We start from the raw sequence: 112,358 nt of genomic DNA, 5'->3' as shown, positions 1-112,358 counted from the left end.
ACGGCTGCCCCGGGCCGGCGGCATCGAACGCATGACGCACCCGGAGGCAGGGGCGCTGCGGCTGTCGTACGAGACGCTGACGCTGCCCGACGCCGACGGTCAGCGCCTGGTCGTCCACCTGCCCGCCGACGAGGCCACGTCGGCCGCCCTCGACCGCCTCAACGGCCGTCGGCCGGGCACCCTGCGCGCGGTGACCGGCTGAGAGCCGTCACCCCAGCTCCTCGGCGTACGGGGGCTCCGCGCCCGCGCGCGACACGGTGACGGCAGCCGCGCGGGCCGCGAAGCGCAGGACCTCGCCCCACCGGTCGGCGCCGAGCGCCGACAAGGAGTCCACGGACAGCGCGTCCCGTGCGCGAAGCCCGTGCAGCAGCGCCGCGTTGACGGTGTCGCCCGCGCCGATGGTGTCCACCACGTCGACCGCCTCACCCGGCACCGACCACTCCCCGCCGTCCCGCGTGAAGACGGTGAGACCCTCGCCGCCCCGCGTCACCACCACCGCGCCGGGCCCGGACGCGAGCCACTCACGCGGCGTGCCGCCGAGCCAGCTCGCGTCGTCCTCCGACAGCTTGAGCAGCGAGACCGACGGCAGCCAGCTCTTGAACCTGGCGCGGTAGGCGTCCGCGTCCGGGATCAGGCCCGCCCGGATGTTCGGGTCGAGTGCCGTGAAGACGCCCCGCGCCGACTCCTGGCGCATCAGCTCCTCGTACGCGCTCGCGCCCGGTTCCAGGACGAGCGAGCAGGTGCCGAACGACACCGCGCGTACGGCGTCGGGAAGTCGCTCCGGGGCCGTGAAGAGCCGGTCCGCCGTGCCCTCGACGTAGAAGGAGTAACCGGCGGAGCCGTCCGAGCCGATCGAGGCGACGGCGAGGGTGGTCGGCTCGTCCCCCCGCTGCACGTACGACACCTCGACACCCGCGGCCCGCAAGGCGTCGATCAGCGCGTCGCCGAACGCGTCCGTCGAGATCCGCGAGCAGAAGGAGACGGGGGAGCCGAGACGGCCGAGGGCCACCGCGGTGTTGTACGGGCCGCCGCCGAGCCGCGGGGCGAGCGCGGGCAACCCGGCGTCGGTGGGGCCCTGCGGGACGAGGTCGATCAGGGCCTCTCCTGCGACGACTATCACGGGTGGTTCCTCTCGGCTCTGCGATCGCCGTTCCGCGGCGGCGCCCGTCCGGCTTTCGCCACAGGCTAGGGCTTCCCGGCGGCCGTGGCCCGCTGCGGGCGGCACTCGGGCACCGTCGCGCCCAACGCGGGCAAGCGGCACCCCACCGGTATGGTCTGATCCGTCACCGAAGCGCCTGACCTGTGGAGACTTCATGCCCGGCACGCCGCCCCCCGCCCGCCGCACCGTGCTGCGCGCCGCCGCCATCGTCCCGGCCGCGGGGCTGGGGGCCGTCGCCTGCTCGTCCGGCGGTGGCGACGGCGGCGCCAACCGCTCGGCGCCGACCGCGCCGACGGACCTCGGCGCGTCCGACGAGGTGAAGGTGGGGGCCTCGAAGCTCTACAGGGACGAGAACGTGGTCGTGAGCCGCATCTCCGACGACGAGTACAAGGCGTTCAGCACGATCTGCACGCACGCCAAGTGCCCCATCAACAAGCTGGAGGGGCACAAGCTCATCTGCCCCTGCCACGGAAGCCAGTTCGACGCCACGAACGGCAAGGTGCTGCACGACCCGGCCGTCACGCCGCTCGCCGAGCTGCCGGTGAAGGTGGAGGACGGCAAGATCGTCGCGGGCTGAGGTCCGCCACGACCGACTCGGCAGTCCGCCCGCTCACTCCCAGCCCGACCGCTCACTCCCAGTCCCACGCGATCCCCAGGATCCCCGCCCGTACCTGCGGCTCCACGACGTGCACCGACCGGTGGCTGCCGCTCAGTGTCAGCTCCTGGCGCCCGCCGCGCGGCGCGGCGGCCGAATGCTGGGTGAAGCGGTGGCAGCGTACGGGCAGCGCCCGCTCGTCGAAGCGCACCTGGAGCGCGTACTGCCCGCCCGCGAAGGTGAAGCCCCGGAAGTACTCGGTGGCCGTCCCCGCCGTGCCGTCCTCGAAGCCGTAGCGGAACAGATGCGTGTCGCCCGCGCGCAGGCGCGTGTCGAAGAGGAGTTCGGCGACGAGCACCCCCGTCTCGTGGTGCCGGCGCACACGGCCCGTGCGGCAGTTCTCCAGGGCGTGCACGGCGACGCGTTCCGGTACGCAGCCGGGGTCGCCGTGGTAGATCGCCAGGTAGCGGTCCACGGCGTCCCGGTGGGCGCGCACGACGTGCTGCGAGTCGCGGCCGAGCAGCTCACGGCGTTCGCCGATCCGCACCCGCTCGTGGTGGCCGACGGTGTGCAGACCGCCGTCGAGCGGTGAGCCGAGCTCGGTGATCAGCTCCTGGAGCACGTCGGAGGCGTCGAGGAGCGAGCGGTAGGAGCGGGCGGCGGGGCGTTCGCAGTCGGGGCGCTCGGAGGGCTTGGCGAGGAGCCGGATCAGTGACTCCTCGGGGAGGCCGAGGATCTCCTCCAGGGCGCGCACGGCACGGAGGGACTCGGTGCGCTGGGGGCGCCGCGCGCCCTGCTGCCAGTAACTCAGGCTCGTCACCCCGACGTTGACGCCTTGCCGCGCCAGATGGTGGCGTACGCGCTGCAGGGGCAGGCGCCGTGCGGCGATCGCGGCCCGCAGCGCAACATGGAAGGGGCCGGTGCGCAGGGCGGTCTCCAGGTCCGCGGGCGCGCCGTCCGCGAGCTGTGTGCGGTGCCGCATCGCAAGGCCCTCCTGTGAACGTTCACATCGGCCGTCCGGGCGTACGCGCCGGTCGGAGCGGGCCACCAGGTGGGCGTACGAGGGGTGTTCACATACGTACGCCGACGTTCACGGCCCAAGTAATCCCGCATTGAACCTTGTTGACCTGCACCCGACAACACTCGATGCTCAATCGCAGCGTCCGGACGCGCTCCTCCACCACCCCACCCCCCTCGCATGGGAGGAACGCGATGCGCCATCGATTCAGCAGGTACGGCGGACGCAGACGGATGTCCGCGCTCGCCCTCGTGGCGGCCACCCTGGTCGCCGCACCGGCGGCCACGGCCACGGCAGCCCCCGACGATCCGTCCGCTCTCGCCGCCAAGCGCCTGAACATCACGATGCAGGCCCAGCAGAAGACCAACTGGTGCTGGGCCGCGGCAGGCAACACGATCGCCACCTTCTACGGCAGGAAGTACAGCCAGAACCAGTTCTGCAACGCCGCTTTCGGGCGCAGCCAGAGCACCGAGTGCCGCAACTCGCAGGCGACGCTGGGCGACGTGCAGAACGGTCTCGACTGGGCGGGCATCAACGCAGGCTCGTACGTCAGCGGCTGGCTGCGCTACCCGACCGTGCAGGCCGAGATCAACGCGGGCCGTCCGGTCGAGACCCGCATCCAGTGGTCGAACGGCGGCGGTCATATGCACGTCCTCTACGGGTACGACGACGCGAGCAGCTGGGTCTACTGGGGCGACCCGTGGCCCTCCAGCGACCGCTACAACTGGGCCTCGCACAGCTGGTACGTCAACAACAACACCTTCTCCTGGACCCACTCGCTCTACCGGATCGGGGCGTGAGCGCGATGACCCGTCACCTTCCCCGTCACCTGCTGCGGGCCGCGCTCGCCGGCTCGGCGGCCACCCTGCTGCTCGGCCTCGCGGCACCGGCCGCAGGCGCGGACTCCGGGCCTTCGGACGCCGCGCGTGAGGCGGCCCACGATGCCGCGAGGGCGCCCCGGACCCTCGACACGCTCTCCCGCTTCTTCGCACGGGAAGGGGCCGTCAGCAGGGCCGCGGCCGACCCCCGCGTCCAGGGCGACGCCGTACCCGTGCGCTACCTCTCCCCGGAGTTCGTCGCCGGTGTGAAGGGGGCGCCCCTCGCCCGTGTGGAGTTCCTCGCCAGCAAGGCTGTCTCCTCCGACGGCCAGGAAGCCTCCTTGTGGACGGCGAAGCAGGGCAGCTCCTGGAAGGTCGTGAACATCGCCACCGGGGACGACGAGACGCACTACGCGCGCGTGGGCGCCGACAAGCTCCCCGGAGGCACCGTTTTCCACGAGCCGCAGATCAATGCCTGGTACGTGCAGGGGCGGGGCCGGGTGCTGCCCCTGGACGCGGACGCGAAGCGTGCCGTGGGCCCGCGCGGGGTCTCGGTCGCCGCCTATCAGAAGAGGGTGCACGCCGCGTACGCCGACAAGCTGCCGGGGTCTTCGTACGCGGAGTCCGGCGAGGCGGGGGGCTTCGCCCCGAAGAAGCGGGGCGAAGAGCCCCCGGCGGCCGCAGCCGCGGCTTCGGCCGACGGCCTCGTCACGGTCGCCTCCTCCGTGGCAGGAGCGGGCGCCCTGCTCGCCCTCGGCCTCTCCGGGGTGGCCGTCTGGCGACGTCGCGCCCGCGTGCGGGGAAGCAGTGGCCCGGAATGCGGGTCGTAGGAGGGAGAGCGGCGGCCCCCTCCAAACCCTGACTGTCAGCCCCCGCCAGTAGGGTGTGGAGCATGGCAGACCCCTCCAGCTACCGCCCCAAGCCGGGACAGATCCCCGACTCGCCGGGGGTCTATAGGTTCCGCGACGAACACCGCCGGGTGATCTACGTAGGCAAGGCGAAGAGCCTGCGCCAGCGCCTGGCGAGCTACTTCCAGGACCTGACCAATCTGCACCCGCGCACCGCCACGATGGTGACGACGGCCGCCTCAGTCGAGTGGACCGTCGTCTCCACCGAGGTCGAGGCGCTGCAGCTGGAGTACTCCTGGATCAAGGAGTTCGACCCCCGGTTCAACGTCAAGTACCGCGACGACAAGAGCTATCCGTACCTCGCGGTGACGATGAACGAGGAGTTTCCGCGCGTCCAGGTGATGCGCGGCCACAAGAAGAAGGGCGTCCGCTACTTCGGGCCCTACGGCCACGCGTGGGCGATCCGCGACACCGTGGACCTCCTCCTGCGGGTCTTCCCCGTCCGCACCTGCTCGGCCGGAGTCTTCAAGAACGCCGAGCGCACCGGCCGCCCCTGCCTCCTCGGCTACATCGGCAAGTGCGCGGCGCCCTGCGTGGAGCGGGTCACCCCGGAGGAGCACCGCGAACTCGCCGAGGACTTCTGCGAGTTCATGACGGGCCGCACGGGCACGTACATCCGCCGCCTGGAGCGGCAGATGGCGGACGCCGCCGAGGACATGGAGTACGAGAGGGCCGCCCGCCTCAGGGATGACGTCGGGGCCCTCAAGAAGGCCATGGAGAAGAGCGCCGTCGTGCTCGCCGACGCCACGGACGCCGACCTCATCGCGCTGGCCGAGGACGAGCTGGAGGCGGCCGTCCAGATCTTCCACGTCCGCGGCGGCCGGGTGCGCGGCCAGCGCGGCTGGGTCACCGACAAGGTCGAGGCGGTCACCAGCGGTGACCTCGTCGAGCACGCCCTCCAGCAGCTGTACGGAGAGGAGAGCGGCGACTCCGTACCGAAGGAAGTCCTCGTCCCGGCGCTCCCCGACCCCATAGAGCCCGTCCAGGAGTGGCTCACCGAGCGCCGCGGTTCGAACGTCTCGCTGCGCATCCCGCAGCGCGGCGACAAGAAGGCGCTCATGGAGACCGTGGCGCGCAACGCACAGCAGTCGCTCGTGCTGCACAAGACCAAGCGCGCATCCGACCTGACCACCCGTTCCCGCGCGCTGGAGGAGATCGCCGAGGCCCTCGAACTGGACAGCGCCCCCCTGCGCATCGAGTGCTACGACATCTCGCATCTGCAGGGTGACGACGTCGTGGCCTCGATGGTCGTCTTCGAGGACGGCCTCGCCCGCAAGAGCGAGTACAGGCGCTTCCAGATCAAGGGCTTCGAGGGCCAGGACGACGTCCGCTCGATGCACGAGGTGCTCACGCGCCGCTTCAAGCGCTACCTCTCCGACAAGGAGAAGACGGGGGAGTGGGACGAGGCGGCCGCGGCGGGCGGCGAGGCGAACGGAGAGGCGAACAGCGAGGTGAGCGTCGAGCCGAACAGCCTCACCGAGGAGGACGGCCGTCCCAAGCGCTTCGCCTATCCGCCCCAGCTCGTCGTCGTGGACGGCGGGCAGCCGCAGGTCGCGGCGGCCCAGCGGGCCCTGGACGAGCTCGGCATCGACGACATCGCGGTGTGCGGCCTGGCCAAGCGTCTCGAAGAGGTCTGGGTGCCGGGCGACGACGACCCGGTGATCCTGCCGCGCACCAGCGAGGGGCTGTACCTTCTCCAGCGGGTACGCGACGAGGCGCACCGTTTCGCGATCACGTATCAGCGCGCCAAGCGGGCCAAGCGCTTCAAGGCCGGACCGCTGGACGCCGTGCCGGGCCTCGGCGACGCACGCAAGCAGACGCTGATCAAGCACTTCGGTTCGGTGAAGAGGCTGCGATCCGCGACAATCGACCAGATCTGCGAGGTTCCGGGCATAGGCCGCAAGACGGCCGAGGCCATCATCGTGGCCCTGGCCGGAGCGACTCCCGCCGGCCCCGCCGTGAACACGGCGACCGGAGAGATCATTGAAGAAGAGGAACCCACGCGCACGGGAACCTCGGAGGACGGCGAGGGGCCCGTTTCCGCGGGCACCTCAGAAGAACGACGGGGGCAGGAGACATGACCGAGCACGACGAAGGCGGCGAGCAAGTGAGTACGGGCACGACCATCACGCCAGGTGAGGCCGCCGAGGTGGTCCCCGAACTGGTGATCATCTCCGGTATGTCCGGAGCCGGGCGAAGCACCGCGGCGAAGTGTCTCGAGGACCTCGGCTGGTTCGTCGTCGACAACCTGCCGCCCGCGCTGATCCCCACCATGGTGGAGCTCGGCGCCCGCTCGCAGGGGAACGTCGCCCGCATCGCGGTCGTCGTCGACGTGCGGGGCCGCCGCTTCTTCGACAATCTGCGCCAGTCCCTCGCGGACCTGGAGGCCAAGCACGTCACCCGGCGGATCGTCTTCCTGGAGTCCTCGGACGACGCCCTGGTGCGCCGCTTCGAGTCGGTCCGTCGCCCGCACCCCCTGCAGGGCGACGGCCGCATCGTCGACGGCATCGCGGCCGAGCGCGAGCTCCTGCGCGAGCTGCGCGGTGACGCCGACCTGGTGATCGACACCTCCAGCCTGAACGTGCACGAGCTGCGCGCCAAGATGGACGCCCAGTTCGCGGGCGACGAGGAGCCCGAGCTGCGGGCCACGGTCATGTCGTTCGGCTACAAGTACGGCCTGCCGGTCGACGCCGACCTCGTCGTGGACTGCCGCTTCCTGCCCAATCCGCACTGGGTGCCGGAGCTGCGTCCCTTCACCGGGCTCAACGAGGAGGTGTCCGGCTATGTCTTCAACCAGCCGGGCGCCAAGGAGTTCCTCGACCGGTACGCCGAGCTGCTCCAGCTCATCGCCGCGGGATACCGCCGCGAGGGCAAGCGTTACGTGACGATCGCGGTCGGCTGCACGGGCGGCAAGCACCGCTCCGTCGCCATGTCGGAGAAGCTCGCGGCGCGCCTCGTGTCCGAGGGCGTCGAGACCGTCCTCGTCCATCGGGACATGGGGCGCGAGTGAAGTCCTCCCTGCGGCTGAACCGCCTGGGCCGCAAGCGGGGCACTCAGCCCAAGGTCGTGGCGCTCGGCGGCGGGATGGGCCTGTCCGCCTCGCTCGCCGGGCTTCGCCGCATCACCGGTGACCTCACCGCCGTGGTCACCGTCGCCGACGACGGCGGCTCGAGCGGGCGGCTCCGCGACGAACTGGGCGTGCTGCCCCCGGGCGACCTGCGCAAGGCGCTCGCCGCGCTGTGCGGTGACGACGACTGGGGTCAGACCTGGGCCCGCGTCATCCAGCACCGCTTCCAGTCCAAGGGCGACCTGCACGAGCACGCGGTCGGCAATCTGCTGATCGTCGCCCTGTGGGAGCAGCTCGGCGACCACGTGCAGGCCCTCGACCTGGTCGGCAAGCTCCTCGGCGCGCACGGCCGCGTGCTGCCCATGTCGGCGGTGCCGCTCGAGCTGCAGGCCCTGGTCAAGGGGCACGACCCGGAGCGTCCGGACGAGGTGGACACGGTGCGCGGGCAGGCCACGGTGGCGCTCACCCCGGGGGAGGTGCAGTCCGTGCACCTCGTCCCGCACGACCCGCCGGCCGTCCCCGAAGCGGTCGCCGCGGTGCTCGACGCGGACTGGGTGGTGCTCGGCCCCGGCTCCTGGTTCTCCTCGGTGATCCCGCACCTGCTGGTCCCCGAACTGTTCGACGCGCTCATCCAGACGAAGGCCCGCAGGGTCCTCTCGCTCAACCTCGCGCCGCAACCCGGTGAAACCGATGGGTTCTCTCCGCAGCGTCATTTGGAGGTTTTGGCCCGACACGCCCCTAAACTCGCCCTGGACGTGGTGCTGGCCGACGACGCCGCCGTGCCCGACCGTGAGTCACTCACCGATGCCGCCAAGCGGCTCGGCGCCACGGTCGAGCTGGCGCCGGTGGCCAGGCACGATGGCACTCCGAGGCACGATCCGGAGCTCCTGGCCACCGCGTACGACCGTATTTTTCGGATGCATGGAAGGATCGGCCCATGGCGATGACGGCAGCGGTGAAGGACGAGATCTCCCGGCTTCCCGTCACCCGGACCTGCTGCAGGAAGGCAGAGGTCTCGGCCATCCTGCGGTTCGCGGGCGGCCTTCACCTGGTGAGCGGCCGCATCGTGATCGAGGCGGAGCTGGACACGGCGATGGCCGCGCGGCGGCTGAAGCGGGACATTCTTGAGATCTTCGGGCACAGCTCGGAGCTGATCGTGATGGCCCCGGGCGGCCTGCGGCGCGGTTCGCGCTACGTCGTTCGGGTGGTTGCGGGCGGTGATCAGCTGGCCCGCCAGACGGGTCTCGTGGACGGCCGGGGACGCCCCATCAGAGGGCTGCCGCCACAGGTGGTCTCGGGGGCCACCTGTGACGCCGAGGCCGCGTGGCGCGGGGCGTTCCTCGCGCACGGATCGCTCACCGAGCCGGGCCGCTCCTCCTCCCTGGAGGTCACCTGCCCGGGCCCGGAGGCCGCGCTCGCCCTGGTCGGCGCCGCGCGCAGGCTGCAGATCGGGGCCAAGGCCCGTGAGGTGCGCGGCGTGGACCGCGTGGTCGTCCGGGACGGCGACGCGATCGGCGCCCTGCTCACCCGGCTCGGCGCCCACGAGTCGGTGCTCGCCTGGGAGGAGCGGCGGATGCGCCGCGAGGTGCGCGCCACCGCCAACCGCCTGGCCAACTTCGACGACGCCAACCTGCGCCGCTCGGCCCGCGCGGCCGTCGCCGCGGGCGCCCGTGTGCAGCGCGCCCTGGAGATCCTCGGCGACGAGGTACCCGAGCACCTCGCGGCGGCCGGACGGCTGCGCATGGAGCACAAGCAGGCCTCGCTGGAGGAGCTGGGCGCGCTCGCCGACCCGGCGCTGACGAAGGACGCGGTCGCCGGCCGCATCCGCCGGCTGCTCGCCATGGCGGACAAGCGGGCCCAGGACCTGGGGATTCCGGGTACGGAGTCCAATCTGAGCGAGGAGCTCGCCGACAACATGGCGGTCTGACCGCCGTCGTACGCAAGCAAGCCGCCGGGGCCCCCGGCGGCTTCTTTGCGTTCCTCGGTGCTTGACTCCTCACATCATATTGACATGATCATGAAGTGTCACGAGCCTGGCGTTCGCGCACAAATGTGCCGGACAACCGCAAGGGGGGCTCATGAGACCAAGAGAGAGATCCAAGAGATCCAGAGCCGGTTTCAGATCCGTCGTCGCCGCGGGCGCACTGCTCGTCGGCGGCCTTGTCGCAGTGCCGCACGCCCAGGCCGACAGCGGGGCGAAGGCCCCGGCCGCCGACGACCCGGCGGCCGTGAAGGTCTACGAGGCCGTGGTCACCGAGAAGCAGATCCCGATCCTCGTCAAGGCGGGCCAGGACGCCCACGAGCTCGCGGGGCAGACCCGCGAACGCGGCAGCGCCCGCGTCGAGGTCTATCTGACCGAGGCGCAGGCCAAGGGTGTCGAGAACGACGGCGTGAAGCTCACCGAGCAGAAGGTCTCGGCCGGTACGCAGCAGAAGCTCAAGGCCGCGGGGGACGGCGTCTTCCGCCCGTACAGCGGCAAGGGCGGCCTCAAGGAGGAGATCGTCAAGACCGGTCAGGCCCACCCGGGCCTCACCAAGGTCGTCTCCATCGGCAAGACGATCAAGGGGCAGGACATCCTCGCCCTGAAGCTCTCCAAGGGCGCGAGCAAGTCCAAGGACGGCTCCAAGCCCTCCACGCTCTACATGTCCAACCAGCACGCGCGCGAGTGGATCACCCCCGAGATGACCCGCCGCCTGATGCACCACTACCTGGACGGCTACGGCAAGGACAAGCGCATCACCAAGCTCGTGAACTCCACCGAGCTGTGGTTCGTGCTCTCCGCCAACCCCGACGGCTACGACTTCACGCACGCCGCCGACGGTGACCGCCAGTGGCGCAAGAACCTCCGCGACATCGACGGCGACGGCAAGATCGCGGCGGGCGACGGCGTCGACCTCAACCGCAACTTCGCCTACAAGTGGGGCTACGACAACGAGGGCTCGTCCCCCGCCCCCTCATCGGAGACCTACCGCGGCACGGGCCCCACCTCCGAGCCCGAGACAAAGGCGATCGACCGCTTCCAGAAGCGCATCGGCTTCACGTACGGGATCAACTACCACTCGGCGGCCGAACTGCTCCTCTACGGGATCGGCTGGCAGGTCGCCACGCCGAGCCCGGACGACGTCCTCTACAAGGCGCTGAACGGCACCCCGGAGAAGCCCGCCGTGCCCGGCTACCACCCGCAGGTCTCCTCCGAGCTCTACACCACCAACGGCGAGGCGGACGGCCACGCGGGCAACGTCAACGGCATCTCGATGTTCACGCCGGAGATGTCCACCTGCCAGACCGTCTCCAACATCGACCCGAACGACCCCTGGAAGCCCGAGGAATGCGCCTCGATCTTCACCTTCCCGGACGACGAGAAGCTGATCCAGCAGGAGTTCGCGAAGAACGTCCCGTTCGCGCTCGCCGTCGCCGAGACCGCACTCCACCCCGACCAGCCGGTGTCCGTCAGCGGCATCGAGGCCCCCGACTTCACGCCGGACTCCTTCACGGACTCGTACGCACGCGGCGGTGACCAGGAAGTCGCCGTCACCGCCCGCAAGTCGGTGCGCGACAAGGAGCTCAACTACCGCGTCAACGGAGGCCGTACGCATGACGACGACCTCAAGGCCTGGAAGGGCGGCGAGACGTACGGCGGAGAGGACAACCTTCACTTCGACCAGTACCGCGCCGAGGTCGGGGACGCGCGCGTGGGCGACAAGGTCGAGGTGTGGTTCACCGGCCGCAACAAGAAGGGCCGCACGGAGAGCCCGCACTTCACCTACACCGTCACCGAGCGGGCCAAGGCCAACACCCTCGTCGTCGCCGAGGAGGGCGCGGCCGCGACGCAGGCCCAGAAGTACGTGGACGCCCTCAAGGCCAACGGCCGGCCGGCCGTGGTCTGGGACGTCGCCAAGCAGGGCGTCCCGCATCCGCTCGGCGTCCTGTCGCACTTCTCCGCCGTCGTGCACTACACCGGCGACCCGGTGCCCGGCGCGGCCACCCAACTCGCCCTGCGCGCCTACCTCAACGAGGGCGGCAAGCTGATCGAGTCCGGTGAGCGCACGGGCGGCAACGTGGACCTCGGGGACGCGCTGACCGACGACTTCGCGCAGTACTACCTCGGCGCCTACGAACGCCTCTCCGCACCCGGCGCCACCAGCTTCGAGGGCAGCGGCGCCCTGGGCGGCGTCAAGACACCGCTCGCGGCGGCCGGCACCAACCCCCTGGACAAGGCCGGCCGTTACACCGTCACGTCCGACAGCCTGCCCGCCGACGAGTTCCCGCAGTTCAAGAGCGCGGCAGCAGGCAGCTACCCCGGCATCACCAACCCGTACGCGCCCTTCGAGGGCCAGGGCATGGCCTCCGCGTCCCACGCCGACCAGGACTGGAAGCGGCTGACCCGCACCATCGACCTGACCGGTGTCACGGCCGCGGACCAGCCGCAGCTGCGGTTCGCGCTCAACTGGAACCTGGAGACCGGCTACGACCACGGCGTCCTCGAGGCGCACACCACCGGGAGCGACGACTGGACCACGCTCCCCGACACGAACGGCAACTCGTCCCAGGCGGTGCCCGCCGAGTGCGGGGCCGGGTTCTTCATCAACGGCCACCCGTTCCTGCGCCACTACCTGACGCAGTCCGCGACCGGCTGCACGGCGTCGGGCACCAGCGGCGCCTGGAACAGCTTCACCGGATCCTCCGGCGGCTGGAAGCCCGTCTCCTTCGACCTGAGCGCCTACGCGGGCAAGACGATCGAGGTGTCGCTCAGCTCCATCACCGACCCCTCCAGCGGGGGCCGCGGACTGTTTGCCGACAACGCTCAGCTCGTGATAGGGGGCAACGCCACGCAGACCGAGGGATTCGAGGCCTCGCTGGGCACCTGGGCGGTCGCTCCGGCGCCCCCCGGGAGCCCCAACATCACGGGTGACTGGGCCCGTACGGGGGAGCTCTACAAGCCCTATGCGGCCGTCACAGCGCGTGACAGCGTGCTGCTCGGCTTCGGGTTCGAGCATGTACCCGGAAACGCCGAACGGGCCGCTCTTATGGGCGCCTCCCTTGCACATCTGCGCCGCTGACGCTGCGTAGTCAAAGCCGAGATCGCGGTGGCTCGTGCTCCCTACTCGGGGGTACGGGCCACCGTGCCGTCCGGACCCCCTGTCGATGTCACCCAAAGGCCATCAGAGAGGTAGGGTCGGAGGCGGTCGGGGACATCCCATACAACTCGCCGGCGTCTGAAACCGGCGTACCAACGAGGAGATCGGTTCGTGACGATCCGCGTAGGCATCAACGGCTTCGGCCGCATCGGGCGCAACTACTTCCGGGCGCTGCTCGAGCAGGGTGCGGACATCGAGATCGTGGCTGTCAACGACCTGGGTGACACCGCGACTACCGCGCACCTTCTGAAGTACGACACCATCCTGGGCCGTCTCAAGGCCGAGGTGTCGCACACCGAGGACACCATCACGGTCGACGGCCACACCATCAAGGTGCTGTCCGAGCGCAACCCCGCCGACATCCCGTGGGGCGAGCTGAACGTCGACATCGTGATCGAGTCGACGGGCATCTTCACCAAGAAGGCCGACGCCGAGAAGCACATCGCCGGTGGCGCGAAGAAGGTCCTCATCTCGGCTCCGGCCAAGGACGAGGACATCACCATCGTGATGGGCGTCAACCAGGACAAGTACGACGCGGCCAACCACCACGTCATCTCGAACGCGTCCTGCACCACCAACTGTGTGGCGCCGATGGCGAAGGTTCTCGACGAGAACTTCGGCATCGTCAAGGGCCTGATGACGACGGTCCACGCGTACACCAACGACCAGCGCATCCTGGACTTCCCGCACTCGGACCTGCGTCGCGCCCGCGCCGCCGCCGAGAACATCATTCCGACCACGACCGGTGCCGCCAAGGCCACCGCTCTGGTCCTTCCGCAGCTCAAGGGCAAGCTCGACGGCATCGCGATGCGCGTCCCGGTCCCGACCGGCTCCGCCACCGACCTCGTCGTCGACCTGCAGCGCGACGTCACCAAGGACGAGGTCAACGCCGCGTTCAAGAAGGCCGCCGACGACGGCGACCTCAAGGGCATCCTCTTCTACACCGAGGACCCCATCGTGTCGTCCGACATCGTCAGCGACCCGGCCTCCTGCACCTTCGACTCCTCCCTGACCATGGTCCAGGAGGGCAAGACGGTGAAGATCCTCGGCTGGTACGACAACGAGTGGGGCTACTCCAACCGTCTCGTCGACCTCACGGTCTTCGTCGGCGGTCAGCTCTGATCAGCAGAGCAGGCACCTCGATGTAAGCACAGGGTCCGGACCGCGCAATACTGCGTGGTCCGGGCCTTGTTGCGCTTCCCTTTGCGGCTAAACCGCCGCCGCTCTCGCGGACCTGGTTGCTCGCCGTCGGGGTCGCTCAATTGATGGTTGCGGTGTTCGCCGGGAAGAACACCAGCCCAAATAGGAGTCCGAACTCATGAAGACGATCGACGAACTTCTCGCCGAAGGGGTCGAAGGCAAGCGGGTCTTCGTCCGCGCCGACCTCAATGTGCCGCTCGCCGACGGCACCATCACCGACGACGGCCGCATCCGCGCCGTCCTGCCGACCGTCACCAAGCTCGCCGAAGCCGGCGCCAAGGTGATCGTCGCCTCGCACCTCGGCCGCCCCAAGGGCGCCCCGGACCCGCAGTTCTCGCTGCTTCCCGCCGCCGAGCGCCTCGGTGAACTCCTCGGCAAGCCCGTCGCGTTCGCCCAGGACACCGTCGGGCCCGCCGCGCACGAGGCGGTGGACGGTCTCGAGTCCGGCCAGGTCGCCGTCATCGAGAACCTCCGCTTCAACGCGGGCGAGACGTCCAAGGACGACACCGAGCGCGGCGAGTTCGCCGACCAGCTCGCGGCCCTCGCCGACGTCTACGTGGGTGACGGCTTCGGTGCCGTGCACCGCAAGCACGCCTCCGTGTTCGACCTTCCGGCGCGCCTGCCGCACTACGCGGGCTACCTCATCGCCACCGAGGTCGGCGTCCTGAAGAAGCTCACCGACGACGTGAAGCGTCCGTACGTCGTCGCGCTCGGCGGCGCCAAGGTCTCCGACAAGCTGGACGTCATCGACCAGCTGCTCGGCAAGGCCGACCGCCTCCTGATCGGCGGCGGCATGGCGTACACCTTCCTCAAGGCCCAGGGCCACGAGGTCGGCATCTCCCTCCTCCAGGAGGACCAGGTCCCGACCGTCAAGAAGTACATCGAGCGGGCCGAGGAGAGCGGCGTCGAGCTGGTCCTCCCCGTCGACGTACTGGTCTCCACGGAGTTCCCGGACCTGAAGACCAAGGCCCCGGCCAACCCCACCACGGTCGCCGCGGACGCCATCCCGGCCGACCAGGAGGGTCTCGACATCGGTCCCGAGACCCGTAAGCTCTACGCCTCGAAGCTCGCCGACGCGGGCACCGTCTTCTGGAACGGTCCGATGGGCGTCTTCGAGCACCCCGACTACGCCGAGGGCACCAAGGCAATCGCCCAGGCTCTCCTCGACTCCCCGGCCTTCACGGTCGTCGGCGGTGGCGACTCCGCCGCGGCCGTCCGGACCCTGGGCTTCGACGAGAACGCATTCGGCCACATTTCCACCGGCGGCGGCGCCTCCCTCGAATACCTCGAGGGCAAGACGCTCCCCGGCCTCGCCGCACTGGAGAACTGACACCTGATGACTACGCGTACCCCGCTGATGGCGGGCAACTGGAAGATGAACCTCAACCACCTCGAGGCCATCGCCCACGTCCAGAAGCTCGCCTTCGCCCTGGCCGACAAGGACTACGAGGCCGTCGAGGTCGCCGTCCTGCCCCCCTTCACCGACCTGCGTTCGGTGCAGACCCTGGTCGACGGCGACAAGCTCAAGATCAAGTACGGTGCCCAGGACATCTCGGCGCACGACGCCGGTGCCTACACCGGCGAGATCTCGGGCCCGATGCTCTCCAAGCTGAAGTGCACGTACGTGGCCGTGGGCCACTCCGAGCGCCGTCAGTACCACGACGAGACCGACGAGATCTGCAACGCGAAGGTGAAGGCCGCCTACAAGCACGGCCTGACCCCGATCCTCTGCATCGGCGAGGGCCTCGACATCCGTGAGGCCGGCCAGCAGATCGAGTACACCCTTGCCCAGCTCGACGGCGGTCTGAAGGACCTGCCGGCCGAGCAGGCCGAGTCCATCGTGATCGCGTACGAGCCGGTGTGGGCCATCGGCACCGGCAAGGTCGCGACCCCCGAGGACGCCCAGGAGGTGTGCGGCGCGATCCGCGGCCGCCTCGCCGAGCTGTACTCGCAGGAGCTCGCCGACAAGGTCCGCATCCAGTACGGCGGCTCCGTGAAGTCCGGCAACGTGGCCGCGATCATGGCGCAGGCCGACGTCGACGGCGCCCTGGTGGGCGGCGCGGCACTCGACTCGGACGAGTTCGTCAAGATCGTGCGCTTCCGCGACCAGTGAGTATGCGGTAGCGCCGATACGTCGTACCCTTGCGGGGGCCGGGCGGCTTCGCTTCGCGAGGCATCCGGCCCCCGTCGTCGATACAGAGTCGATTCAGATCCGAGGAAGTTGGTCCAGCCGTGGTTATGGGGTTCTCGATCGCCCTGATCGTCTTCAGCCTGCTGATGATGCTCCTTGTCCTGATGCACAAGGGCAAGGGCGGCGGTCTTTCCGACATGTTCGGTGGCGGCATGCAGTCCTCCGTCGGCGGCTCGTCGGTCGCCGAGCGCAACCTCGACCGCATCACTGTCGTGGTCGGTCTTCTCTGGTTCGCGTGCATTGTCGTGCTCGGCCTGTTGATGAAGGTGAACAACTGACCGCGAAAGCGGCTTGATTGCCACCTTGCGAAAGCTTCGCTTAAAGCCCCATGTACGGTGCGCGCCGCACGGCGCGGATTATCATGGGGCTTGCGTGTCGGGGCGGGGTGTAACTCCAAACACTGGACGCGCGTTGGGCCTTACGTAGACTGAGGCGCCCGCAGCAGCACCATCACGCAGGGAGTTACGACCGTGGCAAGTGGCAACGCGATCCGAGGAAGTCGGGTCGGGGCGGGGCCGATGGGCGAGGCCGAGCGCGGTGAGTCCGCGCCGCGTCTGCGCATCTCCTTCTGGTGCTCCAACGGGCACGAGACGGTTCCCAGCTTCGCCAGCGACGCGCAGGTGCCCGATACTTGGGACTGCCCCCGCTGCGGCTTCCCGGCCGGTCAGGACCGGGACAATCCGCCGGACCCGCCCCGCACCGAGCCGTACAAGACGCACCTGGCGTATGTGCGTGAGCGGCGCACCGACGCGGACGGCGAGGCGATTCTCGCGGAAGCGCTGGCAAAACTACGGGGCGAGATCTAGAGCGTGAGAAGGGCCGGACATCGGTGGATGTCCGGCCGCTGTGCTTTTCATGTGGCGTTTACTGGCACGTGTGCGGACAGACAGCTTCAGAGATCTCATATCGGGCCCTGATCAATTAGGTTGGATCGTGCAGCGGGGCAAGGTACGTACACAGGTACGAGAGAAGGCTGAAGTCCGAGATGAACGCAGAAAGCCGCGCCAGGCTCAACCAGACGCCCGAATGGGCGGCGATCGGCAAGCACCGGGAGCAGCTGGGGGAGGTGCAGCTGCGTGATCTTTTCGCGAAGGACCCGGCGCGCGGCACGCAGTACACGCTCCAGGTCGGTGACCTGCACGTCGACTACTCCAAGCACCTCGTCACGGACGAGACGCTGACGCTCCTGCGCGAGCTCGCCGCGGCCACCGACGTCTTCGGCCTGCGGGACGCGATGTTCCGCGGCGAGAAGATCAACACCACCGAGGACCGCGCCGTCCTGCACACGGCGCTGCGTGCCCCGCGGGACGCGGTGATCGAGGTCGACGGCGAGAACGTGGTGCCGGCCGTGCACGCCGTGCTCGACAAGATGAGCGCCTTCGCGGACAAGGTCCGCTCCGGCGAGTGGACCGGGCACACCGGCAAGCGCATCAAGAACATCGTGAACGTCGGCATCGGCGGCTCGGACCTCGGCCCCGCCATGGCGTACGAGGCGCTGCGCTCGTTCACCGACCGTGACCTCACCGTGCGCTTCGTGTCGAACGTCGACGGCGCCGACCTGCACGAGGCCGTGCGGGACCTGGACCCGGCCGAGACGCTCTTCGTCATCGCCTCGAAGACGTTCACCACGATCGAGACGATCACGAACGCGACCTCCGCGCGCGACTGGCTCCTGACCGGCCTGCGCGCCGACCAGAGCGCCGTCGCCAAGCACTTCGTCGCCCTGTCGACGAACGCCGAGAAGGTCTCCGACTTCGGCATCGACACGGCCAACATGTTCGAGTTCTGGGACTGGGTCGGCGGCCGCTACTCGTACGACTCGGCTATCGGCCTCTCGCTGATGATCGCGATCGGCCCGGACGCCTTCCGGCAGATGCTGGACGGCTTCCACCTCGTCGACGAGCACTTCCGCAACGAGCCCGCCGAGTCGAACGTGCCGCTGCTGCTCGGCCTGTTGGGCATCTGGTACGGCAACTTCCACGATGCCCAGTCGCACGCGGTTCTGCCGTACTCGCACTACCTCTCCAAGTTCACCGCCTACCTCCAGCAGCTGGACATGGAGTCCAACGGCAAGTCCGTGGACCGCGACGGAGAGCCGGTCGACTGGCAGACGGGTCCGGTCGTCTGGGGCACCCCGGGCACCAATGGCCAGCACGCGTACTACCAACTCATCCACCAGGGCACGAAGTTGATCCCGGCGGACTTCATCGGCTTCGCCGAGCCCGTCGCCGATCTGCTGCCGGGCCTGGTCGCCCAGCACGACCTCCTGATGGCCAACTTCTTCGCCCAGACGCAGGCGTTGGCCTTCGGCAAGACCCCCGACGAGGTGCGGGCCGAGGGCGTACCGGACGAACTCGTCCCGCACAAGACGTTCAAGGGCAACCACCCGACGACGACGATCCTCGCCAAGGAGCTGACACCGTCGGTTCTCGGTCAACTCGTCGCGCTCTACGAGCACAAGGTGTTCGTGCAGGGCGCCGTGTGGAACATCGACTCCTTCGACCAGTGGGGCGTCGAGCTCGGCAAGGTCCTCGCCAAGCGCATCGAGCCCGCCTTGACGGAGGGCGCCGACGTACCGGACCTCGACGGGTCGACGACGGCGCTCGTCGAGAAGTACCGCACCCTGCGCGGCCGTTGAGCCGCTGAGTCGAGCCGCTGAAACAGTACGGCCCGGCCCACCGAGAGGTGGACCGGGCCGTACCGCCGCAAGAGAACCGCTCAGGGGGAAGCCGGCGGATACAGGTCGCGCGGCAGCTGTGAGGCCGCCGCCCTGTCCAGCAGCCACAGCGTCCGTGACCTGCCGTACGCGCCCGCCGCGGGCGCCTGTACCTCGCCGGCGCCCGACAGGGCGATCGCCGCGGCGTTCGCCTTGTCCTCGCCGGCCGCGAGCAGCCACACCTCACGCGCCGACCGGATCGCCGGGAGCGTGAGCGTGATGCGCACGGGCGGCGGCTTGGGCGCGCCGTGCACGCCGACCACCGTCCGCTCCGTCTCACGGACCGCGGGCAACTCAGGGAAGAGCGAGGCGACATGGGTGTCCGGGCCGACGCCGAGCATCAGCACGTCGAACGTCGGCACCGGACCATGGTCCTCGGGCCCCGCGGCCGCGGTGAGCTCGGCCGCGTACATCCCGGCCGCCGCGTCCACCTCGTACGCGCCGTCCGACGCGGGCATCGGATGCACCCGGGCCGGGTTCAGGGGCACCGAGTCGAGCAGTGCCTCCTTGGCCTGGGTGTAGTTGCGCTCCGGGTCGCCGTCCGGCAGGAAACGCTCGTCGCCCCACCACAGGTCAAGGCGCGACCAGTCGATCGCGTCCTTCGCCGGAGACGAACTCAGCGCCGCAAGCAGGCCGTTGCCGTTGCGTCCGCCGGTGAGGACCACCGACGCGAAGCCGCGGGCGGCCTGCGCGTCGACGATCTTCGTGATGAGGCGGGCCGCGGCGGCCTGCGCCATCAGATCCTTGTCGCGGTGCACCACCAGCTGCGGGGCCGCGCTCACTTCGTCGCCGCCTTCTTGGCCGCGGCCTTCTTCGCGGGAGCGGTCTTCTTGGCCGCCTCCGCGGGCTCCTCCACCGCCGGAACCGCGGTCTCCTCGTACTCGCCCAAGCGGTCCACGCCGAACCTCAGCGCGGACGCGTAGGTGTCGTCCGGGTCTAGACGGCGCAGCTCCTCGGCGATCAGCTCGGCCGTCTCGCGGCGCTTGAGCGCCACCGCGCGGTCGGGCTGACCCTGGATGGAGAGCGTGGCCAGCGAGCCGTCGGCCCGGCCGAGCACGATGGGACCGCAGTCGGTGTCCATGCGGACGCCGGTCAGGCCTGGGCCCGCGGACAGCGAGCGCTTCACGGGGACGCCGAGGCGGTCCGCGAGCCACATGGCGAGCAGCTCGCAGCTCGGGTTGAACTCCTCGCCCTCCACCTCGACCGACGTCACCTTGCAGGCGACCTGGTCGAGCGCCGCGGCGAGCATCGAGCGCCACGGGGTGATCCGGGTCCAGGACAGGTCCGTGTCGCCGGGGTGGTAGGCGTCGGCGCGCGCGGTCAGCTCGTGGATCGGCTGCTCGGCGGCGTACGTGTCCGTGACGCGGCGCTGGGCGAGGGCGCCCAGCGGGTCCTTGGCCGGATCGAGCGGCGCGTTGACCGGCCACCACACGACGACGGGGGCGTCCGGAAGCAGCAGCGGCAGGACGACCGACTGGGCGTGGTTGATGACCTCGCCGTACAGACGCAGGACCACCGTCTCGCCGGTGCCCGCGTCCGCGCCGACCCGCACCTCGGCGTCGAGACGCGACGTCGTGCGGTCACGGGGTGAGCGCGCGGCGCGCTTGATGACGACGAGCTTGCGCGAGGGGTGCTCGCGGGACGCTTCGTTGGCGGCCTTCAGGGCGTCGTAGGCGTTCTCCTCGTCGGTGACGATGACGAGGGTGAGCACCATGCCGACGGCCGGGGTGCCGATCGCCCTGCGCCCCTTGACGAGCGCTTTGTTGATCTTGCTGGACGTGGTGTCCGTAAGGTCGATCTTCATGGGCGACGCCAGCTCCGTCCGTCTCGTGCGAGCATTTCGTCCGCCTCGGACGGGCCCCAGGTCCCGGACGGGTACTGCGCGGGCTTGCCGTGCTTGTCCCAGTACTCCTCGATCGGGTCGAGGATGTTCCAGGAGAGCTCGACCTCCTCCGTGCGCGGGAAGAGGTTGGCGTCGCCGAGCAGGACGTCCAGGATCAGGCGCTCGTACGCCTCCGGGCTGGACTCGGTGAAGGACTCGCCGTACGCGAAGTCCATCGACACGTCGCGGATCTCCATCGAGGTGCCGGGCACCTTCGAGCCGAACCGGACCGTGATGCCCTCGTCGGGCTGGACGCGGATGACGATCGCGTTCTGGCCCAGCTCCTCCGTCGCCGTGTGGTCGAAGGGGGAGTGGGGCGCGCGCTGGAAGACGACCGCGATCTCCGTGACGCGGCGGCCGAGGCGCTTGCCCGTACGGAGGTAGAAGGGGACGCCCGCCCAGCGGCGGTTGTCCACCTCCAGCTTGATGGCCGCGTAGGTGTCGGTCTTCGACTTGGGGTCGATGCCCTCTTCCTGGAGGTAACCGACGGCCTTCTCGCCGCCCTGCCACCCCGCGGCGTACTGACCGCGGACCGTGCTCGAACCGAGGTCCTTGGGCAGCCGCACGGCGCCGAGGACCTTCGCCTTCTCCGCGACGAGCGCGTTCGCGTCGAAGGAGGCGGGCTCCTCCATCGCGGTCAGCGCCATCAGCTGGAGCAGGTGGTTCTGGATGACGTCACGGGCCGCGCCGATGCCGTCGTAGTAACCGGCACGGCCGCCGATGCCGATGTCCTCGGCCATGGTGATCTGGACGTGGTCCACGTACGACCGGTTCCAGATCGGCTCGAACATCTGGTTGGCGAAGCGGAGCGCCAGGATGTTCTGGACGGTCTCCTTGCCGAGGTAGTGGTCGATCCGGAACACCTGGTCCGGGTCGAACACCTCGTGCACGATCGAGTTGAGCTCCTTGGCGGACGCCAGGTCGTGTCCGAAGGGCTTCTCGATGACCGCGCGGCGCCAGGAGCCCTGCGGGGCGTCCGCGAGCTCGTGCTTCTTGAGCTGCTGGACGACCTGCGGGAAGAACTTCGGGGGCACCGACAGGTAGAAGGCGAAGTTGCCGCCCGTGCCCTGTGCCTTGTCGAGCTCCTGGATGGTGGCCTTGAGCTGCTCGAACGCGGCGTCGTCGTCGAAGTTGCCCTGGACGAAGCGCATCCCCTGGATGAGCTGCTGCCAGACCTCCTCGCGGAACGGCGTGCGCGAGTGCTGCTTGACGGCGTCGTGGACGACCTGGGCGAAGTCCTCGTCCTCCCAGTCGCGACGCGCGAAGCCGATGAGCGAGAAGCCCGGCGGCAACAGGCCTCGGTTGGCGAGGTCATAGACAGCGGGCATCAGCTTTTTACGGGACAAATCGCCCGTGACGCCAAAGATGACCAGGCCCGACGGCCCCGCGATACGCGGGAGCCGTCGGTCTGCGGCGTCACGCAGCGGATTGCTGCTTGACAAGATGGTCAGCCCTCCGAAGGGGTGAGGCGCTTGAGCTCCGCCTCGGTGGACTTGAGCAGGTCGTTCCAGGACGCCTCGAACTTCTCGACGCCCTCGTCCTCGAGCAGCTGCACCACGTCGTCGTAGCTGATGCCGAGCTTCTCGACGGCCTCGATCTCACCGCGCGCGGCGTCGTACGTCCCGGCGATGGTGTTGCCCGAGATCTGACCGTGGTCGGCGGTGGCCTCCAGAGTCGCCTCCGGCATCGTGTTCACCGTGTTCGGCGCGACGAGGTCCTCGACGTACAGGGTGTCCTTGTACGCCGGGTCCTTGACGCCGGTCGAGGCCCACAGCGGACGCTGCTTGTTGGCCTGCGCCTTGTCCAGCGCGGCCCAGCGGTCGGACGAGAAGACCTCTTCGTACGCCTCGTACGCCAGGCGGGCGTTGGCGAGCGCGGCCTTGCCCTTGGCGGCCTTGGCCTCGTCGGTGCCCAGCGCGTCCAGGCGCTTGTCGATCTCGGTGTCCACGCGGGACACGAAGAAGGATGCCACCGAGTGGATCTTGGAGAGGTCCAGGCCGGCGGCCTTCGCCTTCTCCAGGCCCGCCAGGTACGCGTCCATGACCTCGCGGTAGCGCTCGAGGGAGAAGATCAGCGTCACGTTCACGCTGATGCCCCTGCCGATGACCTCGGTGATCGCGGGCAGGCCCGCCTTCGTCGCCGGGATCTTGATGAGCGTGTTCGGGCGGTCCACCAGCCAGGCGAGCTGCTTGGCCTCGGCGACCGTCGACTTCGTGTTGTGCGCCAGGCGCGGGTCGACCTCGATCGACACCCGGCCGTCCTGGCCGCCCGTCGCGTCGAAGACCGGGCGCAGGATGTCGGCGGCGTCACGGACGTCCGCCGTCGTGATCATGCGGATGGCCTCTTCGACGGTGACACCGCGGGAGGCGAGGTCGGAGAGCTGCTGGTCGTAGCCGTCGCCCTGCGAGATCGCCTTCTGGAAGATCGACGGGTTCGTGGTGACACCCACCACGTGACTCTGGTCGATCAGCTCGGCGAGGTTGCCGGACGTGATCCGCTTGCGCGACAGGTCGTCCAGCCAGATCGCGACGCCTTCGTCGGAGAGGCGCTTGAGTGCGTCTGTCATGGGATTACATCTCCTACTTGGTCGTATGTCGGCGTCAGCGCTGAGCGGCGTCGATCGATTCCCGGGCAGCGGCCGCGACGGCGTCGGCGGTGAAACCGAACTCGCGGAACAGCACCTTGCCGTCGGCCGAGGCACCGAAGTGCTCCAGCGAGACGATGCGCCCGGCGTCACCCACGAAGCGGTGCCAGGTCAGGCCGATGCCCGCCTCGACCGCGACGCGCGCCTTGACGGACGGCGGAAGGACGCTGTCGCGGTACCCCTGGTCCTGCGCCTCGAACCACTCGACGCACGGCATCGAGACGACGCGCGTGGGCACGCCCGCGGCCTGGAGCTGCTCGCGCGCCTCGACGGCGAGCTGCACCTCGGAGCCGGTGCCGATGAGGACGACCTCGGGGGTGCCGCCGTCGGCCTCGAAGAGGACGTAGCCGCCCTTGACGGCGCCTTCGGTGACCTCGCGGTCGTACGTCGGCACGCCCTGACGGGTCAGCGCGAGGCCGTGCGGGGCGCCCTTGCCGAACTCCTTGGTGTAGCGCTCGAGGATCTCGCGCCACACGACGGCGGTCTCGTTCGCGTCCGCAGGGCGGACCACGTTCAGGCCCGGGATGGCACGCAGCGAGGCCAGGTGCTCGACCGGCTGGTGCGTCGGGCCGTCCTCGCCGAGACCGATGGAGTCGTGCGTCCACACGTACGTCACCGGCAGGTGCATGAGGGCGGAAAGACGGACGGCGTTGCGCATGTAGTCGGAGAACACCAGGAAGGTGCCGCCGAAGATGCGGGTGTTGCCGTGCAGCGCGATGCCGTTCATCTCCGCGGCCATGGAGTGCTCGCGGATGCCGAAGTGGATCGTGCGGCCGTACGGGTTCGCCTCCGGCAGCGGGTTGCCCACCGGGAGGAACGACGACGTCTTGTCGATCGTGGTGTTGTTCGAGCCCGCGAGGTCGGCGGAGCCGCCCCACAGCTCGGGGATCACCGCGCCGAGCGCCTGCAGGACCTTGCCGGACGCGGCACGCGTCGCGACGCCCTTGCCCGTCTCGAAGACCGGGAGCTTCTCCTTCCAGCCCTGCGGGAGCTCGCCCGCGGCGACGCGGTCGAACTCGGCGGCGCGCGCGGAGTTCGCGGTGCGCCAGGCGGCGAAGCCCTTCTCCCACTCGGCCTTGGCGTCACGGCCGCGGTCGAGCGCGGCACGGGTGTGCGCGAGGACCTCGTCCGAGACCTCGAAGTTCTGCTCGGGGTCGAAGCCGAGGACGCGCTTGGTGGCCGCGACCTCGTCGTCGCCGAGCGCCGAGCCGTGCGCGGCCTCGGTGTTCTGCGCGTTCGGCGCGGGCCAGGCGATGATCGAGCGCATCGCGATGAAGGAGGGGCGCTCCGTCTCCGCCTTCGCGGCCAGGATCGCCTTGTAGAGGGCGGCCGGGTCCAGGTCGCCGTTCTCCTTGGGCTCCACGCGCTGGACGTGCCAGCCGTAGGCCTCGTACCGCTTCATGGTGTCCTCGGACACCGCGGTCTCCGTGTCGCCCTCGATGGAGATGTGGTTGTCGTCCCACAGCAGCACGAGGTTGCCGAGCTTCTGGTGCCCGGCCAGCGACGACGCCTCGCCGGAGATGCCCTCCTGGAGGCAGCCGTCACCGGCGATGGCGAAGATGTGGTGGTCGAACGGCGACTCACCGGCAGCGGTCTCCGGGTCGAACAGGCCACGCTCGTAACGGGCGGCCATCGCCATGCCCACGGCGTTCGCGACGCCCTGGCCGAGCGGGCCCGTCGTCGTCTCCACGCCCGTGGTGTGCCCGTACTCCGGGTGGCCCGGGGTCTTCGAGCCCCAGGTGCGGAACGCCTTCAGGTCATCGAGCTCCAGGCCGAAGCCGGCCAGGTAGAGCTGGATGTAGAGGGTCAGGGACGAGTGGCCCGCGGAAAGGACGAACCGGTCACGCCCGGTCCACTCGGCGTCCGCGGGGTCGTGCCGCATCACCTTCTGGAAGAGGGTGTACGCGGCGGGCGCGAGGCTCATGGCCGTACCAGGATGGCCGTTGCCGACCTTCTGTACGGAGTCCATGGCCAGGACGCGGGCAGTATCAACAGCCCGCTGGTCCAGTTCGGTCCACTCGAGGTCTGTGGTGGTCGGCTTGGTGCTCACCCTGAGTCAGGGCTCCTCTCCACATGTCGAATGCCGGCGATGTAGATCCCACCGGCCGCTGTCGAGCCTACCGCTGTAAAGACGTGCATTTTTTCGAGTCATTCCAGAGTGCCGGGGTGCGCCGCGATCCGCCTCCCGAAAGGGATCCACGGTGTTCACCATGTGATCCGGAAGCCGCTCATCTGGACTCTCACAACGAGTGCGGCACCGCTCATCTGAACGGGTGTCGGGCCGTGTTTCGGGCGTACCAACACGCCGCTCAACACGACCCCACCCCCGCGAAGGGCGAGGTATGGGCAACGTCTACAGTGGCGTGGTACGCGCGAGCCTTTACCGGAACTTCATGTCTGAACGTCCGACGCGGCTTGCTGGGAAGTCTCTGTCAGGGGTGTGCGTGACGGCCGTTGAATCCCGTCCAGCGGGAGCAATTGGGACGAGCTCTAGCCCAAGCCACCGGCCGCTCGGGGCCCGTGTCATGGCGTTCGTGGCGCTGACCAAGCCGCGAATCATCGAGCTCCTCCTGATCACCACCGTTCCGGTGATGTTCCTCGCCGAGCAGGGGGTGCCCGACCTCTGGCTGGTTTTCGTGACCTGCCTGGGCGGTTACCTCTCGGCGGGCGGCGCAAACGCGCTCAACATGTACATCGACCGTGACATCGACGCCCTGATGGACCGTACGTCCCAGCGGCCCCTGGTCACGGGGATGGTCAGCCCCCGGGAGTGCCTCGTCTTCGGCATCGCGCTCGCGGTCGCCTCGACGCTGCTCTTCGGCCTCGTCGTCAACTGGCTGTCCGCGTGGCTCGCCCTCGGGGCGCTCCTCTTCTACGTGGTCGTCTACACGATGATCCTGAAGCGCCGCACCTCGCAGAACATCGTCTGGGGCGGCATCGCGGGCTGCATGCCGGTGCTCATCGGCTGGTCCTCGGTGACCAACTCCCTCTCCTGGGCGCCGGTCATCCTCTTCCTCGTCATGTTCTTCTGGACGCCGCCGCACTACTGGCCGCTGTCGATGAAGGTCAAGGACGACTACGCGCGTGTGGGCGTGCCCATGCTGCCGGTCGTCGCGTCGAACAAGGTGGTCGCCCGTCAGATCGTCCTCTACAGCTGGGTGATGGTCGCCGTCTCGCTGCTGCTGCAGCCGCTGGGCTACACCGGCTGGTTCTACACCGTGGTCGCCTTCGTGACCGGCGGCTGGTGGCTGTGGGAGGCACATGGCCTGCAGAACCGCGCCAAGGCGGAGGTCACGGGCGGCAAGCTCAAGGAGATGCGGCTCTTCCACTGGTCGATCACCTACGTCTCGCTGCTCTTCGTGGCGGTCGCGGTGGACCCCTTCCTGCGCTGAGCCGAAGACTTCCCGACGGGCGGGGCACGTGGTGTTGAACGCCACGTGCCCCGCCCGTCGCCAGTTGATCTACCCGTCGGTAGCATCCTGCACATGGCAGAGACGCAGCAGGTCGAGGACAGCAAGCAGGCAGCCCGCGCGGACAAGAAGGCCGCCAAGCTGGCCAAGCAGATCGGTGCCTTCGCCCAGGCGCACGGCGGTGCCGAGGGGCAGGTCGCGTACATCGGGCACGAGGGCACCCGCATCGTCCTGGTCGGCGACGACGGCGGCTGGGGCGACCTGGTGGCCCCCACCTACGCGATCGCGCGGAGCGCCGTCGAGAAGGCCGGGATCACCGTCCACGAGGACTTCGACGGTGACTTCGCCGCCAAGGTGGAGACCGGCCCGTACGAGTGGTCGCGGATGGCCGGCATTCAGCTCGGCGGCCCGAGCAACGGCTGAGGTGTCGATGCCGTGGCGGACAGAACGGTCGTGAGCAACACCTGACACCCGGGTCACCCGTTAGGACGGTAGGAGCACGTCCGTCTACAGGGAGCCCGGATGATCGAAACGCCGTCCCTGGTGGACCAGTACTGCCACGGTGTGCTGCGTACGGAGCTGGGCCTCGGCACCTTCGAGGCCCACCTCGGCCGCGGTGAGGGCCCGCCCGCGCCCGGCACCACCTTCTTCGACACCCAGACGGGCTTCGCCGTGCGCCGCTGGTGCCCGCCGCTGCTCGGCCTCGAACCGCACTGCTCGCCCGCCCGCTACCTCGCCCGCCGCCGCGATCTGGGCGTCCTCGAAGCGGGGCGGCGGCTGCTGCGGGGGAGCGGCATCACCACGTATCTCGTCGACACCGGGCTGCCCGGCGACCTGACGGGGCCCGGCGAGATGGCGTCGGCCGGTGACGCCGACGCCCGGGAGATCGTCCGCCTGGAGTTGCTGGCCGAACAGGTGGCCGACACCTCGGGCACCGTCGACTCGTTCCTCGCCAACCTCGCCGAGTCCGTGCACGCGGCCGCGGCGAACGCCGTCGCCTTCACCTCCGTGGCGGGCGTCCGGCGCAGCCTCGCCCTGGCACCCGAACCGCCGGGACCCGGGGAGGTGCGGGGCGCGGCGGGACGGTGGCTGGCCCGGCGGCAGGTGGGCGGGGCGCTCCTGGACCCCGTGCTGCTCAGGCATCTGCTGTGGATCGCCGTCGCGTCGGGGCGCCCGCTGCAACTGCACGCGGGGGCCGGCGACCCGCAGGGATACTTCGGCGGTTTCGCGCGGGCGACCGCGGGGCTCGGCACCGATCTGATCCTGCTGCACGGCTATCCGTACCACCGCAACGCGGCGGACCTGGCCGGCCTCTTCCCGCATGTGTACGCCGACCTGGGCCCCGCCCTGGTGCGCACGGGCGCTCGCGCGGCCGCCGTGCTCGCGGAGATCCTGGAGCTCGCACCCTTCGGCAAGCTGTTGTTCTCCAGCGGCGCGCACGGGCTGCCCGAGCTGCACGTGGTGGGCGCGCGGCTCTTCGGGGAGGCGTTGGGGCGGGTGCTCGGCGGGTGGGTCGCGGAGGGCGCGTGGTCGCTGCCGGACGCGCAGCGGGTGGCGGGGCTCATCGCGGCGGGCAACGCCCGCCGCGTCTACGGCCTGGCCGACGGCTGAGGTCAGACCGCCGAGAGCTGCGAGTCGTCGGCCTGGGTCGGCAGGCCGGCCGTGGTGTACGGCCGTTCGCGCAGCGACAGCAGGACGCGCATCACGCCGATCCAGACCACGCACGAGCCGAACATGTGCAGGCCGACCAGGACCTCGGGCAGGTCCGTGAAGTACTGGACGTAGCCGATCGCGCCCTGGGCGAGCAGGATCAGGAACAGGTCGCGGGTGCGGTGCAGCGGGCCCTTGGGCGCGTCGACCGCCTTGAGGACGAACCACAGGGCGAACGTCAGCGTCACCACGATCCAGGCGAGCACGGCGTGCAGCTTGCTGACGGTCTCCCAGTCGAAGCCCATCCGCGGCACCTCGCTGGAGTCACCCGCGTGCGGCCCGGAGCCCGTCACGACGGTGCCGATCGCGATGAGCAGCACGGACGCCGCGACCAGGAACCACACCAGCTGCACCACGGCCTTGCCGACCAGCGGTCGGGCGTCGGCGTCGCCCTCGCGGGTGCGCTGCCACATCGTGACGGCGACCGCGATCAGGGCGGTGGAGAGCAGGAAGTGCGCCGCGACCGTCCACGGGTTGAGGCCGACGAGCACCACGATGCCGCCGAGCACGGCGTTGCCCATGACCAGCCAGAACTGGGCCCAGCCGAGCCGGGTGAGGCTGCGCCGCATCGGCTTCTGCGAGCGCGCGGCGATGATCGCCCAGCCGACGGCCGCGCACAGCACGTACGTCAGCATGCGGTTGCCGAACTCGATGGCCCCGTGGAAGCCCATCTCGTGGGTCGCCGTCAGGGAGTCGTCCGTGCACTTGGGCCAGGTCGGGCAGCCGAGGCCCGATCCGGTGAGACGGACGGCGCCGCCGGTGACCACGATGCACACCGTCATCGCGAGCGAGATGAGGGCGGCGCGCTGGACGGTCCGCTGCTGCGGGGTCCAGCGCCCGGCGATGAAGGCGAGCGGGTTGCGCACGGCGGAGACGGCGTCGGCTCGGGTCACGTTTGGCACGGGGACCATCGTAGGGGGCCGCTTGTGCACGGCTTCACGAGGGGGACGTATCCGGTGCTTCTGTGACGCGGCTTACGCCGGTTCCTACTCCCAGCGGAAGAACTTCCCGGCCGCGCCGAGCCCGAGCACCGCCCAGACCGCAAGGATCGCGAGGTTCCCCCACGGCATCCCCGCGCCGTCCTGCAGCACGTCGCGCAGGCCGTCCGAGAGGGCCGAGATCGGCAGCAGGCCGAGCACCGACTGGGCCGCGTCCGGGAACTTGTCCAGGGGCACGATGACCCCGCCGCCCACAAGGAGCAGCAGGAAGACCAGGTTCGCGGCGGCGAGCGTCGCCTCCGCCTTCAGGGTGCCCGCCATCAGCAGGCCGAGGCCCGAGAAGGCAGCCGTGCCGAGGATCAGGAGGAGCAGTACGGCGAAGGGGTTGCCGTGCGGTGACCAGCCGAGCGCGAAGGCGATCAGCGTCAGGAGCACGATCTGCAGGACCTCGGTGACCAGCACCGACAGGGTCTTCGCGGCCATCAGCGCCCAGCGGGGCAGGGGCGAGGCGCCGAGCCGCTTGAGCACGCCGTAGCGGCGCTCGAAGCCGGTGGCGATGGCCTGCCCGGTGAACGCGGTCGACATCACGGCGAGGGCGAGGATGCCGGGCGCGAGGAAGTCCACGGCTTCGCCCTTGCCCGTGTCGACGATGTCGACCGCGCTGAACAGCACGAGGAGGAGGGTCGGGATCACCACCGTGAGCAGCAACTGCTCGCCGTTGCGCAGCAGCATCTTCGTCTCGAGCGCCGCCTGCGCGGCGATCATGCGGGGGAGCGGGGCGGCGCCCGGCTTCGGCGTGTACGTACCGGCGGCGCTCATCCGCGCAGCTCCTTGCCCGTGAGTTCCAAGAAGACGTCTTCGAGGGTGTGGCGTTCGACGGCGATCTTCTCCGGCATCACGCCGTGCTGGGCGCACCAGGAGGTGACCGTGGCGAGCAGCTGCGGGTCGACCGTGCCGCTCACGCGGTAGGCGCCCGGCGTGAGTTCGGCCGCGGCGGAGTCCGGCGGGAGTGCCTTGAGGAGGGAGCCGACGTCGAGTCCGGGGCGCCCGGAGAAGCGCAGGGTGTTCTCGGCGCCGCCCCGGCACAGCTCCTCCGGGGTGCCCTCGGCGATGACCTTGCCCGCGTCGATGATGGCGACCTCGTCGGCGAGCTGCTCGGCCTCGTCCATGTGGTGCGTGGTGAGGATGACGCTGACGCCGTCGGCGCGCAGATCGCGTACGAGATCCCAGGTGGCCCGGCGTGCCTGCGGGTCGAGGCCCGCGGTCGGCTCGTCCAGGAAGACCAGTTCGGGCCGTCCGACCACGGCCATGGCGAGCGCGAGGCGCTGCTGCTGGCCGCCGGACAGGCGCCGGTAGGTGGTGCGGCCGCAGCTCTCCAGGCCCAGGCGCTCGATCAGCGCGCCCACGTCGAGCGGGTGTGCGTGCAGCTTCGCCATGTGGCGCAGCATCTCGTCGGCGCGGGCGCCGGAGTAGACGCCGCCGGACTGGAGCATCACGCCGATGCGGGGGCGCAGCGCGCCGGCCTCGCGGACCGGGTCGAGGCCAAGGACGCGGACCGTACCCGCGTCCGGCCTGCGATAGCCCTCGCAGGTCTCGATCGTGGTGGTCTTGCCTGCGCCGTTCGGCCCGAGGACCGCGGTGACGGTGCCCGCGCGGACCCGGAGGTCGAGGCCGTCCACCGCGGTCTTCTTGCCGTACCGCTTGACCAGGCCGGTGACCTGGACGACGGACTCATTTCCCATGGCGGGAAGTCTAGAGAGGGGCCGGAAGCCCCGTGGGCAGGGGGCTGCTACCCGGCCCACTCGGCGCGCGAGCGGTGGATGCCGAGCCAGCGCTCGGCGTACGCGACCGCGTCGGCCACCGGGAAGAGGCGGGCCGTCGCGGCGCCGACCGTGCCGCGCACCACGGGGCGGTCCCGCTCGAAGTCCGCGCCGAGCTCGTCGAAGCGCTCCTCGGAGATCGACGTCTCGCGGACCGTCGTCCAGCGGCGGCCCTCCGGCGTCATGACCGCGAAGGAGTTCTCGACCTGCGGGGCCGGGAGCCGGTACTCGGCCAGGTGGAAGGAGGTGCAGGTGTCGAAGCCCGCGCCGAGCAGCAGGACCCGGGCGCCCGATGCCTCCAGGCGGGCCAGCGGGCTGCGCTCGCCGAGGCGGCAGTCGAGCGCGTGCCCCTCCAGGAGCTCGGCCGCGCGGGGGCCGATCGCCGCGAAGGACGTCTGGGGGTGGGCGCTGCGCAGGGCGCCTGGCCAGGTCCGTACGGTCTCGGGGATCACGCCGACGCCTCGGGTGGGGGCGGTGCGCGGGTCGTAGGCGGGGATGGACGCGCGGATCTCGGGCCACCAGGACTCCGGCACGGGCGGGTTTCCCCATTCGGCCGGGTCGGAGTTGTCGCTGGACTGCGTGGGGACCACCAGGGTCCCCTTTTGGCCCAGTGCGTCGAGGAGTGCTTGGACGACGGCGACAGGGCCGCCGCTGACCCAGCCGAGCGCGCTCAGCGAGGAGTGCACCAGGAGGGTCTCACCGGGGCGCACGCCGAGCTCGCGGAGGTCGGCCGCGAGGGACGCGCGCGTGCACAAAGGGCCGGTCGGAGGGGGTGTCGGCATGGTCAGGGAGTCTGCACGGACCCGTGGTCGCGCGCCACCGATTTGATCGATCAGTGATCATTTCCGCAGGTCAGCTTAGGTATGCCTAAGTGATGTAGCGCACCGGATCGTGATCCCGACGCGGGTTGTCAGGCTCTGAGGAATTACGCAACAATGGTGTTGTGAAAAACGTCGGCGAGGCTCCGCAGGAGGAACTCGCGACCGGGGAGCGGTCTACGCGCAACCGGGTCGCGCGCTCCATCCTGGACCACGGCCCCTCCACGGTGGCCGACCTCGCGGGTCGCCTCAAGCTGACCCAGGCCGCCGTGCGCCGGCACCTCGACGCCCTCGCCCACGAGAACGTGGTCGAGCCCCGTGAGCAGCGCATCTACGGCGCACGTACGCGCGGACGCCCCGCCAAGGTCTTCGCGCTCACCGACTGCGGCCGGGACGCCTTCGACCAGTCGTACGACAAGCTCGCCGCCGACGCCCTGCGCTGGATCAGCGAGCGGCACGGCGAAGAAGCGGTCGTCGAATTCGCCCGCGAGCGGATCGCGGCCCAGGCCGAGGCCTACCGCAAGGCGATGGACGCGGCGCCCCCCGAGCAGCGCACGGAGGCTCTCGCGAAGGCGTTGACCGCCGACGGGTACGCTGCTACGGCCCGCACGGCGCCGGTAGGCGAGCAGCTGTGCCAGCATCACTGCCCGGTCGCCCACGTCGCCGAGCAGTACCCACAACTTTGCGAGGCGGAGACGGAGATCTTCTCCGCCCTCCTGGGGACACACGTCCAGCGGCTCGCCACCATCGCCCACGGCGACGGCGTCTGCACGACGTTCATCCCCCGCAACACCCCACAGGCTTCACAGACCACTGACAAAGCATCCGCAAGCACGGCCGGGAGGAACCCCGCATGACGCTCCCCACGGAGACTGCCCACCCCGAACTCGAGGGTCTGGGCACGTACGAATACGGCTGGGCCGACTCCGACGTGGCGGGGGCGTCCGCCAAGCGCGGCATCAACGAGGACGTCGTCAAGGACATCTCGGCCAAGAAGAGCGAGCCGGAGTGGATGACCAAGCTCCGTCTCAAGGGCCTGCGCCTCTTCGACAAGAAGCCCATGCCGAACTGGGGCTCGGACCTCTCCGGCATCGACTTCGACAACATCAAGTACTTCGTGCGGTCCACGGAGAAGCAGGCGGAGTCCTGGGAGGACCTGCCCGAGGACATCAAGAACACGTACGACAAGCTCGGCATCCCCGAGGCGGAGAAGCAGCGCCTCGTCGCCGGTGTCGCGGCCCAGTACGAGTCCGAGGTCGTCTACCACCAGATCCGTGAGGACCTGGAGGAGCAGGGCGTCATCTTCCTCGACACGGACACCGCCCTGAAGGAGCACCCGGAGCTCTTCAAGGAGTACTTCGGCACGGTCATCCCCGTCGGCGACAACAAGTTCGCGTCGCTGAACTCCGCCGTGTGGTCCGGTGGCTCGTTCATCTACGTCCCCAAGGGCGTGCACGTCGAGATCCCGCTCCAGGCCTACTTCCGCATCAACACGGAGAACATGGGCCAGTTCGAGCGGACCCTGATCATCGTCGACGAGGACGCGTACGTTCACTACGTCGAGGGCTGCACGGCGCCGATCTACAAGTCGGACTCCCTGCACTCCGCCGTCGTCGAGATCATCGTCAAGAAGGGCGGCCGCTGCCGCTACACGACGATCCAGAACTGGTCGAACAACGTCTACAACCTGGTCACCAAGCGCGCCGTGGCGTACGAGGGCGCGACCATGGAGTGGATCGACGGCAACATCGGCTCCAAGGTGACGATGAAGTACCCCGCCGTCTACCTGATGGGCGAGCACGCCAAGGGCGAGACGCTCTCCATCGCCTTCGCGGGCGAGGGCCAGCACCAGGACGCCGGATCCAAGATGGTCCACATGGCGCCCAACACCTCCTCGAACATCGTCTCGAAGTCCGTGGCGCGTGGCGGTGGCCGCACCTCCTACCGCGGTCTCGTCGAGATCGGCGAGGGCGCCGCCGGATCGAAGTCGAACGTCCTGTGCGACGCGCTGCTCGTCGACACGATCTCCCGCTCGGACACGTACCCCTACGTGGACGTGCGCGAGGACGACGTGTCCATGGGTCACGAGGCGACCGTCTCCAAGGTCTCCGACGACCAGCTCTTCTACCTGATGAGCCGCGGTCTGACGGAGTTCGAGGCCATGGCGATGATCGTGCGCGGCTTCGTCGAGCCGATCGCGAAGGAGCTGCCCATGGAGTACGCCCTGGAGCTGAACCGGCTGATCGAGCTGCAGATGGAGGGTTCGGTCGGTTAAGACCGGCCGCGTCCCCGTAGCGACTGACTTCTTACGCAGTTACGCAGAGAGAGAGCACGACGACAGCCATGGCTGAGGCTCAGAACATTCCGGTGGGGTCCACCACCGCCGGGTCCATCGCGGTGGCCGCCGAGTCCACCGTCGCCACCCGCATGAGCGCTCCCCCGTCCTACGACGTGGCGGACTTCCCCGTCCCCCACGGCCGCGAGGAGGAGTGGCGGTTCACGCCGCTGGAGCGTCTGCGCGGGCTGCACGACGGCACCGCGGTCGCCACCGGCGGCATCCGCGTCGAGGTGACGGCTCCGGAGGGCGTGACCCAGGAGACCGTCGGCCGTGAGGACGCACGCGTGGGCAAGGCGGGCAAGCCCGTCGACCGCGTGGCCGCGCAGGCCTACGGCTCCTTCGAGAAGGCCTCGGTGGTGACCGTCCCCAAGGAGACGGTCCTGACCGAGCCGATCCGGATCGCCGTGCACGGCGAGGGCGGTACCGCCTTCGCGCACCAGGTCATCGAGGTGGGCGCGTTCGCCGAGGCCCTCGTCGTCATCGACCACACCGGTGACGCCGTGCTCGCGGCCAACGTCGACTACCTCCTGGGCGACGGCGCCAAGCTCACCGTCGTCTCCGTCCAGGACTGGGACGACAAGGCCGTGCACATCGCGCAGCACAACGCGCTGATCGGCCGGGACGCCACCTTCAAGTCGGTCGTCGTGACCTTCGGCGGCGACGTCGTACGCCTGCACCCCCGCGTCGAGTACGCGGGCACCGGCGGCGAGGCCGAGCTCCTCGGCCTGTACGTCACCGACGCCGGCCAGCACCAGGAGCACCGCCTCCTGGTCGACCACAACCAGCCGCACTGCAAGTCGAACGTCGTCTACAAGGGCGCGCTCCAGGGCGACGACGCCCACGCGGTGTGGATCGGCGACGTCCTCATCGAGGCCGCCGCCGAGGGCACGGACACGTACGAGATGAACCGCAACCTGGTTCTGACCGACGGCGCCCGCGTCGACTCCGTGCCGAACCTCGAGATCGAGACCGGCGAGATCGTCGGAGCGGGCCACGCCTCGGCGACCGGCCGCTTCGACGACGAGCAGCTCTTCTACCTGCAGTCGCGCGGTATCCCGGAGGGCGAGGCGCGCCGCCTGGTCGTCCGCGGGTTCTTCGCCGAGCTGATCCAGCAGATCGGCCTGCCCGACGTCGAAGAGCGCCTCCTCACCAAGATCGAAGAGGAGCTGGAGGCGTCCGCGGCATGACATTCGTACGCGCCTGTGGCCTGAGCGAGCTGTCGGAGGACACCCCGAAGCGGGTGGAACTCGACGGCACGCCGGTCTCGGTCGTCCACACCGAGGGTGAGGTGTTCGCGATCAACGACATCTGCTCGCACGCGAACGTCTCCCTCTCCGAGGGCGAGGTGGAGGACTGCCAGATCGAGTGCTGGCTGCACGGCTCCGCCTTCGACCTCCGCACCGGCAAGCCGTCCGGTCTTCCCGCGACGCGCCCCGTCCCCGTATACCCCGTAAAGATCGAAGGGGACGATGTGCTCGTCTCCCTCACCCAGGAGTCCTGAGGCACATGGCAACGCTTGAAATCCACGACCTGCACGTCACCGTCGAGGCCGACAACGCCACGAAGGAGATCCTCAAGGGCGTCGACCTCACCGTGAAGCAGGGCGAGACGCACGCCATCATGGGCCCGAACGGCTCCGGCAAGTCGACGCTCGCCTACTCCATCGCGGGTCACCCCAAGTACACGATCACGCAGGGCACCGTCACCCTCGACGGCGAGGACGTCCTGGAGATGTCCGTCGACGAGCGCGCCCGCGCCGGCATGTTCCTGGCCATGCAGTACCCGGTCGAGGTCCCCGGCGTCTCGGTCTCCAACTTCCTGCGTACGTCGGCGACGGCGATCCGCGGCGAGGCCCCCAAGCTGCGCACCTGGGTGAAGGAGGTCAAGTCCGCGATGGAGCAGCTCCAGATGGACCCGGCCTTCGCCGAGCGCAACGTCAACGAGGGCTTCTCCGGCGGTGAGAAGAAGCGCCACGAGATCCTGCAGATGGAGCTCCTCAAGCCGAAGATCGCGATCCTCGACGAGACCGACTCCGGCCTGGACGTCGACGCCCTGCGTCAGGTCTCCGACGGCGTCAACCGCGTCCGTGAGACCGGCGAGGTCGGCACCCTGCTGATCACGCACTACACGCGCATCCTGCGCTACATCAAGCCCGACTTCGTGCACGTCTTCGCGAACGGCCGCATCGCCGAGTCCGGCGGCGCCGAGCTCGCCGACAAGCTCGAGGCCGAGGGCTACGAGGCTTACACGAAGGGTGGCGTATCCGCGTGACAGTGGCCCACCAGGGGCTCTCCGGCCTCCTCGACACCGAGGCGATCCGCAAGGACTTCCCGATCCTGGATCGCACGATCCACGACGGCAAGAAGCTCGTCTACCTGGACAACGCGGCGACGTCCCAGACGCCGCGCCAGGTGCTCGACGTACTCAACGAGTACTACGAGAAGCACAACGCCAACGTCCACCGCGGTGTGCACGTCCTCGCGGAGGAGGCCACGGCGCTCTACGAGGGCGCCCGTGACAAGGTCGCGGCGTTCATCAACGCGCCGAGCCGCGACGAGGTGATCTTCACCAAGAACGCCTCGGAGTCGCTCAACCTCGTGGCCAACATGCTGGGCTGGGCCGACGAGCCCTACCGCGTGGACCACGAGACCGAGATCGTCATCACGGAGATGGAGCACCACTCCAACATCGTGCCGTGGCAGCTGCTCTCGCAGCGCACGGGCGCGAAGCTGAAGTGGTTCGGTCTCACGGACGACGGCCGGCTCGACCTGTCCAACATGAACGAGATCATCACGGAGAAGACGAAGATCGTCTCCTTCGTCCTGGTCTCGAACATCCTGGGCACGCAGAACCCCGTCGAGGCGATCGTCCGCCGCGCGCAGGAGGTCGGCGCGCTGGTGCTGATCGACGCCTCGCAGGCGGCCCCGCACATGCCGCTGGACGTGCAGGCGCTGCAGGCCGACTTCGTGGCCTTCACCGGCCACAAGATGCTGGGCCCGACGGGCATCGGCGTGCTGTGGGGACGGCAGGAGCTCCTGGAGGACCTCCCGCCCTTCCTCGGCGGTGGCGAGATGATCGAGACCGTGTCGATGAACTCGTCGACCTACGCTCCCGCGCCGCACAAGTTCGAGGCGGGCACGCCCCCGGTCTCCCAGGCCGTCGGCCTGGGCGCGGCCGTGGACTACCTCTCGGCCATCGGCATGGACAAGATCGCCGCTCATGAGCACGCGATCACCGAGTACGCGGTCAAGCGCCTCCTGGAGGTCCCCGACCTCCGCATCATCGGCCCGACGACGGCCGAGGAGCGCGGCGCCGCGATCTCCTTCACGCTCGGCGACATCCACCCGCACGACGTGGGCCAGGTCTTGGACGAGGAAGGCATCGCGGTCCGCGTGGGTCACCACTGCGCCCGCCCCGTCTGCCTCCGCTACGGAATTCCTGCGACCACACGAGCGTCGTTCTATCTGTACTCCACGCCCGGCGAGATCGACGCTCTCGTCGACGGCCTGGAGCACGTACGGAACTTCTTCGGCTGAGGGGCTGACCGGGAACGTGAAGCTGGATTCGATGTACCAGGAAGTCATCCTGGACCACTACAAGCACCCGCACGGGCGCGGTCTTCGTGATGGCGACGCCGAGGTGCACCACGTCAACCCGACATGCGGCGACGAGATCACGCTGCGCGTCAAGTACGACGGGTCGACGATCGCCGACGTGTCGTACGAAGGGCAGGGCTGCTCCATCAGCCAGGCCAGCGCGTCCGTCCTGAACGACCTCCTGGTCGGCAAGGAGCTCGCCGAGGCGCAGAAGGTCCAGGAGGTCTTCCTGGAGCTGATGCAGTCCAAGGGCAAGCTGGAGCCGGACGACGCGATGGAGGAGGTCCTTGAGGACGCCGTCGCGTTCGCCGGGGTCTCGAAGTACCCGGCGCGGGTGAAGTGTGCTCTCCTGAGCTGGATGGCGTGGAAGGACGCGACGGCGCAGGCACTGGGTACCGAAGACGTCGCTGAGAGGAAGACCGCATGAGCGAGAACGAGACCCTGACCAAGCCGGCCTCGGAAGAAGAGGTCCGCGAGGCGCTGTACGACGTGGTCGACCCCGAGCTGGGCATCGACGTCGTCAACCTCGGCCTGATCTACGGCATCCACGTCGACGACGCGAACATCGCGACGATCGACATGACGCTCACCTCGGCGGCCTGCCCGCTGACGGACGTCATCGAGGACCAGGCGAAGTCCGCCACCGACGGCATCGTCAACGAGCTCCGGATCAACTGGGTCTGGATGCCGCCGTGGGGCCCGGACAAGATCACCGACGACGGCCGCGAGCAGCTTCGCGCGCTCGGGTTCAACGTCTGAGTGCTCTCAGGCACGTGATCCCTGGTGAGGCCCCCCGCGCGGGAAGCGCGGGGGGCCTCATCGCGTTCACGGGACCGGCTGCACGATCGCCGAGGCTTCCGTGAGCGTGTGCGCGAGGTTCTCCTTGCGGATGCGGCGGTCCATGTAGAGCAGGGCCGTCACCAGGGGCAAGAACACCGTGGCGGCGAGCTGGGCGAGGAAGCTGCCGAGCAGGCCGAGCACCGCGTACAGCCCGAACTGGGAGCGCAGTTGGTCCAGGAGGTAGGCCGACGCGGAGTCGTCAGGGTCGACCGGGGGAGGGGTGGGCGCGGCGAACTGCAGAGGCAGTCGGAGGGCGAGGGAGACGCCCACCGTGATGAGTCCCGCGAGCAGCGAGATGCCGAAGGTGCGCCACCAGGCGCCTCGGACCAGGCGTACGGAGCGCCGCAACGCCGTGAACGGGCCCGCTGTTTCGAGGACCGCGGCCGCCGGGGCGAAAGCGAACAGGACGTACAGCCAGGCCGCGAGCGGCAGTGTCACCAGGAACAGCGGAAAGACCAGGCCGATGGGGATGATCGACTGGGTCATCATCAGGAAGAGGAGCGAGAGGAAGAGCAGCGCGAACGCGGCCACCGGCAGCATCAGGACGACCGACAGCAGCAGGGTCACGGCCAGCACGGATGGTGTCCGCGACCATGCCCTGCGCCAGACCGCGCCGAAGGCCGCCGGGCGGCCGAGCACCGCCTCGTGCAGCGTGGCGGCGGATGCTGCCTGGATGAACGAGTTGACGACCAGCGTGGCGAGCATGAACACCAGCCACACCAGGCCGAACGCGACCAGGATCGGCCTGCCGTCGTCCCAGGAGAAGTCCGCGCCCGGTTCGGACGCGGCGCGGATGTGTTCCCGGGTCGAGACGTAGGCGAGCACCCCTCCGACCGCGACGACGACGGCGAGCAGGCCGTAGGCCGCGGCCGCGGTGCCGAACAGCGGCTTGGCGTAGCGGCGCATCGTCGCGAAGGCGCCGCCGATGATGTGATTGGCGCCCAATGGCGCGAGGGGTATGACGCCGGGCTTGGGCGGCGGCGGTGGCGGAGTCCAGCCGTAGCCGTTCCAGCCCCAGCCGGGCGGCGCTCCGTACGCTCCCGGCGGTCCGCCGTGAGGCGCCTGTGGTCCCCACCCTGGTGTGTCTGACATCCCTCTTGTGCTCCGTAGCGTCGTGCGGTGGTCCGCATGTGCTCGCTGTGGCCCCCCACAGTGATCGCGTCACCTTAACCAATTTTCGGACAGCTTCTGCGTACGCCCGTACACAACGTTATGTACGCTCGTACGCATGGGATACGGACTGCTGGCCGGAGCGATCGTGGCGGAGGTGGCCGGGACCACGGCCATGAAGTACAGCGAGGGGTTCAGCAAGCTCTGGCCCTCGCTGATCACCGTCGCGGGCTATCTGATCGCCTTCACGCTGCTCGCACAGACCCTGAAGACGCTCTCCGTCGGCACCGCCTACGCGATCTGGGCCGGGATCGGGACCGCCGCGGTGGCCGCCATCGGCATGATCTTCATGGGTGAGTCCGCCGGTACGGCGAAGATCGCGGGGATCGCCCTCGTGATCGCGGGCGTCGTCCTGCTCAACCTCGGCGGTGCGCATTGATGGCCCGCCGTTACGACCCCGAGCGGCGCACCCGGATCATCGACGCCGCGATCCGGGTGGTGGGGGAGAAGGGGATAGGCGGGCTCAGCCATCGCTCGGTCGCCGCGGAGGCCGACGTGCCGCTCGGGTCCACCACCTACCACTTCAAGACGCTCGACGAGCTGCTGCTTGCCGCGCTGGAGAAGGCCAACGAGGGCTTCGCGAAGGTCGTCGCGAGCCGGGGCGGGTTCCAGGACACCCGGGTCGACCTGGCCGGTGAGATCGCCGAGGTGCTGGGGATGTGGCTCGGCCAGGAACGCACGGGGATCGAGCTCGAGTACGAGCTGTATCTGGCCGCGCTCCGCAGGCCCGCACTGCGGCCGGTCGCCGCCTGCTGGTGCGACGGACTCGCAGAGGTGTTCGCCGAGCGCACCGACCCGGCCACCGCGCGGGCGCTGGTCGCGCTGATGGACGGCATCTGCCTGCAGGTGCTGCTCACGGACGGCGCGTACGACGAGGCGTACGCCCGCGAGATGCTGGGCCGACTGATCCCACCCACCGTCTGACGGCCACCGGGGGCCCGGAGGGTGAGACCGGCACCCGGAGCCCGGGTGAGACCGGCACCCGGGGCCCGGAGGTTGAGACCGGTTCGCTCGGGTGGTGTGCCGCCGGTTAGGTTTTCCCCATGACCGACACGAACGTTTCCCGCACCACCGGCGCCGTCGCCGCAGGCCTCGCCACCGTCACCGCCGACGGCACCGTCCTCGACACCTGGTTCCCCGCGCCCGAGCTCACCGCGGAGCCCGGCCCGGCCGGCACCGAGCGGCTCACCGCCGAGCGTGCCGTGCAGCTGCTCGGTGAGGGCGCCGCCGAGGCCATCCGCCTCGACGCCCGCCGTGGCGTGGAGATCATCGCCGTACGTACGGTCATCGCGTCCCTGGACGACAAGCCGCTGGACGCCCACGACGTCTACCTGCGCCTGCACCTGCTCAGCCACCGCCTGGTCAAGCCGCACGGCGTGAACCTCGACGGCCAGTTCGCCTTCCTCGCCAACGTCGCCTGGACCTCGATCGGCCCGGTCGCCGTGGACGACATCGAGAAGGTCCGGCTCAACGCCCGCGCCGAGGGCCTGCACCTCGCGGTGACCTCCGTCGACAAGTTCCCGCGCATGACGGACTACGTCGCCCCGAAGGGCGTCCGCATCGCCGACGCCGACCGCGTGCGGCTCGGCGCGCACCTCGCCGAGGGCACGACCGTCATGCACGAGGGCTTCGTGAACTTCAACGCGGGCACGCTCGGCACCTCCATGGTCGAGGGCCGCATCTCCGCCGGTGTCGTCGTCGGTGACGGCTCCGACATCGGTGGCGGCGCCTCCACGATGGGCACCCTCTCCGGCGGCGGCAACGTCCGCATCGTCATCGGCGAGCGCTGCCTGATCGGCGCCGAGGCGGGCGTGGGCATCGCGCTCGGCGACGAGTGCGTCGTCGAGGCGGGGCTCTACGTCACCGCGGGCACCCGCGTCACGATGCCCGACGGGCAGATCGTGAAGGCCCGCGAGCTCTCCGGCGCCTCGAACATCCTCTTCCGCCGCAACTCGGTCACCGGCGCCGTCGAGGCCCGCCCGAACAACGCGGTGTGGGGCGGCCTGAACGACGTGCTGCACAGCCACAACTGAGCACCGCCGCCCCGCAGAGCGCCCTCCGGTCCGCCCGAGGGCGCTCTTGCGTAAGCTGCCCTCCCAACACGGACGCTCTCCGTGCGGGACGACAGGAGACAGACATGCACCGAACGGGGATCAGGGCCCTGGCCCTGAGTTCAGTGGCGGCACTCGGGCTCGTGGCCGGATGCGGTCAGGGCGGGGGACGGGCCGAGGACGTCGGCCGGGGTGCGCCGCAGCAGGTCAGCCCGGTGTCGACGGGCAGCCACTCGTATCCGCTGGAGAAGAGCGACATCCACTGGAGCGGCAGCCCGAGCCCGTTCAACGCGCAGGTCAAGCTCGCCGACGGGCGACGCGTGGCGATGCACTACATGAAGGGCAAGGGGCTCCTCGTGCAGGACTACAGCCCCAAGGCCAAGGGCTGGTCCAAGTCGGCCGTCGTGTACGAGACGAAGACCGACGCCTGTCAGGGCATCACCCTCAAGGCCAAGGACGGCACCGTCGCGGCCTTCGGGGACTTCGGCGTGTACTGCGCCGACGGCGAGCCGCCGACCGAGTCGGTCGCCGCGGTCGCCACGGGCCCGCTGACGAAGTGGGCCACGCACCTCACGAAGGACTTCGACGGCTGGGAGAAGATCGCCGTCGCCGCCGGGGGCAAGAAGGCCACGTTCAGCGCGGGCGACGAAACGCTCCTGTGGACCAAGGGCGGCGGCTTCCCCGCCACGGGCTGACTCCCCGCCGCCGGCCGTGTCGCCCGCGTCGAACGCGTCGACGACGGAGCGGAGTCGGCGCGCGGTCCGGCATGCGCGTCACGGGCTTCGTCGCGTTGACGTGCCATGGCTACGGGGAGAGGCTCTGGCCATGACGACGCATGCGTACGCCCGCTATGTCGCGATCGGCGACAGCCAGACCGAAGGGGTCGGCGACGGTGACGAGGTGCACGGATACCGCGGCTGGGCCGACCGGCTCGCCGAGATCCTGGCCGAGGGGAACCCGGGGTTCGAGTACGCCAACCTCGCCGTACGGGGCAGGCTGACGGCCCGCATCAAGACCGAGCAACTGGCCCCGGCCCTCGCGCTGCGCCCGGATCTGGTCACGGTCATGGCGGGCATGAACGACCTGGTGCGTCCCGGCTTCGACGCGGCCCAGGTGGCCGGCGACATCGAGGACATGTTCACCGGCCTGACGGCGGCGGGCGTGCGCGTGGCCACCGTGACCTTTCCCGACCTCGGACGGATCTCGCCGCTCGCGCGCAGGGCGCTGCCCCGCGTCCTCGACCTGAACGCCCGTATCCGCGCGGCCGCGGACCGCCACGGAGTCGTCGTCCTCGACACGTTTCCGCACCGGGTCACCACGGACCCCCGCCTGTGGAGCACCGACCGTCTGCACGCGAGCCCGCTGGGGCACGCCCGGATCGCCGCGGGCATGGCGGACGCCCTGGGCGTCCCCGGCCACGAGGACTGGACGCGGCAGCTGCTGCCCCCGCCGCCCCCGGTCTCCGCGCTGCGTGCGGTGGCGGCGGAGACGGCGTGGTTCGCGGGGTTCATGGGCCCGTGGCTGTGGCGGCGCGTCCGCGGGCGCTCGTCGGGCGACGGGCGTGAGGCGAAGCGTCCCGACCTCGGGCCGGTCGCCGCTTCTCCCGAACGGGCTTGACCTCAAGTTTGCTCGAGGTCGCAGGCTGTGGGCAACGGGCCGAGCAGGGCCCGTCCACACGCTGAAGGAGCAGGTCATGAAGGCACACGTCGACGCCACCACCCTCCCCGACCCGGCCCGCGCGGACGGCGGCCTCGTCTTCCTCAGCACATGGAGCACGGGTACGCCGGAGCGGCAGCGGGCGACGGTCGAGGCGATCGCCACGGCCTGGGGGAGCCGGCCCTGGCCGCACGAGGGGCTGCTCTCGTACACCGTGTACGCCGGTGCGGACGGCTCGACGGTGGCGCATCGCTCGCACTGGCGGGACGACGAGGCGTACCAGGACTTCTTCGCCCACGGCCGGGACGAGCGGAACGCCGAGGTCGACGAGGCCGTGCCGGGCATCGAACGCCTTGGGCTGCACAAGACGCGACTGCGGGACGGGACGGCGCGGGCGGCCGGGGACGGCCGGGCGGCCCGGGTGGTCGTGATCGCCGAGGGGGAGGCCGGGGCGCAGACGGCGCCGGGCCTGATCTCCGCCCACTTCCACGTGACGACGGACGGCGGACGGGTGATCCGCTACGAGGAGCGGGAGACCGGGGAGGGGCTGCCCGACGCGGGCACGTACCGCCTGGCCTACCGGATCGAACCCCGCTGATCTCCCGTGGCCGTACGCTCCGGGGCCCGCGCGTTTCTCGCCCCTCACGCACTCCTTGCCCGGTTGTCGCGCACCCCTTCCCCGGCAGCACCGATGCCCTGGACGGGAAGGGGTGCCGGTGGGATGTTGAAGCGACAGGGGACGTCAGGGAGTCGCCATGGCCGCAGGCAAGGAGTTCGAGATCGAGCGGGAGTTCGAGGTCGACGCCTCTCCCGCCGAGGTCTGGGACGCGTTCACCACCGGCACCGCCGGCTGGTTGTGGCCCATGGTGGAGTACGAACCCCGCGAGGGCGGAGCCGCCCCCTACGGCGGCACCGTCACCCACTGGGAGCCTCCGCACCGCCTCAGCGACCGCGTCGGCGACCCCGAGGGACTCCCGCCCGGCCGGACCGTCAACCGGCTCGACCGCACCATCGAGCCCCGCGACGGCGGCCGCCGCTCCTGGGTCCGCTACGTGCACAGCGGCATCCTCACCGACGACTGGGACAACCGGTACGAGGAGGCGAGCAAGCACACCGATTTCTACCTGCACACCCTGCGCCAGTACCTGACGTACTTCTCGGGCCTGCCCGTCACCTTCACCACCCTCGACGGGCCCGCCCCCTCCACCGCCCCGCACGCCTTCATCAAGCTGAGCCGCCGCCTCGGCCTGCCCGACGACGCGTCCGAGGGCGCCCGCGTACGGGTGGACGCCCCCGGCGAAGCCCTCGACGCCATGGTCGACTTCCGCAGCAGGCACTTCATCGGCCTGCGCACGGACACCGCGCTCTACCGCTTCTTCGGCCGCAACCACTTCGGTGCCCCGGTTGGCATCAGCATCCACGACTTCGCGCCGCAGGCGGACGCCAAGGGCACCGAAATGGCGTGGCGGGACTGGCTGCTCAGGCTCTACGCGTAACCGTGGCTACGGCTTGAACCTCAGCACCTGCGGGTCATGGTCACTGTTCTGCTCGGCGAACTCCGCGTTGATGTGCACGCTGTCGTACGAGAAGCCCTTCGACCCCGCGCGCCCCACACCCGGGCTGGTGAGGATCTGGTCGAGGACCTGCGAGTTGCCCTGATAGACGTACGAGTAACGCTCCGGCTCGGGAAGGGACTTGACGGCGGACTTCAGTGCGCCGCCCGCCTCCAGCGCGTCCGTCGTCGCCGAGAACTCGAAGTCGTTCACGTCCCCGACGACCACCACGTCCGCGTTCTTCTCGATCTTCCGGACGTCCCGCACGAAGGAGTTCACCGCCTGTGCCTGCCGCAGCCGCTTCGCCTCCGAGGACCGCACCGGCGGCTGGTGCCGGGAGGTGAGACCCTCGTCGCCGCCCTTCGACCCGAAGTGGTTCGCGACCACGATCACGTTGCGCCCCCGGAAGCGGAACTCTCCGGCCAGCGGCTTGCGGCTGTCCGCCCACGCGGTGTTCGCGGGGTCGACGCGCCCGGGGGAGAGCGTCAGCGCGGCGCGCCCGGAGGACCGCACGACCCCCGTGCCCGTCGTCGCGTCACCCTCGCCACGGTCCGTGAAGGAGACCCGCTCGGGGTTGAAGAGGAACACCTGGCGGATGTTGCCGCCCGGCTCCCCGCCGTCCTTGTTGTTCTCGGGGTCGATGGACCGCCACGCGTAGCGGGGGCCGCCCGCGGCGACGATCGCGTCCGCGAACTTCTTCAGGGTCGCCTCCGCCGAGACGGTTCCGTCGTTCTTCGCGCCGTTGTCGTCCTGGATCTCCTCCAGGGCGAGGATGTCGGGCGAGGCGAGATTCGTGACCACGGCCCCGGCCAGCGCGTCGAACTTCGTCTGCGGGTCGCTCGGGTCGAGATTCTCGACGTTGTACGTCGCCACGGCGAGCTCACCCTTGGCCTGGCGCCGCGTCTTCTCCCGTACGAGCCCCTTGTCCTCGACCTCGCCGAGCGTCCGCGCGACCAGCGTGTAGCCGCCGAACTGGTTGAAGTCCAGGGGCCCTTCCGCGCCCCCGGACAGCGAGTCGCCGACGTTCGCCTTCGGGAACGGACGCTCGGAGACCGGAGCCAGCTGCTGGATCTGCAGACGCCCGGTGTTCTGGTCGTCGTAGGACCCGTACACCGTGCCGCCGCGCCGGTTCGGGTTCTCGCGCGGCTTCACTGTGACCCACAGCTCCGAGTACGGATCCGTGGCGCCGACCACGCGCGAGGTACCGACACGTACGTTCATGCCCTCGAGGGACTCGTACAGGTCGAGGGCGTACGAGCGGGGCTTCAGGGGCAGCGCGTCGATGCTGCCGCCGTCACCGGGGTCGCCGTCGGGCGCGTACGCGGAAGGCACCGACTTCGCGGTCACCGAGACGGGCGCGGGCAGCTCGTTGCCGGACGACTCGACCGTCACCGTCGGCTTGGTGAGCTGGGTCAGCGACTGGTTGCCGGACGCCGCGCCGCCGGGGACGTACTCGCCGACGGTCCCCGAGACGCGGACCGCGTCACCGGCCTTCACGGTCAGGGCGGCCGAGCCGGTGTAGACGAAGACACCCTCGCTGGTCGCGGGGTCGGCGTCGGCCTTCGGGTCCTGGATCCAGAAGCCCTTCGAGCCGTACGTGCGGACGCCGGTCACGATGCCCGTCACGTCCGTGACCTGCTGCCCCGCGAGGGGCGAGAGGCGGGTGGTGCCCTGGATGTCGTGGACGCGCACCTCGGCGGCGGACGCGGACGAGGTGCTCACGGCGAGCAGACCGGCGGCCAGGGCGGTGGCCACGACGGTGGAGACGGCGGCGGATCTCACGGCGGGCCGGGTGGCACGAGATATGTGCGGCATCAAGGAACTCCGGATGAGGGTGAGGTCGTATGACGAGAGTGAGAGCGAGCGGCGTTGACCGGTGGGCGCACAGCGCTCTACGCGCGTCAATCTCTTGTGTGCCCAGGGGAGTTGTCAAGGTTCGGCGGGTGTTCTCACCATGTATGTCTCCTGACAGGGACATGAACCGGGCGGCATGGGTCGAAATCCGTCTAGGCTTCGGTCCAGCAGACCTTTCCCCGGGTGCTCGGCTCCGCCCGAGCAGGGGACGCCCCATCCTTCGGAGGAGAACCAGCCGATGTCCGTAAGTCCCGCCACCCTGCCGCCGGTGCTGCTGCACTCCGAAGCGGAACTCGCGCGGGCCGCGCTCGCCACGCCGCTGCTCTCCCGCGCCGCGCGGCTCGCCCGCTGGGCGGGTCCCGAGACGCGCGTCGGGGCGGGCGGTGAGCTCATCGAGGAGCAGCTGCCGGCCGCCGCGGCCGAGCTGGGGCTCGCTGCGGACGACCCGGACTCCGCCGCGTACGCGAGCGAGGCCTGGCGGATCGCCGTCGACACGGGCCTGGTGGACGTCACGGACGCGGACGAGTCGGAGGGGGAGGACGCGCCGGGCACGGTGGCCGCCGGCGAGGACCTCGCCGCGCTCACCTCCGGCAGCCCGCAGGACATCCTGGCCGTCTGGCTCGGCGCCCTGGACACCGTCTACTCGGACGCGACCGTGCCCGACATGGACAACCTCCTCGACGTCCTCGAGGAGAAGGGCGAGGTCGACTTCGAGGAGCTCGGCTGGGACCCGCAGGCCGAGGCGGACTTCCTGGACGGCGTGCTCGGCAACCTCTACCTGCTCACCGCGGGGGACGCCGGGGCGGGCGACGGCCCGGTGCCGCTGCCCGCGCTCGCGGCGTCGATGATCGTGCCCGACGACATGGGGGAGCCGACGGACGACGTCCTGGAGCAGGTGTCGGACGCGATGATGAAGCTCGACGACCAGTTCCGGCTCTTCGAGCCGCTCGGGCTCGTCGAGTACCAGCCGGTCGACGAGGCCCTCATGGTCGACATCGACGAGGCCGAGGCGCCGCTGCCGGACGACGACGAGGACGTCACGCGGTACGGCATGGTCAAGCTGACCCCCCTCGGTGTGTACGGCATCCGGGCGCGGATGCTGGAGGCGGGCGTGGACGCCCCCGCGGTCGGCGATCTCGCGGACAAGGGCGCCGACGCGCTCCTCGAAGGGACGGCAGGATTCCCGCAGGCCGCCGCGCAGGCCGAGATCGAGCAGTGGCTCGCCCGGCACGAACCGCTGGGCGCGGCACGGGAGTTGCTGGCGGCCGCGCGGGGCGGCGACGAGGGCGCGCCGCTGCGGCGGCTCCGGTGCCAGCAGGCGCTCTCGCTGGTCGGCAACGAGGCGGAGCCCGCCCTGCGGGAGGTGCTCGACGACGCCGAGCTCGGCGGGCTCGCCCGGGTGTGGCTGGCCGAGCACGGGGCGGCCGACGTGCCCGCGCCCTCCGAGGCGCTGGTCTTCTGGCTGACCATCGACACGATCGCCGCGCAGCTCGCGGCCGAGGGCAACTCGGACGAGCTGCAGGGCCTCGTGGAGGGCCTCTCGGAGCAGCACAGCGGTTTCTTCGCCGCGGCCTGGCGGGTCGAACACCCCGCCACCGCGGACGTCCTGGAGGCGATGGGGCGGCTGCACCCCGACAAGAAGGTGGCCAAGGAAGCCCGCAAGGCGGCCTTCAAGGCGCGCTCGCAGCAAGGCATGTGACACCGACAGAGGCCGGGCCGCCGTGCGCGGCCCGGCCACTGTGCCGGTCAGCTCAGCACTGATACAGCGTCGTGTGCTTGAACGACGACGTCGCGCCGTTGAAGCCGTACGTTCCCCGGTACGCCGGAGGGTTCTGGTACTCGCCGACGATCGTGATCGTCTCGGCGCAGGAGCCCTGACCCGTGCGCTTGGCCTCCAGGCGCACGGTGTCGCCCATCAGACCGCCCGTGATGTCCCACGGAGCGCCGCAGATGCCGGAGGTGATCTGGCCGCCGGTCACCACGTGCGGGTAGGTGTTCGGGTTGAACTTCACCTCCATGGCGAAGGTGATCGCGCCGTTGTGCAGCTCCAGCTCGCAGGTGGTGGTGACCGCCTCCGCGGACACCTCCTGGGGCGCGGCGAACGCCTCGTCACGCGTCTTGACCTCGGCGCCCTGCGGATTGTGGAAGCGGTGCTCCGCGCGGGCCCGCCCTTTCTGCTTGCGTGCCTGAGTGGTCATGAAAGCCCTCCTCTCGTGGTGCGACCGGTCAGGCCAGCAGTTCGGAGACCTCGACCCGCAGCAGCGCGCGGACGTTCTCGAAGTGGTTGAGCACGGTGACGGTCGAGGAACCGGCGAACAGCAGCCCCGTCGCGACGTTGTCGAGCGAGGTCACCAGGGACCCCGAGTCGCCGCCCGCCGAGATGTTCGTCGTCAGGATCTGGTCCTTGAAGCGGGCCGTGCCCGCCGTGCCGTAGTTGACGTCGATGGTGGCGTCGACGGCGATGATCCGGCCGAAGGAGATGTTGGTCGTACGGCCGGTCTTCTTCACCAGGTCGCCGACCGCGACGTTCGCCTTGCGGCGCCAGGCGCGCGGGGCGCCGCTGAAGTACGTCTCGCGGGTCGCGTCCTGGAAGTCGACGGTGCCGAGCGCCGCGTCGACGACGTTGTTGTGCCGCTCCAGCGGGATCTGCGGGGCGAACTGGATCGTGATGAAGCGCTCCAGGGTGGCGATGCGGTCGGCCGGGTCCTGGCCGCCGTCGAAGACTCCCGGCTGCACGATCGCGCTGCCCAGCTGTGCGCGGTTGGAGTCGGCGAGCACGTGGTTGTTGGAGAGGATGTAGAACTTCGCCGGTACGCCGAGGCCGGGGCCCGGCGGGTCCACCGAGGCGCCGGGCAGGAAGTCGTAGACCACGCTGCCGAGCGTGCCCGCCGTCACGCGTACGTTGCCGACCGAGGCACCGGAGGGACACGGGCGCATCCGGCGCTTGAGCAGCTGCGGCTCGAACGCGCCGAGCCCGGACAGCTCTTCGAGCATGGGCTGCGAAAGGCCCGCGAGCTGCTCGCTCACGTTGCCGTCGGGGTCGTACGTCGCCGAGCGGTCGTCGGTGCGCCCTGCCTTGCGCTGCTGCCGCTGTGCGGCGACATGGCCGACGGCGACCACGTCGGTGGGGGTGCCGTCGTCCATCTGGGCGGGGATGACGTCCCGCTCCGGGAGCATGGACTCCGGAACCTTCTGCGTCACGAACACGATGACCGCGGGTTCGCCGGTGGGCTCGCCCTCGATCCACTTCACGCCGTGGCCGAAGCCGACGACATTGGCCAGTGACGTCTGGGGGCCCAGGAAGTCCCCTGCCGCCTGCTGGCGCGAGCTGTCGCTGAGCTGACCGCCGGTGGGTCCTCGCATCAATTCGGGCTGGCTCACCACGCCAGACCACCTCTTCCCCTTGGTTGAAGGGTGGAGTTCCGGTCTGTGTCCGCAGGCCGTCCTACTGCGCCGCGGGCTCACCGATGGCGAGCACGCGTACGGGGACGCCTTCCAGCACTGCCGGAATCACGTCTTCGTCCCGGAGCCGGTCACGGGGCACCTTGCGGGTCACGAACACGACGATCACGTCCGCTCCCGAGGAATCGTCCTTCCCGATGCCGACACCGGTGACATTGGCCAGCTTCATCAGCGGGCCCTCATGGAGGTTGCGTGCCTGCGAAGCGTCCACGCGGCTCGCCTCCCCCAACGGGTGATGCAGGTAGGGGATGTCTATTGCCGTGTGGAGGGCGGGTCAAGGCGTTTCGCACGAAATCTTGGCTTTCCGGGTGAACCGCGCCTGTTGACCTTGTCCACGAAGATTCTTCCGACCACTGGCTCGGGAGGACGCGACCTACGGTTCACGTACGCAGATGTGAGGCGCCGTTCAGGTCGAGGACCGTACCCGACGCCCACTCGGCGACCGGGGAAGCCAGCCACAGGACCGCCGCGGCGATCTCGTCCGCCGTGCCCGCACGACCGAAGGGGCTCTGCGCGCGGATCGCCGCGCCCTCGTCACCGCTCAGCCGGTGGGCCACCCGCTCGGTCTCGAAGAAGCCGGGGGCCACCGACGCCACCGCGATCCCGTACGGCGCCAGCGACACCGCGAGGGACTGGCCGAGCGCGTGCACGGCCGCCTTGGTCGCCCCGTACGCCGGGTGGTCGGGCTCCCCGCGGAACGCGCCGCGCGAGCCGATGTTCACGATCCGGCCGCCCGTGCCCTGGTCGATCATCCGGCGTGCCGCCAGGTGGCTGAGGTTCGCCGTGGCAAGGAGGTTCACCGACACATGCCGCTGCCAGAGCGCCGCCCAGTCCTCGTACGACGTGTCGGCGAGAGGGTGCGGCAGATTCACGGCGGCGTTGTTGACCAGCACGTCCAGGCCGCCGAGCGCGTCCGCGGCCCGCCCCGCCACGTCCGCCGCGCCGGCCGGATCCGACAGGTCGCCGCCCACCAGGACATGGCCCTCGCCCGTGAGCGAGGCGAGCGTCGCGCGCGCGTCCTCCTCACGCGAGCCGTAGTGCACCGCGACGCGGTCACCGCTCGTGGCGAAGGCCCGGGCGAGGGCTCTGCCCAGGCCTCGGGAGGCGCCGCTGATCAGGACGCGGCGGTCGGTGCCTGGCAGGTTCATGGAAGCGGACCCCTCGACGTCGGACAACGTTCAACCGCCGTTTATACGTGAGCGGGAACGTGACGCCGACAGCAGCCCGGCCGGAACCCGCCCCAGGAGACATCATGTCGCTCACCCGCAGGGACTTCGCCAGACGCTCCGCGATCACCGGAGCGGGGGTCGCGCTGACCGGCAGCGTCGGCGCGCTCGCCACCGCCCCCGGCGCCCTCGCCGCCCAGGAGACGGCGGAGGGCGGGGCCGGCCGGCTCGGCCGCGACCCCGGCTACGGCCCCCTCGTCCCCGACCCGAAGGGCCTGCTCGCGCTGCCCGCAGGATTCTCGTACCGCGTCCTCACCCACAGCGGGAAGACGAAGCTGGAGACCGGCGAGTTCACGCCGTCCAACCACGACGGCACGGCCACCTTCGAGGGCCCGCGCGGCGTCACGCTGCTCGTCAACAACCACGAGCTCGGCGGCCCTCGCGCCAAGTGGGCGCACCCGGTCCCGCTGACCGAGGGCCTGGTCTACGACCCGGCCGCGGCCGGCGGCTGCACCGTCGTCGAGGTCCGCCGCGGCGGACACGTCGCCGAGTGGGTCGGCATCGCGGGCACCGCCACCAACTGCGCGGGCGGCAGCACTCCCTGGGGCACCTGGCTGACCTGCGAGGAGACCGAGGACAAGGCCGGCCAGAACGGCATGACCAAGGACCACGGCTACGTCTTCGAGGTCGACCCCTACGACCGGCGTGCCAACCGCGCCCCCAAACCCCTCAAGGCCCTCGGCCGCTACGCCCACGAGGCCGTCGTCGTCGACCCCAGGCGCGGCCACCTCTACCTCACCGAGGACGCGTCGGGCCCCAACGGCCTGCTGTACCGCTGGACCCCGCCGCAGGGCTTCGAGCACGGCCGCGGCAAGCTGCGCACGCTCGCCGACGACGCGGGCGTCCTGAAGGCGCCGAGGTGCTTCGACTCCGGCGGCCGCTTCGTGGACGACCTGTCCCGCGCCACCAGGATCGGCACCGTGTACGGCGTGGACTGGGTGGAGGTCCCGGACCGCGACGCCCGCACCGTCCCCGTGCGTGAGCAGTTCGACGACGGCGACATCACGCGCGCCCGCAAGCTCGAAGGCATGTGGTGGGGTGACGGCGGTGTCTACATCGTGGCCTCGTTCGCCCGTGCCGAGAGCCCCGTCGCGCACGACGGGCAGGTGTGGTTCTACCACCCCGCGCGCCGCACCCTCACCCTGAAGGTCCTCCTCGGCGTCAACCCGGACCCGGCCGAGGACGGCGCCTTCGACGGCCCCGACAACATCACCGTCTCCCCGTACGGCGGCCTCGTCATCGCCGAGGACGGCGACGGTGTCCAGCACCTCTTCGGGGCGACCGAGCGCGGCCGCACGTACCCCATCGCGCGCAATGAACTCAACGCGGGCACCCCCGAGAAGCCCTCCTACAGCGAGTTCACCGGCGTCACGTTCTCGCCCGACGGCAAGACGCTCTACGCCAGCATCCAGTCACCCGGCATCCTGCTGGCGATCACCGGGCCGTGGCGGCGTGGATAGAGCCGGCCGCTCGCGTTCGGTCAACCTCCTTGTCCGCGAGGGGAATTGACATCTAACATTTCAGTGCATGGGAGCCATGCAGCCGGTGCGCCGCACCCTCCTCAGGGATCAGGCGTACGCGTCGATCCGTGACGCGATCGTCGGCGGGGACATCGCGCCGGGCAGCGTCGTGCGGGACGCCGACCTCGCCGCGTCGCTCGGCCTGTCCCGCGCACCCGTCCGTGAGGCGTTCGCGCGGCTCGTCGACGAAGGACTCCTGGAGACGAAGCCGCAGAGCCACACCCGTGTGACGCCGCTGGACGCGGCCGGCGTGCGGGACGCGGCCGCAGTCGTCCGCGCCATGCACGAACTCGCCGCCCGTGGTGCGGTGCCCCGCCTGGAGCCCGCGCACCTCCACGCGATGCGGGAGGCCAGCCGCCGGTTCGCGGCGGCCGTGGCGTGCGGCGACGTGGAGGGCGCCCTGCGGGCCGACGACGAGCTGCACGGCGTCCTCGTCACGGCCTGCGGCAACGGCGCAGCCGCGGCCACCATCGCCCGCTACACCCCCCTCATCCGCCGCCTGGAGAGGCGGCGCTTCGCCGAGGGCGTGGCCTGCGGCTCCGCCGCACTGCACGAGCGTCTCATCGACGCGTGCGCGGACGGCGACCCGGAAGCCGCGGCAGCCGTCACCACGGAGATCTGGCGCGTCCTGGAAGAACTCGCCCACCCCTGAAGCCCTGAGCCGGCCGGAGGCCCACGTGTCCACACCCCTCGACTCGTACGCCCGCTACCCCCTCCTCTTCGGCCCTTCGCCCGTCCATCCCCTGGACCGTCTCACCCACCACCTCGGCGGCGCGGCGCTCTGGGCCAAGCGCGAGGACTGCAACTCCGGGATCGCGTACGGCGGCAACAAGACGCGCAAGCTGGAGTTCCTGGTGGCCGACGCGCTCGCCCAGGGCTGCGACACCCTCGTGTCGATCGGCGGCGTCCAGTCCAACCACACCCGCCAGGTCGCGGCCGTCGCGGCCCGCGCCGGGCTCAAGTGCGTGCTGATCCAGGAGAGCTGGGTCGACTGGCCCGATTCCGTCTACGGCAAAGTCGGCAACATCCTCGTCAGCAGGCTCGCGGGCGCCGACATACGCCTCGTGCGCGCCGGGTTCGGCATCGGCATCAAGGAGAGCTGGGAGCAGGCGGTGCGGGAGGTCGAGGAGGCCGGCGGCACGCCGTACGCGATCCCGGCGGGCTGCTCCGAACACCGCCTCGGCGGGTTGGGCTTCGCGCGCTGGGCGTACGAAGTGACCGAGCAGGAGGAGGAGTTGGGGGTGTTCTTCGACACCGTCGTGGTCTGCTCGGTGACCGGGTCCACGCAGGCGGGCATGGTCGCGGGTTTCGCCGCGCTCGCGGAGGAGGGCGCCCGCCCCCGCCGCGTCCTCGGTATCGACGCCTCCGCCGATCCCGGCCGTACCCGCGAGCAGATCGCCAGGATCACCCGCGGGACCGCCGAACTCATCGGCGTACAGGCAGAGGTGAAGGACGCCGACATCGAGCTGGACGCGCGCTATCACGCCGGGACCTACGGGCTCCCCGACGAGGCCACCCTCGACGCGATGCGGCTCGCGGCCCGCACGGAGGGCATGGTGACCGACCCGGTGTACGAGGGGAAGTCGATGGCCGGAATGATCGACCTGGTGGACAGGGGTGAGATCGCGCGCGACGCGACCGTCCTGTACGCCCACCTCGGCGGGCAGCCCGCCCTGAATGCCTACAGTGCCCTGTTCTGATCGCTTCTGTTCTTCCGGTGCACCAGGAAGGCGCCCGAGGTTCATGGGGCACGTATGTGCGCCACGTGCGCGTGGTGCCACGGAACAACTACGTACCGCTACGAGTAACGTGCGATTGTGTGTCGGTTTGATGCCGATGTGAGGACCGTGTGAGCTCGGAGCATGGTGCGGCGGGGTCCCGAGGGCGCATACTCAGAACATGACGAGGCCCCCCGGTACCCGACGCCACCTGCCGAACAGTCCTTTCAACGTTCCGCCGCCCCCCGCGCCGCCCATCGAGCAGTTCGCCGTGGGCGACCGGGTCTCCCACGATCAGTACGGACTCGGACGGATCGTCGGAGTGGAAGGCGAGGAAGCAGTGGTCATCGACTTCGCAGGCCGCCAGGGAAGGTTCCTGAGCCCCTATCCCAAGCTGGCCAAGCTCTGATCTGACGTACGCCTGCGCGCGCGTCCCCACGTACGACAAGGGGCGGCCGACGGGAAGGCTCATCCCTTCCCCGCCGGCCGCCCCTGCGCTTGCCTCCGGCGGCCTCTCCCGGCCGTCGGACGCCCGCGCCCCGGCTACAGCGCCTGGGCCGCGGGCTTCACCATTCCGCGCACGGTGCGTGACTTGACGAAGTCACCCATGGCGGTCATTTCCCACTCGCCGGTGAACTGCTTGATCAGCTTGGCCATCATCACGCCCGTCTGCGCCTCGGCGTTCGTGAGGTCGAAGCGGACCAGCTCCTCGCCCGTCGCCGCGTCGAGCAGACGGCAGTACGCCTTGGCGACCTGGGTGAACTTCTGGCCCGAGAACGAGTTCACCGTGAAGACCAGACCCGTGACGTCCTGCGGCAGCCGGCCCAGGTCCACGACGATCACCTCGTCGTCACCGCCGCCCTCACCCGTGAGGTTGTCGCCGGAGTGCTTGATCGCGCCGTTCACGATCGACAGCTTGCCGAAGTAGCAGCTGTCCACGTGGTTGCGCTGCGGGCCGTACGCGATGACGGAGGCGTCCAGGTCGATGTCCTTGCCGCGGAACGCGGGCTCCCAGCCGAGACCCATCTTGACCTGCGAGAGGAGCGGCTTGCCGCCCTTGACCAGGGACACGGTCTGGTTCTTCTGGAGGCTGACCCGGCCCTTGTCCAGGTTGATCTTCCCGGCGCCGGGCGCGGGGGCCGGGGGCGCCGGGGGAGCGGCGGGGGCGGCCGGCGCGGCGGCGCGGGGGTCCGCGACCGGCGGGGGCGGGCCCTGGACCGGGGCGCCGGACGGGGGCGCCATCGGGGCCGCGGGCGCCGGGGCGGCGGGAGCGGCGGGCTCCTCGACCGAGACACCGAAGTCCGTCGCGATGCCGGCCAGGCCGTTCGCGTACCCCTGGCCGACGGCGCGTGCCTTCCACGCGCCGTTGCGCAGATAGACCTCGACGATCACCAGGGCGGTCTCGCCGCCGAGCTGCGGCGGCGTGAACGAGGCGAGGACGGATCCGTCGTCCGCGTTGCGGATGGTGGCGGTGGGCTCGACGCCCTGGAAGGACTGTCCTGCCGCGTCCGGGCTCGCCGTGACCACGATCTTCTCGATGCCGGCGGGCACGGCGCTGGTGTCCACCGTGATCTTGTCGGGTGTGGTGCCGCCACCCGACTGATAGGTCACACCGGGGCCCGAGGGCTGGTTGAAGAAGATGAAGTCGTCGTCGGAGCGCACCTTGCCGTCGGCGGTGAGCAGCAGGCCCGACACGTCGAGCCGCACCGGAGCGGCGACGTCAACCGCCACGCGGGTGGCGGAGAGAGGGATGTTCGAGCCGGGTGTCATAGCGGTCATGTCCGGGGTAACGAACGTCCCGGCTTTGCCGTTCCCTTACCCGCGGAAGTTTCTCTCTCCGCCCCCGCGGCCGTTCCTAGGGCACCACCACGATCTTCCGGCCCGCACCCGAGGCGAACCGCTCCAGCGCCTGGGGGTAGGTGTCCAGGGGGAGCCGGTCGCTGATGAAGACGTCCGGGTCGAGAACACCTCCGGCGAACAGTTCCGCCGCCCGCTCGTAGCTGTGCAGCACCGCCATCGACCCGGTGATGGTGATCTCCTGGTTGTAGATGCGGTACGGGTCGATGCTGACCCGCGTCGCGTAGTCGGCCACCCCGAACTGCAGGAACGTCCCCGCCTTGGCGACGCGCCCGATGCCGTCCTGGATCGCGTTCGCGTTCCCCGTGGCGTCGACCACGATGTCCCAGCCCTGCGGCCGGTCGAGCTCGTCCGCACCGGCGGCCGACCCCGAGACACCCAACTGCCGCGCCGTGGCGAGGCGGTCCGGGTTGAGGTCCACGATGTCCACGCTCGCCGCCCCCGTCCGCTTGGCGAGCTCCAGCATCATCAGGCCCATCGTCCCGGAGCCGTAGATCAGGACGTGGGCGCCGAGCCGGGCGCGGAGCACGTCGTAGCCGCGCACCGCGCAGGACAGCGGCTCGATGAGGGCCGCGTCCTGGGTGCGTACGTGCTCGGGGAGCCGCACGCAGTTGGCGACGGGCGCGACCGCGTACTGGGCCGCGCCGCCCGCCGTGGTGACACCGATCGCTGCCCAGCGCTCGCAGAGGTTGTTGTGGCCGGTGCGGCAGTAGCGGCACTCGTGGCAGTACAGCGAGGGATCGACGGCGACCCGGTCGCCGACCGCGAGCTCCGTGACCTCACGGCCGAGCCCCACCACCTCCCCGGCGAACTCGTGCCCCGGCACCACCGGCAGCGTGGGCGCGAACTCGCCCTGCAGGATGTGCAGATCGGTCCCGCACAGACCGCACGCGGCGACCTCGACGACGACCTCACGCGGCCCCGGGGTGGGGTCGGGCACCTCGCCGACGACGGCCTTGCCGACGGACTCGATGATGGCGGCCTTCACTTGACGGCTCCCAACGACAGGCCCTGGACCAGCTTGTCCTGGGCGGCGAACCCCGCGGCGAGCACCGGCAGGGAGATCACGAGCGACGCGGCGCACACCTTCGCCAGGAAGAGGCCCTGGCTGGTGATGAAGCCGGTCAGGAACACGGGCGCGGTCTGGGCGACGACGCCCGTCAGCACCCGCGCGAAGAGGAGTTCGTTCCAGCTGAAGATGAAGCAGATCAGGGAGGTCGCCGCGATGCCCGGCAGCGCGATGGGGGCCACCACGCGCCCGAGGATGGTGGGCAGCCGCGCGCCGTCGATCTGAGCGGCCTCGATGATCGCGACCGGCACCTCGGCGAGGAAGGACTGCATCATCCACACCGCGATCGGCAGGTTCATCGACGTGTAGAGGATGACGAGCAGCCAGATGTTGTCGAGCATCTCGGCGTTCTTGGCGAAGAGATAGATCGGCAGAAGGCCCGCCACGACCGGCAGCATCTTCGTCGACAGGAAGAAGAACAGGACGTCCGTCCACTTCTTCACCGGCCTGATGGAGAGCGCGTACGCGGCGGGCAGCGCCAGGATCAGCACCAGCAGGGTCGAGGCCACCGACGCGACCGTCGAGTTGATCAGCGCGGGCCAGGGGCTCGCGCCGCCGCCCGAGCCGAAGAACTCGCGGTAGCCGTCCAGGGTGAGGGAGGCGGCGATCGAGGGCGGATTGGTCGCCGCGTCCTCCTCCGAGTGGAAGGAGGTCAGCGTCATCCAGGCGATGGGCAGGAAGAACAGGATGCCGGCCAGCCAGGCGGCGAGGCCGAGGCCCGCCGAACCGCGGATGCGGAACCGGCCGGCGGGCTGTGGCTGTGGCTGGGTACGTGTCTGCGTCACGGCGGTGCTCATGCGCGGGACGCCTCCTCACGGAACAGGGACGAGACGACCCGCAGCGCGAAGGTCGCGATGATGATGGAGCCGATGACGACGAGGACACCGGCGGCGGACGCCAGACCGTTCTCGTGGGCCTGGTAGAAGCTCTGATAGACGGTGTAGGGCAGGTTGGCGGTGCCCAGACCGCCCGAGGTGATCGTGAAGACGGCGTCGAAGTTCTGCACGATGTAGATCGAGCCGAGCAGCGCCCCCAGCTCCAGGTAGCGGCGCAGATGCGGCAGCGTCAGGTACCGGAACACCTGCCAGTCGCCCGCGCCGTCCATCCGGGCCGCCTCGATGAGCTCGCTGTCGCGGCTCTGCAGCCCTGCCAGCAGGATCAGCATCATGAAGGGCGTCCACTGCCAGATCAGGGAGGCCTCGATGGCGATCAGCGGGGTGTTGGACACCCAGTCGGGCTGCGCCGCGCCGTCACCGCCCACCCAGTGCAGCAGGCCGTTGAACAGGCCGTACTCGGGGTTGTAGAGCACGTGCTTCCACAGCAGCGCGGCGGCCACCGGCACAAGCAGGAACGGCGCGATGAGCAACGTACGCACCAGGCCGCGGCCCCGGAACTTCCGGTCGAGGAGCAGGGCGAGCCCCAGTCCGATGACGAGGCTCGCGAGCACCACGGTGGCCGTGAGCACGATGGTCGTCAGGACGGACTTGCGCAGGTCCGGGTCGGTGAGGACCTCGGAGTAGTTGTCCAGCCCGGCGAAGCTGCGGGCGTCGGGGTAGAGGGCGTTCCAGTCGAAGAAGGAGATCACCAGCGTGGCCACGAACGGCAGCTGGGTGACGACGACCATGAAGATCAGGGCGGGCAGGAGCGGGGCCCTGGTGGCCCAGGCGCGCAGCCGTCCCGGTGCCTTGGGGGAGGGGGTGCGCACGGTCGTGGGCGCGACGGTGGTGGTGCTCGCGGTGGCGGTCATCGTCCCTCGTACTCCTCGGCGATCTTCTCGGCGAGCTTCTGTGACTTCTCGAGGGCCGATTCGACGGACTGGCGTCCGGCGATGGCCGCGCTGATCTCCTGGGAGACCTTCGTGCCGAGGTCGGTGAACTCGGGGATGCCGACGAACTGGATGCCGGGCGCGGGCCGGGGCTGCACGCCCGGGTCACGCGGTTTCGCGCCCTCGATGGCGGCATGGGTGACGTCCTGGAAGGCGGCGGCTTCCTTGCGGTACTCGGGGTTGGCGTACGTGGAGGCGCGCTTGCCCGCGGGGACGTTGGACCAGCCGATCTTCTCGCCGACCAGTTCCTCGTACTCCTTGCTGGACGCCCAGGAGACGAACTTCCAGGCCTTGTCCGGGTTGCGCGACGCCTTCTGCAGACCCCAGGCCCAGGTGTAGAGCCACCCGGAGCTCTCGGTCTTCTCCACGGGTGCCGGTACGTAGCCGATCTTGCCCTTGACCGGGGACTTGGCGGACTCGAGCGATCCGGCGGCGGCCGTCGCGTCGTACCACATGGCGGTCTTGCCCTGGGTGAGGTTGTTCAGGCACTCGGCATAGCCGGACTGGGCGGCGCCGGACTCGCCGTGCTTGCGGACGAGGTCCACGTAGAAGCGCGTCGCCTTCTCGAACTCGGGGGAGTCGAGGCGCGCCTTCCACCCCTTGTCGAACCACGTCCCTCCGAAGGTGTTCACCACCGTCGTCAGGGGCGCGATCAGCTCGCCCCAGCCCGGGAGCCCGCGCAGACAGATGCCCTTCATCCCGGGCTCGGCGGCATCCACGTCGGCAGCGAGCTTCGCCACCTGCTGCCAGCTGGGGTTCTTCGGCATGGTCAGGCCGGCCTTCTTGAAGACGTCCTTCCGGTACATCAGGAAGGACGACTCTCCGTAGAAGGGCTGCCCGTAGAGCTTGCCGTCGTCGCCTGTGAGGGACTGGCGCATGGAGGGCAGTACGTCCTTCTCGTCGTACGCCGTGTCCTTGCGGGTGTACGAGCCGAGCTCGTGCAGCCAGTCGTTCTTGGCGTAGATCGGGATCTCGTAGTTGCTGAGCGTGGCGACGTCGTACTGGCCCGCCTGGTTGGCGAAGTCCTGGCTGATCTTGTCGCGGACGTCGTTCTCGGGCAGGACCGTGAAGTTCACCTTGATGCCCGTTTCCTTGGTGAAGTGGGCGGCGGTGAGTTTCTGCAGTTCGACCATCTGCGGGTTGTTCACCATCAGTACGTTGATGGAGTCGCCGCCTGAACCGGTCCCGCCCGCCCCGGCCCAGCAGCCGGAGAGCAGCGGGGCAAGCAGCGTCCCTGCGGCTGCCGCGGCGAGTGCGCGCGGCCTCCGTCGGCTCTGGGTTCGCATGAATGCTCCTGGACGTATGGGGACTTGTGGGTACGCGTGGGCTTGGTGAGAGGTGCGTCGGGGTGGATTCGGGCGTGCGGGATCACGAAAGGTGCGGGTGGGGCGTGCGGGAGGGCCAGGGGGTGCGGGGGGAGGAGTGCGAGCGGGGTGTCAGACGCGGATGACCTGGGGGCCCTGGAGCGAGTAGCGGTGTGCCTCGGAGGCGGGCAGCTGCGTGCTCGTGACGATCGCCTCCAGCTCGCCGACGTGCCCGAACCGGCAGAAGCTCGTCGCCCCGAACTTGGTGTGCACGCCCGCGAACACGGTGCGCCGTGACGCGCGGATGGCCTGCGCCTTGACCTCGCTGACCGCGGGGTCGGGCGTGGTCAGGCCGTGCTCGCGGGAGATGCCGTTGGCCCCGATGTAGGCGAGGTCGATCACGAACCCGGCCAGCATGCGCGTCGTCCAGTGGTCGACGGTCGCGAGGGTGCCGGGGCGGACGCGGCCGCCGAGGAGCAGCACGGACATGTTGGCGGCCTCGGCGAGGGCGCCGGCGGTGGCCAGTGACGCGGTGACGACGGTCAGCGGACGGCCCTTGGCGGCTTCGGGCAGTGCCTCGGCGATGAGCTGCGGGGTGAAGCCCTCGTCCACGAAGACCGTTTCGGCGTCGCCCAGGAGGTCGGCGGCGGCGGTGGCGATCCTGCGCTTCTCCGGCACGTGCATGGTGGTGCGGAAGGCGAGGGTCGTCTCGAAGCCGGCGCTCTCCACGGGGTAGGCGCCGCCGTGGGTGCGGCGGACCAGGCCGTGGTCCTCCAGGGCGCGGAGGTCCCGGCGGACGGTTTCCTTGGCGACGCCCAGTTCGGTGGCGAGGGCGGTGACGTCCACGGAGCCGGAACTCCTCGCGGCCCGGACGATTTTTCGCTGGCGCTCTTCCGCGGTCATGGCCGCCTCCTTCCCTCGCTGTGCCCGTTCGGGCCCTGGGGGAAAGTTCTACAGCGGGGCGGGGTGTGTGAACAGGCTCGGAACGGGGGCGATGGTGCCCGTCTCTGCCCGTTTGGCGGGGCCGCGGCCTCTGGTTCGGGCGGGTGGGGTGCCCGTTCGGGGGGTGAGAGGTGCCCGTTTGGTGCCCGGATGTGGTCGCGCGGGCTTCCTTTTCCCTGCCGGAGGGTCTGAAAACAGCCCCTCCGGCGGCTGGGGAGCGGGGTCCGGGCGGAGGCCCGGGTGCCTCAGTACGGCCAGACCGGCGGGTTCGTGCAGAAGTGGCCGCCCAGGTTGTCGTGGTCCGGGTTCTCGGGGTCCAGTTCCCCGTGCTCCGCGATCAGCTTCTGCGCGTACTGCTCGGAGTCGTCCCGCGGCTCATAACCCAGCGCACGCGCCGACGAGAGGTCCCACCACAGGCGCGTGTTGGCGGACGAGCCGTACACCACCGTGTGCCCCACCGCGGGAGCGGTCAGCGCCGCGTCGAAGAGCCGGGCACCGTCCTCGGGGCTCATCCAGACCGACAGCATCCGCACGCTCGTCGGCTCCGGGAAGCACGAACCGATCCGCACCGAGACGGTCTCCATGCCGTGCTTGTCCCAGTAGAACTGGGCGAGATCCTCGCCGAAGGACTTCGACAGGCCGTAGAACGTGTCGGGGCGGCGCGGTGTGTCCACCGGGATCAGCGGATCGTCGCCGACGGGCCGCGGCGTGAACCCCACCGCGTGGTTCGACGAGGCGAAGACGATCCGGCGGATGCCCTCCTCGCGCGCCGCCTCATAGAGGTTGTACGTCCCCTCGATGTTCGCCCGCAGGATCTTGTCGAAGGAGGACTCCAGGGAGATGCCCGCGAGATGGATGACCGCGTCGACACCCCGCACGGCCTCCCGCAGCGCCTTCCTGTCGGCGAGGTCCGCCGTGATCGCCTCCGGCTCGCCCTCGACGGGCCGCACGTCGAGCAGCCGCAGATCGTGGCCGTGGGCCGGGAGCAGCCCCCGCATCAGGGTGCCGAGGCCGCCTGCGGCGCCGGTGAGCAGGACGGTGCGGGGAGCGGGCATGAGGGGGTCTCCTCGGATCAGTGGCCGCTCGGCGGCAGATCAATGACTGCTCGGCGGCAACAGTCGTGTGTACGTACAGCATTCACATCTGTGGACACGCTAGAGATCGGCGACTCGCCGCGTCAAGTGGCGTACGAAGGCGGGTGACCCGGCTTGGATCGGCTCCCAAATCGCGGTTCTCCTGCCGACCTTGACGCTTGACCGGGGGTCAACGGGCACCTTAGCGTGGAGCTGTTCAGAAATATGGACGTGGATCAGAAACGTGCACGCTAAGGGAGAGCCCGTGACGTCAGCACCCCTCGCCGCTCGACTCGACATCCCCAGCGGGCCGCTGTTCTTCCCGGTCACCGCCTACGCGCCGGACGGCTCCATCGACCTCGACGTCTTCCGCGCGCACGTGCGCGCGGGGGTCGAGGCGGGCGCGGCGGCCGTGTTCGCCTGCTGCGGCACGGGTGAGTTCCACGCCCTGGCGCCCGAGGAGTTCCGGGCGTGCGTCGCCGCCGCAGTCGAGGAGACGGCGGGACGCGTGCCGGTGGTCGCGGGCGCGGGCTACGGCACCGCGCTCGCCGTCAGGTACGCGAGGCTCGCCGAGGACGCGGGCGCCGACGGGCTGCTCGCGATGCCTCCCTACCTCGTCGTGGCCGGGCAGGAGGGCCTGCTCCGGCACTACGCCGAACTGGCCGCGGCCACCTCCCTCGAAGTCATCGTCTACCAGCGCGACAACGCCGTGTTCACCCCGGAGACCGTGGTCGAGCTGGCCCGCACCGAGGGCATCATCGGGTTCAAGGACGGCCTCGGCGACATGGACCTGATGCAGCGCATCGTCAGCGCCGTCCGCACCGAAGTCCCGGAGGGGTTCCTCTACTTCAACGGCCTGCCCACCGCCGAGCTGACCGGGCTCGCCTATCGCGGCATCGGCGTGACGCTCTACTCGTCGGCCGTCTTCTGCTTCGCGCCCGACATCGCGCTCGCCTTCCACCGTGCCTTCACCTCCCGGACCGCCGAGGGCGACGCCACCGTGAACCGCCTCATCGACGGCTTCTACCGCCCCTTCGTGGAGCTGCGCGCCGAGGGCAGGGGGTACGCGGTCTCCCTCGTCAAGGCGGGCGTACGCCTGGCCGGGCTCGACGTCGGCGGGGTGCGGACGCCGCTGCACGAACCGGCCGACGAGCACATCAAGCGCCTCGCCGAGCTGACCGAGCGCGGGCGCGCCCTGCTGCGGGAGGAGAGCGCGTGAGGACCTCCGCCTTCCTGTATCCCTGGGACGTCGTCGGCGATCCCGCGGCACCCGCGCGCGTCGCCGACCTCGGCGTCCAGCAGGTCACCCTCGCCTCCGCCTACCACTCCACCCGCGCGCTCACCCCCCGCCACCCGCGCCACCGCGTCGTCACCGCCGAGCACGCGGCGGTGCTGTACGAACCGGGCGACCGATGGCAGGGGCGCGCGCTGCGCCCGTACGCGGCCGGAAGCTGGGCCCCGGGCGACGCCTACGGAGAGGCAGCCGAGGCGCTGGCGGCCGCCGGGCTCGACGTGCACACCTGGGTCGTCCTCGCCCACAACTCCCGTATGGGCGCCGAACATCCGGGCACCTCCGTGGTCAACGCCTACGGAGACCGCTACCCCTGGGCACCCTGCATCGCACAGGCCGCCACGCGCGTGTACCTCGTCGACCTCGCCGCCGAGGCCGCCGTCCGGCCCGGCGCGCGCGGCACCGAACTGGAATCCCTCGGCTGGTACGGCCTCGCGCATCTGCACGCCCACGACAAGACCGCGGGAGTGCCGCTCGGGGAGGCCGGGCAGTACCTGATGTCCCTGTGCTTCTGCGCGGACTGCCGTGCGGGCTACGCCGGGCACGGCCTCGCCCCCGACGAGCTGGCGACAGGCGTCCGCCACGCCCTGGAGCCCGTATGGCGCGGCGAGGAGCCTTCCGGCGGCTGGGAGGCGGTGGAGAAGCTCCTGGGGGCGGAGACGGCGGCCGCCACGCGCGCGTGGCGCGAGGAATCCGCCCGCACGCTCCAGGAGGCGGCCATCGCGGCCGTGCGCGCCGCCGCGCCGGAGGGCTTCCAAGTGCTGCTGCACGCCGACCCGGTGGCGTACCACTGCGGCGCCAACGCCGGAGTCGACCCCGAGCACATCCTCTCCGTGGCCGACGGCGTGGTCGTGCCCTGCACGGGCGGCGCTCAGGCCCTGGCACCCTTCGACGCGCACCGCACCGCCCGCACCACCCTCGCCGCGAACCTCACCGTCGTCTCCGGCATGGGCGGCAGCCCGGCCACCCTCGCCGCCGACGCCGAGAACGCGCTCACGCTGGGCGCGGACCAACTGCGGCTCTACCACGCCGGATTGGCGTCCGACGCGGATCTCGCGGCCGTGGCGACGGCCCTGGCGCGCCTCGCATAGCCCCTGTCGTACCGCGAGTGGAAGCGGTTACCATCCGCGCAACCATTTCGCTCCAGTACGAGGAGACAAGGTGCGCAACAAGGGGATATCCGCGCTGGTCTGTGCCGGATTCATGGCGGGCGCGGCCGTGCTCGGCGGGGCGGCACCCGCGGCCGCGCAGGGCGACGCGAGTCCGGCGGCGGCCACCAAGGCCGACATCCGGGAGCAGTTGGAGAAGATCCCCGGCATGAAGGTCGTCTCCGTGGCCGACAGGGAGGGGTATCCCTTCTACACGCTCACCTACACGCAGCCCGTCGACCACGGCGATCCCCGCGCCGGCACGTTCACCCAGCGCGCCACGCTCTGGCACAAGGCCACGGACAAGCCGACCGTCCTCTACACCGGCGGCTACACCCTCGCCTCGAACACCACCGCCCTCACCAAGCTGATCGACGCCAACCAGGTCAGCGTCGAGCACCGCTACTTCGAGCAGTCCCGCCCCTCGGGCGCGGCCGGCTCCGACTGGTCGAAGCTCACCGTCCAGCAGGAGGCCGCCGACGAGCACCGGCTCACCCGGGCGCTGCGCGGCATCGAGAAGGGCAAGTGGCTCGGCACGGGCGCGAGCAAGGGCGGCATGACGGCGACGTACCACGAGCGCTTCTACCCCGACGACCTGGACGCGGTCGTCGCCTTCGTGGCCCCCAACGACGCGCACAACAGGGACGACAGCGGCTACGAGCGCTTCTTCAGGACGGTCGGCACGGCCGAGTGCCGCACCGCGCTCAACGCCGTGCAGCGCGAGATGCTCGTACGCCGTGACGCACTGCTCCCCAAGTTCGAGGCGGACGCGAAGGCGAACGGCGACACCTTCGAGGAGACGCTGGGAACCACCGACCGCGCCTACGAGTTCGCGGTGCTCGACCAGGTGTGGAACTTCTGGCAGAGCGGCACCGTCGACAACTGCCCGACCGTGCCCGACGCCGAGAAGGCAGGCGACGACGAGCTCTACGACTGGTCGAAGAAGCACGGCTTCAGCGTCTACCAGGACGAGACCCTCGGCACGAACGGCACGGGCCCCTACTACCGCCAGGCCGCCACCCAACTCGGCTGGGCCGACCTGAAGTTCAAGCACCTCAAGGACGTCCGGCGCTACCCGGACATCTACCAGCCCAACTCCGTGCTGCCCGAGTCGATGCGCGGCTCGTACAACAACAGGACCATCGCCGACGTCGACCGCTGGGTGAAGACCCGCGGCCAGCGGATGATGTTCATCTACGGCGAGAACGACCCGTGGAGCGCGGAGAAGTTCGTCCCCAGCCACCGCGACTCCTACCGCTACGAGGTCCCCGCCTCCAACCACGGCGCCTCCATCGCCAAGCTCCCCGCCCCGGAACAGACCGAGGCCATCGCTACGATCAAGCGCTGGGCCGACGTGAAATAGCCGCGTCGGATCGGGCCTGAGCGGGGGCGCGGTGATCAGGGGCCGTCAGTGGTCGTGTCCCTGTTCACCGGTGTGCCCCCTGCTTCGGCGATGAGTTCTGGGTTCCGGGCCGGTCTACAGGTCAGGACAGCGGGCCGTGGGGAAGGGCCGCCGAGACTCAGGAGGATCCATGGCGAAGATCGTCGACTTCGAGCGGCAGGCCCGGCTGGTGGCGGCCGTCGCGGAGGGCGTCACCGACGAGCAGCTCGCGGGGCCCACCCCCTGCCCGGAGTATCAAGTACGCCATCTGCTGGGCCACTTGGTCGGCCTCACGGGCGCGTTCCGGGACGCCGGGCGCAAGAATCTGGGACCGCAGCTGGACCAGAACCCGGGGGACTCCCTTCCCGACATCGGCCCCGAATGGCGCGCCGAGCTGCCGAAGCTGCTCGGTGAACTGGTGGAGGCGTGGCGCGATCCGGCCGCGTACGAGGGCATGACCAGGGCGGGCGGCATCGATCTGCCGGGTGCCGTCGCCGGGGCCGTGGCCATGGATGAGCTCGTCGTGCACGGCTGGGACCTGGCGCGGGCGACGGGGCAGGCGTACGCGCCTGACGGGACGAGCCTTGCCGTGGCGCGGGAGTTGCTCACGCCCCAGGAGGGCGACACCTCCGAGGACAGTCCGTTCGGGCCCCCGGTCCCGGTGCCGGACGAGGCTCCTCTCCTCGACCGCGTGATCGGCCTCAGCGGCCGCGACCCGGGGTGGACGCCCACGGCGTGACCCCAGGCTTTCCCCGGATCAGGTATTGATCGGGTAAAGGGTCTCGCGGGGCAGCGTGTGATGCGCGTAGACAGTGCGCGTAGACAGGCCTTGACCTGCCTGGACGCATACGCCCGCACAGACTCTGATCCGGAGAAATCGACCCATGCGCAAATCCTTCCGGGTGGCCGGTATCGCCACCGCCTGTGTCGTCGCCGGCGCCGCGCTGTACGGCACCGGCGCAGCCACCGCCGACGACGCCTCGGCCCGGCACACCGCCGAGCCCCGGAACATCGGCCTGCTCGTCGGTGAGATCGACGACTACTACGGCGCGTACGAGGATGCCGACGGCACCTGGCGCTCCTCGCCCGACAGCCCGTACGCCAAGGATCTGGCGCGCATCCAGGCGAAGGCGAAGAAGGACATCAGGAAGGCCGCCGCGCACGGTGGCGGACACGGCAAGAAGAACGGCGCCCACGGCAAGAAGCCCGCGATCGTCCTCGACGTGGACGACACCGCGCTGCTCAGCTTCGACTACGAGAAGCGCACCAACTACACGTACGACAGCGCCACATGGGACGCCTACGTGAAGGCGGCCGAGCGTCCCGCGGTCTTCGGCATGCCCGAACTCGTCACGTACGCCAAGAGCAAGGGCGTCGAGGTCTTCTTCCTCACCGGTCTGAGCGAGTCGCAGCGCGAGGGCGCCGTCACGAACCTCAAAAGGGCCGGGTACGAGACGCGGCTCGACACCACACACGTCTTCACCAAGAACAAGACGGCCCCGCCCGCCTACCTGAGCCACTGCGCCACGCCCGCCAAGTGGGAGTGCACCACCGTGCAGTTCAAGGAAGGCACCCGCAAGCACATCGAGTCGACCGGCTACAACATCGTCGGCAGCTTCGGCGACCAGGTCTCCGACCTCGCGGGCGGATACGCGGACAAGACGTACAAGCTGCCGAACCCGACGTACTTCGTTGGGTAGGCTCGGCATGGCTAGGTAGGTTGCATTCCTGACTAGGTCGCTCTACGGTCTAGGTAGCTCACATGCTCATGGGGTCGCCGCGGCACGCGCCGCGCGGCCCCTTCGGGAAGGGGGATCCCACCATGACCGCCTCGCTCTCGCCGGAGTTCTCGGCCGCCTCGACCGTCGTCACCGCCGCTCTCGGTGCCTACCTGCTGCTCGGAGAGCCCTGGCTCGGCCGCCGTCTCTACGGCTCGCTCGCCCGCCGCCGCGACACCGAACCACGCGCTCTCGTCGGCTACTTCACCTTCGTCCTCGTCTTCTGGTGGGTCCTCGCCGCGCTCGCCGCCGCGGCCCTGCTGCTCTCGCCGGGCATGGCCGCCGCCGACCTCGGCATCGCGGCGCCCGAGTCGCCGGTGTCCACGGCCGTCGTCATCGTCCTGGTGGCGGCGATCTCGGTCATGTCAGGGCGGCAGATGCGCGCCCTCGCCGAAGGCGGCAGGAACGTGCCGGGACTCGCCTCCATCCGGGCGATGCTGCCGCGCACGGCACAGGAGCGCCGCCTCGCGATCGCCGTCGCCGTGACCGACGGCATCTGCGCCGAACTCGTCTACCGCGGCCTCCTGATCGCCTTCGCCGTCGGCGTGCTCGACCTCAACCTCTATGTGGCAGCGGCACTTTCGGCGTTCGTGTACGCCATCGCCGGTGTCTACCAGGGCCGCAGCGGCGTCATCGCCTTCGGCCTCGTCGGTGTGCTGTTCGCCGGGCTCTATGTGTCGACCGGCAGCCTGCTGCTGCCCATCGCCATCCATGTCGCCCTGTCCATGAGGGACTTGACGCTCCCCGAACCGGAGCCGATCGGCTCCGTGCCCGCGTACGCGCCGACCCCGAAGGGCAGCTGACCATGACCGCACCCGCTTCCGGGGGAGCCAAGGCCGACCGCCGGGCCAGCTGGTTCAAGGGCGTGCTCGATCTGCTCGTGCTCGCAAGCCTCACCGACGGCGAGAGCTACGGCTACGAGATCGCCAAGCTGCTCGGCGCCGCCGGGTTCGGCCAGATCAAGGGCGGCACGCTCTACCCCGTCCTCAACCGCCTGGAAGAGGCGGGCCTGGTCGCCGCCGAGTTCCGGGCCACCGAGAAGGGGCCCGGCCGGCGCTACTACTCGCTGACGGACGCCGGTCGCGCCACGCTCGGCGAGCAGGGCGGGCTGTGGCTCGCCTTCGACGGATCCGTGCGCGAGGTCCTGGCGAAGGCGGGTGTGCGATGACCTACTTCGACGACCTCGACGCGCTGCTGCGCGCGCAGGGGGTGCCCTCCGACCGGGTCGCGACGACCCTCGCGGATCTTCGGGCGCACCTGGCGGAGTCGGGCGGCGCCGATCCGGAGGCCGAGTTCGGGCCCGCGGAGGAGTTCGCCCGCGAGCTGGCGCCCGCCGACAAGCCGGGGCCCGAGATTCCCGAGGCGCATGTCGAGACGTGGCGGTGGACCGCCGACACGTACGTCGACGAGGAGCTGCTCAACCGCTTCGGCGACGAGGGCTGGGAGGTGGAACGGGTCGACGCGCTCGGCCGTTTCGTCAGCCACCGCGACCTGGAGCGGCCGCAGCGCTGGGAGTACCGCCGTGAGCTGGTCACGCGGGGGCGCGAGGGGCTCGACGAGCGGCTGGCCCCCGACGGCTGGGAAGCCTGCGGGAACTGGATCGTCTACGCGTGGTTCAAGCGGCCGCTGGCCGCGAGCCTCGGGCCGGGGGCGGAGGTCGGCTCGCCGCCGCCCGCGCCGGAGCGGCGGTGGTTCCTCAGCCGCAAGTTCGCCCTGCTGGCGATCGCCGCCGCAGTGGCCGTCGTCCTGGCGGGCCTCGTGGTCGCACTCGACGACGGCGAGGCGAGCAGTGGCTTCGGCTTCGCCACCGGCATCCTGGCGGGAGCCTTGATCCCGCTCGCCAGTGTGTGGAGTTGGCAGGTATGGCGCTCGCGCCGGTGACCGCCGCGGGGCGCCGGCACTCCTGACCGGCACCCCGCGGGCGTCCGCAGCGCCCGCGCGGCTACGACTTCAGCGCCGCCGACATCATCGCCTTCGCGATCGGCGCCGCGAGGCCGTTGCCGCTGACCTCGGACCGCGCCGCGTCCGAGGACTCGACGATGACGGCCACCGCGACCTCCTTGCCGTCGCTGCCCTTGGCGTACGAGGTGAACCAGGCGTACGGCGTCTTGCTGTTGTTCTCGCCGTGCTGGGCCGTGCCCGTCTTGCCGCCCACGTCCGCGCCACTGATCCGCGCGTTCGTGCCGGTGCCCTTCTCGACGACCGTCTCCATCGCCGACTGCAGCTGGCTCGCCGTGTCCTCGCTCATCACACGCTCGGAGTCGGCGTCGTCGAACGAGTCGAGCACGTCGCCGTTCGAGTCGGTGATCTGGGACACCATGTGCGGCGAGACCAGCTCGCCGCCGTTGGCGATCGCCCCGGTGACCATGGACATCTGCAGCGGCGTCGCCGTCACGTCGAACTGGCCGATGCCGGTCAGCGCCGTCTGGGCCTTGTCCATGTCGGACGGGTACACGCTCTCGGAGGCGCGTACCGGCACGTCCAGCTTGTCGGTGTTGAAGCCCATCTTCTCGGCCATCGACTTGACCTTGTCCTGGCCCAGGTCGACGGCCATCTTCGCGAAGACGTTGTTGCACGAGTACTGCAGCGCCGTGCGGATCGTGGCGTCCTCGCACGGCGCGCTCGCGCTCTCGTTCTTCAGGACCGTGCGCGTGCCGGGCAGCGTGTACGGGTTCGGGCTGTCGGTCCCGCTGTCCGCCGAGCCGTACAGCCCGTCCTCCAGGGCCGCCGCCGCGACGACCAGCTTGAACGTCGAACCGGGCGGCAGCGGCTGTCGCAGCGCGCGGTTGACCATCGGCTTGTCCTCGTCCTTCAGGAGGGCCTGCCACTCCTTGGAGTCCGTGGAGCCGCTGATGTCCGAGGGGTCGTACGAGGGCGTCGACACCATGCCGAGGATCTTGCCCGTCTTCGGGTCGACGGCGACGGCCGCGCCCTTCTTCTCGCCGAGCGACGCGTACGCGGCCTTCTGCACCGCCGGGTCGATCGTCGTGATCACATCACCCGGGTCGGCGCGCTTGTTCGTCAGCGTGTCCAGCGGGTTCTTCAGCCGGTTGTCGGTGCCGTCGAGGACGTCCTTGTAGATGCCCTCCAGCTGCGTGGCCCCGTACACCTGTGAGCTGTAGCCCGTGACGGACGAGTACAGATCACCGTCCTTGTACGTGCGCTTGTACTTGAGGTCGCCGCCCTTCGTCCGCTCGGAGCCGGTGACGGCCGCACCGCCCACGATGATGTCGCCCAGCGGGTTCGCGTACTGCTCGATCGCGTTGCGCCGGTTCAGCTTGTCGTCCGCGAGCGCCTTCGAGTCGTAGAACTGCACCCACGTCGCCCGCACCAGCAGGGCGAGCACGAGCAGCAGCGTGAAGACCGAGGCGTTCCTGATCGTCTTGTTCATCCCGTGAAAGGACGAGCGGCACGGAGCTATTCGTTCCGTTCTGCCGGGTTTCTTAGAGATTCCTCATACTGCGAGAGGCCGCGATCCTGTCCTCGACCGGCGTTCATGAAGCCCGCCTCGTACGCCGCGATCACCGCCTGCGTGCGGTCCCGCGCCCCCGTCTTGGCGAGCACGGAGGCCACGTGCGTCTTCACCGTCGCCGGGCCCACGCCCATCCGCCCCGCGATCTCCGCGTTGGTCAGGCCCGCGGCCATCAGCCGCAGCACCTCGGCCTCGCGCCCCGTCAGCCTGCCCACCCAGGCGGGCGGTGCGGGCTTCGCGCTCGCGTGCTCGGCGGCCAAGGCGCGCACCGCGGCGGGGAACAGCAGCGAGTCACTGCGGGCCACGAGCCGCACCGCCTGCACGAGCGAGTCCGCGTCGGCCCGCTTGAGCAGGAACCCGGAGGCCCCGGCCCGCAGCGCCTCGTACACGTAGGAGTCGTTCTCGAAGGTCGTCACCACCACGATGCGCGGCGGTTCCGCCTGCGTCCGCAAGATCTGCTCCGTGGCCCGGATGCCGTCGATCTCCGGCATGCGTACGTCCATGAGCACCACGTCGGGCCGCAGCTCGCGCACGACCGACACCGCCTCGGCGCCGCTCGCCGCCTCGCCGACGACGTCCAGATCGGGCTCGGCGGAGAGGATCACGCGCAGGGCGGTGCGCACCATGCGCTCGTCGTCGGCGAGCACGATGCGGATCGGGCCGACTGCCGTCTCGGTCATGCGGGTCCCTTCAGGGGAAGTCGTACGTTCAGTCGCCAGCCGCCGTTCGCCGGTCCCGCCTCGGCGGTGCCGCCCAGGAGCCGGGCGCGATCGGTGATGCCGTTCAGGCCGTGGCCGCCGCCGGGGCGGGAGGCGGGGGCGCCGTGCGGCAGCGGGTTCTCGGCGCGGATCTCCAGGTCGGTGCCGTCCAGCGCGATCCGGAGGGCCACCGGGGCGTCGGGGCCCGCGTGCCGCAGTGCGTTGCTCAGGCTCTCCTGCACGATGCGGTACGCCTCGCGGGACACCATCGCGGGCAGGGTGTCCGGTCCTTCGGGCCCCAGCTCGACCGTGGCCTTCACCCGCAGGCCGCCCGCGCGGGTGCGCTTGAGGAGCCCGTCGAGATCGGCCGAGAGCGTCGGGGCGGGGGCGGTCGGACTCGTCCGGTCTCCGCCGCCCTCCCGCAACACCCCCAGAACCGCGTCGAGTTCGCCCACCGTGCGCCGGGTGGTCTCCTCGATGGCGGCCAGTGCCTCGCGGACGAACTCGGGGTCACGGTCCAGGACCCTGCGGGCGGCGCTCGCCTGCAGCGTGACCGCGCTCAGGGCATGGCCCACCGAGTCGTGCAGCTCCCGGGCGAGGCGATTGCGTACGGCGAGGTCCGCGGCGCGCTGCTCGGCCGCCGCGAGCCGGTCGGCGGGCGAGGGCCCGAGGAGTTCGGGCGCCCAGCGCGCGAGCAGCCCTCCGGCCGCCGCCGCGCACCCCGCGAGCGCGACGAGGGAGAGGACTCCGAGGACCGGGGCCAGCGCCAGCATCCAGCTCTCGCCGAAGACTTCGGGCATCCCGATCCGGCTGTCCCGCAGTATCGCGGCGAACGGCAGCGCGATCAGCACCGCCGCGAACGGCGGCAGGGCGAGGGACATTCCGCTGATGACCCCGCCGAACCCCAGGTGCAGCGTGAACCACGCGACGGTGCGTCCGCGCGCTTGCCGGGACCGTGCGGGCCCGTCGGCGAGCGCGTCGCCCGGCACGTCGCACAGCGCGCGCACCGCGGCCACCGACATGGGCCGCGTGAGCGGGAAGAGCGCGGTGATCGCGGCCAGCGGCAACCCCACGGCGAACGCCGTGAGTTGGGAGGTGAACGAGCCGAACACGGTGTCCTCGCCGAGCAGCGGCCCGACCACGACGGAGCCCACGAAGACGTACGGCATGGCGAGTGCGCCGCCGAGGATCAGATGGACCCACCTGCGCCGTGTCCGCCGCCCGAACAGGGCCGGGAGTACTGCCGCGCGTGCCCTCACGCCGGTTGCCGCGGGGCACGGACGGCCGCGTCCGCCCGCTCCTTGAAGAAGACCACCCCGAGGGTGGCCACCAGCGCCCCGACGATCATCTGGACAGAGTAGGTCAGGAGCATCGCCGCCGTCGGCTGCCGGGTGATGCCGTCCGCGCCGAGGACCGAGGCGAACAGCAGCCAGCCGCCCCAGCAGGCGATCGCACCCGAGCCGAGCCAGGCCAGGGAGAGCGGCACCTTGACGGGCAGCGCGGGAGCCCGCCGGAAGGCGAGGAGCAGACCGCCGGCGACCGCCGAGCCGAGGTAGACCATGTCCATGGCTTCGAGGACGTAGAAGTCGGTCGTGCGCTCGTCGATCCGCGCCGCGCCGAGGCCTGCCGTGGAGCCGGTGACCCAGAGAAGGTGCATGACCATGGGCGCGAGGGCGAGGAGGGCGGCAGCGAGGGCGACGGTCCTGGAAAGGCTCCGGCGGCCGGTCGGCGCGGGCAGGTCCCGGACGAGACCCCGCCACACGTGGCCCCAGCGGTCGCGCGCGTAGAGGACGAACAGGGCGCCGAGGGCGAGGCCTTGGAGGATGAAGCCGCCGTAGACGACGCCGAAGACCCACTCGTGGAGGAAGGCGCCGCTGTCGCCGCCGTCCTGTGCGGGGCTGTCGACGCTGCCGCCGAGCGCCTTGACCAGGAGCTGGAGCGGGAACCCGGCCATGATCGGCGTCAGCAGGCCGGTGGCGGCCCACATGGGGAACGCGAGCAGCCAGGCGGGGGTGCGAAGGCCCCAGGGGCGGGTCAGGAGCAGCGCGAGGACGATGACGCTCGCGTCCATCAGCAGGGTGAGGCCGTTGGCGAAGATCATGGTCGTGCGGTGCTCGAGGAGGCTGCTGCCCTCGGGGATGCCGATGTGGCTGCCAGCGATCCACGCGATCTTGAGGGCGAGGTAGGGGAGGGCGGCGAGGATGGCGACGGTGCGCAGGGCCTGTCTCATGCCCCCCACGCTTCCGGCGGGGGGCGCCGGGCGCCTCCTGCCCGGCGATGATCCGGGTCCGCCGCGCGGGGGAGGCGGCCCCGCGCGGCTCGCACGCAGGCCGGGCCGGACGGCGGGCCTACTCCAGCCGGAGCACGTCCTCCGCGATCTCCTCGCCCCGGGCGTGCGCGAACCCGCTGGCCCGGGCCGTGACCCGGAAGCCGCACTTCTCAAGGACCCGTAGCGACCCCACGTTGTCCGCCGCCGCCCGGGCGTACAGCGGACGCTCAGGCACCTCCGCGACGAGCGCACGCAAGGCGGCCGTGGCGAGCCCCCGGCCCCAGTAGTAGCGGTCGATCCAGTACGTGACCTCCCGCTCGCCCGGCTCCCCGTACACCGCCGCGCTGCCCACCACGTCGCCGTCCGCGAGGACCGTCCGCACCACGACGCGGTCCGACTCCCGAAGTCCCTTCCAGTGGCCCTCGAAAAGCGCCCAGTCCGCCGCCTTCGGTGAGGTGAACGCGGCGACGCGGTTGGACTCGGGATCGTTCATCTGCCGGTAGAAGACCGGGAGATCGCTGTCGTGCACCGGGCGCAGGCTGACATCCATGCTCTTCGTGCTCTCCATGGTCAGAGCCTACGAGTGGCCAGTGTCAAGCGATCCCGCGCGTCGAACAACGCGTCCTTCACCATCTGTTCGTGCGCGGGCGTCAGCCGCGCCACCGGCACGGAGCAGCTGATCGCGTCCCGGGCGGGCGTGCGGTACGGGATGGCGACGCCGAAGCAGCGCAGGCCGAGCGTGTTCTCCTCGCGGTCCACCGCGAAGCCCTGCTCGCGGACCGTGCGCAGCTCCTCGATCAGCTTCTCGCGGTCGGTGATCGTGTGCTCGGTCAGCGCGGGCAGCGTCTCCGGGAGCATCTTGCGGACCTGCTCGTCGGTGTGGGTGGCGAGGAGCGCCTTGCCCAGGGACGTCGAGTGCGCCGGGAGGCGGCGGCCCACCCGTGTGAAGGGCCGAAGGTAGTGCTGCGACTGGCGGGTGGCGAGGTAGACGACGTTCGTGCCGTCCAGGCGCGCCAGGTGGATCGTCTCCGTGGTGTCGTCCGAGAGGCGGTCGAGCGTCGGACGTGCCGCGGCCACCACCTCGTCACCGTCGATGTACGAGGTGCCGACAAGCAGGGCCCGTACCCCGATGCCGTACCGCGTGCCCGTCGCGTCCGTCTCCACCCAGCCGAGTTCCACCAGCGTACGAAGGAGCATGTAGAGGCTGGACTTGGGGTAGCCGACGGCTTCCTGGACGGCGGCCAAAGAGTGCATTCCGGGACGTCCCGCAAAATACTCGAGCAACTCAACCGTCCGCACAGCGGACTTGACCTGTGCCCCGCCAGTCTCGCCAGCCGACATCGCCCTTGACCCCTTAGTTCGACGAGAAATAGTCTCCGAAGCCTCCGCTATTCATCATCGGAGACAGCGTTCAGCATATCGAACAGCCCAGGTGGGTGGCAGCACATCTGAGGCATCACCTCTGGAGGACCCCGCGGTGGCAGCAGCACCAGTCTGGAGTGTCGACCCCCGAACCGGGAAGCAGCGCGAACAGGTTGCGGTCGAAGCCACGGTCCAGGAGGTGGACCAGGCGGTGCGTGCCGCCCTGGCCGCCAAGGACGCCCTGGCCGACCGCACCGTACGCGCCGCCTTCCTGCGCTCCGCGGCCGAACTGCTCGACGAGGCCAAGGACCACCTGGTGGAGGCCGCGGACGCGGAGACCGCGCTCGGTCCCGTCCGGCTCACCGGAGAACTCGCCCGCACCTGCTACCAGTTGCGGGCCTTCGCGGACATCGTCGACGAGGGCGGCTTCCTGGGCGTCGTCATCGACCACCCCGACAGCAGCGCCACGCCGCCCATCCCCGACCTGCGGCGCTACAAGATCCCGCTGGGCGTCGTGGCGGTCTACTCCGCGTCCAACTTCCCCTTCGCCTTCTCCGTCCCCGGTGGCGACACCGCGAGCGCGCTCGCCGCGGGCTGCCCCGTGGTCGTCAAGGCGCACCCCGACCACCCGGCCACCTCCGAGCTGGTGGCGTCGACGCTGCGGCGGGCCGCGGCCCGGCACGACATCCCCGAGGGTGTCCTCGGCCTCGTGCACGGCTTCGACGCGGGTGTCGAGCTCGTCAAGCACCCGCTCGTGTCCGGCGCCGGCTTCACGGGCTCGATCCGCGGCGGCCGTGCCCTCTTCGACGCGGCGGCGGCCCGCCCCGTGCCGATCCCCTTCCACGGCGAGCTCGGCTCCCTCAACCCGGTCGTCGTGACCGAGGCGGCGGCGGTCGAGCGCGCGGAGGAGATCGGAGCGGGCCTCGCGGGCTCGATGACGCTCGGCGTGGGCCAGTTCTGCGTCAAGCCCGGCCTGGTCTTCGCGCCGGCGGGCGCGGGCGGCGACCGGCTCCTGAAGTCCCTGACGGAGGCGGTCAGCGACACCGAGGCCGGGGTGCTCCTCGACCACCGGATGCGGGACAACTTCGTGGCGGGCGTGCGCGAGCGCGGTGAACTGCCGGACGTGGACGCGCCGGTGACGCCGGGCGCGGGCAGCGAGCACACGGTGAGCGCGGGCTTCCTGACGGTCCCCGCGGCGAAGCTCGCCGCCGAGGGCGAGCACGACCTGCTCCTGGAGGAGTGCTTCGGGCCGGTGACGGTCGTCGCGCGCTACGAGGACGACGCGGAGATCACCGCCGCCCTCACCCGGCTCTCCGGCAACCTCACGGCCACGGTGCAGCTGTCCGCCGAGGAGGCCGCGGGCGAGGGGCGCGGGGCCGCGCTGCTCGCCGAACTGACGCCGCTGGCCGGGCGCCTGCTGGTCAACGGATGGCCGACCGGGGTCGCGGTGGCGCCCGCGCAGCACCACGGCGGGCCGTACCCCGCGACGACGTCCACCTCCACCTCCGTGGGCGGTACGGCGATCGAGCGCTGGCTGCGCCCCGTCGCGTACCAGAACACGCCTGCCGCGCTGCTCCCGCCCGAGCTGCGGGACGAGAACCCGCTGGGGCTCCCGCGCCGCTACGAAGGGCGCCTGGAACACTGACGTCCATGGACGTCAACATCCCCGAACTGCCCTTCTCCCTGCGCACGTACGGCCCCGACGGCAACTGGTCGTACGAGGGCGGTGTGCTCACCGGCTGGGCGGGCGCCCGGCAGGACCGCTTCGTGCCGCCGACGGGCGAGGCGCTCGACCCCGCGTCGGACGCGCCTCGCCTGCTCGGGGCGCCCGAGGGCGACTTCCAGCTGATCGCGCGGGTGACGGTCGGTTTCGCGGCGGCGTTCGACGCCGGAGTGCTGTACCTGCACGTGGGCGACCGGGAGTGGGCCAAGCTCTGCCTGGAGCGGTCGCCGGACGAGGCGACGGTCTGCACGGTCGTCACCCGCGGCCGCTCCGACGACGCGAACGCGTTCGTGGTGGACGGCAGCAGCGTCTGGCTCCGGATCAGCCGCACGGGCTCCGCGTTCGCCTTCCACGCCTCCCTGGACGGCGAGCACTGGACGTTCGTGCGGATCTTCTCCCTCGGCGAGGAGAAGACGGCGGGAGCCGCCCTGGTCGGCTTCATGGCGCAGTCGCCGGTGGGGGAGGGGTGCGTGGTGACGTACGACGGGATCGAGTTCCGTCCGAACTGGCCGCAGGGGCTGCGGGACGGCTCGTAGGGGCCGAGCCGAGGCCCGTCCGGCGTTCGCGCGCCCGGTTCGGCCGCCGCGGAACTCAAGGCTCCCGGAACACGTCTATGGCAGCGTGATCCACTCAGCACTCCCCACGACGATGCGGACCGTGATGCCGACCGTCATACGCAGCGCCCTCACCGCCGACGCCCCGGCCCTCGCTGCCCTGCATGCCCGAGCCCGCGCCACGTACTACCCCGAAGGGCTGCCGGACGAAGCCGTCGACGCGACGGCGATGTGGCGGGCAGGCATCGAGCGCCGCGGCGGGCATGTGCTGTGCGCGGTCCGCGAGGGACGGATCGTGGGCCTCGCCTCGTTCCGTACGCCCGACGGCGAGGCCGCGGACACCGTGACGCTCTTCCAGTTCCACGTCGACCCGGACCGCTGGCGCGCGGGGGTCGGCGCGGCGCTGCACGCCGCGTGCGTGGAGGAGTGGCGGGCCGACGGCATCCGGGAGGCCTCCCTGGACGTCCACCGCGCGAACGCGCGGGCCCAGGCCTTCTACGCCCGCCACGGCTGGCGGGCGGCGGAGCCCGGCGAGGGCGCCGGCACGCATCTGCGGATGCGGCTGTCGGTGCCGGCCGGGGAATGAGCGGGGCAAGGGGAATGAGCGGGGCAAGTCGTACGTTCTTCAACTGACCGGAGGGACCCTCCGCACTACCGTTCGATTTGAAGAGAGCTAGTCACATGCGCGTCGAGATCTGGTCCGATATCGCCTGTCCCTGGTGCTATGTCGGCAAGGCCCGCTTCGAGAAGGCGCTCGCCTCCTTTCCGCACCGCGACGACGTCGAGGTGGTGCACCGCTCCTTCGAGCTCGACCCCTCGCGCGCCAAGGGCGACAGCGGACTCGTGATCCCGATGCTCGCCAAGAAGTACGGCATGAGCGAGGAGCAGGCACAGGAGGCCGAGCGGAACCTCGGTGTGAACGCCTCGTCCGAAGGGCTCGACTACCTCACCGAGGGCCGTGACCACGGCAGCACCTTCGACATGCACCGCCTGCTGCACTTCGCCAAGGAGCAGGGCAGGCAGGACGAGCTGCTCGGGCTCCTCTACCGCGCCAACTTCGCCGAGGAGCGCTCCGTCTTCGACGACGACGAGCGGCTCGTGGAGCTCGCGGTCGCGGCCGGTCTCGACGCGGACGCGGCCCGCGCGGTGCTCGCCGACCCCTCCCGGTACGCCGACGACGTACGCACCGACGAGCGCGAGGCCGCCGAGCTCGGCGCGAACGGCGTGCCGTTCTTCGTCCTCGACCGCAAGTACGGCGTCTCCGGCGCCCAGCCCGCCGATGTCTTCACACAGGCCCTGGAGCAGGCGTGGGACAGCCGCTCGCCGCTCACCACGCTCGCGGACGGCGACGCCTGCGGCCCCGACGGCTGCGCGGTCCCGCAGGCCTGACGGTCCCCTGGGGGCGACAGGTAAGCGTCGCTGAGCGGATCCCTCCACGGATCGTCGATGGACGTGGGCGCGCACGGGCGCGAGAGTTGATCCCATGGGGAACATCAACGGCGCCGAGTTCGCGCCCACGTCGACGTACCTGAACACGGCGAGCTGCGGCCTGCTGCCGGCCCGGGCCGTCGAGGCGATCCAGGGCCTCGCGGCGGAGAACGGCGCGGGCAGACGCGGCGGCTCGGGCGACTTCGGGATCGTGCAGGCCGCCCGTGAGTCCTTCGCGCGGCTCGTGGGGGTGCCCCACGCGCGCGTGGCCAACGGCGGATCGGTCGCCGTGCACGCCGGACTGATCGCGGCGGCGCAGCGGCCGGGCTCCGAAGTCCTCTTCGCCGAGGGTGACTTCAGCTCGATCATCAACCCCTTCGTGGTGCGCGGCGACCTCAAGATCCGCTACGTGCCCCTCGAAGACCTCGCCGAGGCGATCCGGCCCACCACGGCCCTCGTCGTGTACTCCGTCGTCCAGTCGGCCGACGGCCGGACCGCCGACGACGCGGCGCTGCGCGAGGCCGCCGCCGCCCATGGCGCCCGCACCCTCAACGACGCGACGCAGGCGGCGGGTTGGCTGCCCTTCGACGCGAGCCTGTACGACTACACCGTCACCGGCGCCTTCAAGTGGCTGCTCTGTCCGCGCGGCACGTCGTTCCTCACGGTGAGCGAGGAGGCGCAGGAATCCCTCGTCCCGCTGCACGGCGGCTGGCTCGCGGCGGCGGAGAGCTGGAACGCCACGTACGGCCCGCTCTCCCGACTGGCCCCCGACGCACGCCGGTTCGACGAGCCCCCCGCCTTCCTCGCCTACCACGGCGCGGCCCAGGCGCTCGCGTACCTGGAGGAGACCGGAATCGAGGCGATCCACGCCCACGACACGGCGCTGGCGGCCCGCTATCGCGCGGGACTCGCGGAGCTCGGCCACGAGCCGGTGCCCGGCGCGTCCCCCATCGTCTCCGTCCCCGGGCTCGCCGACAGGGAGGAGCGGTTGAGCCGGGCCGGGATCATCACGTCCGCACGGGCGGGACACCTGAGGGCCTCGTTCCATCTGTACAACACCGAGGCGGACGTGGACCGGATCCTCGACGTGCTCTCCGGCTGAACCCTGGCGCGCCGGGCGGCGGGGCGCTAGGAAGGCATGACGGGGTGGCCTCACGAGGCGGTGGTGTCAGTGGCGCAGGAGCCCTATCCGGACACCGCTCTGCACCAGCGCCTGGTGTACGGCGACGAGACGGCGCTCGCCGAGGTCTACGACACGTACGGCCCCCTCGTGCACCGCATCGCGGGACGCGTCACCCGCAGCCCCGCCGCGGCGGAGGACGTCGCGCAGGAGGTCTTCGCCCATCTCTGGTCGCGGCCCTACGCGTTCGACGCGCGGCGGGGCAGTCTGCGGACCTGGCTGTGCATGCTGGCGCATCGCAGGGCGGTGGACTGGGTACGCGGCGAGGAGCGCCACCGCAAGGCGGCGTACGCCGACGACTCGACCCTGCACACCATCCCCACCCCGGACCCGCCCCCGGAAGACGTGGTCATGGCCCGAGAACGCTCCCTGCTCCTCCACTCGGCACTGGCGAGACTGCCGCTCCCGCAGCGCCAGGTGGTGCACCTCGCGTACTTCGCGGGCTGCACGTACCGTCAGGCGGCGAGGGAGCTCGGCATCCCGGAGGGCACGGCCAAGACCCGATTACGGGCGGCGCTGCGCAGACTGGCCGAAGCCCTGGCCGACCCACCGGACGCACCTGACCCAGCTGAGCCGGCTGACCCGACAGACCCGGCACTTGCCGAAGCTCCAGGCGAAAGAGGCGCGTGATGACCACGGATCACGAAGCCGTACGTGAACTTCTCGGGGCCTGGGCGTTCGGCGCGCTCACGCCGGGCGACGAGCGTACGGTCGCCCCGCATCTGGCCGACTGCGATCCCTGCGCGGCCGAGGCGGGGCGGCTGCGGGCGACGGCGGTCCACCTGGACGGTCCACCCCTCGCCGACGGGCCTCCCCCCGGGGGCCGGGACCGGGCCTTGGGCCTCGCCCTGCGCACCCGCGCCGCGGCCCCGCGCACGGCTCCGCACGCCGCTCCGTACGCCGCCGCCGTGACCGGGCTCCGGGCGCTGCTGCGGGAGGTGGACGAGCGCGGGCGGTGGGGGACCCCTGTCGTGCACGGCTGGAACGTGCACGACACGGTCGCGCATCTGCTGGCCGCGGACGAGCCGCTGGCCGTGCGGCTGGGGCTGCGCGCTCCGGGGCCGTGCGACGGCGTGGACGGGGCGCCGTGGCGGGTGGCGTGGGCGGCACGTACGGACGAGGTGCTCGCCCGGGAGCGGGTCCGCACTCCCGCGCGGACCGTGGCGTCCTGGCAGGACCAGGCAGCCGCGCTTCTCTCCTGTCCCGAGGCGCACGACGCGGAACTGGCCGGACGGGCCACGAAGTTGATGGGTGCCCGGCTGCCGCTCTCGGACCACTTCCTGGTCCGGGCCTTCGAGGCGTGGGTGCACACGGACGACATCGGCAGGGCCCTGGACCTACCGGTGCCGCCGCCGCGCACCCCGCACCTCTGGCAGCTGGTGCGGCTTGCCGTACGGACCCTGGAGCTCGCCCTGGGAGCCCACGCGCCCGCCGTCGCCCTTACCGTCGCGGGGGAGGGGGGCGAGATGTCCTGGATCCTGGGGAGCGGGGCGGAACCGGTGAGCGCGGAGCTTGTCCTGGACCCGGTGGACTTCTGCCTGCTCATGGGCGGGCGAGTGGACCCCGCGGTGGTGCCTCGCGGAGCCTCGGGCAGTGAGGCCGCCGTGGAGCGCGTCCTGACCCGGGCGGCTTCCCTGGCCTGGCTCTAGGGTCCGTCAGAAGGGTCCGGGTCTGTCGGAAGAGTCCAGGTGCGGTCGGAAGGGCCTTGGCCCCTCACGCGCCCCCGCCCCTCGCCTCCAGGGGGCAGTCCGCCGTCTCCGTGCACAGGTTCGTCTCGACCTTGTCCAGGAGCCGCGCCAGCTCTGCCCGCTCCGTCCCGTCCAGGCCCGCCAGTGTGTGCGTCTCCAGTTCGCCCCAGGCCCGCTCCACCTGCGCCAGGAGCCCGCAGCTCGTGTCCGTGGCCTCGACCAGGACGGCTCGGCGGTCGTCCGGGTCGGGGCGGCGGCGTACGTGTCCTGCCTGTTCGAGGCGCTGCAGCATCTTCGTGACCGTCGACGGGTCCAGATCGACCGCCCTGATGAGCTCCGACTGCCGCACGGGCCCCGCGTCCCAGAGGTACATCATCACGAACTCCTGGCCGGGATAGAGCCCGAGCCCCTTCAGCACCTTGCCCGCCGCGATCCGGTGCAGCCGGGCGACCCGGCTCACGGTGTGGCTGACGGGCCCCCGCCGCGCCGCGGTGGGGAGCTCGGTACAGGCGGGGTCGGCGTCGTTCATCGGGGCTCCAGGAGTGGCGTTGGGCGGTGTGTTCCACAACATTAGCTTGGTCGGCCAAGGAATGGGTTACAGTGGCGTCCGGTTCAATTACTTGGCCGACCAATAACTTTCCCCTGGGGGCATCAGATGACCACCGCGTTCGACACCCTCGACCTCGCGGGCACCCCGCTCGCCAACCGCATCGCCATGGCCCCCATGACCCGGAGCCGGGCGGGCGAAGGCGGCACCGCCACGGAACTCACCGCCGAGTACTACGCCCAGCGCGCGTCGGCGGGACTGATCATCACCGAGGGCATCCAGCCCTCCGCGGTCGGCCAGGGCTACCCGGACACCCCGGGCCTGCACTCCGGCGAGCAGGTCGAGTCGTGGCGCAAGGTCACCTCCGCGGTCCACGCCGCGGGCGGCAGGATCTTCGCCCAGATCATGCACGTGGGCCGCATCGGACACCCCGTACTGCTCCCCGAGGGCCTGGTCAACGTTGCCCCCTCGCCCGTCGCGGCCCAGGGGCAGGTCTACACGGCCGAGGGCTCGAAGGACTTCATCACGCCCCGCGAACTCACCGGCGAGGAGATCCGCGCGACCATCGCCGACTTCGTGACCGCGGCCCGCAACGCCATCGACGCGGGCTTCGACGGGGTCGAACTGCACGGCGCCAACGGCTACTTGATCCACCAGTTCCTGGCGCCCGGCTCCAACCGGCGCACCGACGAATGGGGCGGCACCCCGGAGAACCGCATCCGCTTCGCGGTCGAGACGGCGAGGGCGGTCTCCGCCGAGATCGGCGCCGCCCGCACCGGCCTGCGCCTCTCGCCCGGCAACCCCTTCAACGACATCTCCGAGCCGCAGGACGAGCTCGAGGCGACGTACACCTCCCTGGTGAAGGAGCTGAGCGCCCTGGACCTGGCCTACCTGCACGTCATGGAGGTGGGTCCGATCCGCGACCTGGTGACCACCCTGCGCCAGAGCTTCAACGGGCCCTTCATCCTGAACCCCGCGACCGAGGGCTCCACCGGGCCCGACGCGCTCGCGCTCGTGGAGGACGGTACCGCGGACGTCGTCGCGTTCGGCGCGCTGTTCCTGGCCAACCCCGACCTGCCGGCCCGCCTCAAGGCCGAAGGCCCGTACAACACGCCTGATACGGCCACCTTCTACGGCGGCACGGAGAAGGGCTACACGGACTACCCGGCGCTGTAGGCCCCCAGTCCGGAACGCCAAGATTCAAGTGTGGCCCGGCACCCCCAGGTGCCGGGCCAACTCGCGTACGAGACCGCTTACTTCACCGGAGTGAAGTCGCGGGCCCCAATGTATTCCGGCCGCCGGACCGGCGCCGCGAACGGCTCCACCGCCGTGTTCTCCACACTGTTGAACACGATGAAGACGTTGCTGCGCGGGTAGGGCGTGATGTTGTCCCCCGAACCGTGCATGGCATTGCAGTCGAACCAGGTCGCGGAGCCCGCCTCGCCGGTGAAGAGCCGGATGCCGTGCTCCGAGGCGAGGCTGGTGAGCGTCTCGTCCGAGGGAATGCCCGCGTCCTGCATCTGCAGGGACCGCTTGTAGTTGTCCTTCGGCGTCGCGCCTTCACAGCCGAGGAACGTCTTGTGCGACCCCGGCATGATCATCAGGCCGCCGTTGGTGTCGTGATTCTTGGTGAGCGCGATGGAGACGGAGACGGTCCGCATGTTCGCGAGTCCGTCCTCGGCGTGCCACGTCTCGAAGTCGGAGTGCCAGTAGAACCCCGAGGCCCCGAAGCCGGGCTTGACATTGATCCGGGACTGGTGGACGTACACGTCGGAACCCAGGATCTGCCGGGCCCGACCCACCACGCGCGGATCGGCGGCGAGCTTCGCGAACAGCTCGCTGATCTTGTGCACCTCAAAAATGGTGCGGATCTCCTGGGAGCGCGGCTCCACGATCGAGCGCTCGTCCGCCCGCATCGTGGGGTCGTCGATCAACCGCGAGAGCTCCGCGTGGTAGACGCTCACCTCGTCAGGGGTGATGAGCTGGTCGATCGCCAGGAATCCGTCCCGGTCGAACCCCGCCAGTTCGTCGGCCGTGATCGGCCCCGGCGTACCCGGCTCGGACCACACGACGGGGTCCTTGCGCTCGATGAGGACCTCTTCGGTGCCTCGCGTCGGGTACAGGTCGGCGGTGCGTTCGGGTGCGGTGGTCATGGTGTTGCCTGCCTCTCCTCTCGTACGGCCCTTTCCGGGATGTACACCCCCGCCGCCCAGAGGAAGAGGGCGGCGGGGGAGATTCTGGGTGCGCGCTCCGGCTAGGCCGGCTCCGGCTCCGTGAGCAGCGGGTACACGCCGTTCTCGTCGTGGTCCTCACGACCCGTGACGGGCGGGTTGAAGACACAGATGCAGTGGAAGTCCTCCTTGATCCGCATCGTGTGCTTCTCGTGCCCGTCGAGCAGGTACATGGTGCCCGGCGTGATCGTGTACTTCTCGCCGGTCGTGTCGTCGGTCAGCTCGGCCTCGCCCTTGGTGCACACGACGGCCTCGATGTGGTTGGCGTACCACATCGACGTCTCCGTACCCGCGTACAGGATGGTCTCGTGGACCGAGAAGCCCACCCGCTCCTTGGCGAGGACGATGCGCTTGCTCTCCCAGGTACCGGACGCGGACTTCACGTGCCGGTCGGTGCCTTCAATGTCCTTGAACGAACGGACGATCACGGTGAGTTGGTTCCTTTTCTCTTACGGGGGTGAAGACGCGGCCCTCAGGGCCGCTCAGGCGGTCTCGCGCACCGCGCGGGCGAGCGTACGAAGTCCCTCGTCCAGCTCGTCGGCGGTGATCGTCAGCGCCGGAAGGAGCTTGACGACCTCGCTCTCGGGGCCGGAGGTCTCGATCAGCAGACCGAGCTCGAAGGCGCGCTTGGCGATGGCGCCCGCGCGCGCCTTGTCGATGAACTCCATGCCCCAGACGAGACCGCGGCCGCGGTACTCCTTGATGGCGCCGGGGTTCTCGTCGGCGATCGCGGCGAAGGCCTCCTCGACCTGCTCGCCGCGGGCACGGGTCTGCTTCTCCATGGCCGGGCCGTCGGACCAGTAGGTCTCCAGGGCGGCGGCGGCCGTGACGAACGCCGGGTTGTTGCCGCGGAAGGTGCCGTTGTGCTCGCCCGGCTCCCAGACGTCCAGCTCGGGCTTGAACAGCGTCAGCGCCATCGGCATGCCGTAGCCGCTGATGGACTTGGACACCGTCACGATGTCCGGCGTGATGCCCGCCTCCTCGAAGGAGAAGAACGCGCCGGTGCGGCCGCAGCCCATCTGGATGTCGTCGACGATCAGGAGCATGTCCCAGCGCTCGCACACGTCGGCGAGCTTGCGGAGCCACTCGGCGCGGGCGACGTTGATGCCGCCCTCGCCCTGCACCGTCTCGACGATCACGGCGGCGGGCTGGTTGAGGCCGGAGCCCTGGTCTTCGAGCAAACGCTCGAACCAGATGAAGTCGGGGGTCTTGCCGTCGAAGTAGTGGTCGAACGGCATCGGCGTGCCGTGCACCAGCGGGATGCCGGCGCCGGCGCGCTTGAAGGCGTTGCCGGTCACGGCCAGCGAGCCGAGCGACATGCCGTGGAACGCGTTCGTGAACGACACGATCGACTCGCGGCCCTTGACCTTGCGGGCCAGTTTCAGCGCGGACTCGACGGCGTTGGTGCCCGTCGGGCCCGGGAACATGACCTTGTAAGGCAGGTCACGGGGGCGCAGGATGATGTTCTGGAACGACTCGAGGAACGCGCGCTTGGCGACCGTCGACATGTCGAGGCCATGGACGACGCTGTCGCGCTCCAGGTAGTCGATCAGGGCGCGTTTGAGGACCGGGTTGTTGTGGCCGTAGTTGAGCGAGCCGGCCCCGGCGAAGAAGTCGAGGTACGAGTGGCCGTCCTCGTCGAACATGCGGCTGCCCTGCGCACGGTCGAAGACAGTGGGCCAACCGCGGCAGTAGCTGCGCACCTCCGACTCCAGGGTCTCGAAGACGCTCAGGTCGGGCTGGGTGATGGTCACAGCAGATCTCCTGGGAGATGGAAAGACTTGGGAGGTGGGGGGTGACAGGTGGTACGTGGGGGATCGGCGGAACTCAGCCGACCGGCTCGACCGGTTCGATCTGCGCGACTTTCCCGGTCTGGGCTATCGGCTCGATGAGGAACAGGACCTCGGGCTCGTGCCCCTCGTTGGGGAAGAGCCCGGCGTCGAAGAGCACCGTGCGCTCGACCGACGCTCCGTGGCGCTGTGCGTACGAGGTGAAAAGCCGCTGGGACGGTGCGTTGTCCGGCGTGATGGTCGTCTCGACCGAGACCAGCTCCCGGTCGGCGGCCACCTTGGCGGTGAGGCCGTCGAGCAGCGCACCGGCAAGGCCGCGGCCGCGGTGCGCCTGGTCGACGGCCACCTGCCAGACCACCAGGGTGCGCGGCCGCTCGGGCCGGATGTAGCCGGTGATGAACCCGGCGGGCTCACCGTTCGAGTCCCTGGCCACCACGGAGGTCGCCGCGAAGTCACGGCACCACAGCAGGTAGCTGTACGAGGAGTTGAGGTCCAACACCTTCGAGTCGCGGGCGATGCGCCAGATGGCGGCACCGTCGGCGACGTCGGGGGTGTCGAGGCGCAACCCCTCGGGCATTTCCAGGGAATTCGCTAGCAGGTCGGTCGGTAGATCGGCTTGTGCAGCGGTCATGCGGATTGAATTTACCGAGCAATTTCTCGAATTGCATCGGCGGGAGGGGTTACATCAAAGCGCCTGATGTGTTATCACGCGTGGGTGCGCGCTCGCAGGAAACCTCGGCAGTTTGGCCTGATTTGATGGGGTCATACGGAACATACCGGGCGCGATGTGGAGTGCGTCACAGAACCGTAACTCCCTCGAAGCCTGTCCGAATTGTGAGACTTGGTGCTGTCGAAATCTTAGTGTTTAGGTCCCCGGAAAGCGGGCAGAAGAATACGGGAAGCTGTGCTGATAAAGTGGGCTGCGCTCGTAAGTTGATAAAGAAGCGGTGAGAATTCGTCCGTGAATTTACGGAGAGCATTTACGGCCCTGTTACGACCGCTTCCTGCTCGCACGTGCGCTTCAGGCCCGGGATGAAGCTCCCCGCCTGATCGCGTGCGCCGTCGGCGCGTCCCGCCCGCCCGGCGGGCGGGAGCGACAGCGCGGTTCCTCTCCTCCGGCGGCCCTCCGCCAGATGCCGCACCGGACCGGGCGGAGCCGCCGACCCGGACGGGACCGACGCCCTACAGCGCCGCCCCTCATCCGTCGCTGCCGACTCGACGCCTCGATGCACCGGACGGCGCCGTCTGTCCGGCGCCTGCCTACTGCCAGGCAGCCGTCACCGCGCGCCGGGCCGCTTCGAGATCGACCGTGAGCCCGGCCTCGCCCATCGCGGCGCCCAGTGCGGCCAGCGAGGCGTGCACGACGCCGCGGGTCGCGTCAGGACCGTAGTGGTTCACCCGGATCATCTCCGTGGCGAGCGCACCGCCACCGGCGACCAGCGGAAGCACCGGGTCCGCGGCGAGCGCCTTGGCGACGAGCGCCGACGCGTCGACACCCTCCGGGGCACGCAGGGTCGTGGCGACCGGAGCGGCGTCCCGCGCCTCGTGGACGTACGGGGTGAGGCCGCCGCCCAGGGCGAGCGCGCCCGCGCGGGTCGCCGCGGCGGCGGTGGCGTGCCGTGCCGTCAGCGCGTCGAGACCCTCCGCCTCGATGCGCTCCACGCACGCTTCGAGGGCGAGCATCTCCAGCTGGGCCGGGGCGTGAAGCAGCGCCTTGCGGCCGCCGTCGATCCAGCGCTCCTTCCAGTCGAGGAGGGAGAGGTAGGAACGGCGCGGCGCCCGGGGATTGGCGGCGAGGCGCGTCCAGGCCCGCTCGCTCACCGAGACGGCCGAGACACCCGCCGGGCCGCCCATCGCCTTCTGCGCGCCGATCACGCACAGGTCCACGCCCCACGCGTCCGGCAGCAGCGGCTCCGCGGCCACCGAGGCGACGGCGTCGAGCATGAAGAGGGCGCCGTGCTCGCGTACCACCTCACCGATCTCGGCGACGGGATTGGTGTTGCCGGTCGCGGCCTCGGCGTGCACGAGCGAGACGAAGTCGATCTCGGGGTGCGCGGCGAGGGCCTCGCGCACCTGCTCGGCGGTCACGGCCGTGTGGAAGGGCACGGCGAGATCGACGACGGTCGCGCCGCAGTCCCGCAGCCAGTTCCCGAACGTCTGCCCGTAGGGGCCGGTGATCACGTTCAGCGCGGTCGTCCCGGGCTGTGCCGCGCCCCGGATGCAGCCCTCCAGGGGCAGCAGTGCCTCGCCCTGCATGATCACGACGTCCTGCGAGGTGGAGAGCAGCCCGGCGACGCGCTCCTCGATGGAGGCGAAGTGCCGGGCGCTCAAGGGGGCCAGGTCAAGGAATGGATGCGTCGTCACGGTGCTGCTCACTTCGCTGCTCACTTCGCTCACGAGTTCGTTCGGGCTGCCGGACCGAGCGTACCGACAGGCTCCTAAGCTGCTGTCCATGAGCGATCACACGGTGCTGCACGTGAAGGGGCGGGTGCTCGTCGGCCCGGACGAGGTCCGGGACGAATTGTGGGTGGTCGGGGGCAGGGTGACGTACGACCGCCCGTCGGCGGCACCCGACGTCACGATCGACGGCTGGACGCTGCCCGGCCTGGTCGACGCGCACTGCCACGTGGGCCTGGACACGCACGGACCGGTGGAGCCGGAGGTGGCGGAGAAGCAGGCGCTGACCGACCGGGAGATCGGCACCCTGCTGATCCGTGACGCGGGTTCACCGTCCGACACCCGCTGGATCGACGACCGCGACGACCTCCCCAAGATCATCCGGGCGGGCCGCCACATCGCGCGTACGCGCCGCTACATCCGCAACTACGCCCATGAGATCGAGCCCGCCGACCTCGTTGCGTACGTCGCCCAGGAGGCTCGGCGCGGTGACGGCTGGGTCAAGCTGGTCGGCGACTGGATCGACCGCGACGCCGGAGACCTGACGGCGTGCTGGCCACGGCCCGAGGTGGAGGCGGCGATCGCCGAGGCGCACCGCCTGGGCGCGCGGGTGACGGCGCACTGCTTCGCCGAGGACTCCCTGCGGGACCTGGTGGAGGCGGGCATCGACTGCATCGAGCACGCCACCGGACTGACCGAGGAGACCATTCCGCTCTTCGCCGAGCGGGGCGTCGCGATCGTCCCGACCCTGGTGAACATCGCGACGTTCCCGCAGCTCGCCGACGGCGGCGAGTCGAAGTTCCCCGAGTGGTCGCGGCACATGCGGCGGTTGTACGAGCGCCGCTACGACACGGTACGGGCCGCGTACGACGCGGGCGTGCCGGTGTACGCGGGTACGGACGCGGGCGGTTCACTGGCCCACGGCCTGGTCGCCGCCGAGGTGGCCGAGCTGCGGCTCGCCGGGATCCCGGCGGTGGACGCGCTGTCGGCGACGACATGGGGCGCGAGGTCCTGGCTGGGACGCCCCGGCCTGGTGGAGGGAGCGCCGGCGGATCTGGTGGTCTACGAGGCCGATCCGCGGGAGGACGTCGGGGTGCTGGCCGCGCCGCGGAGGGTGGTGCTGAACGGGAGGGTGGTGGGGTAGGCGGGCTCACGCCGTCCGGCGGTTGCGGAATTGGCCTGTCCGGATTTGAGGACGCTAGGGGGGCGCAGTCTGTCCGGCGGTTGAGGGCGCGGTGTCCGAGGGTTGAGGGCGCGGTGTGTGTGGCGGTTGGGCGTGCGGCGGGTCCGGGGGTTGGGGGCGCAGGGGGGCCGGCGGTCGGGGGCGCAGTCTGTCCGGCGGTTGAGGGCGCGGTGTCCGAGGGTTGAGGGCGCGGTGTGTGTGGCGGTTGGGGGTGCGGCGGGTTCGGAGGTTGGGGGCGCAGGGGCGTCCGGCGGTTCAGGACGCGGTTTGTTCGGCGGTTGAGGACGCAGGGGTGTCCGGCGGGCGGGGGCGCAATCTGTCCGGCGGTTTAGGGCGCGGCGAGTGCGGAGGTTGAGGGCGCGGCCTGCCCGACGGTTGAGGATGAGCTCGGTGCAGCCGGTGCTCAGCGGTGGGCGCCGGTCTCGGTGTCGCCGGGTTCTCGGGAAGGGGTGGGACCGGGGAAGGAGAACGCCCCGGCCGCCAACACCGGCACCCCCAGGGAAGCCCCCACCTCCACGGCCACCGCCACATCCTCCGCGAAGCCCTGGTCCCGCAGCTCCCGCCCCGACGCGCCATCGGTGACCGTCGCGGCGACATCGGCGCACGACGTGAAGGCGCCCGCGGCCACCGCCGCCTCCGGCGAGACCTCGGCCCCCCGCATCGCGGAGATCACCGCTCCCGCCCCCAGCAGATCCTCCACGGCCGGGCGCAGACTCCCGTCGGCCCAGCGCTCACCTGCGGCCACGACGGCGACCGGCCGACCGGCCCCTCCGTACCCCTGCCCGGCCAGCCAACTCCCCACGGCCGCCGCGTTCCTGAGGCACCCCGCGACCACCGTCCCGGAGGCGCCCGCCGCCGCGGCGATCGCCGAACCGTTGGGCGAGGGCAGGACGAGGCGGGGCGTGAAGGGGGCACGGCGCAGCGCGGCGGGGGAGAGGGACCACGGAGACCCTTCGGTCACCCCGCGCCGCCCGACCGCCAGTGCCGCGTCCCGCTCGCGCGCGAAGGCGACGGCACTCTCGTCCCTCCACGCGTAAGGGAAGACCCTCGTCCCCGCGTCCGCCGCGACCGACACCGCCGTCGTGAACGACAGCACGTCGACCACGACCAGACAGGCCACGTCCCCGCCCGCCATGAGCCGCCGAGCCCCCTCCGGCCCCCACTCGAACCGCGTCCCGTACGCGCCCTGTTCGGCCCATTGATCGCCACGCTCGTGCCTCGTCGGTCCCATGGGACTCATATTGACGGAGCGTTACGCATCAGGGCCTCGGTTCGTTGGACATCATTCGGCCACGGCGTCGACGTCAACCGACGTGTTCGAGCCAGGGAGTTGCTCGGGTGACTCGGGGGAACGCCCGTGCCGGAGGATTCGAAAGCAGGGGCGGAAACCTCCCTTTGGAGTGAACTCACGCATCGTCGCTGGCTATTCACTCTCAGTGCGTAAAGATTCCCTCTGTCGATGTTGCCGGTGTCGTGCTCATGCGATGTCCCCATCCAGCGAAGCGCGAGGCCGCCGGCGACTCCGTAACTCTTGTGGGGGTTCCACCACCTTGAACAGCAACGCCTTCCGCCTGCCCGCACGTCGCCTCGGCGTGATCGCCACCGCCACGGTGCTCGTCGCGGGCCCCGCGGCGCTCGCCACCGCGGGACCCGCCGCGGCGACGGGCGGAGACAAGGGCCGCGCGAACGCCGTCGTGCTGCGCACCGGGCTCGACGTGTCCCTGCTCAACAAGACCCTGAACGTCCCGCTCAAGGTCTCGCTCAACGAAGTGCAGGCGCCGGCCACGGCCGGGAAGACCGCGCTCACTGCCACGCTGGACGGGGTCGACGGCGGGCAGCCGTTCAGCGTGCTGCGGGCCGACGTGGCCACCGCGAAGGCGACCGCGGAGAAGGGCAGGGCGGAGGGGTACAGCAACATCGCGCGGGCGAAGGTGCATGTGCCGGGCCTGCCGCTGCTGTCCCTGATCGAGGTCGAGCAGGTGACGTCGAAGGCGGTCTGCGAGGCGGGCAAGCGGCCTGTCGCCGAGGCGAACCTGCTGGGCGGCGTGACGGTGCTCGGCAAGAAGGTCACGCTGTCGGCGGGGGGAACGACCCAGGTGAAGGTGCCGGGGGTCGGGGAGGTGCGGCTCGACCTGTCCAAGACGCACACGACGTCGCGTACGGCTGCGGCGTCCGCGCTGGAGCTGACGGTGTCCGTGAATCCCCTGAAGCTGAATGTCGCCGAGGTGGAGGGGACGGTGACGCTGGCCGGGGCCTCGTGCGAGACGCCCGCGGCGGCCGAGCCGAAGCCCGAACCTTCGGCTCCGGTGAAGCCGCAGGGCGGCAAGGAGGCCGTGCCGGTCGCCGAGAAGCCCAAGAAGCCCGCCGAGGCGAACCTCGCGGAGACCGGGGGGAACGCGTCCACTCCCTATCTGGTGGGGGGTGGGGCTCTGCTGCTCGCCGCGGGTGGCGGGGCGGTGGCGATGACGCGCCGGGGGCGTAGGGGCTGAGGAGATGTCCTCAAACGCCGGCCGGGCTGAAATCATTCAGCCCGGCCGGCGTTTACCGACCGGCCCGCGGCGGAGCCGCACATGTCACAACCCGGAAGGGGCGGGGGCGGGGTCGGGGAAGATTCAACCGCCCAACACCCCACGCACCGCCCCCAGCAACCGATCCGTCGTCCCCCGGTCCCGCACCGCGACCCGCAGCCACTGTGGGCCGAGCCCCGGGAACGTATCGCCGCGCCGCAAGGCGAAGCCTCGCTCCCGTAGGCGTTCGCGGAGAGTCGTGGCCTCGGGGGCCCGGAGCAGGATGAAGGGGCCTTCGGCGGCCTCCATGGCGCGCACCCCGGCAGGGGCGAACTCCCTGAGCCCGGCCAGGAGATAGGCCCGGTCGGCAGCCACCCGCAGCGCCGCCGCCGACGCCTCGGCCAGCGCCGCGGGCGCCACACACGCCTCCGCCGCCGCGAGGGCAGGTGAGGAAACCGGCCACAAGGGCTGCGCCCGCGACAAGCGGGCGATCGTCTCCGGATCGGAGAGGACGTAACCGATCCGCAGCCCCGCGAGCCCCCACGTCTTGGTGAGGCTGCGCAGGACGACGAGGCCCGGCACATCCGTACGGCCCGCCAACGCCTCCCGCTCCTGAGGCACCGCGTCCATGAACGCCTCGTCCACCACCAACACCCGCCCAGGACGGGCCAGTTCAGCGATCGAGGCGGCCGGGTGAAGGACCGAGGTCGGGTTCGTCGGGTTGCCGATCACGACCAGGTCGGCGTCCGCGGGGACTTTCGCCCCCGCGAGACGGAAGCCGTCCTCCTCCCGGAGCAGCACCCGCCCCACCGCATGCCCGGTGTCCCGCAGCGCCGCCTCCGGCTCGGTGAACTGCGGGTGCACCACGACCGGCCGGCGCACCTCCAGTGCGCGGGCGAGGAGCACGAACGCCTCCGCCGCGCCCGATGTCAGGAGCACCCGGTCCGGCGGCACGCCGTGCCGCTCGGCCACCGCCTCCCGCGCCGCCCGGCCGTCCGGATAGGCGGCGAGGCCGTCCAGCGAGGCGGCGATGTGCCGCTTCAGCCAGGCGGGAGGCGTGTCCGCGCGGACGTTCACCGCGAGGTCGGTGAGGCCGACGGCGCCCCGGACCTCGGCATCACCGTGATGCCGCAGGTCCGGTTCGCCGCCGTACCCGGCCTCCGTACCGGCCTCGGGCTCAGTGGGAGTGCGCATGCGAACCGTGGTGGTGGCCGTGCCCATGACCGTGCCCGTGCTCCCCGTCGTCGTCCGGGTGGAAGTGCGGCTGCTGCGGGGCCCCCACCTTGTCCTCGAAGCCGGGCAGGGCGATGCGGTAGACGCAGGAGTCGCAGTTCATCCGCAGGTCGCCCTTGACCGCCTCCCGGTAGCGCTCCATGACGAGGTCGAGCAGCTCCTCCTCGGGGCCGATCACGTCCGCCGAGAGGACCTCGGTGCCGGGGTGCGCCGCCGCCCAGCCGTCCGTCTGCTGGCGGACCCGGTCGGGCAGGATGCCGGTGAACAGGAAGTAGGGCAGGACCACGATCCGCTTCGCGCCAAGACGCACACACCGGTCAAGGCCCGACGGCACGTCCGGCGCCGCGAGCGACACGAACGCCGTCTCCACGCCCGCGTAACCGCGCCCCTCCCACAGCAGCCGCGCCGCCTTGTGCACCTCGGCGTTGGCGTCCGGGTCGGTCGAACCGCGGCCCACGAGCAGCACCGTGACATCCGCGCGGTCCTCGGGCGTGCGGGCCGAGCCACCGAGTGCCTCGTCCAGGCGGCGGTCGAGGACCTTCAGGAGCGAGGGGTGCGGGCCGAGCGGGCGGCCGTAGGTGTACGAGATGCCGGGGTGGCGCTCCTTCTCGCGGGTGAGCGCCGCCGGGATGTCGCCCTTGGCGTGCCCGGCGGACACCAGCATCAGGGGGACCGCCGCGAAACGTTTGACGCCCCGGTCCACGAGGTCGGTGACCGCGTCGCCCAGCGGCGGCGGCGACAGTTCGATGAAGCCGCCGGCGACCGGGAGTTCGGGGTTGCGGCGGGCGAGCTCCTGCACGAAGTCCCGGAAGGCGGCCGCCCCGGCGTCGTCACGGGTGCCGTGTCCGGCGATGAGCAGTGCGGGCGGGGTGGTCACGGGGACTCCTTGGATGCTTCGGTGAGTGTTGCGTCCACGCCGGGCGCCGGCGTGGGGTGGGACGATGTCGGCGCGGGGTGGTACAGCAGCGCGTTGAGCGCCGCAGCGGCCACCGCCGAGCCGCCCTTCTCGGACACGTTGCTGACGGCGGGAAGACCGCTCTCGCGCAGTGCCGCCTTGGACTCGGCCGCTCCCACGAAGCCGACCGGCAGGCCGATCACCAGGGCGGGAGCGGCGTCGAGGACGAGCAGCTCCTCCAGGGCGGTCGGCGCACAGCCGATCACCCAGAGCGCTCCGGGGCCCACCTCCTCGTAGGCGAGCCGGATCGCGTGGGCCGAACGCGTCAGGCCGGCGGAGGACTTCGCGTCCTTGAGGCGGCAGATCGTCTGCCGCTTCGTGATGCCGGCCGCGACCATCTCCACGTCGGCGACCACGGGCGCGCCCGCGTGCAGCGCCGCGTGGGCGGCCACCAGGGCGGCCTCGTCGGTGACGAGGTCCGTCGCGTACTCCAGGTCGGCGGCGGAGTGGATGACGCGCTCCACGACCGCGCGGGTCAGCGGCGCGAAGTGCGAGGTGTCGAGACGGGTCCGCAGCCGCCGGAACGACTCCTGCTCGATGGGGTGGACGACACGGGTCACTTGGTCACCTCCGAAAGGGCAGCCGAAGGCTCCGCATGCTGCCAGCGGTAGCCGCGCGGGGTCACCATGCGGCCCGCGATCTCGCGGGTCGCGGTGTTGCCGACGGTCACCACCGTCATCATGTCGACGACCGCCGGGTCGAGTTCGCCGATGGTGCTCAGCCGCGCCGACTCGTCCGGGCGGGACGCGTTGCGCACGACACCCACGGGCGTCGTGGGTTCGCGGTGCTCGGCGAGGATCGACAGGGCCTTCGGGAGCTGCCAGTCGCGGCCCCGGCTGCGCGGGTTGTAGAAGGTGACGATGATGTCCGCCTCGGCCGCCGCGCGCACCCGGCGCTCGATGACCTCCCACGGGGTGTGCAGGTCGGACAGGCTGATGGACACGTGGTCGTGGCCGAGTGGCGCGCCCAGGATCGCCGCAGCGGCGAGCGCGGCCGTCACACCGGGTACGCCGATGACGTCGATGTCGTCGCTCGCCTCGGCCAGCGCGGGCGACGCCATCGCGTACACGCCCGCGTCGCCGGAGCCGATCAGTGCGACCGCCTGCCCCTTCTGGGCCTCGGCGACAGCGGTACGGGCCCGCTCCTCCTCGGCGCCGAGACCGGACTCGATGAGCTTCGTGCCGGGCCTGAGCAGGTCGCGGATCTGGTCGACGTACTGGTCGAGGCCGACGAGGACCGAGGCCCTGCGCAGCTCTTCGCGGGCGCGCGGCGTGAGCAGATCGCGTGCGCCGGGGCCGAGCCCGACCACGGCGAGCCGCCCGCGGGGAGCGCGGCGCACGACCGCGCAGGTCGCCATGGGCGCACGGCCCTCGGGCGCCGACTTCCGCTTGGGCACGAGGAGTTCACCGCCGCCCCGCAGCGCGGCGGCCTCCGCCACCGAGGGCGTCCCGACGGCGGTGAGCGGTGCGTCGGAGGGGTTCGGGACGTCGACAGCGGCCAGTTCGCCGGCCGCGTACGTCACGACCGGCACCCCGAGTCGCGCCGCCGCTTCGACGATGCCGGGCTCCTCGGCCTTCGCGTCGACGGTCGCGAGCGCGGCGACGGAGGCGGGGGAGAGTCCCGCGTCGCGCAGGGTGTCCTCGATGAGCCCGAAGACCTCATCGGCGGGTGCGCCCTTGCTGGCTCCCACACCCACGGTGAGGGACGGCGGCCGCAACACGACTTCACCCGCGCCGAGTTCGAGTATCCGGTCCGTCACCCGGATGACCGGCCGGCCCGGCTGCCCCTGCTGAGGGGTGACGTTGGACGGCAACGGAGGCAGCGGGTGGCTGAACTCCCCGTCCAGAGCGACCGGTTCGCCGTCGAGGATCGCGCGGGAGACCCCGGCGACATCGCCCTCGACCGGCAGGCCGAGCGTGTCGAGACCCGGCACGTCCACGGCATCGGTCGCCGTCGTCACGACCGGCGTGGCCCCCAGGACGTCCGCCACCTCGTGGGCCAGCGCGTTCGCACCCCCCTCGTGTCCGCCGAGCAGGGCGACGGCGAAACGCCCGGCCTCGTCGACGCACACCACCCCGGGGTCGACGTCCTTGCCCTCGAGAAGCGGTGCGGCAAGGCGCACCACCGCCCCGGTGGCGAGGAAGCACACCACCTGGTCGCACTCCGAGAAAGCCAGCTCCAAGGCCTCCCGCACGGGACCCTCGTACACCCGCGTCCGCGCGGGCCACGCCGTAGCGACGCGGTCGCGTGCCGCGCCGCCCGCCGACGTGGCGGAGATCAGGCCGATCACTGAACTTCTCCTTCAGACAAGGAAGATGAGGGGCGGGTGCCCCACACCAGGAAGACCGGGTTGGCCGCGGCCAGCCGCGAGACCTCACCGGGCAGCGGCGCGAGCCGCGACGACTGCAGCAGTACGCCGTCGCAGTCGTACCCGGCGCCGCTCAGGGCGGCCCGGACCGCGGGCACCCGGTCGATCGCCGCCATGGCGACCACGACGGTCCGCGGCTCGCGCCGCGCGCACGCGGCCACTATGGCGGGCAGCTCACGGCCACCGCCCCCGATGAACACGGCGTCCGGGTCCGACAGATCCGAGAGCACGGTGGGCGCCGCCCCGTGCACCGCGCGTACGTCGACGCCGTGCGCGGCGGCGTTGGCCCGCACCCGCTCGACCCCGTCGGCGGTCTTCTCCACGGCGACGACGGCCGCGCCGAACCGCGCGCACTCGACGGCGACCGAACCCGAACCCGCGCCGATGTCCCACACGAGGTCACCGGTGCGCGGCCCGAGCCGGGCCAGGGCCAGCGCCCGCACCTCGAACTTGGTGATCATCGAGTCGCGGTGCGTGAACTCGTCCTCGTCCAGGGCCCATCGGCCGGGGGTGGGGCGTGGTCCGGCCACGGTGCGCACGGGCGCGAGGGCCCGTGCCTCGTCCAGACACAGCACGACGCTCACCGCGGTGCCCCAGTCGCGGTCCGCGGCCTCCGCCGGGGTGACCCGCTCGATGCGTTCGTGCTCCGGGTCGCCCAGGCAGGACGCGACGACGAGGGTGCGGGTGTCGGCGCGGCGCGTCAGCTCCGCCCCGAGTTCGGCGGGGCCACTGCCGGGGCCGGTCAGGACGGCCACCTTGGGGTGCGCGCGGCAGGCGTTCACGGCGGTGCGCGGATCGCGTCCGTGCGCGCTCACCACCACCGCGTCGTCCCACGGGAGTCCGACCCGTGCGAAGGCGGTGGCGACGGACGAGACGCCGGGCCGGACGTCCAGTGCGGCGGACCCGAACCGCTCGGCGAGCGCCCGCACGATCCCGAAGAACCCCGGGTCCCCGGAGGCGAGCACGACCGCCCCGCCGTCCGCCGCCCCCTCCGCCTTGAGCAGCTGCTCCTCGATGGCGTCGAGTGCGGGGGCGAGCGGCCCCAGCACGACGCGGGCCGTCCCCGGCGGCAGTTGGGCGGCGTCGATGTGCCGCCGGGCGCCCACCACGAGCCCAGCGGCGCGCACGGCGTCCAGGGCCGCCGCGTCGAGCGGCGCCCCCGTGCCCGTACCGACGACGGTGATCATGAGGTGGCCTTCTCGGCGCGTAGCGCGGCCCGTGCCTGCGGGTCGGCCTTGCGGAAGCCGTGGAAGTGGCCCGGGTGGTACAGGTGCGAGCGGGTGCCGTGCGCGGCGAGGGCGGGGCCGACCAGGAAGAGGGTGTGCTTCCAGAGCTTGTGTTCCTTGACCGTCTCTTCGAGGGTCTCGATGGTGCAGTGCAGCACGAGCTCCTCGGGCCACGTCACCTGGTACGCGATGACGACGGGCGTGGTCGTCGGGTAGCCGCCCTCCAGGAGTTCCCGCACCAGCTGGCCGCTGCGCGCCGTCGAGAGGAACAGCGCCATCGTCGTGCCGTGCCGCGCGAACTCCCGCACCTCCTCGCCGGGCGGCATCGGCGTCTTGCCGCCGCCGAGCCGGGTCAGGATCACGGACTGCGCGACCTCGGGGATCGTCAGCTCGCGCTGCGCGATCGCCGCGACCGCCGAGAAGGACGAGACGCCGGGCACGATCTCGGTCGCCACGCCGATGTCGGCGCACCGGTCGACCTGCTCCTGCGTGCCGCCCCACAGGGCCGGGTCGCCGGAGTGGATGCGGGCGACCTGCAGGCCCTCGGCGGCGGCCCGCTCGTAGACGGCGACCACCTCTTCGAGGGACATGGCCGCTGAGTCGAGGATCTCTGCCCCCTCACGCGCGTGTTCGAGAACGTCCGGCTGCACGAGGCTCGCGGCCCAGATGACGACATCGGCGTCCGCGATGGCGCGTGCGGCACGGAACGTGAGCAGGTCGGCGGCGCCGGGCCCTGCCCCGACAAAGGTCACCTTGCCGGTGGTGGCTTCGGCGTCGGCCATGGGTGGGTTCCTCTCGTACGAAACAGAAAAACAATGGGTGTCGCCCCGCGCCGGATGTGCGGGGCGGGGGGTCAATCGGCTAGCAAGGGCGCATGGCGGTGTTCGTGGCGCTCGGCGCCTTTGTGATGACCCTGGTGGGCGGCTGGACGGCCCAGCGGGTCACTGACCGGCGCCACCTCGTCCTGGGGCTCGCGGGTGGTCTGATGCTCGGCGTGGTCGGCCTCGACCTGCTGCCGGAGGCGCTGGAGGCCTCCGGCACCCCGGTCTTCGGCGTACCCGCGGCGCTGCTCCTGTTCGTCGGCGGCTTCCTCGCCGCGCACGTCGTGGAGCACCTCCTCGCGGGCCGGCACGCCGGGCACGGGGCGGACGAGAAGACGAACGGCCGTGTACCCCAGGTGGGTCTGACGGCGGCCGCCGCGATGGTCGGGCACAGCGCCATGGACGGCATCGCGATCGGCGCCGCGTTCCAGGTCGGCGGCGGCATGGGCCTGGCGGTGGCCGTCGCGGTCATCGCCCATGACTTCGCGGACGGCTTCAACACGTACACGATCACCAGCCTGTACGGGAACGCCCGCCGCAAGGCCCTCGCGATGCTCTTCGCGGACGCGGTGGCCCCCGTGGCGGGCGCCGCGTCGACGCTCCTGTTCACCATCCCGGAGCAGCTGCTCGGCGGATATCTCGGCTTCTTCGGCGGCGCGCTGCTCTACCTGGCCGCCGCGGAGATCCTGCCGGAGGCCCATCACGAGCACCCGGCCCGCTCGACGCTGCTGTGCACGGTGGCCGGGGCGGCGTTCATCTGGCTGGTGGTGGGCATCGCGGAGTGAGGCGGCCGCGGAGGGCGTCACAGTTTCCCGCCCCGGCCGCTCTCGCGCCGTGCGGGAGCGATGAGGGTGGACAGGTAGGGCAGCGGCGCGTCGCCGAGTTCTGCGGCGGACTGGATGGACTCCTCGGGCAGCCCCAGCGCGGAGCCCCACACGGCGTCGTCGGTCCGCCCGGTCTCCCGCAGCGCGGCGGCCACCTCGTGGGCGAGCCTGCCGAACTTGTAGGCGACGACCGTGCCGGGCCCGGCGAGCGCGTCCTTGAGCACGGCGGCGCCCGCGGTCACCGGCACCAGGGTCAACGGCTCGGTGCCCTCGGTGAGGACGGCGCCGCTGCGCGCGGCGAGGTCCTGCATGGCGGTGATCCCGGGCACGGTCTCCACCTCGACGCCGGGCACGAGCTCCGCGATGGTCTGCGCGAGATAGGTGAACGTCGAGTACACGTTGGGGTCGCCGATCGTCGCGAACGCCACCGAGCCGTGCTCCCGCAGCAGCGCCGCGACCCGCTCGCCGGCGGCGTCCCAGGCGGCCTCGCGGCGCTGCCGGTCACTGCGCTCGTTGAGCGCGAACACGACGCGTACGACCTTGTCCTCGGGGACGTAGTGCAGCACGGTGGACTCGGCGCGCCCGCGCTCGCCGCCGTCCGTGCCGTCGGGCGCGGCCATGACGGGTACGACGACGACAGCGGCGGCACGCAGCGCGTTGACGCCCTTGACGGTGACGAGCTCGGGATCTCCGGGACCGACCCCGACCCCGACCAGCTTGCTGCTCATCCTCTGCACCTCTCTACGAACCGACGGGCGATACCGGGTTCGGCGGCCCAATGCGTGTGCAGGTAACTCGCGTGCACACCTTGCTGTACGAAGCCTTCGAGGCGCCGCTCGGGAGCGTGCATGCCCCACGCGGCGACCGCCCCGGCGCCCGGTTCGACGACGGTGCGGTGGAACTCGTGCCCGCGCATCCGGGTTCCGGCGACCGCCAGCGCGCTGTCGGACACGGCCACGGCGTCGCGGTACCCGAGCGTGAGCCGCTCGGACATCCGCGCGTGCGCGTCAAGGACCCCGCACATCGGCTTCCCGTCCAACTCCCGTGTCAGGTACAGCAGTCCGGCGCATTCGGCGGCCACGGGCGCGCCGCTCAGCGCCAGCTCGGCGACGGCCTTGCGCAGCGGCTCGTTGGCGGAGAGCTCGGGCGCGTACACCTCGGGAAAGCCACCGCCGATCACCAACCCGGCCGTACCGGGCGGCAGTTCCTCGTCGTGCAGCGGATCGAAGGTGACGACCTCTGCACCGGCGGCGGTGAGCAGCTCGGCATGCTCGGCGTAGGAGAAGGAGAACGCGGGCCCACCGGCGACGGCGACGACGGGTTTCAGCCCGTCCGGCATGTGAAGACCCGCACCCGGATCCCACACGTCACCCGCCAACGCGGGCGCACTGCGCGCCAGCGCGAGAATCGCCTCCAGGTCGCACCCTTCCCGCACTTGCGAGGCCAATGCCGCGACGGACTCCACAGCCTCGGCCCGCCGCTCGGCGACAGGGACAAGTCCCAGGTGCCGCGACGGAGCCCGGACCTCACGCACCCGGGAGAGCGCCCCAAGCACCGGCACCCCGGACTCGTCCAGGGCCTCCCGCAGCAGTGCCTCGTGGCGCGCGGAACCCACCTTGTTGAGGATCACGCCCCCGATCCGCACCTCCGGGTCCCAGGACGCGAAGCCATGCACAAGCGCGGCGACGGACCGGGACTGCGAGGAGGCGTCGACGACGAGGACGACGGGTGCCCGCAGGAGCTTCGACACCTGCGCGGTGGACGCCAGTTCACCCTGCCCCGACGCCCCGTCGTACAGCCCCATGACACCCTCGACCACCGCGAGATCGCACCCCCGGGCCCCGTGGGCGAACAGCGGCGCCACCATGTCGGGCCCGCACAGATAGGCGTCGAGGTTCCGCCCGGGGCGGCCGGTGGCCAGCGCGTGATACCCGGGGTCGATGTAGTCGGGCCCCACCTTGTGCGGGGACACGGCGAGCCCGGCCGCGGCGAACGCGGCCATCAACCCCGTGGCGACGGTCGTCTTCCCGCTTCCGGAAGACGGCGCGGCCACCACAAGCCGAGCTACCACTCGATGCCCCTCTGGCCCTTCTGCCCGGCGTCCATCGGATGCTTGACCTTGGACATGTCGGTGACGAGATCGGCGCACTCGACCAGTGCCTCGGGCGCGTTGCGCCCGGTGATGATCACGTGCTGGTTCCCGGGGCGCGCCCGGAGCGTCTCGACGACCTCGTCCACGTCGATCCAGCCCCAGTGCATGGGGTAGGCGAACTCGTCCAGGACGTACAGCTGGTACGTCTCGGCGGCGAGGTCACGCTTGACCTGCTCCCAGCCCTCGCGGGCCTTCTCCTCGTTGCTCTGCTCACCGTCGGCGGGCGCCCGCTGGATCCACGACCAGCCCTCGCCCATCTTGTGCCAGTCGACGGAACCGCCCTCGCCGGAGGCCCCGAGGACCCTGAGGGCGTTCTCCTCGCCGACCTTCCACTTCGCCGACTTCACGAACTGGAAGACCCCGATGGGCCACCCCTGATTCCAGGCCCGCAGCGCGAGCCCGAAGGCGGCGGTGGACTTTCCCTTGCCGATCCCGGTGTGCACGACGACCAGCGGACGGTTGCGCCGCTGGCGCGTGGTGAGCCCGTCGTCCGGCACCACACTCGGCTGCCCCTGAGGCATCAGGCCACGCTCCTCGTACGAGTTCCCTGTACGTCCTTGACGAGTCCGGCGATGGACTCCGCCCGCAGTTCGTCGAGCGTCACGGCGGTTCCGCCGAGCTCACCCGCGAGCTGCCCCGCGAGCCCGAGGCGCACGGGCCCCGACTCGCAGTCCACGACCACCGACGCGATCCCCGCGGCCCCGAAGAGCCGCGCCGCGCGCCCCGCCTGGGCCACCGGCTCCACGCCACCCGTGGCCCTGCCGTCCGTCACGACCACCACCAGCGGGCGCCGCGCGGGATCACGCAGCCGCTCCACCCGCAGCACCTCGTGCGCCCTGAGCAGCCCGGCGGCGACCGGCGTACGCCCGCCCGTGGGCAGCGTCTCCAGGCGGGCGGCGGCCGCGTCGACGGACGACGTGGGCGGCAGCGCCACCTCCGCGTCGGCCCCCCGGAAGGTGACAAGGCCGACCTTGTCCCGCCGCTGATAGGCGTCGAGCAGCAGCGAGAGCACCGCGCCCTTCACGGCACTCATCCGCTGCCGGGCGGCCATCGACCCGGAGGCGTCCACGACGAAGAGCACGAGATTGCCCTCACGCCCCTCCCGCGTCGCCTGCCGCAGATCGTCACGCCGTACGACGAGCCCCCGCCCGGAACGCCCGCGCGCCCGCTGATGCGGGGCCGCCGCCTGCACCGTGGCCGCCAGGTGCAGCTTGGTGAGCGCGCCTTGAGGCCGCCGGGCCCCGGTGGTCCGCCCGTGCTCGGTCCGCGCCCGTGAGCGCCGCCCGGCGGCACCCTCGCCCAGGCCGGGCACGCTCAGCATCTTGGTGCGGAACGGCTCCGCGGCCCGCACGGGCTGCTGCTCGCCGCCGCCGGAGGCCGGAGCCTGCGCGGGCGAAGCCTCGTCCTCCTGGCCCGCCTCGTCCTCCTGGCCCGCGTCGCCCTGCGACTCCGGCGAGCCGGGCGTGTCGGGGCCGCTCTCCGGGGGCTTGCCTCCGCCGCCGGGGCCGTCAGGGTCCGGGTCGTCGTCGCCCTGGTCGCCGTCGGAGGACTGCTCCAGCGTGTCGTCGAGCTTGTCCTCGTCGAGCCCCGGCGCGTCGAAGGGGTTGCGCCGGCGCCGGTGCGGAAGCGCGAGGAGCGCGGCCTGGCGCACGTCCTCCGCGAGCACGTCCTCGCGACCCGCCCAGGCGGCAAGCGCGGTCGCCGTACGCGCCATCACGATGTCGGCCCGCATCCCGTCGACCTCGAAGGCCGCGCAGGTGGCGGCGATCTGCCGCAACGCCGCGTCGCCGAGCCGCACTTGGGGGAGGAGCGCGCGGGCGGCGACGATCCGGGCCCGCACCGCGGCCTCCTCGTCGTGCCAGCGCGCGGCGAACCCCTCCGCGTCGTCGTCGTAAGCGAGACGCCGACGGACGACCTCGACCCGCTGATCGGTCTCGCGCGACGCGGCGACCTCGACGGTGAGCCCGAACCGGTCGAGCAACTGCGGGCGCAGTTCGCCCTCTTCGGGGTTCATGGTGCCCACGAGCAGGAACCGCGCGGCATGGCGCACGGAGACGCCCTCGCGCTCGACGTACGAGGCGCCCATGGCGGCGGCGTCGAGCAGCAGGTCCACCAAGTGGTCGTGCAGCAGGTTCACTTCGTCGACGTAGAGGATGCCGCGGTGGGCATCGGCGAGCAGGCCGGGCTCGAAGGCCTTGACGCCCTCGGCGAGCGCACGCTCGATGTCGAGCGCCCCGACCAGGCGGTCCTCGGAGGCGCCGACGGGCAGCTCGACCATGCGCGCGTCCCGCACGGCGGCCCCGCCCGCTTCGTGCGGACCGTCCGGGCACGCCGGGTCGGCGGCGGCCGGGTCACAGGAGAACCGGCAGCCGGCGACGACGGGCACCTGCGGAAGCAGCGCCGAAAGGGCACGCACCGCCGTGGACTTGGCGGTGCCCTTCTCGCCGCGCACCAGGACACCGCCGACGGCGGGTGACACGGCGTTGAGCAGCAGGGCGAGCCGCAGGTCGTCCTGCCCGACGAGGGCGGTGAACGGATAGGGGGTACTCACAAGGCCTCCATTGCGTGATCCGGGGCGGGGCAGGGGACGGCGGGCCTCACCCGTCCCCCTCAAGGTCGCCCTCGAGCTCCAGGTAGGTGGCCCGCAGCCGCTCCAGCGTCCCGGCGTCCGGCTCGGCCCACAGGCCACGCTCGGCCGCTTCGAGCAGCCGCTCCGAAATGCCGCGCAGCGCCCAGGGGTTGGACTTCTGCATGAACTCCCGGTTCTCGGGGTCGAAGACGTACTCGGCGGAGAGCTTCTCGTACATCCAGTCGTCGACCACGCCCGCGGTCGCGTCGTACCCGAAGAGGTAGTCCACGGTGGCGGCCATCTCGAAGGCGCCCTTGTAGCCGTGGCGCCGCATGGCCGCCATCCAGCGGGGGTTGACCACACGGGCCCGGAACACGCGGTGGGTCTCCTCGCCCAGGGTCCGCGTCTTGACCTGGTCGGGGGTGGCCGAGTCGCCCACGTACGCCTCGGGGGAATCGCCCGTCAGGTGCCGCACCATGGCGACCATGCCGCCGTGGTACTGGAAGTAGTCGTCGGCGTCGACCAGGTCGTGTTCCCGCGTGTCCACGTTCTTCGCCGCGACGGCGATCCGCCGGAACGCGGTCTCCATGTCGCCGCGCGCGGCCTTGCCGTCGAGGCCGCGCCCGTAGGCGTAGCCGCCCCACACCGCGTACACCTCGGCGAGGTCGGCGTCGCTGCGCCAGTTTCGCGCGTCGATCAGCGGAAGGAGTCCCGCGCCGTAGGCCCCGGGCTTGGAGCCGAAGATCCGGGAAGTGGCCCGGCGCCGGTCGCCGTGCTCGGCGGTGTCCTCGTCGGAGTGCGCCCGTACGTAGTTGGACTCCGGTGCCTCGTCCAGTTCCGCCACGGCGCGCACCGCGTCGTCGATCAGGCCGATGACGTGCGGGAACGCGTCCCGGAAGAACCCGGAGATCCGTACGGTCACATCGATGCGCGGCCGCCCGATCTCCTCCACCGGCACGACCTCGAAGCCGGTCACCCGCCGGGACGCGTCGTCCCACACCGGGCGGCAGCCGAGAAGAGCCAGGATCTCCGCGATGTCGTCGCCCTGCGTGCGCATCGCCGACGTGCCCCACACGGTCAGACCGACCGACTTCGGGTAGTCGCCGGTGTCCGCCAGATAGCGGGCGATCAGCGAGTCGGCGAGCGCCTGGCCGACCTCCCAGGACAGCCGCGAGGGGATCGCCTTGGGGTCGACGGAGTAGAAGTTGCGGCCGGTCGGCAGGACGTTCACCAGGCCGCGCGTGGGCGACCCGGAGGGCCCGGCCGGGACGTAACCGCCGTCGAGCGCCCGCAGGATGTGCCCGATCTCGTCGGTCGTCCGCGCGAGCCGCGGTACGACCTCCTCGCACGCGAAGCCCAACACGGCCACGGCGGGCGGCAGTTCGACGCCGACCACGTCCCGTACGAGCTCGCGCACCGTGCCGAGCTCCCAGTCGCGCTCCTCCATGCCCTCGGCGAGGCGGCGGCACAGCTGCTCAAGAAGGTCCAGGGCATCGGCGCCGGTCCGGGCGGGCCCGTCGACCAGCGCGGTCAGACCGTCCGCGACCTTCACCGCAGCGCCCGGCTCCGCGAGCAGCTCCTTCTCGCTGAGCCCGAAGTGCTCGGCGAGGCAGGCCCGCAGACCGGGCAGGGCATTCGCCTGACCGCCCCACACCTGCGAGGCCCGCAGGACGGCGAGGACCAGATTGACGCGGGCCTCGCCCTCGGGACCGCCGCCGAGGATGTGCAGGCCGTCGCGGATCTGCACGTCCTTGATCTCGCACAGATAGCCGTCGATGTGCATGACGAACTCGTCGAACTCGCCGTCGTCGGGCTGCTCGTCGACGTGCAGGTCGTGGTGGAGCTCGGCGGCCTTCACCAGCGTCCAGATCTGTGCCCGCACGGCGGGGGCCTTCGTCGGGTCCAGGTCGCTGACCAGCGCGTACTCGTCGAGGAGCTGCTCCAGCTTCGCCAGGTCCCCGTACGTGTCCGCGCGCGCCATCGGCGGCACCAGGTGGTCCACCACCGTGGCGTGCCCGCGCCGCTTGGCCTGGGTGCCCTCGCCGGGGTCGTTCACGATGAACGGGTAGATCAGCGGCAGCTCGCCGAGCACCGCGTCGGGCGCGCAACCGCCGCTCAGGCCGAGGCCCTTGCCCGGCAGCCACTCCATCGTGCCGTGCTTGCCCATGTGCACGACGGCGTCGGCGCCGAAGGACAGCTCGAGCCAGCGGTAGGCCGCCATGTAGTGGTGCGAGGGCGGCATGTCGGGGTCGTGGTAGATCGCGATCGGGTTCTCGCCGAAGCCGCGCGGCGGCTGGATCATCACGACGACGTTCCCGAACTGCAGGGAGGCCAGCACGATGTCGTCGCCGTCCACGTACAGGTTGCCGGGCGGCTCGCCCCACGCCTCCAGCATGCCGTCGCGCAGCTCGGGCGCCAGCTTGTCGAACCACGCCCGGTAGTCGGCGAGCGGCACGCGCGCGGGGGCGGCGGCCAGCTGCTCCTCGGTGAGCCACTCGACGTCGTGGCCACCGGCGTTGATGAGCCGGTGGATCAACTCGTCGCCGTTGTCGGGGTGGCCCTCGACGACGTATCCGGCATCGCGCAGGGAGTCGAGCACACGCACCGCCGACGCGGGGGTGTCGAGGCCGACCGCGTTGCCGACGCGCGAGTGCTTCGTCGGGTACGCCGTGAAGACGAGCGCGAGCTTCTTCTCGGCGTTCGGCTTGTGCTTCAACTGGGCGTGGCGCAGAGCGATTCCGGCGACGCGGGCGGCGCGCTCCGGGTCGGCCACGTACACCGGTACGTCGTCGGGACCCTGCTCCTTGAAGGAGAACGGCACGGTGATGACACGGCCGTCGAACTCGGGGATCGCCACCTGCATGGCCGCGTCCATGGGGGAGAGCGCGGCGTCCGACGCGTCCCAGGTCGCGCGCGAGGAGGTCAGGCAGAGTCCTTGCAGGACGGGGATGTTGAGGTCGGCGAGGGCGCCGATGTCCCAGGCCTCCTCGTCGCCGCCCGCGCTCGCGCCCGAGGCGTGCGTGCCGCCCGCCGCGAGGACGGTGGCGACCAGGGCGTCGGCCCGCCCCAGGATCTCGTACAGGCCCGAGTCGGCGCCCCGCAGCGAACCGCAGTACACGGCAAGGGCGTTGGCGCCCCGCGCCTCGATCGCGTCGCACAGCGTGTCGACGAAGCCGGTGTTCCCGGAGAGCTGGTGCGCGCGGTAGAAGAGCACCCCCACGGTCGGCCGGCCCTCGACGTACGCGCGCGTGCCGTGCACCCCGTACTCGGGCATCTTCCGCGGCTCGGCGCTCCGCCGCTCGTGCGCGTCGCCCGAGCGTGCGTGTCCCGCCGCGAGCACGTCCTCCTTGAGGAAGCGCGCCAGCTCACGCAGGTTCTCCGTGCCGCCCTCGACGAGATACCGCAGCGCCTCCGCCACCGACCCCGCGTGCACGGTCGACTCGGCCATGAGCTCCGCGTCCGGCACGGCCTCGCCGCCCAGCAGCACCGTCGGGATCCCGGCGGCCTTCAGTGCCGCGAGCCCGTCCTCCCACGCCCGCTTCCCGCCGAGCAGGCGTACGACGGCGATGTCCGCGCCCTCGATCAGCGCGGGCAGCTCGGCCTGCGCGTCGACCCGGGTCGGGTTGCCGATGCGGTAGGGGGCGCCGGAGGCACGGGCGGCAAGGAGATCCGTGTCGGCGGTGGACAGAAGCAGGACGGTCATGAGGGTGCCCCCGGTGCGATGAAGGGGAGACCGGCGGGTGCGCCGGTCTCGATCAGGCTGAGCAGCGCGTCCGTGTCCGCGTGTTCTTCGATCAGGTCGCCGAGCAGGTCGAGCTGCTCCTCGCGCAGTACGCCGAAACTGGTGTCGGGCGCGGGCACGAAGCGGCGCCCGGCGGCGCGGGCGACCTCGGTGAGGAAGCGCCGCCGGAACGCGTCGCTCTCCAGGGACCCGTGCCAGTGGGTGCCCCACACCTCGCCGACCCGGCAGCCGTCCAGGCTGTGCCCACTGTCATCAGAGATGAACGCCTCTCCGCCCAGGACTTGAGCGACGCCGTGATGGATCTCGTACCCCTCGACGGATTCGCCGAGCGCCTCGCCGACCGGTCTGGCGAGGGTCTTCTCGCGCGCGAACCGCACGCGCACGGGCAGCAGCCCGAGCCCGTCCACGGCCCCCGCCCGCGACTCGACGTCGTCCTCGATGTGCTCGCCGAGCAGCTGGTAGCCGCCGCAGATCCCGAGGACGGGACGCCCCTCGGCGGCGCGCCGCGCGAGGGCGTCGGCGAGGCCGCGCTCGCGCAGCCACTCCAGGGCGCGCACGGTGCCGCGCGTGCCGGGCACGACCACGAGATCGGCGTCGACGAGTTCCTCGGCCCGGTCCACGAACCGCACGACGACGCCGGGTTCGGCGGCCAGCGCGTCCACGTCCGTGAAGTTCGACATCAGCGGTACGGCACAGACGGCGACCCGCAGCACGTCCTCGCCGACCGGGGGAGCGACCATCGACTCCCGCACGGCACCCCGCAAGGAGACCCGGAGCCCGTCCTCCTCGTCGATGCCGAGGCCGTGCCGGAAGGGCAGCACACCGAACGTGCGCCGCCCGGTGAGCCCATGGAGCATGTCGAGCCCGGGTTCGAGCAGCGAGACATCGCCCCGGAACTTGTTCACGAGATACCCGGCGACCAGCTCCTGGTCCTCGGCACTCAGCAACGCCGTCGTCCCGAAGAAGGAGGCGAAGACGCCCCCGCGGTCGATGTCTCCCACCACGACCACGGGAAAGCGGGCGGCCCGCGCGATCCCCATGTTCACGATGTCCGTTCGCCGCAGATTGATCTCGGCGGGACTGCCCGCGCCTTCACAGATCACGGCGTCATAGCTGCCCCGAAGTTCCTCCAGGCATCCCACGACGGTGGAGAGCAGCGCTTCCTGCCGCCCGCCGTGATAGCCGCGAGCGCTCATCTCGCCGACGGCCTTGCCCATGAGGACGACCTGGCTGCTGCGGTCGCTGCCCGGCTTGAGCAGCACCGGATTCATCAGCGCGGTCGGCTCGACCCGGGCGGCCTGCGCCTGCATGGCCTGGGCGCGCCCGATCTCGGCACCCTCGCGCGTGACGAAGGAGTTGAGGGACATGTTCTGCGCCTTGAAGGGCGCGACGGAGACGCCCTTGCGGGCCAGCCACCGGCAGATCCCGGCGGTGACGACGCTCTTGCCCGCGTCGGACGTGGTTCCCGCGACGAGGAGTCCACCACTCATGAGGCCCTGCCTTTCCGTAGCGTGCTCACGGCGGCCGCGACGCCCAGGGCGAGCAGACCGACCCGCCGCGACAGCCGCACGGCCCGCTCGATGTCGGCGACTTCCACGCCCCGCCCGCCGCCGTTCAGGACCGGCCGGTGCTCCACGCGCCCCGCGTACGAGAGCGTCCCCCCGAGCCGTACGCCCAACGCCCCGGCGAAGGCGGCCTCGACGGGCCCGGCGTTGGGGCTCGGATGCTGGCCGGCGTCCTCCCGCCAGGCGCGCACCGCACCGCGCGGCGCGTCACCGGCAACGGCCGCGAGCACGGCGGTGAGCCGCGCCCCGGGCCAGCCCATGACGTCGTCGAGCCGTGCGGAAGCCCAGCCGTAGCGGCGGTACTTCAGGGATTTGTGCCCGACCATGGCGTCGAGCGTGTTCACGGCGCGGAAGGCGACGAGCCCGGGCACCCCGCCCAACGCCCCCCACACCAAGGCCCCCACCACGGCGTCGGATGTGTTCTCGGCGACGGACTCGACCACGGCCCGCGCGATGCCGTCGGCGTCGAGTGCCTGCGGATCCCGGCCGCACAGATGCGGCAGCCGCTCCCGGGCCACCTCGACGTCCCCGGCGGCGAGCGCCCCGCCGATGGCCCGCGCCTCCCGCCCGAGCGAGGTGCCCCCGACCACGGCCCAGGTCGTGGCGGCGGTCAGCGCGACGGACGCGGCGCGTGAGTCACGTACAAGAGAAGAGGCCAGGGCGGCGGCACCGGCGGCGCCTCCGGCACACACCACGGCGTGCAGGGCGCCCCACCCGCGGTGGTCACGCCACAGGGCACGCTCGACGGCGCCGGCGGCCCGCCCGAACGCGGCGACCGGATGCCCGCGGCGAGGATCGCCGAGGAACAGATCACCGAGAAGGCCGGCGGCGGCGCCGTACGCGAAGTCGCGATCGGCACGCATGGCTTCAGCCGGTCGCTGTGCCGAGAAGTGAGCTCAGGCTCGGGAACTGGTCCGGCAACGGGCGGCCGCGCATGGCGATATGTCCTCACTCAGGGTGTCCGCGCCCTGGTTCGACGTGATCGGCGGCGAGAGTTCCTGGCTTCCGAGGAGTCAGCTCCTCGATGACAGTGGCGGGACCGCGCCGGATTCGCACCGGCTTCCTCTCCTGCTGCCGTATTGGCTCCGGCAGTCCACCACGCCCCGCGAAGGCCCGTCAACTCGCCGTTGACCTGCGACGGGAGAGTGTGCGGAGGCCCACATACGAAGGTGGGGTGCGGGACGCAGAAG

107 protein-coding genes and 1 riboswitch (1 of these 108 running past the window's edge) are annotated in these 112,358 nt (G+C 71.0%); of the genes, 57 read left to right on the top strand and 50 right to left on the bottom strand.

Annotated elements, in window-relative coordinates; genetic code table 11:
* Positions 1-202 carry the final stretch of a helix-turn-helix domain-containing protein gene (locus ACWGIH_RS31230; RefSeq protein ID WP_453450900.1) on the top strand. The gene continues 653 nt to the left of window position 1, outside the view, so only the last 202 of its 855 coding nucleotides appear in the window; its start codon lies off the left edge, out of view; it ends in the stop codon at positions 200-202.
* A 6-nt stretch (positions 203-208) separates the two neighbouring features.
* Here the strand turns inward: ACWGIH_RS31230 and ACWGIH_RS31225 are convergent, their stop codons facing one another.
* Positions 209-1,120, bottom strand: coding sequence for a carbohydrate kinase family protein (locus tag ACWGIH_RS31225; protein WP_453450901.1), 912 nt, complete (start codon positions 1,118-1,120; stop codon positions 209-211).
* A 193-nt stretch (positions 1,121-1,313) separates the two neighbouring features.
* Here ACWGIH_RS31225 and ACWGIH_RS31220 point away from each other — a divergent pair, with 193 nt between their 5' ends.
* Positions 1,314-1,736 (top strand): Rieske (2Fe-2S) protein, encoded by a 423-nt coding sequence (locus tag ACWGIH_RS31220; RefSeq protein ID WP_453450902.1) that lies wholly within the window; start codon positions 1,314-1,316, stop codon positions 1,734-1,736.
* 52 nt (positions 1,737-1,788) lie between these two features.
* On the opposite strand, the gene ACWGIH_RS31215 is transcribed toward ACWGIH_RS31220, so the two are convergent.
* The gene (locus ACWGIH_RS31215; protein ID WP_453450903.1) at positions 1,789-2,736 is read right to left on the bottom strand and encodes a hypothetical protein; all 948 of its coding nucleotides are present in this window, start codon (positions 2,734-2,736) and stop codon (positions 1,789-1,791) included.
* 230 nt (positions 2,737-2,966) lie between these two features.
* Between ACWGIH_RS31215 and ACWGIH_RS31210 the strand changes: the two genes are divergently transcribed.
* From ACWGIH_RS31210 to pgi, 13 genes are all read left to right on the top strand, one after another.
* The gene (locus tag ACWGIH_RS31210; protein WP_453450904.1) at positions 2,967-3,572 is read left to right on the top strand and encodes a papain-like cysteine protease family protein; all 606 of its coding nucleotides are present in this window, start codon (positions 2,967-2,969) and stop codon (positions 3,570-3,572) included.
* 5 nt (positions 3,573-3,577) lie between these two features.
* A complete protein-coding gene (locus ACWGIH_RS31205) occupies positions 3,578-4,420 on the top strand; it encodes a hypothetical protein (RefSeq protein WP_453450943.1) in 843 nt (280 codons plus the stop codon).
* A gap of 62 nt (positions 4,421-4,482) precedes the next feature.
* On the top strand, positions 4,483-6,579 hold the full coding sequence (uvrC, locus tag ACWGIH_RS31200; RefSeq protein ID WP_453450905.1) for an excinuclease ABC subunit UvrC: 2,097 nt from the start codon (positions 4,483-4,485) through the stop codon (positions 6,577-6,579).
* A complete protein-coding gene (rapZ, locus tag ACWGIH_RS31195) occupies positions 6,576-7,508 on the top strand; it encodes an RNase adapter RapZ (RefSeq protein WP_363208058.1) in 933 nt (310 codons plus the stop codon). The genes uvrC and rapZ overlap by 4 nt, the downstream gene beginning before the upstream one ends.
* Positions 7,505-8,512 (top strand): gluconeogenesis factor YvcK family protein, encoded by a 1,008-nt coding sequence (locus ACWGIH_RS31190; protein ID WP_453450906.1) that lies wholly within the window; start codon positions 7,505-7,507, stop codon positions 8,510-8,512. The genes rapZ and ACWGIH_RS31190 overlap by 4 nt, the downstream gene beginning before the upstream one ends.
* Positions 8,503-9,492: a DNA-binding protein WhiA gene (gene whiA / locus ACWGIH_RS31185; protein WP_363208056.1), complete on the top strand. Its 990-nt coding sequence runs from the start codon at positions 8,503-8,505 to the stop codon at positions 9,490-9,492. The genes ACWGIH_RS31190 and whiA overlap by 10 nt, the downstream gene beginning before the upstream one ends.
* A gap of 151 nt (positions 9,493-9,643) precedes the next feature.
* Positions 9,644-12,625, top strand: a complete 2,982-nt coding sequence (locus tag ACWGIH_RS31180; protein ID WP_453450907.1) for a M14 family zinc carboxypeptidase — start codon at positions 9,644-9,646, stop codon at positions 12,623-12,625.
* 189 nt (positions 12,626-12,814) lie between these two features.
* A complete protein-coding gene (gap, locus tag ACWGIH_RS31175) occupies positions 12,815-13,825 on the top strand; it encodes a type I glyceraldehyde-3-phosphate dehydrogenase (protein WP_363208054.1) in 1,011 nt (336 codons plus the stop codon).
* A gap of 196 nt (positions 13,826-14,021) precedes the next feature.
* Positions 14,022-15,233, top strand: a complete 1,212-nt coding sequence (locus ACWGIH_RS31170; protein ID WP_453450908.1) for a phosphoglycerate kinase — start codon at positions 14,022-14,024, stop codon at positions 15,231-15,233.
* Between the two features lie 6 nt (positions 15,234-15,239).
* Positions 15,240-16,016 (top strand): triose-phosphate isomerase, encoded by a 777-nt coding sequence (tpiA, locus tag ACWGIH_RS31165; RefSeq protein ID WP_453450909.1) that lies wholly within the window; start codon positions 15,240-15,242, stop codon positions 16,014-16,016.
* Between the two features lie 125 nt (positions 16,017-16,141).
* Complete coding sequence (gene secG, locus ACWGIH_RS31160; protein WP_135329442.1) at positions 16,142-16,372, top strand: preprotein translocase subunit SecG; 231 nt, start codon at positions 16,142-16,144, stop codon at positions 16,370-16,372.
* A gap of 192 nt (positions 16,373-16,564) precedes the next feature.
* Positions 16,565-16,900 carry an RNA polymerase-binding protein RbpA gene (locus ACWGIH_RS31155; protein ID WP_363208051.1) on the top strand — a complete coding sequence of 112 codons (336 nt, stop codon included), beginning with the start codon at positions 16,565-16,567 and terminating at the stop codon, positions 16,898-16,900.
* A gap of 179 nt (positions 16,901-17,079) precedes the next feature.
* Positions 17,080-18,732: a glucose-6-phosphate isomerase gene (gene pgi, locus ACWGIH_RS31150; protein WP_453450910.1), complete on the top strand. Its 1,653-nt coding sequence runs from the start codon at positions 17,080-17,082 to the stop codon at positions 18,730-18,732.
* 80 nt (positions 18,733-18,812) lie between these two features.
* On the opposite strand, the gene pgl is transcribed toward pgi, so the two are convergent.
* From pgl to tkt, 5 genes are read right to left on the bottom strand one after another with little or no spacing between them, the layout of a single operon-like run.
* Complete coding sequence (gene pgl / locus ACWGIH_RS31145; protein ID WP_453450912.1) at positions 18,813-19,592, bottom strand: 6-phosphogluconolactonase; 780 nt, start codon at positions 19,590-19,592, stop codon at positions 18,813-18,815.
* Positions 19,589-20,614 (bottom strand): glucose-6-phosphate dehydrogenase assembly protein OpcA, encoded by a 1,026-nt coding sequence (opcA, locus tag ACWGIH_RS31140; protein WP_453450913.1) that lies wholly within the window; start codon positions 20,612-20,614, stop codon positions 19,589-19,591. Before opcA ends, pgl begins: the two co-directional genes overlap by 4 nt.
* On the bottom strand, positions 20,611-22,134 hold the full coding sequence (gene zwf, locus ACWGIH_RS31135; RefSeq protein WP_453450914.1) for a glucose-6-phosphate dehydrogenase: 1,524 nt from the start codon (positions 22,132-22,134) through the stop codon (positions 20,611-20,613). The genes opcA and zwf overlap by 4 nt, the downstream gene beginning before the upstream one ends.
* Before the next feature lie 5 nt (positions 22,135-22,139).
* Positions 22,140-23,258, bottom strand: coding sequence for a transaldolase (tal, locus tag ACWGIH_RS31130; RefSeq protein ID WP_453450915.1), 1,119 nt, complete (start codon positions 23,256-23,258; stop codon positions 22,140-22,142).
* Between the two features lie 34 nt (positions 23,259-23,292).
* Positions 23,293-25,386 carry a transketolase gene (gene tkt, locus ACWGIH_RS31125; protein WP_453450916.1) on the bottom strand — a complete coding sequence of 698 codons (2,094 nt, stop codon included), beginning with the start codon at positions 25,384-25,386 and terminating at the stop codon, positions 23,293-23,295.
* Between the two features lie 388 nt (positions 25,387-25,774).
* Here tkt and ACWGIH_RS31120 point away from each other — a divergent pair, with 388 nt between their 5' ends.
* From ACWGIH_RS31120 to ACWGIH_RS31110, 3 genes are all read left to right on the top strand, one after another.
* Positions 25,775-26,728 carry a heme o synthase gene (locus tag ACWGIH_RS31120; RefSeq protein ID WP_453450944.1) on the top strand — a complete coding sequence of 318 codons (954 nt, stop codon included), beginning with the start codon at positions 25,775-25,777 and terminating at the stop codon, positions 26,726-26,728.
* Between the two features lie 93 nt (positions 26,729-26,821).
* Positions 26,822-27,169 carry a hypothetical protein gene (locus tag ACWGIH_RS31115; protein ID WP_453450917.1) on the top strand — a complete coding sequence of 116 codons (348 nt, stop codon included), beginning with the start codon at positions 26,822-26,824 and terminating at the stop codon, positions 27,167-27,169.
* 99 nt (positions 27,170-27,268) lie between these two features.
* Entirely contained in the window at positions 27,269-28,357 is a 1,089-nt protein-coding gene (locus ACWGIH_RS31110; protein ID WP_453450918.1) for an amidohydrolase family protein, read from the top strand.
* Between the two features lie 2 nt (positions 28,358-28,359).
* On the opposite strand, the gene ACWGIH_RS31105 is transcribed toward ACWGIH_RS31110, so the two are convergent.
* The 4 genes from ACWGIH_RS31105 to ACWGIH_RS31090 all read right to left on the bottom strand — a co-directional run bounded on the left by ACWGIH_RS31105 (position 28,360) and on the right by ACWGIH_RS31090 (position 31,996).
* A complete protein-coding gene (locus tag ACWGIH_RS31105; protein ID WP_453450919.1) occupies positions 28,360-29,367 on the bottom strand; it encodes a COX15/CtaA family protein in 1,008 nt (335 codons plus the stop codon).
* A 75-nt stretch (positions 29,368-29,442) separates the two neighbouring features.
* Positions 29,443-30,213, bottom strand: a complete 771-nt coding sequence (locus ACWGIH_RS31100) for an ABC transporter permease (protein WP_453450920.1) — start codon at positions 30,211-30,213, stop codon at positions 29,443-29,445.
* A complete protein-coding gene (locus tag ACWGIH_RS31095) occupies positions 30,210-31,136 on the bottom strand; it encodes an ABC transporter ATP-binding protein (RefSeq protein WP_453401303.1) in 927 nt (308 codons plus the stop codon). The genes ACWGIH_RS31100 and ACWGIH_RS31095 overlap by 4 nt, the downstream gene beginning before the upstream one ends.
* 47 nt (positions 31,137-31,183) lie before the next feature.
* Entirely contained in the window at positions 31,184-31,996 is an 813-nt protein-coding gene (locus ACWGIH_RS31090) for an aminoglycoside N(3)-acetyltransferase (protein ID WP_453450921.1), read from the bottom strand.
* A 161-nt stretch (positions 31,997-32,157) separates the two neighbouring features.
* Between ACWGIH_RS31090 and ACWGIH_RS31085 the strand changes: the two genes are divergently transcribed.
* The 8 genes from ACWGIH_RS31085 to ACWGIH_RS31050 all read left to right on the top strand — a co-directional run bounded on the left by ACWGIH_RS31085 (position 32,158) and on the right by ACWGIH_RS31050 (position 38,725).
* A complete protein-coding gene (locus tag ACWGIH_RS31085; RefSeq protein WP_453450922.1) occupies positions 32,158-32,889 on the top strand; it encodes a helix-turn-helix transcriptional regulator in 732 nt (243 codons plus the stop codon).
* The gene (gene sufB, locus ACWGIH_RS31080; protein WP_409057041.1) at positions 32,886-34,307 is read left to right on the top strand and encodes a Fe-S cluster assembly protein SufB; all 1,422 of its coding nucleotides are present in this window, start codon (positions 32,886-32,888) and stop codon (positions 34,305-34,307) included. The genes ACWGIH_RS31085 and sufB overlap by 4 nt, the downstream gene beginning before the upstream one ends.
* A gap of 68 nt (positions 34,308-34,375) precedes the next feature.
* Positions 34,376-35,557, top strand: a complete 1,182-nt coding sequence (sufD, locus tag ACWGIH_RS31075; RefSeq protein ID WP_453450923.1) for a Fe-S cluster assembly protein SufD — start codon at positions 34,376-34,378, stop codon at positions 35,555-35,557.
* Positions 35,554-35,871, top strand: coding sequence for a bifunctional 3-phenylpropionate/cinnamic acid dioxygenase ferredoxin subunit (locus ACWGIH_RS31070; RefSeq protein ID WP_190083272.1), 318 nt, complete (start codon positions 35,554-35,556; stop codon positions 35,869-35,871). The genes sufD and ACWGIH_RS31070 overlap by 4 nt, the downstream gene beginning before the upstream one ends.
* Positions 35,872-35,876: 5 nt before the next feature.
* On the top strand, positions 35,877-36,641 hold the full coding sequence (gene sufC / locus ACWGIH_RS31065) for a Fe-S cluster assembly ATPase SufC (protein ID WP_383335028.1): 765 nt from the start codon (positions 35,877-35,879) through the stop codon (positions 36,639-36,641).
* Entirely contained in the window at positions 36,638-37,906 is a 1,269-nt protein-coding gene (locus ACWGIH_RS31060) for a cysteine desulfurase (RefSeq protein ID WP_453450924.1), read from the top strand. Before sufC ends, ACWGIH_RS31060 begins: the two co-directional genes overlap by 4 nt.
* A gap of 16 nt (positions 37,907-37,922) precedes the next feature.
* Positions 37,923-38,393, top strand: a complete 471-nt coding sequence (sufU, locus tag ACWGIH_RS31055; protein WP_451215606.1) for a Fe-S cluster assembly sulfur transfer protein SufU — start codon at positions 37,923-37,925, stop codon at positions 38,391-38,393.
* A complete protein-coding gene (locus ACWGIH_RS31050; protein ID WP_160504340.1) occupies positions 38,390-38,725 on the top strand; it encodes a metal-sulfur cluster assembly factor in 336 nt (111 codons plus the stop codon). The genes sufU and ACWGIH_RS31050 overlap by 4 nt, the downstream gene beginning before the upstream one ends.
* Positions 38,726-38,791: 66 nt before the next feature.
* On the opposite strand, the gene ACWGIH_RS31045 is transcribed toward ACWGIH_RS31050, so the two are convergent.
* Entirely contained in the window at positions 38,792-39,898 is a 1,107-nt protein-coding gene (locus ACWGIH_RS31045) for a DUF7847 domain-containing protein (protein ID WP_453450925.1), read from the bottom strand.
* A 136-nt stretch (positions 39,899-40,034) separates the two neighbouring features.
* Here ACWGIH_RS31045 and ACWGIH_RS31040 point away from each other — a divergent pair, with 136 nt between their 5' ends.
* The 7 genes from ACWGIH_RS31040 (at position 40,035) to ACWGIH_RS31010 (ending at position 45,179) form a co-directional block, all read left to right on the top strand.
* Positions 40,035-40,355: a DMT family transporter gene (locus ACWGIH_RS31040; RefSeq protein WP_453450926.1), complete on the top strand. Its 321-nt coding sequence runs from the start codon at positions 40,035-40,037 to the stop codon at positions 40,353-40,355.
* Positions 40,355-40,900, top strand: a complete 546-nt coding sequence (locus ACWGIH_RS31035) for a TetR/AcrR family transcriptional regulator (protein ID WP_453450927.1) — start codon at positions 40,355-40,357, stop codon at positions 40,898-40,900. Before ACWGIH_RS31040 ends, ACWGIH_RS31035 begins: the two co-directional genes overlap by 1 nt.
* A gap of 119 nt (positions 40,901-41,019) precedes the next feature.
* On the top strand, positions 41,020-42,009 hold the full coding sequence (gene dapD / locus ACWGIH_RS31030; RefSeq protein WP_453450928.1) for a 2,3,4,5-tetrahydropyridine-2,6-dicarboxylate N-succinyltransferase: 990 nt from the start codon (positions 41,020-41,022) through the stop codon (positions 42,007-42,009).
* Between the two features lie 104 nt (positions 42,010-42,113).
* Complete coding sequence (locus ACWGIH_RS31025; RefSeq protein ID WP_453450929.1) at positions 42,114-42,722, top strand: hypothetical protein; 609 nt, start codon at positions 42,114-42,116, stop codon at positions 42,720-42,722.
* 130 nt (positions 42,723-42,852) lie between these two features.
* Entirely contained in the window at positions 42,853-43,644 is a 792-nt protein-coding gene (locus ACWGIH_RS31020) for an SGNH/GDSL hydrolase family protein (RefSeq protein WP_453450930.1), read from the top strand.
* 76 nt (positions 43,645-43,720) lie between these two features.
* A complete protein-coding gene (locus tag ACWGIH_RS31015) occupies positions 43,721-44,281 on the top strand; it encodes an antibiotic biosynthesis monooxygenase (protein WP_453450931.1) in 561 nt (186 codons plus the stop codon).
* Between the two features lie 157 nt (positions 44,282-44,438).
* A complete protein-coding gene (locus ACWGIH_RS31010; RefSeq protein ID WP_453450932.1) occupies positions 44,439-45,179 on the top strand; it encodes an SRPBCC family protein in 741 nt (246 codons plus the stop codon).
* 6 nt (positions 45,180-45,185) lie between these two features.
* Here the strand turns inward: ACWGIH_RS31010 and ACWGIH_RS31005 are convergent, their stop codons facing one another.
* On the bottom strand, positions 45,186-47,051 hold the full coding sequence (locus tag ACWGIH_RS31005; protein ID WP_453450933.1) for an endonuclease/exonuclease/phosphatase family protein: 1,866 nt from the start codon (positions 47,049-47,051) through the stop codon (positions 45,186-45,188).
* 277 nt (positions 47,052-47,328) lie between these two features.
* Here ACWGIH_RS31005 and ACWGIH_RS31000 point away from each other — a divergent pair, with 277 nt between their 5' ends.
* On the top strand, positions 47,329-48,789 hold the full coding sequence (locus tag ACWGIH_RS31000) for a hypothetical protein (protein WP_453450934.1): 1,461 nt from the start codon (positions 47,329-47,331) through the stop codon (positions 48,787-48,789).
* 52 nt (positions 48,790-48,841) lie between these two features.
* Here ACWGIH_RS31000 and ACWGIH_RS30995 read toward each other — a convergent pair whose 3' ends face one another.
* From ACWGIH_RS30995 to ACWGIH_RS30980, 4 genes are all read right to left on the bottom strand, one after another.
* Positions 48,842-49,288 carry a hypothetical protein gene (locus ACWGIH_RS30995; protein WP_453450935.1) on the bottom strand — a complete coding sequence of 149 codons (447 nt, stop codon included), beginning with the start codon at positions 49,286-49,288 and terminating at the stop codon, positions 48,842-48,844.
* Positions 49,289-49,316: 28 nt separating this feature from the next.
* The gene (locus tag ACWGIH_RS30990) at positions 49,317-50,471 is read right to left on the bottom strand and encodes a hypothetical protein (RefSeq protein WP_453450936.1); all 1,155 of its coding nucleotides are present in this window, start codon (positions 50,469-50,471) and stop codon (positions 49,317-49,319) included.
* 64 nt (positions 50,472-50,535) lie between these two features.
* A complete protein-coding gene (locus ACWGIH_RS30985) occupies positions 50,536-50,763 on the bottom strand; it encodes a hypothetical protein (RefSeq protein ID WP_453450937.1) in 228 nt (75 codons plus the stop codon).
* A 169-nt stretch (positions 50,764-50,932) separates the two neighbouring features.
* Entirely contained in the window at positions 50,933-51,700 is a 768-nt protein-coding gene (locus ACWGIH_RS30980) for an SDR family NAD(P)-dependent oxidoreductase (RefSeq protein WP_453450938.1), read from the bottom strand.
* 104 nt (positions 51,701-51,804) lie between these two features.
* Here ACWGIH_RS30980 and ACWGIH_RS30975 point away from each other — a divergent pair, with 104 nt between their 5' ends.
* The 4 genes from ACWGIH_RS30975 (at position 51,805) to ACWGIH_RS30960 (ending at position 55,425) form a co-directional block, all read left to right on the top strand.
* Positions 51,805-53,238 carry an alkaline phosphatase PhoX gene (locus ACWGIH_RS30975; protein WP_453450939.1) on the top strand — a complete coding sequence of 478 codons (1,434 nt, stop codon included), beginning with the start codon at positions 51,805-51,807 and terminating at the stop codon, positions 53,236-53,238.
* Between the two features lie 67 nt (positions 53,239-53,305).
* Entirely contained in the window at positions 53,306-53,950 is a 645-nt protein-coding gene (locus tag ACWGIH_RS30970) for a GntR family transcriptional regulator (protein WP_453450940.1), read from the top strand.
* A gap of 25 nt (positions 53,951-53,975) precedes the next feature.
* Positions 53,976-54,998, top strand: coding sequence for a 1-aminocyclopropane-1-carboxylate deaminase (locus tag ACWGIH_RS30965; RefSeq protein WP_453450941.1), 1,023 nt, complete (start codon positions 53,976-53,978; stop codon positions 54,996-54,998).
* A gap of 199 nt (positions 54,999-55,197) precedes the next feature.
* A complete protein-coding gene (locus tag ACWGIH_RS30960; RefSeq protein ID WP_135329399.1) occupies positions 55,198-55,425 on the top strand; it encodes a CarD family transcriptional regulator in 228 nt (75 codons plus the stop codon).
* Between the two features lie 134 nt (positions 55,426-55,559).
* Here the strand turns inward: ACWGIH_RS30960 and ACWGIH_RS30955 are convergent, their stop codons facing one another.
* The 7 genes from ACWGIH_RS30955 to ACWGIH_RS30925 form a co-directional block, all read right to left on the bottom strand.
* Complete coding sequence (locus tag ACWGIH_RS30955; RefSeq protein ID WP_453691719.1) at positions 55,560-56,786, bottom strand: TerD family protein; 1,227 nt, start codon at positions 56,784-56,786, stop codon at positions 55,560-55,562.
* An 85-nt stretch (positions 56,787-56,871) separates the two neighbouring features.
* A complete protein-coding gene (locus tag ACWGIH_RS30950; protein WP_453451927.1) occupies positions 56,872-57,861 on the bottom strand; it encodes a zinc-dependent alcohol dehydrogenase family protein in 990 nt (329 codons plus the stop codon).
* Entirely contained in the window at positions 57,858-58,739 is an 882-nt protein-coding gene (locus ACWGIH_RS30945; RefSeq protein WP_453451928.1) for a carbohydrate ABC transporter permease, read from the bottom strand. Before ACWGIH_RS30945 ends, ACWGIH_RS30950 begins: the two co-directional genes overlap by 4 nt.
* Complete coding sequence (locus tag ACWGIH_RS30940) at positions 58,736-59,689, bottom strand: carbohydrate ABC transporter permease (protein WP_453451929.1); 954 nt, start codon at positions 59,687-59,689, stop codon at positions 58,736-58,738. Before ACWGIH_RS30940 ends, ACWGIH_RS30945 begins: the two co-directional genes overlap by 4 nt.
* Complete coding sequence (locus tag ACWGIH_RS30935) at positions 59,686-61,053, bottom strand: ABC transporter substrate-binding protein (protein WP_453451930.1); 1,368 nt, start codon at positions 61,051-61,053, stop codon at positions 59,686-59,688. The genes ACWGIH_RS30940 and ACWGIH_RS30935 overlap by 4 nt, the downstream gene beginning before the upstream one ends.
* Before the next feature lie 150 nt (positions 61,054-61,203).
* Positions 61,204-61,974: a DeoR/GlpR family DNA-binding transcription regulator gene (locus ACWGIH_RS30930; RefSeq protein ID WP_453451931.1), complete on the bottom strand. Its 771-nt coding sequence runs from the start codon at positions 61,972-61,974 to the stop codon at positions 61,204-61,206.
* A 284-nt stretch (positions 61,975-62,258) separates the two neighbouring features.
* On the bottom strand, positions 62,259-63,068 hold the full coding sequence (locus ACWGIH_RS30925; RefSeq protein WP_453451932.1) for an NAD-dependent epimerase/dehydratase family protein: 810 nt from the start codon (positions 63,066-63,068) through the stop codon (positions 62,259-62,261).
* Positions 63,069-63,351: 283 nt separating this feature from the next.
* Here ACWGIH_RS30925 and ACWGIH_RS30920 point away from each other — a divergent pair, with 283 nt between their 5' ends.
* The 8 genes from ACWGIH_RS30920 (at position 63,352) to ACWGIH_RS30885 (ending at position 70,565) form a co-directional block, all read left to right on the top strand.
* Positions 63,352-64,305, top strand: coding sequence for a 5-dehydro-4-deoxyglucarate dehydratase (locus tag ACWGIH_RS30920; RefSeq protein WP_453451933.1), 954 nt, complete (start codon positions 63,352-63,354; stop codon positions 64,303-64,305).
* Positions 64,302-65,468: a hypothetical protein gene (locus ACWGIH_RS30915; protein ID WP_453451934.1), complete on the top strand. Its 1,167-nt coding sequence runs from the start codon at positions 64,302-64,304 to the stop codon at positions 65,466-65,468. Before ACWGIH_RS30920 ends, ACWGIH_RS30915 begins: the two co-directional genes overlap by 4 nt.
* A gap of 70 nt (positions 65,469-65,538) precedes the next feature.
* Positions 65,539-66,888, top strand: coding sequence for a S28 family serine protease (locus ACWGIH_RS30910; protein ID WP_453451935.1), 1,350 nt, complete (start codon positions 65,539-65,541; stop codon positions 66,886-66,888).
* Between the two features lie 169 nt (positions 66,889-67,057).
* On the top strand, positions 67,058-67,645 hold the full coding sequence (locus ACWGIH_RS30905; RefSeq protein ID WP_453451936.1) for a TIGR03086 family metal-binding protein: 588 nt from the start codon (positions 67,058-67,060) through the stop codon (positions 67,643-67,645).
* A gap of 145 nt (positions 67,646-67,790) precedes the next feature.
* Positions 67,791-68,606: an HAD family acid phosphatase gene (locus ACWGIH_RS30900; RefSeq protein ID WP_453451937.1), complete on the top strand. Its 816-nt coding sequence runs from the start codon at positions 67,791-67,793 to the stop codon at positions 68,604-68,606.
* Positions 68,607-68,728: 122 nt separating this feature from the next.
* Positions 68,729-69,487, top strand: a complete 759-nt coding sequence (locus tag ACWGIH_RS30895) for a CPBP family intramembrane glutamic endopeptidase (protein WP_453451938.1) — start codon at positions 68,729-68,731, stop codon at positions 69,485-69,487.
* A 2-nt stretch (positions 69,488-69,489) separates the two neighbouring features.
* Complete coding sequence (locus tag ACWGIH_RS30890) at positions 69,490-69,852, top strand: PadR family transcriptional regulator (protein ID WP_365827172.1); 363 nt, start codon at positions 69,490-69,492, stop codon at positions 69,850-69,852.
* On the top strand, positions 69,849-70,565 hold the full coding sequence (locus tag ACWGIH_RS30885) for a hypothetical protein (RefSeq protein ID WP_453451939.1): 717 nt from the start codon (positions 69,849-69,851) through the stop codon (positions 70,563-70,565). Before ACWGIH_RS30890 ends, ACWGIH_RS30885 begins: the two co-directional genes overlap by 4 nt.
* Before the next feature lie 61 nt (positions 70,566-70,626).
* Here the strand turns inward: ACWGIH_RS30885 and ACWGIH_RS30880 are convergent, their stop codons facing one another.
* The 6 genes from ACWGIH_RS30880 to ACWGIH_RS30855 all read right to left on the bottom strand — a co-directional run bounded on the left by ACWGIH_RS30880 (position 70,627) and on the right by ACWGIH_RS30855 (position 76,464).
* Positions 70,627-72,075: a peptidoglycan D,D-transpeptidase FtsI family protein gene (locus ACWGIH_RS30880; RefSeq protein WP_453451940.1), complete on the bottom strand. Its 1,449-nt coding sequence runs from the start codon at positions 72,073-72,075 to the stop codon at positions 70,627-70,629.
* A gap of 26 nt (positions 72,076-72,101) precedes the next feature.
* Positions 72,102-72,836, bottom strand: coding sequence for a response regulator transcription factor (locus ACWGIH_RS30875; RefSeq protein ID WP_453451941.1), 735 nt, complete (start codon positions 72,834-72,836; stop codon positions 72,102-72,104).
* A complete protein-coding gene (locus ACWGIH_RS30870; protein ID WP_453451942.1) occupies positions 72,833-74,113 on the bottom strand; it encodes a sensor histidine kinase in 1,281 nt (426 codons plus the stop codon). Before ACWGIH_RS30870 ends, ACWGIH_RS30875 begins: the two co-directional genes overlap by 4 nt.
* A complete protein-coding gene (locus ACWGIH_RS30865; RefSeq protein ID WP_453451943.1) occupies positions 74,110-75,084 on the bottom strand; it encodes a hypothetical protein in 975 nt (324 codons plus the stop codon). Before ACWGIH_RS30865 ends, ACWGIH_RS30870 begins: the two co-directional genes overlap by 4 nt.
* Before the next feature lie 118 nt (positions 75,085-75,202).
* The gene (locus tag ACWGIH_RS30860; RefSeq protein ID WP_453451960.1) at positions 75,203-75,673 is read right to left on the bottom strand and encodes a GNAT family N-acetyltransferase; all 471 of its coding nucleotides are present in this window, start codon (positions 75,671-75,673) and stop codon (positions 75,203-75,205) included.
* Between the two features lie 20 nt (positions 75,674-75,693).
* Positions 75,694-76,464, bottom strand: coding sequence for an IclR family transcriptional regulator (locus tag ACWGIH_RS30855; RefSeq protein ID WP_160504308.1), 771 nt, complete (start codon positions 76,462-76,464; stop codon positions 75,694-75,696).
* Positions 76,465-76,600: 136 nt separating this feature from the next.
* On the opposite strand from ACWGIH_RS30855, the gene ACWGIH_RS30850 reads away from it, so the two are divergent.
* The 7 genes from ACWGIH_RS30850 to ACWGIH_RS30820 all read left to right on the top strand — a co-directional run bounded on the left by ACWGIH_RS30850 (position 76,601) and on the right by ACWGIH_RS30820 (position 83,019).
* Positions 76,601-78,130 (top strand): aldehyde dehydrogenase (NADP(+)), encoded by a 1,530-nt coding sequence (locus ACWGIH_RS30850; protein ID WP_453451944.1) that lies wholly within the window; start codon positions 76,601-76,603, stop codon positions 78,128-78,130.
* A 5-nt stretch (positions 78,131-78,135) separates the two neighbouring features.
* Positions 78,136-78,744, top strand: coding sequence for a DUF1349 domain-containing protein (locus ACWGIH_RS30845; protein ID WP_453451945.1), 609 nt, complete (start codon positions 78,136-78,138; stop codon positions 78,742-78,744).
* A 112-nt stretch (positions 78,745-78,856) separates the two neighbouring features.
* On the top strand, positions 78,857-79,348 hold the full coding sequence (locus tag ACWGIH_RS30840) for an N-acetyltransferase family protein (protein WP_453510508.1): 492 nt from the start codon (positions 78,857-78,859) through the stop codon (positions 79,346-79,348).
* Positions 79,349-79,443: 95 nt separating this feature from the next.
* Entirely contained in the window at positions 79,444-80,151 is a 708-nt protein-coding gene (locus ACWGIH_RS30835) for a DsbA family oxidoreductase (RefSeq protein WP_453451947.1), read from the top strand.
* Positions 80,152-80,245: 94 nt separating this feature from the next.
* Positions 80,246-81,292, top strand: coding sequence for an aminotransferase class V-fold PLP-dependent enzyme (locus tag ACWGIH_RS30830; RefSeq protein ID WP_453451948.1), 1,047 nt, complete (start codon positions 80,246-80,248; stop codon positions 81,290-81,292).
* A 36-nt stretch (positions 81,293-81,328) separates the two neighbouring features.
* Positions 81,329-82,000 (top strand): RNA polymerase sigma factor, encoded by a 672-nt coding sequence (locus tag ACWGIH_RS30825; protein ID WP_453451949.1) that lies wholly within the window; start codon positions 81,329-81,331, stop codon positions 81,998-82,000.
* Positions 82,000-83,019, top strand: a complete 1,020-nt coding sequence (locus tag ACWGIH_RS30820; RefSeq protein WP_453451950.1) for a maleylpyruvate isomerase family mycothiol-dependent enzyme — start codon at positions 82,000-82,002, stop codon at positions 83,017-83,019. The genes ACWGIH_RS30825 and ACWGIH_RS30820 overlap by 1 nt, the downstream gene beginning before the upstream one ends.
* Positions 83,020-83,083: 64 nt before the next feature.
* On the opposite strand, the gene ACWGIH_RS30815 is transcribed toward ACWGIH_RS30820, so the two are convergent.
* Positions 83,084-83,587 (bottom strand): MarR family winged helix-turn-helix transcriptional regulator, encoded by a 504-nt coding sequence (locus tag ACWGIH_RS30815; RefSeq protein WP_453451951.1) that lies wholly within the window; start codon positions 83,585-83,587, stop codon positions 83,084-83,086.
* Positions 83,588-83,713: 126 nt separating this feature from the next.
* Between ACWGIH_RS30815 and ACWGIH_RS30810 the strand changes: the two genes are divergently transcribed.
* Entirely contained in the window at positions 83,714-84,781 is a 1,068-nt protein-coding gene (locus ACWGIH_RS30810; RefSeq protein ID WP_453451952.1) for an alkene reductase, read from the top strand.
* A gap of 77 nt (positions 84,782-84,858) precedes the next feature.
* Here the strand turns inward: ACWGIH_RS30810 and thpD are convergent, their stop codons facing one another.
* The 5 genes from thpD to ACWGIH_RS30785 form a co-directional block, all read right to left on the bottom strand.
* Positions 84,859-85,758 carry an ectoine hydroxylase gene (gene thpD / locus ACWGIH_RS30805; protein ID WP_453451953.1) on the bottom strand — a complete coding sequence of 300 codons (900 nt, stop codon included), beginning with the start codon at positions 85,756-85,758 and terminating at the stop codon, positions 84,859-84,861.
* 101 nt (positions 85,759-85,859) lie between these two features.
* Entirely contained in the window at positions 85,860-86,264 is a 405-nt protein-coding gene (locus ACWGIH_RS30800; RefSeq protein WP_361826232.1) for an ectoine synthase, read from the bottom strand.
* A 54-nt stretch (positions 86,265-86,318) separates the two neighbouring features.
* Positions 86,319-87,590: a diaminobutyrate--2-oxoglutarate transaminase gene (gene ectB, locus ACWGIH_RS30795; RefSeq protein WP_453451954.1), complete on the bottom strand. Its 1,272-nt coding sequence runs from the start codon at positions 87,588-87,590 to the stop codon at positions 86,319-86,321.
* Between the two features lie 73 nt (positions 87,591-87,663).
* Positions 87,664-88,257 carry a diaminobutyrate acetyltransferase gene (ectA, locus tag ACWGIH_RS30790; RefSeq protein ID WP_453451955.1) on the bottom strand — a complete coding sequence of 198 codons (594 nt, stop codon included), beginning with the start codon at positions 88,255-88,257 and terminating at the stop codon, positions 87,664-87,666.
* Positions 88,258-88,886: 629 nt separating this feature from the next.
* Complete coding sequence (locus ACWGIH_RS30785) at positions 88,887-90,023, bottom strand: pyridoxal-phosphate-dependent aminotransferase family protein (protein ID WP_453451956.1); 1,137 nt, start codon at positions 90,021-90,023, stop codon at positions 88,887-88,889.
* Positions 90,024-90,078: 55 nt separating this feature from the next.
* On the opposite strand from ACWGIH_RS30785, the gene ACWGIH_RS30780 reads away from it, so the two are divergent.
* On the top strand, positions 90,079-91,167 hold the full coding sequence (locus ACWGIH_RS30780; protein WP_453451957.1) for an amidohydrolase family protein: 1,089 nt from the start codon (positions 90,079-90,081) through the stop codon (positions 91,165-91,167).
* Positions 91,168-91,609: 442 nt separating this feature from the next.
* Here ACWGIH_RS30780 and ACWGIH_RS30775 read toward each other — a convergent pair whose 3' ends face one another.
* Positions 91,610-92,437, bottom strand: coding sequence for a 2-phosphosulfolactate phosphatase (locus ACWGIH_RS30775; protein ID WP_453451958.1), 828 nt, complete (start codon positions 92,435-92,437; stop codon positions 91,610-91,612).
* A gap of 319 nt (positions 92,438-92,756) precedes the next feature.
* Here ACWGIH_RS30775 and ACWGIH_RS30770 point away from each other — a divergent pair, with 319 nt between their 5' ends.
* A complete protein-coding gene (locus ACWGIH_RS30770) occupies positions 92,757-93,695 on the top strand; it encodes an SCO1860 family LAETG-anchored protein (RefSeq protein WP_453451959.1) in 939 nt (312 codons plus the stop codon).
* 123 nt (positions 93,696-93,818) lie between these two features.
* Here ACWGIH_RS30770 and cobC read toward each other — a convergent pair whose 3' ends face one another.
* Genes cobC through cobM form a run of 6 tightly spaced genes read right to left on the bottom strand, consistent with a single transcriptional unit; the run spans position 93,819 to position 100,277 of the window.
* Positions 93,819-94,907 carry an Rv2231c family pyridoxal phosphate-dependent protein CobC gene (cobC, locus tag ACWGIH_RS30765; protein ID WP_453452485.1) on the bottom strand — a complete coding sequence of 363 codons (1,089 nt, stop codon included), beginning with the start codon at positions 94,905-94,907 and terminating at the stop codon, positions 93,819-93,821.
* The gene (locus ACWGIH_RS30760; RefSeq protein ID WP_453452486.1) at positions 94,891-95,823 is read right to left on the bottom strand and encodes a sirohydrochlorin chelatase; all 933 of its coding nucleotides are present in this window, start codon (positions 95,821-95,823) and stop codon (positions 94,891-94,893) included. Before ACWGIH_RS30760 ends, cobC begins: the two co-directional genes overlap by 17 nt.
* A complete protein-coding gene (locus ACWGIH_RS30755) occupies positions 95,820-96,461 on the bottom strand; it encodes a precorrin-8X methylmutase (RefSeq protein WP_453452487.1) in 642 nt (213 codons plus the stop codon). The genes ACWGIH_RS30760 and ACWGIH_RS30755 overlap by 4 nt, the downstream gene beginning before the upstream one ends.
* A complete protein-coding gene (gene cobJ / locus ACWGIH_RS30750) occupies positions 96,458-98,191 on the bottom strand; it encodes a precorrin-3B C(17)-methyltransferase (protein WP_453452488.1) in 1,734 nt (577 codons plus the stop codon). The genes ACWGIH_RS30755 and cobJ overlap by 4 nt, the downstream gene beginning before the upstream one ends.
* A complete protein-coding gene (cbiE, locus tag ACWGIH_RS30745) occupies positions 98,188-99,456 on the bottom strand; it encodes a precorrin-6y C5,15-methyltransferase (decarboxylating) subunit CbiE (protein WP_453452489.1) in 1,269 nt (422 codons plus the stop codon). The genes cobJ and cbiE overlap by 4 nt, the downstream gene beginning before the upstream one ends.
* Positions 99,453-100,277, bottom strand: a complete 825-nt coding sequence (cobM, locus tag ACWGIH_RS30740) for a precorrin-4 C(11)-methyltransferase (protein ID WP_453452490.1) — start codon at positions 100,275-100,277, stop codon at positions 99,453-99,455. Before cobM ends, cbiE begins: the two co-directional genes overlap by 4 nt.
* Before the next feature lie 92 nt (positions 100,278-100,369).
* Here cobM and ACWGIH_RS30735 point away from each other — a divergent pair, with 92 nt between their 5' ends.
* Positions 100,370-101,101, top strand: coding sequence for a ZIP family metal transporter (locus tag ACWGIH_RS30735; RefSeq protein WP_453452491.1), 732 nt, complete (start codon positions 100,370-100,372; stop codon positions 101,099-101,101).
* Between the two features lie 17 nt (positions 101,102-101,118).
* Here ACWGIH_RS30735 and cobI read toward each other — a convergent pair whose 3' ends face one another.
* Genes cobI through ACWGIH_RS30700 form a run of 7 tightly spaced genes read right to left on the bottom strand, consistent with a single transcriptional unit; the run spans position 101,119 to position 112,031 of the window.
* Positions 101,119-101,868 carry a precorrin-2 C(20)-methyltransferase gene (gene cobI / locus ACWGIH_RS30730; RefSeq protein ID WP_453452492.1) on the bottom strand — a complete coding sequence of 250 codons (750 nt, stop codon included), beginning with the start codon at positions 101,866-101,868 and terminating at the stop codon, positions 101,119-101,121.
* Positions 101,865-103,193: a cobyrinate a,c-diamide synthase gene (locus ACWGIH_RS30725; RefSeq protein ID WP_453452493.1), complete on the bottom strand. Its 1,329-nt coding sequence runs from the start codon at positions 103,191-103,193 to the stop codon at positions 101,865-101,867. Before ACWGIH_RS30725 ends, cobI begins: the two co-directional genes overlap by 4 nt.
* Before the next feature lie 11 nt (positions 103,194-103,204).
* On the bottom strand, positions 103,205-103,813 hold the full coding sequence (cobO, locus tag ACWGIH_RS30720; protein WP_453452494.1) for a cob(I)yrinic acid a,c-diamide adenosyltransferase: 609 nt from the start codon (positions 103,811-103,813) through the stop codon (positions 103,205-103,207).
* Entirely contained in the window at positions 103,813-105,843 is a 2,031-nt protein-coding gene (locus ACWGIH_RS30715) for a putative cobaltochelatase (RefSeq protein ID WP_453452495.1), read from the bottom strand. The genes cobO and ACWGIH_RS30715 overlap by 1 nt, the downstream gene beginning before the upstream one ends.
* Positions 105,844-105,889: 46 nt before the next feature.
* Positions 105,890-109,564: a cobaltochelatase subunit CobN gene (gene cobN / locus ACWGIH_RS30710; protein ID WP_453452496.1), complete on the bottom strand. Its 3,675-nt coding sequence runs from the start codon at positions 109,562-109,564 to the stop codon at positions 105,890-105,892.
* Complete coding sequence (locus ACWGIH_RS30705; RefSeq protein ID WP_453452498.1) at positions 109,561-111,093, bottom strand: cobyric acid synthase; 1,533 nt, start codon at positions 111,091-111,093, stop codon at positions 109,561-109,563. Before ACWGIH_RS30705 ends, cobN begins: the two co-directional genes overlap by 4 nt.
* Positions 111,090-112,031 carry a cobalamin biosynthesis protein gene (locus tag ACWGIH_RS30700; protein WP_453452499.1) on the bottom strand — a complete coding sequence of 314 codons (942 nt, stop codon included), beginning with the start codon at positions 112,029-112,031 and terminating at the stop codon, positions 111,090-111,092. Before ACWGIH_RS30700 ends, ACWGIH_RS30705 begins: the two co-directional genes overlap by 4 nt.
* A gap of 107 nt (positions 112,032-112,138) precedes the next feature.
* Positions 112,139-112,281, bottom strand: a riboswitch (cobalamin riboswitch).
* Positions 112,282-112,358: the final 77 nt, after the last annotated feature.

Source organism: Streptomyces sp. NPDC054872, assembly GCF_053610705.1.
Note: the sequence above shows the minus strand (reverse complement) of the source record. Positions and strands in the feature narration are given on the sequence as shown.

Excerpts from the sequence above, each read along its gene's own strand:
- ACWGIH_RS31220 (WP_453450902.1), top strand. The coding sequence starts at position 1,314 with ATGCCCGGCACGCCGCCCCCCGCCCGCCGCACCGTGCTGCGCGCCGCC.
- ACWGIH_RS31215 (WP_453450903.1), bottom strand. The coding sequence starts at position 2,736 with ATGCGGCACCGCACACAGCTCGCGGACGGCGCGCCCGCGGACCTGGAG.
- ACWGIH_RS31210 (WP_453450904.1), top strand. The coding sequence starts at position 2,967 with ATGCGCCATCGATTCAGCAGGTACGGCGGACGCAGACGGATGTCCGCG.
- ACWGIH_RS31205 (WP_453450943.1), top strand. The coding sequence starts at position 3,578 with ATGACCCGTCACCTTCCCCGTCACCTGCTGCGGGCCGCGCTCGCCGGC.
- uvrC (WP_453450905.1), top strand. The coding sequence starts at position 4,483 with ATGGCAGACCCCTCCAGCTACCGCCCCAAGCCGGGACAGATCCCCGAC.
- rapZ (WP_363208058.1), top strand. The coding sequence starts at position 6,576 with ATGACCGAGCACGACGAAGGCGGCGAGCAAGTGAGTACGGGCACGACC.
- whiA (WP_363208056.1), top strand. The coding sequence starts at position 8,503 with ATGGCGATGACGGCAGCGGTGAAGGACGAGATCTCCCGGCTTCCCGTC.
- ACWGIH_RS31180 (WP_453450907.1), top strand. The coding sequence starts at position 9,644 with ATGAGACCAAGAGAGAGATCCAAGAGATCCAGAGCCGGTTTCAGATCC.
- ACWGIH_RS31170 (WP_453450908.1), top strand. The coding sequence starts at position 14,022 with ATGAAGACGATCGACGAACTTCTCGCCGAAGGGGTCGAAGGCAAGCGG.
- tpiA (WP_453450909.1), top strand. The coding sequence starts at position 15,240 with ATGACTACGCGTACCCCGCTGATGGCGGGCAACTGGAAGATGAACCTC.
- secG (WP_135329442.1), top strand. The coding sequence starts at position 16,142 with ATGGGGTTCTCGATCGCCCTGATCGTCTTCAGCCTGCTGATGATGCTC.
- pgi (WP_453450910.1), top strand. The coding sequence starts at position 17,080 with ATGAACGCAGAAAGCCGCGCCAGGCTCAACCAGACGCCCGAATGGGCG.
- opcA (WP_453450913.1), bottom strand. The coding sequence starts at position 20,614 with ATGAAGATCGACCTTACGGACACCACGTCCAGCAAGATCAACAAAGCG.
- tal (WP_453450915.1), bottom strand. The coding sequence starts at position 23,258 with ATGACAGACGCACTCAAGCGCCTCTCCGACGAAGGCGTCGCGATCTGG.
- ACWGIH_RS31115 (WP_453450917.1), top strand. The coding sequence starts at position 26,822 with ATGGCAGAGACGCAGCAGGTCGAGGACAGCAAGCAGGCAGCCCGCGCG.
- ACWGIH_RS31110 (WP_453450918.1), top strand. The coding sequence starts at position 27,269 with ATGATCGAAACGCCGTCCCTGGTGGACCAGTACTGCCACGGTGTGCTG.
- ACWGIH_RS31105 (WP_453450919.1), bottom strand. The coding sequence starts at position 29,367 with ATGGTCCCCGTGCCAAACGTGACCCGAGCCGACGCCGTCTCCGCCGTG.
- ACWGIH_RS31100 (WP_453450920.1), bottom strand. The coding sequence starts at position 30,213 with ATGAGCGCCGCCGGTACGTACACGCCGAAGCCGGGCGCCGCCCCGCTC.
- ACWGIH_RS31095 (WP_453401303.1), bottom strand. The coding sequence starts at position 31,136 with ATGGGAAATGAGTCCGTCGTCCAGGTCACCGGCCTGGTCAAGCGGTAC.
- ACWGIH_RS31090 (WP_453450921.1), bottom strand. The coding sequence starts at position 31,996 with ATGCCGACACCCCCTCCGACCGGCCCTTTGTGCACGCGCGCGTCCCTC.
- sufB (WP_409057041.1), top strand. The coding sequence starts at position 32,886 with ATGACGCTCCCCACGGAGACTGCCCACCCCGAACTCGAGGGTCTGGGC.
- sufD (WP_453450923.1), top strand. The coding sequence starts at position 34,376 with ATGGCTGAGGCTCAGAACATTCCGGTGGGGTCCACCACCGCCGGGTCC.
- ACWGIH_RS31070 (WP_190083272.1), top strand. The coding sequence starts at position 35,554 with ATGACATTCGTACGCGCCTGTGGCCTGAGCGAGCTGTCGGAGGACACC.
- sufC (WP_383335028.1), top strand. The coding sequence starts at position 35,877 with ATGGCAACGCTTGAAATCCACGACCTGCACGTCACCGTCGAGGCCGAC.
- ACWGIH_RS31050 (WP_160504340.1), top strand. The coding sequence starts at position 38,390 with ATGAGCGAGAACGAGACCCTGACCAAGCCGGCCTCGGAAGAAGAGGTC.
- ACWGIH_RS31045 (WP_453450925.1), bottom strand. The coding sequence starts at position 39,898 with ATGTCAGACACACCAGGGTGGGGACCACAGGCGCCTCACGGCGGACCG.
- ACWGIH_RS31040 (WP_453450926.1), top strand. The coding sequence starts at position 40,035 with ATGGGATACGGACTGCTGGCCGGAGCGATCGTGGCGGAGGTGGCCGGG.
- ACWGIH_RS31035 (WP_453450927.1), top strand. The coding sequence starts at position 40,355 with ATGGCCCGCCGTTACGACCCCGAGCGGCGCACCCGGATCATCGACGCC.
- dapD (WP_453450928.1), top strand. The coding sequence starts at position 41,020 with ATGACCGACACGAACGTTTCCCGCACCACCGGCGCCGTCGCCGCAGGC.
- ACWGIH_RS31025 (WP_453450929.1), top strand. The coding sequence starts at position 42,114 with ATGCACCGAACGGGGATCAGGGCCCTGGCCCTGAGTTCAGTGGCGGCA.
- ACWGIH_RS31020 (WP_453450930.1), top strand. The coding sequence starts at position 42,853 with ATGACGACGCATGCGTACGCCCGCTATGTCGCGATCGGCGACAGCCAG.
- ACWGIH_RS31015 (WP_453450931.1), top strand. The coding sequence starts at position 43,721 with ATGAAGGCACACGTCGACGCCACCACCCTCCCCGACCCGGCCCGCGCG.
- ACWGIH_RS31010 (WP_453450932.1), top strand. The coding sequence starts at position 44,439 with ATGGCCGCAGGCAAGGAGTTCGAGATCGAGCGGGAGTTCGAGGTCGAC.
- ACWGIH_RS31005 (WP_453450933.1), bottom strand. The coding sequence starts at position 47,051 with ATGCCGCACATATCTCGTGCCACCCGGCCCGCCGTGAGATCCGCCGCC.
- ACWGIH_RS31000 (WP_453450934.1), top strand. The coding sequence starts at position 47,329 with ATGTCCGTAAGTCCCGCCACCCTGCCGCCGGTGCTGCTGCACTCCGAA.
- ACWGIH_RS30995 (WP_453450935.1), bottom strand. The coding sequence starts at position 49,288 with ATGACCACTCAGGCACGCAAGCAGAAAGGGCGGGCCCGCGCGGAGCAC.
- ACWGIH_RS30980 (WP_453450938.1), bottom strand. The coding sequence starts at position 51,700 with ATGAACCTGCCAGGCACCGACCGCCGCGTCCTGATCAGCGGCGCCTCC.
- ACWGIH_RS30975 (WP_453450939.1), top strand. The coding sequence starts at position 51,805 with ATGTCGCTCACCCGCAGGGACTTCGCCAGACGCTCCGCGATCACCGGA.
- ACWGIH_RS30970 (WP_453450940.1), top strand. The coding sequence starts at position 53,306 with ATGGGAGCCATGCAGCCGGTGCGCCGCACCCTCCTCAGGGATCAGGCG.
- ACWGIH_RS30960 (WP_135329399.1), top strand. The coding sequence starts at position 55,198 with ATGACGAGGCCCCCCGGTACCCGACGCCACCTGCCGAACAGTCCTTTC.
- ACWGIH_RS30955 (WP_453691719.1), bottom strand. The coding sequence starts at position 56,786 with ATGACACCCGGCTCGAACATCCCTCTCTCCGCCACCCGCGTGGCGGTT.
- ACWGIH_RS30945 (WP_453451928.1), bottom strand. The coding sequence starts at position 58,739 with ATGAGCACCGCCGTGACGCAGACACGTACCCAGCCACAGCCACAGCCC.
- ACWGIH_RS30940 (WP_453451929.1), bottom strand. The coding sequence starts at position 59,689 with ATGACCGCCACCGCGAGCACCACCACCGTCGCGCCCACGACCGTGCGC.
- ACWGIH_RS30935 (WP_453451930.1), bottom strand. The coding sequence starts at position 61,053 with ATGCGAACCCAGAGCCGACGGAGGCCGCGCGCACTCGCCGCGGCAGCC.
- ACWGIH_RS30930 (WP_453451931.1), bottom strand. The coding sequence starts at position 61,974 with ATGACCGCGGAAGAGCGCCAGCGAAAAATCGTCCGGGCCGCGAGGAGT.
- ACWGIH_RS30925 (WP_453451932.1), bottom strand. The coding sequence starts at position 63,068 with ATGCCCGCTCCCCGCACCGTCCTGCTCACCGGCGCCGCAGGCGGCCTC.
- ACWGIH_RS30905 (WP_453451936.1), top strand. The coding sequence starts at position 67,058 with ATGGCGAAGATCGTCGACTTCGAGCGGCAGGCCCGGCTGGTGGCGGCC.
- ACWGIH_RS30900 (WP_453451937.1), top strand. The coding sequence starts at position 67,791 with ATGCGCAAATCCTTCCGGGTGGCCGGTATCGCCACCGCCTGTGTCGTC.
- ACWGIH_RS30895 (WP_453451938.1), top strand. The coding sequence starts at position 68,729 with ATGACCGCCTCGCTCTCGCCGGAGTTCTCGGCCGCCTCGACCGTCGTC.
- ACWGIH_RS30890 (WP_365827172.1), top strand. The coding sequence starts at position 69,490 with ATGACCGCACCCGCTTCCGGGGGAGCCAAGGCCGACCGCCGGGCCAGC.
- ACWGIH_RS30885 (WP_453451939.1), top strand. The coding sequence starts at position 69,849 with ATGACCTACTTCGACGACCTCGACGCGCTGCTGCGCGCGCAGGGGGTG.
- ACWGIH_RS30880 (WP_453451940.1), bottom strand. The coding sequence starts at position 72,075 with ATGAACAAGACGATCAGGAACGCCTCGGTCTTCACGCTGCTGCTCGTG.
- ACWGIH_RS30875 (WP_453451941.1), bottom strand. The coding sequence starts at position 72,836 with ATGACCGAGACGGCAGTCGGCCCGATCCGCATCGTGCTCGCCGACGAC.
- ACWGIH_RS30865 (WP_453451943.1), bottom strand. The coding sequence starts at position 75,084 with ATGAGACAGGCCCTGCGCACCGTCGCCATCCTCGCCGCCCTCCCCTAC.
- ACWGIH_RS30860 (WP_453451960.1), bottom strand. The coding sequence starts at position 75,673 with ATGGATGTCAGCCTGCGCCCGGTGCACGACAGCGATCTCCCGGTCTTC.
- ACWGIH_RS30855 (WP_160504308.1), bottom strand. The coding sequence starts at position 76,464 with ATGTCGGCTGGCGAGACTGGCGGGGCACAGGTCAAGTCCGCTGTGCGG.
- ACWGIH_RS30845 (WP_453451945.1), top strand. The coding sequence starts at position 78,136 with ATGGACGTCAACATCCCCGAACTGCCCTTCTCCCTGCGCACGTACGGC.
- ACWGIH_RS30840 (WP_453510508.1), top strand. The coding sequence starts at position 78,857 with ATGCGGACCGTGATGCCGACCGTCATACGCAGCGCCCTCACCGCCGAC.
- ACWGIH_RS30835 (WP_453451947.1), top strand. The coding sequence starts at position 79,444 with ATGCGCGTCGAGATCTGGTCCGATATCGCCTGTCCCTGGTGCTATGTC.
- ACWGIH_RS30830 (WP_453451948.1), top strand. The coding sequence starts at position 80,246 with ATGGGGAACATCAACGGCGCCGAGTTCGCGCCCACGTCGACGTACCTG.
- ACWGIH_RS30825 (WP_453451949.1), top strand. The coding sequence starts at position 81,329 with ATGACGGGGTGGCCTCACGAGGCGGTGGTGTCAGTGGCGCAGGAGCCC.
- ACWGIH_RS30820 (WP_453451950.1), top strand. The coding sequence starts at position 82,000 with ATGACCACGGATCACGAAGCCGTACGTGAACTTCTCGGGGCCTGGGCG.
- ACWGIH_RS30815 (WP_453451951.1), bottom strand. The coding sequence starts at position 83,587 with ATGAACGACGCCGACCCCGCCTGTACCGAGCTCCCCACCGCGGCGCGG.
- ACWGIH_RS30810 (WP_453451952.1), top strand. The coding sequence starts at position 83,714 with ATGACCACCGCGTTCGACACCCTCGACCTCGCGGGCACCCCGCTCGCC.
- thpD (WP_453451953.1), bottom strand. The coding sequence starts at position 85,758 with ATGACCACCGCACCCGAACGCACCGCCGACCTGTACCCGACGCGAGGC.
- ectA (WP_453451955.1), bottom strand. The coding sequence starts at position 88,257 with ATGACCGCTGCACAAGCCGATCTACCGACCGACCTGCTAGCGAATTCC.
- ACWGIH_RS30780 (WP_453451957.1), top strand. The coding sequence starts at position 90,079 with ATGAGCGATCACACGGTGCTGCACGTGAAGGGGCGGGTGCTCGTCGGC.
- ACWGIH_RS30775 (WP_453451958.1), bottom strand. The coding sequence starts at position 92,437 with ATGGGACCGACGAGGCACGAGCGTGGCGATCAATGGGCCGAACAGGGC.
- cobC (WP_453452485.1), bottom strand. The coding sequence starts at position 94,907 with ATGCGCACTCCCACTGAGCCCGAGGCCGGTACGGAGGCCGGGTACGGC.
- cbiE (WP_453452489.1), bottom strand. The coding sequence starts at position 99,456 with ATGATCACCGTCGTCGGTACGGGCACGGGGGCGCCGCTCGACGCGGCG.
- cobM (WP_453452490.1), bottom strand. The coding sequence starts at position 100,277 with ATGGCCGACGCCGAAGCCACCACCGGCAAGGTGACCTTTGTCGGGGCA.
- ACWGIH_RS30735 (WP_453452491.1), top strand. The coding sequence starts at position 100,370 with ATGGCGGTGTTCGTGGCGCTCGGCGCCTTTGTGATGACCCTGGTGGGC.
- cobI (WP_453452492.1), bottom strand. The coding sequence starts at position 101,868 with ATGAGCAGCAAGCTGGTCGGGGTCGGGGTCGGTCCCGGAGATCCCGAG.
- cobO (WP_453452494.1), bottom strand. The coding sequence starts at position 103,813 with ATGCCTCAGGGGCAGCCGAGTGTGGTGCCGGACGACGGGCTCACCACG.
- cobN (WP_453452496.1), bottom strand. The coding sequence starts at position 109,564 with ATGACCGTCCTGCTTCTGTCCACCGCCGACACGGATCTCCTTGCCGCC.
- ACWGIH_RS30705 (WP_453452498.1), bottom strand. The coding sequence starts at position 111,093 with ATGAGTGGTGGACTCCTCGTCGCGGGAACCACGTCCGACGCGGGCAAG.
- ACWGIH_RS30700 (WP_453452499.1), bottom strand. The coding sequence starts at position 112,031 with ATGCGTGCCGATCGCGACTTCGCGTACGGCGCCGCCGCCGGCCTTCTC.